The sequence below is a fragment of the Thermocrinis ruber genome (assembly GCF_000512735.1).
In the GTDB taxonomy this organism is placed as follows: Bacteria; Aquificota; Aquificia; order Aquificales; family Aquificaceae; genus Thermocrinis; species Thermocrinis ruber.
The window spans coordinates 945,375-1,058,022 of the sequence record NZ_CP007028.1 but is presented as its reverse complement, the minus strand read 5'-3'; the positions used below and the strand labels follow the sequence as shown (position 1 = coordinate 1,058,022).

Here is a 112,648-nt window from a genome sequence, read left to right as displayed (position 1 = left end):
TTTGCAGGTATATTTCTCTGTGCACCACCCACTCAGAGGATGCCCTATTCTCAAGGACGCTTTTGCCGTACAGGGGCAGTTCTATTATGTCCTCCAAAGAGAGTTCTCCCACATACCTACCCGTTCTGGTTATTAAAACCCTCCCATCCAACCTTATGGAAATGTTTCCCGCCCTTGCATCTACAAGCCCTTCTTTGTACAAAAGTTGTCCTGCTTTGATAATTTTTAGCTTGTAATACAGCATTTTTTGTATTATAATGAATAATCCCAGAGCCGGTAGCTCAGCCTGGTAGAGCAACGGACTTTTAATCCGTGGGTCGAGGGTTCAAATCCCTCCCGGCTCACATTACAAAAGCTTTTCTTTACCCTTACCCTTCAATATCCTAAGCCTTGCCCTTGCAATAGCCAAGTCTCCCTCTTCTATGTTCTTGTTGATGACCGAACCTCCCGCAATGTAGGAGTAGTTGCCGAGGGTGATGGGTGCAATTATGAGGGAGTTGCTACCTATGAAGGCATTCTGACCTACCTTACTCCGGTGCTTTTGCTTTCCGTCGTAGTTGGCAAAGACCACTCCCGCCCCTATGTTGGTGCGATCGCCTATTTGGGCATCACCTATGTATGCCAAATGCTTAGCATTTACATGGCTACCAATCTCGGAGGCTTTAACCTCCACAAAGTTTCCTATGTGGGAGCCCTCCCCTATCACGGAGTGATTTCTGATATGGGCAAAGGGTCCTACGATGGCACCGCTCTTGATGTGAGAATCTCTAATAATGCTGTAGGGCTCTATGATTGCGCCCTCTTCCACCACTGAGTTTTCTATGACGCTTCCCCTACCTATACGCACCCCTTTGCCTATTTTTGTGTTTCCTCTTAGGGCTACGCCCGGCTCTATTTCCACCTCCCCCTCAAGCACCACGGAGGGCTCTATCCATACGGTTTCTGGCTGATGGATGGTGTTGCCTTCTACTGCAAGCCTTTCTAAAATCCTCAATCTTATCACGTTTTCTGCAATGGCAAGCTCCCATCGGTTGTTGACACCCATGACCTCCGCCTGATCCTCCGCCATAAAGCTCCTAACTACATAACCTTTTTTGTGCATTAAGGCTATTGCCTCTGTTAGGTATAACTCTCCACTCTTTGGGCTGGGCTGTATGGAAAAGATCACATCCAAAAGATGAGGACAGTAAAAGAAATACACACCGCCGTTTATCTCCCTGATCTGCTTTTCTTCAATGGTAGCATCTTTTTCCTCCACTATTTTTATCACATTCCCGCCCTGGTCCTTTACAACCCTGCCATAGCCCGTTGGATCCGGAAGAAAGCCCGACAGTAGCAAGGCACTTAATTTTATGTTCTCATATTCCTCCACCAAGTGTATGTATCTTTGCATGTTCTTTATGGTTTGAACTTTCACCAAAGGGCTGTCGCCGTTTATCACCAAAAGGTAATCTTGGTAATCCCTCCAAAAGTCCAGGGCAGAGAGCACTGCATCCGCGGTACCACCCTTTGGGTTTCCTTGATGAAAGAAAAAGATGCCCTCCTCTCCCTCAAAGACCTTTTTTACCTCCTCCGCCTGATGACCAACCACCACGCCGATTTCCCGAAAGTTCAACTCCCTCAAGGTGCGTAGCACATACCAGAGCATGGGCTTGCCAAGGATGGTGTGCAGAACTTTTGCCTTCTGGCTTTTGAACCTACTCCCCAACCCCGCCGCAAGGATCAAAGCTCGCATGGAAAAATTATAAGCTTAAGACAGCTCAAGCATCCTCTCTAAGGGTCTTCTTGCCTTGGCTATTATTTCCTCGTCCAGTACTACTTCGTTTATTTCCTCCTTTAGGGTTTTGTAAACCAAGGGCAGTGTTATAGCCTTCATGGTGCAACAATACACAGTTCCGCAGTAGTTCATAGATTGGGGGAATATATACTCCTTGTTAGGGTTTTTCTTAATAAGGGTATGCTTTAAACCTACCTCCGTGATGACAATAACCCTGTCTGAATCGCAGGTGGTGGCGTAGTTTATGATCTGGGAGGTGGAGCCCACAAAGTCTGCCATTTCAATGACTTTGGGGTGGCACTCGGGATGTACCGCCACTTTAGCATCTGGGAACTGTTGCTTTAGCCTTTCCAACTCTTTAGCGGTAAATTCAAAGTGTGGAGGACAAAAACCCTGCCATATAACAAACTCCTTATCGGGCACATGTTTTTTTACCCAATTGCCCAAGGCTTGGTCTGGGATGAATATGATCTTTTTGCTCTGCAACTTTTGGACAACTTTTATCGCATTGGCTGATGTGACGCACACGTCGGACACCGCCTTTACATCCGCAGAGGTATTCACGTAAGCTACCACCTCGCCGTCGGGATGCTGTTCCTTTAGCTTTAAAACCTGCTCGGGTCTTATCATGTCCGCCATAGGACAGCCTGATTCTGGGTTTGGGTGTAGTACCTTCTTTGTGGGGTTCAGGATCTTTGCGGTTTCGCACATAAACCTAACTCCGCAGAAAAGGATAATGTCTGCATCCGTTTGGCTTGCCTTTCTGGAAAGCTCTAAGGAATCTCCCACAAAGTCCGCAATGTCCTGCACCTCCGGTCTTTGGTAGTAATGGGCAAGGATCACTGCGTTCTTTTGCCTTGCTAAGGACCTTATTTCTTCCTGAAGTTCCTTTATATCCTTAGGGCTTAGGGTCTCCTCTTTGGCAATTTCAAAGGTAAGCATAAGAAATTAAGTTAATCTTCTCTATTCAGTCCGCAAGCCTTAAAGACCTCCCACATGGCAATGGCACCAGCGGAGGACACGTTCAAGGAGTTGAGTTTGCCCACCATGGGAATGGAGACCACCAGGTCTGCCCTCTCAAGGACGCTTTTGGAGACGCCCTCTCCCTCTGAACCAAGCACCAAGGCACAGGGCATAGGAAATCGCACCCTCCTTATGTCCTCTCCTCCTCTTTCTACAACCACCACAGAGCCACCCATTCTTTGAAACTCTTCCAGAGCCCTCCTTAGGCTTGGCACCCTGCTAAAGGTAAGGTGAAAAACCGCACCGGAGCTTGCCTTTACCGCCGTTTGATTTATGGGAAAGCTCCGGTCTTTGGGCAAAAGCACTCCAACCCCACCGAAAACCTCGCAGGTCCTTATGAGATTTCCCGCGTTCTGTGGGTCCGTTATGTGATCCAAAACCAGAAAGAAACTGTTCTTCTCAAAGGCTTTTTTAAAAAGTTCCTCTGGAGGAACCAAGGGTACAGGGCTGATAATGGCAACAATTCCCTGCGTCTTTTTTGTGCCAGCGAGCTCTTCAATTTTCTGCCTTGGCACCCTTTGGATCTTTATTCCCTTTTCTTTGCAGAGCTTTACCACCTGATGGGGAGGATGTCCGTCATGGGCTACCAAAACCTTTTCAATGGGTCTGTTTGCCCTGAGGGCTTCTAAAATGGGATTTTTACCATAAACGATCATATCTCCAAAAGCCTTTGCTTTATTGCATCAATAAGCCTTTTGTAATAGCCCTCTATCTCTTCGGCAATATCCTCTAACCCCTCTTCTTCAGCCCTTTCCAGAAGAGGGGCAACAAAGTTTTCAAGCTGTAGTGTGTATTCCTTCAAATCGCCCTCCAACTCTTCCCGCGTGTAGTCCTCTATGGTTAAAACATATCTCTGATAGGTCATTTTAGCAAAGCGGAGAATATCTTCCAGCTCCCTCTCAAGGTCTCCTCTGTTTGAGCCCGCCTTGGTAATGTCTCCCATAGAGAATATAATATAGGGAGTTTTTGTGAAGCATCTGTGAAGCTTTGATTTTTGTTTTGTCTGGAATAAAATTAAACCTAACCCTCTATGGGACCGGTCCCGGGAGGGAAAAAACTCTATGGGAGGTTTAGCCATGAGGCAACAGAAGGGTTTCACCCTAATTGAGTTGCTTGTAGTTATAGCCATCATAGCCATCTTGGCATCCTTGGCAATACCACAGTATCTAAGGTATCAGAGGCAGGCAAGGGTAAGCTCCTACGCGGAGCCTATAGCAAGGGGATGCTTAATGGACTTGGCGGCATACTGCATGGAAAATGCAGGACAGACTGTAAACCCAATACTTGGTTCAACCTCACCCTTACCAAACTGTAGGAACACTACCGTAAGCACGGCGGGCGGAAACGTTAACCTTACCTCTTCAGCCACAAGCGTAACTTGTGGATCCGATGGAACTGTGAACCTTGGCACCGCTACTGGTGGTGGAATAACCGCAACGCTTGATACTGCGCCTGGCTTCAGGGCAAGGTGCTTTGCACAAGATCAATCAGTCAGATGCACAGTAGAGGCACAATAACCTAACCCTCCAGCCCCCTCTTGGGGGCTTTTTTGGAGATTATTATGAGGAGGGGTTTTACCCTTTTGGAGCTTTTGGTGGTTATCGCCATTATTGCCATCCTTGTCAGCATTGCCATTCCCCAATACCTAAACTACACAGAAAGGGCAAGGCTTGCGTCTTATGCACTTCCGATTGCAAGGGCTTGTATGTTTGATGTGTCTTCTTATTGTTCTACAGACCCTCCCCCAGCAGGAACGGAGACCTACTCAATAATCGGAAATTCTACCTTTCCCAACTGTGTGGCGAACTATACCACTCCGGGTGGGACTGTTTATTTTACTGTAGTTGAGGCTTTTCAATGCTCAAACACGGGACAGTTGGCTGCGGGGAAGCTACACGCTTACTTTTCTGTCATGGGGCAGAGGGTGGTGTGTCGGGTGGATACTGGAACCTTTCGGTGCTTTGTTGAATGAAAAATCTCTCCCTTGCCCTGCTTTTTGCCTTTTTTGTGTCTTTAATTCCTCACATTGTAGAGATATACAACTACTTTAAGCATCAGGATATTTACTTTTTGGACCGCAAGCCCTTTATTCAAAACCCCGATGGCTACTTTTTTGGAAGGCTTGCCAAAGACTTCAAAAGGGGAGAGGATGTTCTAAGAAACTTTCCGGAAGGTGGTGTAAAGTATGACTATCCGCCTTTGATAAGTTTTATGTATGGAATCCTTTTAAGGCTAACGGGTATTGAAATAGAGTGGCTTGGCTTTTGGCTTTCGCCCATTTTTGGAAGCTTGTTTGTTATTCCTTTTGTTTTATTTTGGCACAGGCTTGGGAACCTCTGGGTGGGCTTTGCGGGTGCGGTCCTAACCGCCCTGTCCTCTGCTTACTATACCAGGGTTTTTGTCCTTGACTTGGACACAGACAACTTAAACCTTTTCTTTATCTTCAGCATCGCCCTTTTTTTACTGCTTGCCTACCAAAAGAAAAACCACTGGCATGCTTACCTTTTTGTTGCCCTTGCTGTGCTTTTTAGTCTTCTGTTTTATTGGTGGTATGCCCATCCGGAGTTCTTTGTTTTGCAGTTTCTTGGATTTTTGCTTTTGGCACTGCAAAACAGAAGGCTCTTTTATGCGGGATTAACGGGGCTTTTGTCTTTGTGGGCTTTAATCTCTTTTATGGCGGGCTATCCTTTAGGTATGGACATCTTGGGCAGGCTTTTCCTTTACTTTGGAATTCCCATCTCTCCGGTGGAAAGCAAGAACGTGCCAGAGGTTTTAAAAACCATCTCAGAGCAGGGTAGGGTTTATTTCTTGCGTAGCTACCCATTGTATTTTTCCTCCGAATTTCCCTTTTACATAGCCTTAATTTTTCTGCCCTTGCTGTTTTTTAGGTTTTTCAAAGGACAGTTATTGCTTTTGCCCCTTTATGTCCTTTTGGTTTTGAGTGTGGTAAAGGGAAGCATAAGGGTTTATATGTATTCTGCGCCTGTGCTTGCAATGGGTTTTGCCTACGGCGTCTTTCTCATTTCAAAGCTTTCGAACTTTTTGGAAAAGAGAAGTTTAAAGCTCTTTGTGGGTGGGCTTTTCCCTCTTTTGATGCTCATATCTGCCATAAACTGGTTTAGCTTGATAGACAGAATGCCCGGCTTTTTTATCAGTAAAGAAGTAGTCAGGGACATCCAAAAGTTAAAGGACATAACGCCCAAAGACGCAAAAATTCTTAGCTGGTGGGATTATGGTTATCCTATAGTTTATTACTCCCAGAGGGCTGTCTTTCACGATGGGGGAACCCAGTTTTCCATAAAGACGCTCCTCATAGCCTACGCCCTTTTGCAAGAGGAAAAAACCGCCCACAAACTCTTTTTGTGTATATCCGACCCTATTTTCAATCATCGTGCGTGGGAAAAATATAAAACTCTTGGTCTTTATAAAGCCTTAGAGCAATCTGCCAAGGAGTGCCAAGTTAAGCCCTACGGAAAAATATACCTTTTGATTACCGAGGATATGCTTAGCAAAACCCAACCCATGCAACAGCTTGCCTACGGGAAAGGTTCAACCCTTCTCAAACTTCCACCCTGCGAAAGAGATTGTAAAGCAGAGCTAAACAGAGATACTGGCACATACACCCAAACTATTGGCAGATCTTCCACCGAATACTTAGTTAAAGAAGTTTTTTGGATAGAGGAAGAAGGCAAGGTAAAAAGGGAAAGCTTCAACAATCCCAAGGGCGGGACCCTCTACTTGGTGAAAAAAGGTGGAACAATCTACGGCTTTTTTGTTGGAGAAAAATTAAAAAATTCCGCCCTGTTGAGCCTATACACCATAAGAAAAGACAGAGAGGACTTCAGGCTGGTTTATGATAACTTTCCCCATAGTGTGCTGTATGAGATTATCTCATCCAAACCGCCTCAACCCTTGACCTTGAGCCCTGAGGACCATCTGCATCTGAAATGATTGAGTATATGTATCCCCTTCCGCCTGGTTGAGGTCTGGTGTAAGCAACCCCAGTTACAACCTCTCCCGGTGGAGGAGCATAACCTCTCAGGCAGATTGTTATTGTGTTCCTAAAGGTTTCTGTTGTCCCCGAAAGGCGATAGTTCAGGTTTGCGGTGCAACAGTTTCCAACAGTAGTCCAACCAGTAGGGCATTCAAGCTGGTCCATATTATCAAAGAGCCCGCTCTTTATCTGCAAAACCGCATAATTCACTCCGCCCACCGCAGCCTCCCTTGTGGATGTATAGACCCTTACCCTTTCTCCGGTTAGCATTGTGCGGGTGAGTATATAGTAAAGCCCACCAATAACAAGGGCTATCATTATGCCCATAACCAAAACGGATATGAGCGCCACACCCTTTACCTTTTTGTATTTCTTAAAGGTATGTCCTCTTCCACAAGCTTCCATCTATACCACCTCCACTCAGGGTTTATTGTTATGTTCCCACACTGTTCAAAGCCATTGGGTGGGTCCATCTGGGTGTCCATCCTTCCACCCACTTGCATCAAAAGGCAGAGCCTTACCGCACGCAGGTTGTTTATATCACCAATGGTTGTGTCGTAGCCTTGACCGTCAAAGTATCTAACCCTAAAGACCGCAACGCAGGATGCAATGGGTTGTGCAACCGTATCAGGGTTTACTTGCTTTAGTAGATTAAAGGTCTCCGGGGCACATTCCTTTGGTAGGTTTGTGTTGTTTAGAAAGTATCTGACTGCAAACTCTTGAATTCCGTTCCTATCTCCCATGGTAAATATTAATGTGTTCGGTGAGTTGCAATTCGTAGTAGCTTTGCTTGCCATATCAAGACAGAGAAGATTTTCTCCTGTTGGTGGGCTACTTGGACAGTTCTCAAAGGTCCATCTCCGCCCTTCGGTGGTTATGTTTCCAGACCCATCCCTTACCCACCAACAGCCAGAATTTCTAAAGCTTCTGGTGGCAAGGTTCAAAAAGTAAAGTTCATCGTTTTCAGATCTAGAAGTACAGTCGAGGGCAATGCCCAAAACGTAATCGGAAACAGCAAAAGCGGTAAGCCCATTGCAAGCGGGTGTGTCTACTTTTAACCTATTCACAGGAACGCCAAAGCCTATACCCTGAAGGTCTTTTCTAAGGCTTGTCAAAAGCACCTCCACATCCTGCTCGTTCTTTGCAAGAAGAGACTGTCTTATGGTTTCTCTAACCAAGCTTCTGTAAGCGAAGAAAATTCCGCCCGCAGATAGGGCAACTATAGCTATAACCACCAGAAGTTCCACAAGGGTTATACCTTTCCTTCTCATCTTGTATCCCTCATAACAGGTATTGAAACAAACCTGTATCTCCCCTTGGTATCAAAATACCAAACTACTACACCAGCAACCCTTCCCACTTCTAAATTGGTGGCAGGGTTAATAAGCCTCGCCAAAGTGGTCCCCGCATATATGAACCTTCCTCTATATTTTTCACCGCACACCGCATTGTTAATTTGCCTGCCACTATCCGCATAACAACAATCATATCTATCCCCAGTAAGATTACAGGGTCTTATACGCAACCATTCTGCGGTGTTGATGGGAGTGGCACTAAAGTTTCCATTTTGTCCATTGTAAGGGTCATAAAAGTCCGCTATTCCATCACCGTCTGAGTCTTGCACCTCAAAGGTGCAGTTTCCACCATCACACCGGGCGGAGTCCCAATTGTAGGGATATGCGTATAGTGTATCGCACAAGAAGGGATTTAGGTTGTTTTCATCACATCCTGCAGTTGGATTAAACCGGGCAGTTTGTATTTGGGAGGACATCTTGAGGGCAATTTCGCTTGCCTTGTTTTTTAGGCCGTTGTTTATTTGATATTCCATGTAGAGCAATATCCCCCTCAAAAAGCCAGCCATGAGGATAAAAAGGATTACAAAGGCAACCAAAAGCTCTATTATGGTAAAGCCTTTTTTATTCATACCTTATCCTCCCAACACTATCTACGAACACGGTTCTCCTTCCGTAGCTATTCTTTAAGGTAATGTTGATAGCCCCTATGCCACAGTTCCAGTTTAGAGGATAGCCTCTTCGGTCAAAGAGAACGTAAAAATCTGCCTCAGGAGAAACACCGGGTGGAAGTGAAACCAATCTCTGCGTGGTTGCATCATTTGTGCAAGATGGATCAGCGTCCCTTGGGCATCCACCACCGACGGTAGAAGGATCAACTGCAAAGATTTTGTATTGGTTTTGATTCGCACAGAACCTCACACCCCAGACCATGTTGGAAGACATAGACCTAAACTGAACCTCCTTTAGGTCGTTGGCAACTTGGGTCATCGCAGAATAGAGCCTCTCTCTCTGCACCAGATTTCTCAGACCAAACATACTGGCACTGGCAAGTATGGCAATTATAGCCATAACCACCAGCACCTCCATTATGGTTATACCTTTTACTTTTCTATCCATAGCAGGAACTTCTCCTCCGAAGTTGTAGCCTTTTGCTGTGTTAGCCTAAGCACCACTCCAGTGGATATCTGAGCGAACTTCTCTAACTGTTGGCTTGCTCGAGAGGATTGCAAGGCTTGGAAGGGGTTGCCTATGGGCGGAATACCTTGACCCACCGAGATCTTCTGTAGCAGTTGAACTGAATGTCCTACCGCAATAGTCCCGCTCACCGCATATGGAGAGAGCACAGAAGGTCTTGGATAAGGTCTTCCTGTCTTGTAATAGACGGATATTAGGTTTGAACTACCTTCCAGTTGGCAAATATCTTCTGGTGGCACATAGGTTAAGGCATCCACTATACCGCCTATAACGAGAACTTGAGAGTAGATAGCCTCTCCCGTCAGTCTGTAATACCATCCTCTTGGTGGTTCGGGAGGCGTGCTACTACTATACGCACTATAGACTACATCCCTCATCCCACAACCACTGGCATCGCACATACAGATCTGCTTTACTTCGGTTATTGTTATCGTGAGGGACTGGTTGGTTACATCCGTAAGCTGGGCTTTTGTGTATGGAGTAGGACATGTGGATGAGCTACTGTTCCAGTTTTCATCCTTGAAGCCTATGAGGTAGTTATCGTAGGATATAGCCTTATCGGAGTTGTCCATTACATACCTGCCCGTTCCAAAGAATACCCACAGCTTGCCGTTTTCATCCTTTGTAAAGTTGGGAGCACCAAAGACAGGGGGAGTGTTGCCCGCAGTCGCAAAGGTGCTAAGGTCTATTGCGGTGCATATATCGCTTGAGCTAAGAGCACTCACCGATTTGTAGCTACTTCCAGACCTCAAGCTAAGCCTGTAAAAATTGCCCCAAACCTTGCCCGCGTTGGTCCTTCCATAAACTCCAAAGTAGATTACATCGTCCTGATAATCACTATCCACATCCACCACCGCAATATCTCCCACTGCAAAGCTTACGCCACCAGTGGCTGGAATATTTACACTTCTTACAATGTTCCCAGTTCTTAAGTCTATAAAGTATAGCTTGGGCTGACTTGTAAAGCTTGTTCCTTCAGGGTTTATTGGACCGCTACCTATAACCACATACCACTCGCCGTTTTTGTTGGGGTCTCCAAGACGTATTAGCGCAGGGTAAGAGGTGGTTAGCGTTCCATCAGGAAGACGCACTTCCCACAGAAGGGTAGGTTGGGCACTTGTTCCGTTTAGCCAATCGGTCAGGTCAAGGGCAAAGACAGAAGAAGAGAAGGTGCCTGCACTTGTTGTTATAGACCTGCCACCAAAGCCCATTGTGCCGATCAGGATGGTTCTCCAACTGCTTACCGTTTTGTCTGCATTAGCAGGACCGCCTATTGATACATCAAAGACCGCGGTTCTATAATCCACCGTTGGCACCCTGCAATAGCTTGGATTACCATACCATACCAAGTAGGGCAAAGCATTCCTTGGAATAAAAGCCCACTCTTCCCTGCCTACCAAGTCGCTAAGTGATGTATTATAGGCATTTACCACCCTTGTTGGCTTGTCTGGGTCTCCTGTTTGGACCAGTCTGCCCACCCTAAAGGCGTGGAGCATTCCATCGTTGGCACCCACAAACACAAAGCTTGTCCTGTTTTTGTATGCGTCTGTGCGTATGTATTGAAGGTAGGTGGCATCGTTATAGCGTAGGTGGTAGATATTCACTGGTTCAGAGCTAACCACCGAGGGGGTGGAGTTTATTATGTCTCCAATCCTCCAGGTCTTTGTCCCACTCGCACCTGGGCAGAACTCCGATATATTCACCTCCCTTGTCCTCTTTACATAGTCGGGGCAAGATGGGTCTGAGCTTAGGTTTTCACCCCTTAGATATCTTATGATACAGCTGGCGTTGACGGGTTGGCAGGTTCCACCACCACTGCAATCTCCATTGTTGGTGCAAAGCACCGTTGGGTTGTTGGAACAAACCTTCCATATGTTGCTAAGGTAGCTTGCCTCTGAGGTGGTAAAGGAGGTAAGAGTTCCGTCTTTGTTGTAGAGAATGTTTCTAGTTGATGGGTTTCTGTCTGCAAGCTGGCAACCGGCATCAAAGACAGGGATAAGTTGATTTATGGATCTTGTTCCTTCCCTCACGCAGGAGGTGGTTGTATCCGAGCCTTGCAGTATGGCAACCTTCGTTTGGTTGTCGTTTGGATCAAAGAAGAATTGGAATATCTTGTCAATAACGATACCCGCTATGTTCAAAACTTTGGGTTCTGTGGTGTCTTCCCTCAGGTTTTGCATTGTATCTATCCAAAAAGACCTGAGAAAGCCAAGCCAAGAGATTTCTGTGCCATCTGGCTTTACATATTTGGGATAATAGTAAGGCTGAACTATGAGGGAGGATATGCCAGTTCTTGAGGTAAGGGTGGCAACGGTGGCACCAGAGGACGCACGGCGGAGGATGTCAGCAAAGGCTTTTTCAAGTTGTTCTTCCATTTTTAGAGGGTTTACAACAAAGAAGTAAGTATCTGGGTTACCATCTCCATCTTTGTCCCATTCGGACGGAAGGTCAGGTACATTATTCCCATTTTGGTCATCAAAGCCACCCCACTTTGCCGCATACCAAAGAGGGTTCTTTAACTGTCCTGCAGCCCCGCCAACTACGGTAAAGGTTTTTTGCCAAGTAAGTGGCATACCCGCAACAACAGAGGGTGTATCCCAATCAGCACTATTTGGAATATCCCTATCTTTTACAACAAGCCAAGTTCCATCCTCCGTGGTCCCGCTTATAGTAAATCCTAATATTTGGTCAATACATCCTGCAGCATACTCGGATGTCAGTTTTATTTGGATCTGGTTGCTTCCAATAGGAATTATTTCATATAAAACAACGGCGTCCATATCATGGTCAGCCCCCTGTTCCACATCCTCAAAGTTTATTCTAAACCTAGCATAGGTTAAGTTCCCGCTTGAGTCGTACCTTACTTCTTCAACATAGAAATCTACAATCTGGTTTGTTGGGCAAAAAGCATTAGAGGTGCAGCCAGAGATTCTAAGATTTCCAGTAGCATCTCTCGTAATTGTGCATTTTTGGAAACAAGCAGTATAAACGCCCAAACAACCGCTTACACTCTTACCAAGAGGAGTTATCCTTACAGTCTTTCCGCCTACATTTATGGCAATATCGGGCAAAGGTGAAGCCAATGCCACAGAGTAGGTTTTTACATTGGGTGGTTTACTTCCTGAAAAGTTATCCCTAAAACGGGTGTTTCCGTAGTAAGCAACTGCTGCTGAGTAATAGCTTCCTTGCTTGGTAGGCTCTTCTGGACATAAGCCCCTTATGTTGGCAAACCCGCTAACGCTTTTGGATGAACAGATAAAATCATAAAAGGAACCACTTTGTCCAATAAAGTAATCCCCGCTTATTCCCTCGTTGGTGCTGATTGTATTAGCTAAAGTGGAAACATCAAGCCCAGTTAGATCACCGGATATTCCGCCAAAACTTGAACCGGGCAGGCTGTCCGAGTCGTAATTTACATTTATGTCGCTCAAAACAAGCATAAACGGCTTGGCACACATGGAAAATAGTTGATAAGGTTGATAATAACTTGGACCTCTTCTTATTCCCCAATCTGGTTTAGGAAGATTTAGCCCGCTGTCCAGCGTCCCACTGTAGGTAAAGTTTGGAGTGGGAGAACCTTTTCCTGCAAGGTATCTTAAAGCTTCATACATCATCTCTGCAATGGGATTTCCCCACATTCGGCATTCACCTTCGTTTAAAGGTCTATCCGTTAGCCAACCGCAAGGACCAAAGCCTCTATCTCCCCATTGCCAAGGTCCATAAGCGTAATCACCGTAGCTAAATCCGATTACTTTCATCCTTTCTAAAGTCTGGATTATACTTCCTAGGGCATTTACGGAACTTGAAAAAATTCCAGTGTTGGGATCTAATTCGTCCTGTATACTCCAGATATTCTTTCTTAAAACACCACCGCTCAAATTCTTTGTGTAAGAACCCGTTAGTAAGCCAAAATACATTTTTGCTCTATCAACACACAGACCATCAGTCGATATATTGCAATCACTATCTGAATTGCAAGGTTTTAATGATTTGCTACACCACTTACCACCACCTTCGTATTCCCCATACTTTTGCAAAAGCCCAATGGGTTTATAGGTTCCAGCCGGATACCTCTTACAGTTAGGCTCTAAGCCTACAGAAGGGTCGCAAACTTTTACCCTAACATAATATTCCTCAGGAGTTCCCAAACTGTTATTGCACACAGGTCTTTCTTTTGAAGCCCACTCCCAAATCCTGTTAGTTCTATTCCTTAAAACTCTTATAACAGGAACTTCACCATCAGACTTACTTACTACACAAAAGAGATGTCTAGTTCCTGAGACTGGGTTTCCAAGTGGTGTTAGTCTATCTATATTTGGGATATAGCTTCTTTCTCCAGGTATTAAACTTACTTCTTTGCCCCAGCTATGAGCATCTTGTGGTATATAAGTTGCAGCAAGAACTGTCTCGCTTTCACTATCTATTTCTCTATGTCCTCCATAAAGAACTTTCTTTAAAACATCTATCCTTGACATTGCAAGCCAATTCAGAAAGTTTCCGCTCCAAGCATCTCCCCTGCAGTATTTATCGGTAGTTCTATAAACTGGAACAAACATATTCCTACTTGTATCATATCTGTAGCATTTGTATGGGTCAAAGTAGCCGTAATAGTCTATTGAATGTTTGTATCCAACATCTAATTTTCCATCTCCATCAAGGTCTGAAGCATCATTATACGCTTCATAGTAAAGCCTATGATCTCGTTCCATCACAAGCATAACAAGGGGTGGGATAGTTGTTCCTATTGTAGGAGGAACGTAGCAATAGTCAGTCATGTTTGCACTGTATGACCTTTGCCCTGTGAATGCCAGTAAAATAGCAAATATCAAGAGGAAGATCTTTCTTCTCATCTCCCAAGCCTCCTTCAATTTTTAGATTAACCCACTCCCTTGCCCTTTGCGTGAAGTTTCTGTGAAATATGCGGGGTTATCCTTTGTCCTCTTTGTGAGGGATTTCTAAAACTCTGTAAAGAAGGATCTTGATCTCTGTGATCTCCTTTTTCATTTCGTTTAGTTCAGTTCTTATGTCCCTTATGTCCTGCTCAATCTTGTCTATCCTTCTATTCATATCATCAAAGCGTTTATTTACATCCTCGAAGCGTTTGTTCATATCCTCAAAGCGTTTGTTGATTAAAAATACATACCCTCCTATTATGGCAGAGAGGGTGCCGATGATAGTAAAAACCTGCGTCCAGTCCATAGCTTTAATTTTATTCCTCCTTCACCAAAAGCCCAGCTTGGACTTGGTGAGTATGGCAAAAAAGGACCAGATGTCCTTTGGGACGGTTATGCGTGGGATGGCGTAGGGGTCCGAATAGGGTTTTACCGTCATCTTTTCAGTGGTAAAGCAGGACCTTAGGTATTCTCTGCATTTTTTCTTCAATTCATCGCTGTAATCTCCAAAGGGATAAGCTCCGTGTTCTACACTTTCTCCCAGAAAGCTTTTGAGTAAGCCCATGGATGTTTTAAAGTCTTCCTCTATTCTGCTTCTCATCTCCTCTTCCGTTTCAAAAACAAGCAAACTGTCAAAGTTCCTTTTGAGTAATTCCTTCAGCTCTTTTTTCCAAGACCTCTTTTCAAAAAAGCTATTTCCCAAGGATCGGATGAACTCTTTGACCTCTGGCTTTAGACTTCCTGCCCTTATGGCTAAGGAGCCCTTCATAGGGAAGATAGGATAACCTTTTCTTAAATCACCTTTGTATGCGTGCAAAAGAGACCAGTGTCCATCTCCATCGTAGAAGTCTATAACTTCGTCCCTTTCAAAGGCTTTTAGATGCCAATGGGAATGCCAGCCAAAGGAAAAGACATCCCTCATACTCTTTATTTCCTCCAAAGTCAAAAAGTCTGTGCTTTTGCCCTGCTTTACAAACTCTGCGTTTGCATCCTTCATGCTCTTTGGTCTATAAAGCTCTTCCCAAGACACTTTCCCTTCCCAGTAATCAAGGAGGGTAGGTCTCTTTTTTTCCTCCAATAGCACCCGAGAGGTTGCCAAAAAGAGGGTTGCTTTTACTTTGTGTTTTTTCAGGATAGGATAGGCGTAAATGTAATTGTCCGCATAGCCATCGTCAAAGGTTATTGCCACCGCGTTTTTGTGGCATTTTCCGTTTATCACGCAATCCAAAACCTCATCCAAAGAGACTATTTTGTATGTGCTCTTTAGTACTTTTATTTGCAAATCAAAGGTTTTCCACCAAAGGTCAAAACCGGGATTTTTTATAACCTTGTGATACAAAAGCACTAACATGTGGTTATTTTACTCCCAAGAGTCTTTGGAAGAGGTTTATATACTCCTGGCAGGTTCTTTCGGGGGTAAAGTTCATGGCGGTTTCCCTTGCCCTTTTGCCTATTTGGTGGTATTCCTCCGGAGATAGCTTTAGCACCATTTCCATCTTTTGCCTAAGGGCGTTAAAGTCTCCCACGTCCACACTAAAGCCGTTAAAACCATCCTTCAAAAAATCCTCCACTCCGCCCGCCTTGGTGGCTATAACAACCTTCTCGCAAGCCATAGCTTGCAAAAGTGCATTAGGCAGTCCCTCAAGGTAAGAGGACATAACATAGTAATCTCCCGCGTTGATATAATCCTCCGGGTTTTCCCTAAAGCCCACGCCTATTACCCTTTCCTCCACCGAGTAAGCTTTTGCCAGTTTTTTTCCTTCCGTGTCTGTTAGCGAACCCACCAAAAGCAGATAACAGTTGGAACAGTTTAGCTCGGAGAAAGTTTTGATGAGCATGTCTTGTCCTTTCACTGGAGGGTTCCAATTGGCAACATTTACAAAGACCTTGGCATCTACGGGAATGTTCAACTGCCTTCTTATGCTTAAGCCCTTTTCCCGGTTCGGATAAAACCTCTCTAAGTCTATAGCACTTGGGATAACATAGAGTTTATGCTCTGGAAAGCCTGCGGATGCAAGGTTTTTTACAACCGCCTTAGAAACGCCTACCACCGCATCTGCGTATGCATACTTTAGCTTTAGGGATAAAAGGTTTGGCACCCTTGCACTTCTTTTGACCACCACAAGCTTTGGCTTGTTTTTTAAAAAGGGATAGACGAGCCTAACGTAGTCGTAAGCATGGGGAGAGTTTGCTATAACCACATGGTAGTTGTTTTCTTTTATGATCCTGTATAACCTTAGGTAGTTGGCAGGGTTCAGCCGGTTAAATTTGGTGTGGTTTTCAAAAAACCGAAAGACTACACCATAGGGGGAAAGCTTTTCTACCATTTCTTTGTTTTGGTAGGCAAGGGCAAGCTCCACATCCACTCCTCGCTTTTTTAGCTCCCTTGCAAGGAGATAAACCTGCTCCTTTGTTCCACTCCAGCCAAAGCCATCTACCACCGAGAGAACTCTTAGCACTTAATATATTGTATTTTGGAAATGTGGCTCCTGCTCTTGGTAGTTTTTCTGTCGGGTTGTACGGTGGTTATAAAGGACAGGGAGCCCATTTCTCAAAGGGAAAGGGAGCGGGCAACAGGTTCTCTCAGGGCATACTGTCCATCCAAAATTGAGACGGTAGGTTTTTACTGCACGGGCAACAGGGCATACAGCAATCTTGTTCAAGCAGGCAGTCGGGTTAGGGTTTATAGCCAAAGCACGGGAAAAAGCGTAACCATAGCCATCTATAGGAGGGATGATATCAACGGTGTATGCGTGCCGGAGAGGTTTGAACCTCTTCTTGGGAAGGCTCCCTTTAGGGCGGTTTTGGAGGTGGAAAGATGCGGGGTGGACGGAAATACGGTATGCCCTCCCGTGATCAGAGGTATGGCAAGCTGGTATGGAGAGCCTCATCATGGAAGAGAAAGCTCTTACGGAATAATCTTTGATAAAGATGGAATGTATGCGGCCCACAGGGAGCTTCCCCTTGGCACCCTGCTGAGGGTAAGGAACTTAAAAAATGGCAAAGAGGTGGAGGTAAAGGTAATAGACAGGGGACCCTTCAAGGAGGGCAGGGTGTTGGACCTCTCAGAAGGTGCGGCGAGGAAGTTGGGGATGATAGGGGATGGAGAGGTGCCGGTGGAGGCGGTGGTCCTTCGCTGTGGAGATTAGGTGCTCTCTATTATGTTTTTTAAGATTTCCCTCTCCAAGGGGGAGCTAACCTTTGGCAGGATGGTTTCTATTACAACCCTTTGGGCAGAGTTGTACCTTTCTAACCTTCTGGCACATCGGATGGTATCCCTGATGGAAAACACGAACTCTACAGGTTCTTCGGACCTTTGGCTTTGATAATCCCTGTATGCCTTTCTTATGCGGTTGGCGATCTTGAGTAAGTCAAAGAGAAGGTATATGTGCCTTTCCCTTGTGGGGTTTATCAACCTTTTTGCCTGTGGGGTCTCCACTTGATTTATCAGGGCATACCAAAGATAAACAAATTCTTCGTTGGAAAGTTCAGAAAGCGAAGAAACATAGTCTTTTAAGATGAGTGCTTCGTCGGGATGGAAAAAGCCCCTGCTATCCTCAAAGGGTGGATAATCCACAAACATTACATCCGCACGGGATTTTATATCCTGCGGAAGTTCAGAGACGCCAAGATAGTGCTGTGGGTTCATACCGCCCACCAAGATCACATCGCTCCGTGCCTTTATGACCTCTCCAGTAGGCATTACCAAATATCTTCTGTAGTCAAAGAGGGGGTTAAAGAGCTTTACCAAGGCGGGTGGGAGGGTGTTGATCTCGTCCAAGTATATGACCGCACCTGGGGTCTGCAAAGCTTTGATAAGGTCTGAGAAAACGCGCTTTGTTCCCTTTTTTGGGTCAAACTCATAGGTGTAGGTTAGGTCTTCCTTTTCCATCTTTGAGTGGCATGGGATTATGTAAAGGGGTCTGTTGGTAAGGGCGGAGAATACTTCTACTAAGAAGTTTTTGCCCACACCCGCATCTCCCTCCAATATAAGTATGCCTTCTCCAAAGCTGAGCTGGTCTTTGACCATGGAAACAAACCTCTCTAAGTTGTAAACAAACCAGGGGGTTTCTTCGTAAGAGACAAAAAGAGGGAGCCTGTAGGGTTCGTAAGAGAAAAGTCCTCGTAAGTGCCTGAGGTAGCTCCTTACCCACTTGGGCATTGACTTTAATTCTTTTACAGGCAAAAGGTTTGAGTATCTTTTGGGTTCCAACAGGACGCCATCTTCCCTTTCAAAGGCTATTTTTGCGTATATCTCACTACCTATGGGTAACTTTTCCTCTACCTTTAGCCTCCAAGAGAGCCTTCTGCGCTCACCGCTAAACTTTGGAAAATCTTCCCTGCCAAAGAACACCCTGTCCTCGGTGGTGGTTATTCTGAACCTTTTTAGCCTGTATGAGATAACCTTTTCCTGCAAGAGCCTTTGGAGGCTTTGCTCTCCTTCCCTGCTCAATTCCCTCGACAGTGTGTTCAGGAATTCCCTAAAGTTCTTTACCTCCTCCTCCGCTTCAAGTTCTTCAAGGTCTTGGCTCTCTTTGCCTTCAAGGGCTACCTTTAGTTCCTCCAAAGCCCTCGTCAGTCTGTTTTTAAGCTCCCTTTCCAACTCCTCCTTTGCCCTTGAGAGTTTTTCAAACTCTTCTCCGTCCGCATTTCGGAGCCATTCTTCTATTTCCTTTAGCTCCCTCTGACCCGCTGTGCCCCTTTGGACCTTTTCCCTTATTTGCTCCAAAAAGAGCTCTAACCTCTTCTTTTTTAGTAGTTCCTCTGCCTCAAAGTAAAGCTCTCTTATCCTTCTAAGGGGGATGTCCAAGCTGGCAATCTCCTTAAGGGAGTTTAGGTCCTCCAACTGGGAAAGATCCCTTGCCTTCTGTACCTTAGAGACAAATTCTTTGTAAGCCTTTTCCGCCTGCTTTAGGACTTTTTCCTGCCTGTCTTTGGGATAGATAAAATCCACCAAGTTGGAACCAAGCTTTACAAGTTGGTAGAGCTTTCTGTCTTTGTCCTGTATCCACCTACTGGTGTATATGTAGCCGTCCTTTGATACCTTTACCACCGAGTAGCCAAAGCCCTCGAGGGTTTGCAAGTATTGGGGAGTTTGTAGGTCCAGTATGCCAAGATGGTTTTCCTCCGCATCTGCCAAAAATACAAAAAGACCCTCTGGGTCCCCGTCCAATTGGGAAACCTTCAGGGGTACATCTATCTTATAGAGCTCTTCCTCTGTGTATGCGTCCAATACTATGACCTTAGCTTCTTCGCCCAAAATTAGCCTTCCGTTTATTAGGGCTACTGCCCTGCCAGCCCTGTATGGAAATTTCTTTAGCAAGTTCCCGCTTAAGCTGTATATGGCAGAACCCTCCGTGCCAGTGATGAACAGCTTGGATGGTGTTAAAAACTTTATAGCCCTTAGCTCTCCTATCTCACTCACGCTGAAGCTACTTTTGAACTCCACCCTCTGCAGAGAAAGGTCTTCTCCTACATCAATGGCATAAACCCCGTTTCCCACCACTCCAAAGGCTAAAACTCCCCGCATTAGGTCCAAGCCCATGGAGGGTCTTATGCCCTCCTGGGAAAGCTTAAAGCTCTTCCAAGTGGCTGGGTTCTCTGGGTCCTCTATGCGATAGACCACCAAATAGGGGGGTGTGATGAGGATAAGGAAGTTTTCTTTAAAGAGGATCTCTGAGACCACCTGTGCGGGTGGGCGTGCGGGAAGTCTGTGTAGCCTACCCCTCCAGTCATAAAACTGAAATAGCCCATACCTTCTTCCTACCAAAAGCCAACGGGCATCCTCGGAGACATCCAAGCTTTCTATCCAATACTCCTCCACCTTCGGGTCTGGGTCCTGCTGAAGGTCCTGCTCCAACCAAAGCTTCAGAACACCCTTTGAAGTAGTTATCTCATAAACTTCCTCTGTTTGCTTTTCTTTTCCACCAAAGAGTCTTTTAAGAAGTTCCATACAAAAGGAGTTTAAGCCCAAAGGTAAGAAGGCGGTATAAGTTTTTTGTTATATGCTTATAAGCTTACTTTATACCGCCTCCTTGAGGATGTACTTGGGCTTGATCCGCTGAATTACCACCTCTTCATCTATTATTACCTTCTTTACGTTCTTCTTGGAGGGCACCTCAAACATCACATCTATCATGATCTCTTCCATTATTGCCCTGAGTCCTCTGGCACCCGTCTTGCGTTTTATGGCTTCCCTTGCAATTTCCCGCAGGGCGCCTTCGGTAAATTCAAGCTCTACGCCTTCCATCTCAAAGAGCTTTTTGTATTGCTTCACCAGGGCATTTTTGGGCTCCACAAGAATTCTTACCAGGTCATCCTCCGTTAGCTCATCAAGGACTGCAATTACGGGGAACCTGCCTATGAACTCGGGGATCATGCCAAAGTGTATTAGATCGTCGGGCTCCACGTAAGTGAGCACATTGCCCTCCACGTTGTATTTGCCTATGGCGGACTCAAAGCCCACCACCGACTTTCCGAGCCTTCTCTTTATTATGTCCTCAAGGCCTACAAAGGCACCACCGCAGATGAAAAGAATGTCAGTGGTATCCACTTGTATAAACTCCTGATGAGGGTGCTTTCTGCCACCTTGTGGGGGCACGTTTGCCACCGTTCCTTCTACGATCTTTAGGAGGGCTTGCTGAACACCCTCCCCGGACACGTCGCGGGTTATGGAAGGGTTTATGCCCGACTTTTTGGCAATTTTGTCTATCTCGTCAATGTAGACTATACCCTTTTGGGCAAGCTCCACATTATACCCGCAGTTTTGCAGGAGCCTTGTTAACACATTCTCCACATCCTCTCCCACATATCCAGCCTCTGTTAGGCTGGTGGCGTCCGCTATGGCAAAGGGCACGTTGAGTATTTTTGCCAAAGTTTTGGCAAGTAAAGTTTTGCCCGAACCCGTAGGTCCTATCATAAGGATGTTGCTCTTTTCTATCTCTACATCATCCAGCCTTACACCCAGCTCCTTCATTCTGACCCGCTTGTAATGGTTATAAACCGCCACCGATAGGATCTTTTTGGCTCTTTCCTGTCCTATTACATACTGGTCTAATATGGCTTTTATTTCATCGGGCTTTGGTAGTTCTTGAACATGATGCTGTGCCAACTGGCTCTTTTGCTCTCTTATTATAGCCTCGCAGGTGGACACACACCTATCGCATATGTAGGTGTCGTTGGGACCAGCAATGAGAACCAAAACCTCCTCTTGACTCCTACCACAAAAGGAGCATCTATGCCCTACTGTTTTCCTACTCATTCTTTTCAAATTTAATTCCTCTATGTCCTTTTGGTTATCACCTTATCCACTATGCCATACTCCATAGCCTCGTAGGCAGACATAAAGTAGTCCCTTTCCACATCCCTCTCAATCTTCTCTAAGGGTTGTCCTGTGTGGAAGGCGAGTATTTCGTTCAGCATATTCTTTATCCTCTTTATCTCCTCTGCGTGGATTATTATGTCCGTAGCTTGACCGGTTATACCGCCCAAGGGCTGGTGGATCATAATACGAGCATGTGGAAGGGCATATCTCTTACCCTTAGCACCCGCCGCAAGCAAAACTGCGCCCATAGACGCCGCCTGTCCTATGCAGATGGTGACCACGTCGGGCTTTATATACTGCATCGTGTCGTAGATTGCCATACCGGCGGTAACGGAACCACCAGGAGAGTTAATGTACATGTATATATCCTTTTCGGGGTCCTGGGCCTCCAGAAAGAGAAGCTGAGCAACGATCAGGTTTGCCACATGGTCGTCTATGGGATAGCCAAGCAAAACGATCCTGTCCTGCAGTAGCCTTGAGTATATGTCATAAGCCCTTTCGCCCCTTGGTGTCTGTTCTATAACTATGGGCACCAGCTGGTCAAGTATTTTCATCCTGCTTTTCCTCCTTCTTTTCTTCAACTTCAATCACTTGAACTTTACTCATTATATCCTCTAAGGCCTTTCTCCTCAGAACATCCCCCTTTATTACTTCCTCTAAGTTTCTTGATTGCACATCAGCCTTTATTTGCTCTGGGCTAACGCCATAAGCCTGTGCCAGCTTGGTGTACTCCTCTTCAAGGTCCTTTTCCTCTGCCTGCAGGTTCTTTGTTTGTGCGTATTTATCAAGGATGTATCTTAGCTTTATGTTTGCGATTGCCTGGGGCAAAAGCTCCTGTGCCAACCCTTGAATATTTATGTATCGTGTGTCTATACCCAAAGAAGAGAGCTCTCTGAGTCTTCTGTCCACCAGAAAGCTAAGCTCTCTCCTGAGGAGGGTCTGAGGGACCTCAAACTCATGAAGTTCAATGAGTTTTTTGGCTATATTCTCCTCTACGAGGGATTTCTTATAGTTTTCAAGGTTTTCCTTGACCGTCTGTCTGATCTTTTCTTCCGCAGAAGACCAGGTGTCTCCGAGTCCCAGTTCCTTGGCAAAGTCGTCGTTCACCTCCGGCAGGACCTTCTCCTTTACCGCCTTTATAGAGATTTTCACCTTTGCCTTTCCTACCACCTTGCCCTCCGCATCAAAAAGGTCCACACTCTCTATCTCCACCTCTTCCCCTTCCTTTTTACCCACCAGCGCCTTTTCTATCTCTTCCCTCAAGAACCTCCGCCCCACTATAACCGCGGTCTCCCCTTCTGATGTTTCTCCGCTTTCTAAGTCCTCCACCCTGTAATCTATTACCACCAAATCCCCTTCCTTTATTTCTCTATCCACGGGTTCCCAAAGGGCGTGTTGCTCTCTCAGTCTGTTTATCTCCTCTTGGACCATCTCCTCCTTGAACTCAACCTTTGGAATCTCCACCCGAAGATTTTCTATCTCTTGGAGCTTTAGTTCAAAGCTTGGAGGCACCTCAAAGACCACACGGTAGGCTACCTTTTCTTCGCTTTCTTCAAGCTGGACCTCTTCAAGGTATATGTCCGCAGCAGGCTTTAGACCGCTCTCCTCTATGGCTTTTGATAAAGTGGCGTCCGCAACCCTTTTACCAACCTCCTCCCTTATGTAGTCCTTGTACCTTGCCTTTATGAGCCAGAGAGGAGCCTTTCCCTTTCTGAAACCTTCAATCTCTACGTTCTGTACTAACTCTTGGCATACGTTCTCCAAGTTTTTTCTTACGATATCTCCCTGAACTTCTACCAACAGACTTTTAAATAGCCCTTCTCTGTCCTCAAGGCTGACCTTCATAGAAACCTCCTTAGATTTTATGCGGGTGGAGGGAGTCGAACCCTCACGGGCATAAGCCCACGGGATCCTAAGTCCCGCGCGTCTGCCAATTCCGCCACACCCGCTTAGGATTTAAAATTATAACATGCTCTTATTTCTCATATTATTAGCCTTCTTTGGCTTTTCAAGTGCCTCTGTGGTGGCAAGGGTGGGTTCAGAAACCATAAAAAAGGATGAACTTTATGAATACTTTAACTCCTACTGGAGGGAAATACTGCATCTACCAATAGCAAGGGCGACAAAGGAGGACGTGCAAAACTTTCTGGTGGAGCTTGTCAGGTCCAAGGTGATAAGGCAAGAAGCCAAAAAGATGGGTATAAGCTTAAGGGATGCGGAGGTGGAGGATTACATACAAAAGAACATAGGCTCAAAGAACCTAAGCCCGATAGCCCTTTATTTCATAGAGACCGAGATTTTGGTGGACAAGATCGCAGAAAGACTCTATAGAGGTTCCGAGATTACCGAAAATCAAGTGATAGCCTACTATTATTTGAACCTTAGGGACTTTAAGATGCCCGCCCAGGTTAGGTTGGAACGTTTTGTGGCAGATAGCTTAGAGAGTGCCAACGAACTTTACTACAGGCTATCAAAGGGAATAGAGTTTTGGGAGGACATAAAAGGAGTTAAAAAGGGAGAAGCCATATGGTACTCTATACAAGCATTGCCGGATGTGTTAAGGGCACAGCTGAGCCCTTACGAGGTGGGAAAGGTTTCAAAGCCCATATACACGGAGGCGGGCTATGTGGTCTTTAGGGTGGTGGGAAGGAGGAACGAAGGTATCCTCCCGTTAGAGGAAGCTAAACCTATGGTTAGGGCTAAACTTATAAGGGAAAAAAGGCAGGAGGTTTTAAAGGAATGGTTGGAGAAAACCTTAAGAAACTATCGGGTGGAATTCTACTTTTCACAGCTTTAGTGTTTTTTTCCTTTGCGCAAGGGCTGGTGGATAGGGTGGTGGCGTCTGTGAACGGAGATCCTATCCTTGAGAGTGATGTGAAACTGGGTATGCTCTTTTACAACACCACGGACAGAAGGGAAGTTATCTCAAGGCTTGTGGATGTATGGCTCATCAATCAGTTCCTTCAGGGAAAAGGCGTTGGCGTACAGGAGGAGCTTCTGGACCAAGCCCTGATCAAAATAGCACAGGCTAACAACATGAGCCTTGAAAGACTACAAAATGAACTCCAAAAGGAGGGGCTTACACTGAGGGACCTTAAGGAGTTTTTAAGAAAAGAGCTCTTATTTAGTCAGGGCATATACGCGGTACTTTTGAGGGAGGTGAATGTGTCTGCCTTGGACTTGGAGTTGGAAAAACTCAAAAGGGGACAGGTGGAGGTAAAGAGGTTAGTGGAGGTGTTAGTGGTGGATAAAAAGGACGGGGAAAGGCTGATGAGAGCCCTTGAGAAGACCAAGGACTTGCGAGAGCTTGCCAAAACCCTCGGGCTGGAGGTGGAGACACTTTTAGTAAAGAAAGGGGAACTGGTGGAGAGTCTTGATAAGGAAGTTTGGAACGCCAAGGTGGGAGATCTAGTCTTTGGAGAGGACAAAGAGCACGTATACGTAGCCAAGGTGTTGGAGGTCAAAGAAGAGTATAAAGGAAAGCCTTTGGAAGAGCTAAAAGAGGAGCTACTTGAGAAAAAGCTTGAGGAGAGAAAAAAAGAGCTTTTGCAAAACCTGAGGAAGAGGAGCTTTATAAGGATAATGGGATGAACTGGGAGCTAATTGCCACTGGTTTTTACCTGGGAAGGTTTAGGTATGCGCCGGGGACGGTGGGAACCCTTTTGGGGGTGCCATTGGCTTACCTTTTTGGTTTTAAGTGGTGGCTGGTGCTTTTGGTGGGTGTTTTCCTTTATTTTCTTGGGGTTAAGTCTGCGGAATACATGATGGAACTTACAAGGGAGGAGGATCCAGAGGGTGTGGTAATAGACGAAATAGTGGGATACTTTTTTGCCTTTCTGTTTCTTGAGCCCACTTTAAAAGCGCTACTTTTAGCCTTTGTTCTCTTTAGGCTGTTAGACATTCTCAAGCCTTTCCCAATAAATCTTTTTGAGAGAATGCCCAAAGGGCATGGCGTTATGGCGGACGATGTGGTTGCAGGGTTATTAACGGGGTTTATACTTTATCTGATAATTTAAGGAGGTGGAAAAATGTGGAGAGTTTTATATACAGGACAAAGGCCACAGCACGAAAACATTGCCCTTGACCAAATAATGCTTGAGCTCAGGGCTCAGGATAAAATTCCCAACACCATAAGATTTTTGCAATTCAAGCCCGAATGCGTACTCATAGGCTACCATCAATCGGTGGAACAGGAGGTACGGCTTGAATACGTCCAAAGGGAAGGCATAGAGGTAGGAAGGCGGATCACTGGCGGTGGTGCCATATACTTTGACGAGACCCAAATAGGCTGGGAGATAATCGCAGACAAAAACAGTTTTGGAGAGAACATAAGCTTTGAAGAGCTAACCGCAAAAATATGCAACGCGGTAGCGAAGGGACTTCAGAAGCTCGGCATTCCCGCCCAGTTTAGACCAAGGAACGACATAGAGGTAGAAGGAAGGAAAATATCCGGTACAGGTGGTGTTTTTGAAGGAAAGGCCTTTCTTTATCAGGGAACTATTCTCATGGACTTTAACGTGGAACGCATGCTAAAGTCTTTGCAGATTCCTGTAGAAAAGCTAACCTCAAAGGGTATAAAGTCCGCAGAGGACAGGGTAGAATGGGTCAAAAGATACTTGGGAAGGATGCCAGAAAAGGAGGAGGTCTTTTCCGCCATACTGGAGGGGCTCTCAGAAGAGCTTGGCATACAATACCAATGGGGAGAGCTCACAGAAGAAGAAAAAAGACTTTTGGAGGAGAGAAAGGAATACTACAGGAGCCCAGAATGGGTCTATGAAGTAAAGAGGTCCTCTTCGGAGCCGGAGCTCTTGTTTGGAATATACCGCTGTTTGGGTGGCACCTTTAGGGTCTCCGCCAAAGTGGACCCAGACAGAAAACTCTTGGAACAGGTGATCATAAACGGCGACTTTTTTGTGGAGCCCAAAAGGCTCATATACGACCTTGAGGCATACCTAAAACATACACCCTTGCAGGACGTGGAAAGGAGAATAAGGGAGTTTTTCAAGGATAGACAATGGGAAGGTTTGAACCTGACGGTGGATGATATAGTCTCCGCGGTGATGTTCCCGCTTACAAAGATAGAGGGACTTGAGTTGGGCATGGAAAAAAAAACTCTTAATGACATCATCGGTAGCATAGGGGGAGGGTTGATTGAGAACCTAAAAAAAGCAAAGGTTATGCTTTTGCCTTACTGTGCCAAGCCTCGCTGGTGTGATTACAGACATTTGGATGATTGCGGGGAGTGTGGAGGTTGCACGGTGGGAGATGCCTACAGACTTGCCTATCAAAAGGGCATGATCCCCATAACCATTACCTCCTTTGAGCTTCTGAGGGACACCCTCAAGTGGTGTGCGGAAAACGGCTACACCTACGTGGGACACTGCTGTTATGAGTTTTACGAAAAAAGGTATGAAATTTTTCAAAAGGCAAGCAAAGAGGGGGCAAAGGGTGTACTCTTTAACATTGTGGGAACCACCTGCTACAGCTTGGGAGTGGAAGAAGAAGAAAAGGCATACCACGGCGAGTTTACCGTGGAGCTGGACCTTATAAAGGATGCCTTAGTCAAATCCCTGAGCGTAAAGGAGGACGAAAAGGTTTCAGAAAGGGTTCAAAGAAAACACTTTGATTTTTCTCCCTTCTTTAAGGACTTTGTGCCTTCTTATTACAAAAAGCCGAAGGCGGTGCCAACACCAGAAGAGGACAGAACAAGAACAGCCCTCCAAAAGGAGGTATTTTTGGGGGATGCAACCATAGATGGCAAAACCGTTAGCTACGAAACCGCCTTTGAAGTACTCGCAGAATGGCTAAGAAGTGCCAAAAAGCCCACGGTGGTAGTGGGTCCCCTCTTGCTATGGGATTGGCAGGAGGAGGAGCTAAATCAAAAGGCAAAAGCCCTGAGGGAATTGATAGACAGGATAGGAAAGCTTCAGGTTAAGGTCCTTCCCGACTATCGCCCCAAGCTAAAAAAATACGACCCATCGGTAGAGATGGACCCTCCAAACCCCCATGAGAGCATACTTCACGACCAAAACGACCTAACCATCCTTGTGGGAGTTCATTGCTACAGGACAGACTTTGTGATAAGGCTACTTAGAAAACACACCCCCACCAAAGTGGTTGCCCTCTGTGGTCTTTATGGACATCCAGAAGCCCACCTATCCACAAGCTTTACAGACGCAGAAAAATTGCTTAAATTCTTGAGCCTATGGAAAGGTTAGCCCTTGAGAGGGAGGCGTTGGACATTATTCCTTTTCCTGTCCTTTTGATAGACAAAGACTACAGAGTGGTTTCTATGAACAAACGTGCAAAGGAACTCTATACCCAGAGTGGTCAAACTTGCTACCAGATCAGTCATTCCTTTTCTGAACCCTGCCACCTTCACAAAGACCATCCCTGCCCCCTAAAGGAGATAATAGAGAGAGGGCTAAAAGAATGTTCTGTCCTTCACAAACACAAAACCAAAAATGGAGAGGAATACCATTTGGTAAAGGCAGTCTATATGCCAGAATATGACCTCTTTTTGGAGCTACACATCCCCTTGGAGGAGTTATTGTCCGCCTTTGATACCGCCCGGCTAAGACCGGAACTTTTGATAAATTCAGGTCCCCTTGCCTTCTTTCTGTGGGAAAAAAAAGAGGGCTGGCCCGTCAGGGACGCTTCTAAAAGTGTTTATGAGCTCACCGGCTACACGGTGGAGGAATTTTTGGGCGGTAAGATAGACTACGCGTCCCTTATTCATCCGGAGGATTTGGAAAGAGTCTCCCAAGAGGTGGCAACCTATACCAACACCAACAAAGACTTTTGGACCCATGAGCCCTACCGGATCATTACGAAGGACGGAAAGGTAAAATGGGTGCTTGACCATACGGTAAGCGTCAAGGACAACGAGGGCAACATAGTTGGCTATTATGGCTATGTGATGGATATATCCGAGTTTTATGAGAAGGAAGATCTTTTTGTGCTCATTGCGGAGAACAACCCAAACGGTGTGATCCTGTATGACTTTCAGGAGGATAAGATTGTCTATGCCAACCGAGTTTTTCTTAAAATGCTCAAATACCAAGAGGAGGAGGTTATAGGGAAAAGTGTATTGGCTTTTGTGGATCCAAAAGATTTAGAAAGTGTAAAAAGGTTAATAGAAAGAGTAAAAGCCGGTTTTACGAAGTCTCTAAGAGTTATTATAAGGGTTCCGACAAAAACAGGAAAAGTTAAATGGTTCAAGCTTGTTGGGCATGTGGTTATATACAGAAACAAAGAACATTTGCTTATTACCCTCGTGGACATAACGATGGAAAAGAAAAGAGAGAAGAGGCTCTTTTATTTGGCGACTACCGATAGGCTTACAAAGCTTCTGAACAGACATGCGGGCATTAAAATGTTTGAAAACTTGCTCTATCAAGCCCAAAGGTATGGGGTTCCCTTCTCCCTTCTCATGCTTGACATTGACAACTTCAAAAAGCTCAACGATGAGCTTGGGCACTTGGTGGGGGACCTTGCCTTGCGCAAAGTAGCAAAAGCCATAAAGAAAAGCATAAGAAAGAGTGATGTAGTCATAAGGTGGGGCGGTGAGGAATTTTTGCTCCTCCTACCACATACCGCGGATCCTCTTCCTATTGGAGAAAAGATAAGAAAGCTAATTAATGCCATAAGTATAGACGGATACGGTCCCCTGAGCGTTTCCGTGGGTGCTACTACCTACCGGGAGGGTGATACCATAGATAGTATGATCCAAAGGGCGGACAGCGCCCTCTACTCTGCGAAAAGGAAAGGTAAAAACAGGGTTGAAGTAGCTTGAAAAGTGCAAGGGTTGGTCTATTTTAATCCTTTATGCAGTGGATGAAAAACATCTTCATATGGATCCTTATCATTGGCTTTATGATCCTTGCCTTTAATGTGTTTAGCGGTTCAGAAAGAGACGCGGGCGTAAGGACGCCCATAAACACCGTCCTTGAACTGGCAAAGGAAGGCAAGCTAAAGGAGGTAAAGATAAAGGATAACATCCTTGTGGGCATAACCACTGATGGACAAAAGATAGAAACGGGTTTGCCACCGGGAACAGACATAGTTAGCCAGCTCATAGAGAAGGGCGTTAGGGTAGAGGTGGCGGTTCAGGAGCACGGCGGTTGGTGGCTAACCTTTTTAGTCTCTTGGCTACCCATACTGCTCTTTATCGGCATATGGATCTACATGATGAGGCAGGTTAGCGGTGGGGGCGGAGGTGGCGCAAGGGGTGCCTTCAGCTTTGGCAAGAGCAGGGCAAAGGTCTATATTGACGAAAAGCCAAAGGTAACCCTTAACGATGTGGCAGGGATGGACGAGGTAAAGGAAGAAGTAAAGGAGATAATAGAGTATCTGAAAGACCCCATAAGGTTTCAAAAGCTGGGTGGAAGACCTCCAAAGGGTGTCCTGCTTTACGGTGAGCCGGGAGTAGGAAAGACCCTTTTGGCAAAAGCAATAGCAGGAGAAGCCCACGTGCCCTTTATATCGGTCTCCGGCTCGGACTTTGTGGAAATGTTTGTGGGTGTTGGTGCGGCAAGGGTGCGAGACCTCTTTGAAACCGCAAAAAAACATGCTCCCTGCATTATCTTCATAGACGAAATAGACGCAGTTGGAAGGTCAAGGGGTGCCTTCAACTTGGGAGGAGGACACGACGAAAGAGAGCAAACCCTAAACCAGCTTTTGGTGGAAATGGACGGCTTTGACACCTCCGAGGGCATAATAGTCATCGCCGCTACCAACAGACCGGATATACTGGACCCAGCCCTGCTCAGACCCGGAAGGTTTGACAGGCAAATTTATATTCCAAAGCCCGATGTTCGTGGAAGGTACGAGATACTCAAGGTGCATGCTAGGAACAAAAAGCTTGCACCCAACGTAGATTTGGAGATTGTGGCAAGGGCAACGCCCGGTTTTAACGGTGCGGACCTGGAGAACATCCTCAACGAGGCAGCACTTTTAGCCGCAAGGAAAGGGAAAGAATACATAGAGATGGAAGACATAGAAGAGGCCATAGACCGGGTTACCATGGGCTTGGAGCGTAAGGGTATGGTCATATCTCCCAAGGAGAAGGAGAAGATAGCCTACCACGAGGCAGGGCACGCCATAATGAGCCTGATGGTGCCGGGCTCCGACGCCCTCCATAAGGTCTCCATCATACCAAGGGGTATGGCTCTGGGCGTTACCCAACAATTACCCATTGACGATAAGCATATGTACGACAGGCAGGATCTAATGGGAAGGCTTATAGTCCTCTTTGGCGGACGGGCAGCGGAAGAAGTTTTTTATGGCAAAGAGGGTATAACCACCGGTGCGGAGAACGACCTGCAAAGGGCAACGGAGCTTGCCTACAGGATGGTCTCTATGTGGGGAATGAGCGAGAAGGTGGGTCCCGTGGCGGTAAGGCGTGTGGTAAATCCCTTTTTGGGTGGCATGACCACCTCCATAGACATAAGCGAGGAGATGAGAAGGAGCATAGACGAAGAGGTCAAAAGGCTCTTGACGGAAGCTTACGAGACTGCCAAGGCTATCATAGAAACTTATAAAGAGCCCTTGAGGGCTGTGGTCAAAAGGCTCCTTGAAAAGGAAACTATCTCCTGCGAGGAGTTCGTGGAAGTGCTTAAACTCTACGGCGTTGAAGTAAAGAACGAATGCAAGAAGGAAGAATTTAAGAAGGAGCCTGCCAAGGAGGAAGTTAAAGTTTAAAATTAAAAAGGAGGTAGAAAGATGGGAATGACGATAACCGAAAAGATCATTGCAGACCATGCCGGCAAGAAGGAAGTAAAGCCGGGGGATTTAGTAACCGTAAAGATAGACCTGGCAATGGCAAACGATGTAACAGCACCGTTGGCTATAAAGATCCTTGAAAAATACAACATAGACAAGGTCTTTGACCCAGAAAAGATCGCCCTAGTCCTTTCCCACTTTGTACCCGCCAAGGATATAAAGTCCGCCGAGCAGGCAAAGATGGTCAGAGACTTTGCCAAAAAGCACAATATAAAGTGGTTCTTCCAGGAGGGAGAGGGTATAGAACATACGATCCTACCGGAGGAAGGTCTCGTGGTTCCCGGAGACTTGGTAGTTGGTGCGGACTCTCATACATGCACCTACGGTGCTCTTGGAGCCTTCTCCACCGGTATGGGTTCCACCGACATAGCCTACGCCATGGCGACGGGAGAAACCTGGCTGAGGGTTCCCCACTCCATGAAGTTTATCTTCTACGGAAAACCTTCCCCGTGGGTAATGGGCAAAGACCTGATTTTGCACACCATAGGGCAGATTGGCGTGGATGGAGCCCTCTACAAGGCTATGGAGTTTGAAGGTGAAGCCATAAGACATCTTTCCATGGATCAGCGCTTTACAATCACCAACATGGCGGTGGAGGCGGGAGCAAAGAACGGCATAATTGCACCCGATGAAAAGACCCTACAGTATGTATCCCAGAGGGCAAAAAAACCTTGGAAGATCTATCATAGCGACCCGGATGCAGAATATTCCGAAATTTACGAGTGGGATGCGGGCAAGTTGGAGCCTTTGGTAGCATGGCCCTATCTACCCTCCAATGTTCATCCAGTAAGTGAATCCACCCACATAACCATAGACCAAGCCTTCATAGGCTCCTGCACCAACGGAAGGATAGAGGACCTTCGGATCGCTGCAAAAATATTGAAGGGAAGAAAGGTACACCCTTATGTTAGGTGTATAGTGATCCCAGCTTCTAAGAAGGTTTATATGCAAGCTCTGAAAGAAGGTCTTATTGACATATTCTTGGAGGCTGGATGCGTGGTTTCTGTCTCCACCTGCGGTCCATGTCTTGGTGGTCATATGGGCATTCTGGCAGAAGGGGAAAGGTGTATATCTACCTCCAACAGAAACTTTCCCGGAAGGATGGGACATCCAAAGAGCGAAGCCTACTTGGCAAACCCTGCGGTGGTTGCAGCGAGCGCGGTATTGGGTAGAATCGCCCATCCCGAGGAGGTTGTAAGCCTAAAGGAGGTGGAGGAAGCTTTAGTATGATGCCCTATGAAGAAGCCCTAAGTATAGTTCTCTCCCATTGCCCCATCCTTCCCACTGAAAAGGTCTGTCTTTTGGACGCCTTGGGTAGGGTTCTGGCGGAGGATGTGATATCAGAGGAAGACAGACCCTCCTTTGACAACTCCGCCATGGATGGATACGCAGTCCACTGGGAGGACATCAAGGATGCACCGGTAGAACTTTTGGTGGTGGGAGAGCTACCCGCCGGTGCAGAGGAGACTTTTGAACTTCCAAGGGGTTGTGCAGTTAAGATTTTTACAGGGGCACCAATTCCAAAGGGTGCCACTGCGGTGGTGCCAGTAGAATACACCGAGGCAAAAAATGGAAAGGTTTTAATAAAGGAAGCCTTCAAAGAGGGGGCAAACATAAGAAGAAAGGGTGAAGAGCTAAAGGCTGGAGAGATAGTCTTACAAAAGGGAACTATCTTACGGCATTACGAGATAGGCCTTTTGGCTTCTTTAAACAAGGTTCAGGTGGAGGTATCAAGAAGGCCAAGGGTGGCAGTTCTATCCACCGGAGATGAGATAAAGGACTTAGGAGAAACCATCACAAAGCCCTCCCAAATAAGAACGTCCAACGGCTACACCCTTATGGCGGGCATCTCCCTTGTAGGGGGAGAGCCCCATTATCTTGGCATAGTTCCCGATGAACCAGATAAACTGAAAAAAGCCCTTTCTCAGCTTGAAGACTACGACGTTTTTATAACCACCGGTGGTGTGTCTGCGGGAGAAAGGGACTACATAAAAACCCTCGTGGAAGAGGTAGGTGTAAAGGTGCATTTTCATAAAGTCCGAATAAAGCCTGCCAAGCCCATACTTTTTGGCACTTACAAAGAGGGCAAGGGGCTCTTCTTTGGTATTCCGGGAAATCCTGTCTCCTGCGCTATGGCCTTTGACCTCATAGTAAAGCCTGCCCTTCTGAAGATGCAGTCTGCCAAGGATTATATGCCCAAAACTCTTTGGGCAAAGCTCAAAAGGGACTTTTCACGAAGGGATCCAGAAAGAAGAGAGTTTGTTAGGGCGGTCCTGAGCCTTGAGGGACAGCAGCTTGTCTGCGATTATTCCCCAAAGCTTCAATCTCATATGCTCACATCCTACGTCGGTGCCAACTGCTACATGGTAGTTAGGGAGGGTGTTAAAGAGCTCAAGGGGGGAGAATTGGTAGAAGTAGTACTCTTCTGATAAAATTTTTACCGATGGGTTTGAAGATATACAACACCCTTAGCGGAAAGCTTGAGGAGTTTGTGCCCATAAATCCTCCAGAGGTAAAAATGTACGTCTGCGGTGTAACGGTCTACGATGACTCCCATGTGGGACATGGCAGGAGTCTCATCGTCTTTGATGTCTTTAGGAGATACCTTGAGCACTTGGGATACAAGGTAAAATTTGTTAGAAACTTCACCGATGTGGATGACAAGATCATAAACAGAGCAAAGAGTGAATGCGTGCCCTTTATGACCATAGCCAACAGATATATAGCCAGCTACTACGAGGATATGGAAGTTATAGGTGTAAGGCCAGCAGATGTGGAGCCACGAGTCAGCGAACACATCCCAGAGATCATAGAGGTTATATCCAAGCTTATTGAGAAGGGTTATGCCTACGAATCGGGTGGAGATGTGTATTTTTCTGTGTCTGCTTTTCCAGAGTATGGTAAACTTTCCAAAAGGAACCCAGAGGAGTTGGAAGCGGGTGCAAGAGTAGAGCCTTCCGAGAAGAAAAGAAACCCATTAGATTTTGCCCTGTGGAAGTCTGCCAAGGCTGGAGAACCCGCGTGGGATTCTCCCTGGGGTCCCGGAAGACCAGGGTGGCATACCGAATGTGTGGCAATGATCTTCAAGCACTTAGGAGAGACCATTGATATCCATGCGGGGGGGCTTGATCTGGTTTTCCCCCACCATGAAAACGAAATAGCCCAGGCGGAAGCCTGCACTGGAAAGCCCTTTGCTCGCTATTGGATGCACAACGGACTGGTTACAGTGGGTGGACAAAAAATGTCTAAATCTTTAGGCAACTACATCACCCTAAAGGAGGTCTATTCCAGATACCATCCGGATGTGCTAAGGCTTTTGGTTTTATTTACCCACTATAGAAGTCCCCTAGACTTCTCTTGGGAAAAGATGGAGGAGACAAAGAAGGCTTACGAAAGGCTAAAAAGTGCCATAACAGACCTGGAGCTTTTGAAAAACCTACCCATAGAAGAGAGTTCTGGAACACATCCCCTCTTTGAAAAGGTAAAGGAAGTGGAAGAGAAGTTCTTTGAGGAGCTGAGCCAAGATTTTAATACCCCCGCCAGCCTTTCCCATCTCTTTGGTCTAGTCTCCGAGCTAAACAAAATAAAGAAAACCGCCTTTGAGAGAAAGAGTATAAAGTCCAATGAGCTCTCCGCTTATGAATATGCGGTAAACTCCCTTTTGAAGCACACAACCGGTATCTTTGGCATACTGGAGGATCTAAAGCGAGATGAGTGCGTTAGGGAAAAAAGGGAGAAGAAAGGCTCTGAAGAACAAAAGGTAGATGAAAGGCTGTTGGAGCTCTTGGTCAATGTTAGGGATAAGGCAAGAAAAGCAAAGTATTACGATATATCCGATTACATAAGGGATGAGTTGGCTAAACTTGGAGTTATTCTGGAGGATACACCGGCGGGCACAAAATGGAAACTTCAGCGATAATATTGGACGGTAGAGAAGTCTCAGAGAAAATTAGGGAGAACATAAAAAAGGAAGTAGAGTATTACCTTCAAAGAGGCTACAGGAAACCCTCCTTGGCGGTTATATTGGTGGGCGATGACCCACCCAGTCTGGTCTATGTGGGAAACAAAAGGAAAGCCTGCGAAAAGGTGGGTATAAAATCCCTCTTTTACCATCTTCCATACAACACCAAACTGGAGGAGCTTTTGGAGCTTATCGCAGAACTGAACGCAAGGGAGGATGTAGATGGAATACTGGTCCAGCTACCCCTTCCACCTCACATACCCATGCAGGAGGTAATATTGGCCATATCTCCAAGGAAAGATGTGGATGGTTTTCATCCGGAGAATATGGGAAGGCTCTTGGGTAGGTTAGAGGGCGGTTTTATTCCATGCACACCCTTGGGCATAGACCTTTTGCTCAAACACTATCAAATAGACCTAAAGGGCAAGGATGTGGTTATAGTGGGAGCGGGATTTATTGTGGGAAGACCTCTTAGTGCCCTCATGCTTTGGAGGGATGCTACTGTTAGCGTATGCCACATTCACACTAAAGACATAAAAAAATACACCACCCAAGCGGACGTACTAATCTCCGCCACTGGGGTACCCCATCTGATAAGGGGGGATATGGTAAAAGAGGGTGCAATAGTTATAGATGTGGGAATAACTAAGGTGGGAAACAAAATCTTGGGAGATGTATGCTTTGAGGAGGTGAAGGAAAAGGCTTCCGCCATAACGCCCGTACCGGGTGGTGTGGGACCCATGACTGTAACTGCCCTACTTTTGAACACACTTCAAGCATACAAAAAAAATGTTAATAAAGGTTAAAGCTAAGCCCAGGTCAAAGGAAGAGTATGTAAAAAGGCTCGGAGAGGACTTTTACGAAGTAGCTGTAAAAGAGGCCCCAGAAAAAGGTAGAGCAAACGCAAGAATCGTGGAGCTACTTTCAATATATTTTGGAGTTAAGAAGGACAGAATAAAACTTGTAGCGGGCGAGACGTCAAAATCAAAATTATTCCAGATATTAGGAGAAAAAGACCAACCTTAGCATCCAACCTGTTATAAACTGAAAGAGAACGATAAGCAGTCCAAAGAGGGCTAAAAGTATGCCCACTTTTTTAGAACTTTCAGTTTTAAGCCAGAAGTATATAAAGCTCAGGAGAGAAAATACAGTCAAAAATATACCGTTCCATTTATGAGGAAAGCCCCAAATAAAAGGCGTCTTTGAAACCACCAACGGAATGTTTGCTACTTTAAAACCAGAGATCACCGTAAAAACCAAAAGGATAGAGAGAAGGGCATGTCCATATATGGCATACCTACGAAGGTCATCTCTTCCAAAAAGAAAGCCCAAAATGTACATAGAAAACACCGCAATAGCTAACAGGATAGTGGGATAGGAAAAGAGCGGATGTAGAATCATTATAACACCTCCAAAAATTTATTTTAAGTTATTTCTTCCTCCGAGTAAGAAACTACTACCCTAGCAGGTCTTAGGACCCTATCGTGAAGGTAATAACCCTTCCTTAATGTCCTCAGAACGGTGTTAGGAGGATGGTCAAGGGAGAGTTCTCTATCCACTGCCTCTGCCAAGTTCGGATCAAATTCCTTGCCCTCTAACTCTATAGCCCTTATGCCGTGCTTTTCTAACACGCTTAAAAACTGCCTGTATATTAGCTCTATACCCTCTCTTAGCGCCTGGACGCTTTCCGCTTTGCTTTCGAGAGCCCTTTCCAGGTTGTCCAAGACCTCCAAAACATCCAAAGCAAACCGGTCGTGCCCGTATCTCCTGAATTCCTCTATATCCCTCCTGTATCTCTCCTTGAGGAGCTCATACTCCCTTTGAAGCTCCACAAGTCTCTGGTTGGCAACCCTGGCTATGTTTTCAAGTTTGGTTAGCTTTTCCTCTAACTCCTTGAGCCTCTTTTCTTCTTCCTCCAACCGCTCTAAAACCTTCTCTTCAGTAGGCTTCTCGCCTAGTGTTTCTTCAGAAAGCCTTTCTTCTTCCTGCATCACTCAAGCTCCTCAGCACCCTTGTCTATGTATTCATACTTCTCAGACATTTCCATAGCCTTTTCAAAGAGAGCTTTTTCTTCCTCTGCTATGGTGATTATCCTCTTCCTGGCAACTTCTATTGCCTCTTCTCCCAAGGACTCTCTTCTTGTCTTTCCTTCAAGGACCGCGTCTGCTATCTTTGATGTTAGAAGCTTTATAGACTTTATGGCATCGTCGTTGCCGGGAATTGGGTAATCTATAACATCAGGGTCACAGTTAGAGTCTGCTATGGCTACCACAGTTATACCCAACTTCTTTGCCTCCTGAACCGCTATGTGTTCCCTCACCGTATCTACCACCCAAATGATGTCTGGTAGCCTTTTCATGTTAATTATGCCACCGTACAACTTGCGTAGCCTTTCCATCTTTTTCCGCAGAGCTTTAACTTCTTTCTTGGGTAGAACATCAAAGACACCTTCAGCTTCCATTCTCTCAAGGGTTTGCAACTTAAGGATACTTTTGCGGACAGTTGCAAAATTGGTCAGCAGGCCACCTACCCATCTTTCGTTGACATAGTGGGCTCCACATCTCTCTGCTTCTTCCTTTATTATGTCCTTTGCTTGCTTTTTGGTGCCCACAAAGAGGACCTCCGCCCCCTGGGCTACGCTGTCTGCCACAAAGTGATAAGCTTGCCTAAGATAGACAAGGGTCTTGTTTAGGTCTATTATATGGATCCCCTGCCTTACTCCATACAAAAAGGGAGCCATCTTGGGGTTCCATCTACCCCTGCTGTGTCCAAAGTGGACACCTGCCTCCAAAAGCTCGTTCATAGTTGCTACGCTCATGCTACACCTCCTTGGGTTTTGCCACCCTTTTCCATCACCCTTACGGGCAACCCAACCGGAAAAGGTGCGGTTTATTCTTTATTATTATACCAAAAACGCCTCTCCTTTTTGAGTATCTTTTCCTTGTACTCATCTATCTTTGCCTTTCTTACCTGAGGGTTGCTGTAAAACCAGAGACCAAACAAAAAGGAGAGGAAAACAATTCCTAAGAGAGCAAAAGCTATAAGAAACTTCATATTTCCCATCTTACTCATAGTTTTTAAAGGGGGCAAAGCCCCCAATAAGGTCAGTGAGGAAGCTGTTTGTGCTTTTTGAGCCACTCATAGTTATAGGGGTCCCAGTCTTCGGGCATGTGAGGAATCTTGTCAAAGTTGTGAGGTGGTGGTGGAGAAGGAATAAGCCATTCCAAAGAGGGAGACTCCCAAGGGTTGTCGGAGGCCTTTTTGCCAAATTTTGCGGAGAGGAAGAGGTTCAGAAGGGCTACGCCCACTCCGATGGCAAGGATGAAAGCCCCTATGGTTTGCAATTGGTGAAGGACAACCCAGCTCTCTATAGCAGGATAGTCTGCATACCTTCTGGGCATACCCTCAAGACCAACGATGAACTGCAGGAAGTAAAAGAGGTTAGAACCTATCATGATCAACACGAGACCCACTTTACCCCAGAGCTCACTGTACATTTTGCCGGTCAGTTTAGGGAACCAGTAGTAGAATCCGCCAAGAACTGCTAAGGTTTCTGCCATTCCCAACACGTAGTGGAAGTGTGCCACCACGAAGTGAGAATCGTGCACCGCTATGTCAAAGGCGGGAAGTCCCAGTGGTATTCCAGTCAAACCACCGATTAGGAACATGAATAGGGCAGACAGGGTGTAGAGCATGGGTGTGGTAAATCTTATGGAACCTTTATAGAGGGTGCCAATCCAGTTGAAGATCTTAATACCTGTTGGAACAGCTATCAGAACGGTGGTGTAGGAGAAAACAATCCTTATCCAATCTGGCACGCCACTGGTGAACATGTGGTGAACCCAAACCATAAAGCCAAGGATGGCTATACCCCATATAGCAAAGATCATGGAGGTTCTGCCGAAGATCTCCCTTCTGGAAAAGGTGGCGATCATCTCGGAGATCAGACCAAAGGCAGGAAGGATCATAACATACACAACGGGGTGGGAGTAGAACCAGAAAATGTTTTGATATAGGATAGGATCACCTCCCCTTGTGGGGTCAAAGAAGGCGGTATTGAAGTATTTGTCCAAAAGTAGCATGGTCACTGCACCTGCAAGGGCAGGAACACCAAGAATTTGGATAACGTTCATTGCCATAAAGGCATGCAAGAAAAGGTTCATTTTCTTAAGGGTTATTCCGGGAGCCCTCATGCTGAGGTTTGTAACCACCAGGTTTATGGCGGAGGCTAAGGATGCTGCGCCCAAGAGGTGTATAATAAGGGCATAGAAGGCTACAGGTCCAGCGTTATCGTTGAGGGAGAAAGGAGGATAACCCGTCCACATCATTCTTATATGGCTTCCGGGTAAAAGTGTAAGCAATGCCATCACACTAGCTGCAAAGAAAAGCCAATAGCTAAGGGCGTTGAGCCTTGGGAAGGCAACATCCCTTGCACCTATCATCAGAGGAAGAAGGAAGTTTCCGAAGGAACCCCATATTCCTACCGCCCACCAGAACTGCATGAGAACTCCGTGAAGAGTAAGAAGTTGATTGTAATGGTCCTCATCCATATACTGAAGACCCGGCTGGAATAATTCCAACCTTATACCGAGGGCGGAAATACCAGCAATAAGGAAGAATATTATGCTGGTTATGCCATACATTACGCCGATCTTCTTGTGGTCTGTGGTAAAGATCCACTCCTTTAGAGTGGCTCCAAACCACGGCTTATGGACGCCTGCTACTGCCATGGCCACACCTCCTTAGAAGTTTTTATTTAAAGATACCTTGTTAGCGGAATCTATTGGCTGACCGTACCACTTTTCAAACTCTTCTTTGGGAACAACCTTTAGCACAGCTGCCATTTTAGAGTGCTTTGTTCCACAGTATTCTCTGCAGAAGACCCAGTACTCTCCGGGCTGGTTGATCTTAAACCACATGTGTGTTATCCTTCCGGGTACAGCGTCCTCGGTAACCTTTGCAGGTTGCACATAAAAGGAGTGTATAACGTCTTGAGAGGTAAGAAGGACCTTTATGGGAACGCCCGCAGGAATGTATGCCTTTGCGGTGTCCGGGATTTTATCCAAGGGAAGGTAAGATTTTGTATCTGGGTCCTCAAACATGTTAAAGAAGGCAATAACCTGTTTTCCGTTTGGATATTGGAACTGCCAACCCCACATAAAGGCGGTAACCTTTATATCAAAGGAGTTTGCGGGTGCGGTCCTTTGGGTTTTGTAAAAGGCAAAGCTCTGGGTGGCAAGGTAGATAACTATTATCACAGGAATTATAGTCCATAGGACCTCTAAAGTTGGATTTTCTTTAACATGCTGTGCCTCTTCGTTGACTCCTTTTCTGTAGCGGTACTTGATCAAAAAGTAAGCACCAGGAATGAACACAGCAAGGTAAATTACCACAGATATAAACAACCATATGTAATACATGTTGTCCCACAAGTGGGCTGGTTCCGCCACGGGCTGTGCGAAGGAAGAGCCAGCCATCAGTAGGGCTAACAAACTGGTGCGCCTCATCTTAGTACCTCCTTTCGGGTTTTATAATATATGCCCAAGAAAAAGGTAAGCACAACCAAAGACACGCCTAAAAGGGCAAAAATTACCATTGGGTCTATTACATACTTGCTCCTTGCGTGGTCGTATCTGTAGCAGGCAAGCAATGCAAGGTCTATTATGTTGCTTAGGGTAGGTTTTTCTTTTTGGGCGTCCGCAAAGGCAAGTTTGAGGTCCTTTTCTGTAGGAAAGGCTCCGTATAAGTATCTGGTGATCTTGCCGGAGGGGGATATGAAGATGATTGCAGATGTGTGAATAAAGATTTTGTCTCTTGGCACATAGTAAAACTTGTAACCTGTTGCCTCTGTGAGTCTCTTTATATCCTCCTTGGACAAAAGTCCCACCAGCCAGTTTTCTGGAACCTTTCCTCCAAAGTTCTTGTCAATAAAAGCCTTTAGGGTTTCCAAATTATCCCTCTCATCAAAAGAAAGCACAACGAACCTATAGTCTGCAAATTTAGACCTTGAAGCTTTTAATACATTACTAACTGTAAGAGGACAGGCGGTTTCACAGGTGTAATAGGCAAATATAAGGGCGGTCGGTTTCCCGTCCATGAATTCTTTCAATCTTTTTGTGCCGTTGAGGGTTAGCACCTTTGCATCGGGAATTTCCTTACCTAAAAAGAACTCCTCTTGAATTTTGACTACAGACACGTCTTGCTCTCCATAGTTAGAAAGCCTATAAGCCATAACAAAAAGAGGTAGCAAGAGCAAAAGCAACAACCTCATACTAGGCTACCTACAAGGTATGCACTGCTTGCCACCAAGAGCCACATCAAATCCACAAAGTGCCAGTATAGGACTGTTGCCCTTATGTATGTTTGTCCTTTGTGATGGGATATTTGGTTGGTCAAAAGTAGCAGTATTGCAACTATTTGCATAAAGATACCCACAAATACGTGGGAGGTGTGTATGCCAGTTAGTGCATAAAAGCCCGTGCCATACATGTTAGAGCTGATGGTAAAACCGTTATGCCAAAGGTGGCTCCATTCAAGAATGTGTAAAACTGCAAAGAGCAAACCTAAAGCTATGGTTATCAGGAAAAAGAGGACTGCAAGGGCTTTTTTTCCACTGTGGGTAGCTTTTTCAGCAACTATAGCGGTTGCACTTGAAGTCCAAAGGATAAGTGTTAGAATAACAGGCATTATTAAGTTCATCTCCTTTGGCACCCAGTTGGGCCATTGGTCTGCATGGGCAACCCTTGCCATGTAAAAGGCTGCAAACATGGTGCCAAAGATCACCACCTCAGACACTATGAAGAAAACCATTGCGGGGAATCCTAAACCCTCCTCGTGGCCCTTCTTAAAGAACTCGTAAGCCCAGCCCGCCAAGGAGAGGATAAAGAGTGCTACTGATACACCACCTAAGACCAGTGCGAGCAATGGCTTTTGCCAAACGAAGTAGGATACAAAAGTTACCGGCAGTAGAAGCGTTGCTATACCTACAGGTAGAGGCCAATAGCTGTACTCGTGCTCTCCAAGGTGAGGGTGCGCCTCATGCTGTGCCATCTCAGTCCTCCTTTGCGGTGTAGTGGTATAAGTATATTAGAAAGTCTTTTCTCATTAATATGATTTACATCATAAGAACTTTTAGAGGTTAAGTTTATTTCTTGCTAAGATAATAGATAATAATCTCAATGGATAAGCTCAATCCATCCCAAGAGAGAGTGGTAAGACACTTTGGCTCTCCCATTATGGTTATTGCAGGTGCAGGGTCAGGAAAAACAAAAACCCTTGCCCACAAAGTGGAATATCTTCTTAATGAGCTTTCCCTTAGTCCAGACCGCATTCTTGCCCTTACCTTTACCAACAAAGCGGCAAAGGAGATCGCAGAGAGGATAGAGAAGGTAGCAGGCATAAGGCTAAAATGGGTGGGTACCTTCCATTCGGTAGCCCTGAGTCTCCTCCGAGAATACGCCAGCTTTATAGACCTTCCCAGAAATTTTTCCATCTTGGATGAGGAAGAGAAAAACAAATTTATAAAAGAACTTTTCAGAAAAAAGGGTATAGACGCAAAGAGGATTGAAGATTTTAGGGCATACATCTCCGGAAGGAGAGAGGACCTAAAGCCTCCCTCTGACCCGCTTTTGGAGGGACTCTTTGAGGAGTACATATACCTTTTGAGAGAAAATGCCCTGCTTGACTTTTCGGACCTTATGTGGGAGCTTCTTAGACTCTGTAAGGTAAAAGACCTAAGGGACCGCTTTGATTACATCTTGGTGGATGAGTTTCAGGACACCAACACTGTCCAGTATGAAATCATTAAAAGGTTGAGTAGAGAAAACATATGCGTGGTAGGAGATCCAAACCAATGCATATATGAATGGCGTTATGCAAGACCGGACAATATGCTGAGGTTCAAAGATGACTTCAACCCCGAAGTGGTCAAGCTTGAATACAATTACCGTTCTAAAAAGTTCATAATAGAGGTTGCCAACTGTGTGCTTTCTGCTTCCTTGGCAGAGTGGAAGGAACTCATACCCCGTTTGATAGCGGTGCGGGATGGGGAAGAAAAGCCCGTTGTTAGAAGATTTTCAAAGCCGGAAGAAGAGGCAAGGTGGGTGGCGGAAGAAATAAAGCGCTTAAGCAGTCATTATCCCCTCTCCCAAATAGCGGTGCTCTTCAGGGTTAGCCACCTGATGGATAGCTACGAAAGGGCGCTCTTTAATGCGGGCATTCCCTACAAGGTGGTTGGTGCGGTCAGGTTTTTTGAGAGGGCGGAGGTCAAGGATACACTGAGCTTTTTGAGGCTACTGGTTAATAGGTCAGACAGGGCGAGCTTTGTTAGGGCTTTGGAGGTCTCTGCGGAGGGAGTAGGAAAGGGAACCATAAACTTCATAGAGAGGTTTTACTCGGGAGACTGGCTGAAGGCAACCACCTTAGCCCTTAAGGAGCTACCCCCTGTAAGAGCAAAAGTCCTTTACAACCTTCTCTCTAAGCTTTCCAGGCTTTCACGCTCTTTGGAGAACTATGCACAGGCTTTTGAGGAGTTCTTACACCAAATAGATTTCTTTGAGGGATTGAAAGGGAGATACCCGAAGGATTGGATGGAGAGGGAAGAGAATGTGAAGGAACTTTTGAGGTATCTAAGAGAAAAGGCAATGGAAGGATACTCCTTGGAGGAAGTTCTGCAGGAGGTTAGCCTACTGCAAGAGGATGAGGAAAAGGGGCAAGGAGTAAGGCTAATGACCATTCACGCCAGCAAGGGTTTGGAATTTTCAGTGGTCTTCATTCCAAGGCTTGAGGAGGGCATCTTGCCCCATGAGAAGAGTTTAGAGGACCAAAGGGAATTAGAAGAAGAAAGAAGGCTCTTTTATGTGGCTATTACAAGGGCTAAGGATCTGCTGTACATGAGCTATGTGAAGGATAAAGAGAGTGCTCCAAGCAGGTTTCTCTCAGACATAGACAAGAGATTTTTGGATTTGTCTGCCTTTAAAAAGACCACTTCCTTACCAGAGCTAACTCCAAGGATAAAGCTTAGGGCTGGAGAGAGGGTAAGACATAGAGTTTTTGGAGAAGGCGTGGTAGTGAGGGTAGATGGAGATAAAGCTGTCGTGAATTTTGGCGGAACCCAAAAGAGCATATACGTCACTTTTCTTGAGAAGGTATAAAGAGACTTATGCCCGCTATGCCATAAGCACCGTTTTTATAGCAGAGTTTGATCCTATCCCAAGTTATACCACCCAGGGCGTAGATAGGAATGCTTACCTTTTTGGCAACTTCCTGTAGGTAAAGAAGACCCAAAGGTTTAGCCTCCGGGTGTGAGGAGGTTTCAAAGATGGGGCTGAGGGTTATAAAGTCTGCTCCCTGCTCTTGGGCGTAAAGGGCTGATTCCAAGCTGTGGGCAGAGTATCCTATCAGAAGTTTTGGTGCTATCTCCTTTACCACCTTGGGCGGTATACCCTTTTCTGGCAGATGCACACCGTCCGCATGGACCGCAAGGGCAACATCCACCCGGTCGTTGATGAACAGGAGGGCTGAGTACTCTCTGGTGATTTCCCGCACCCTAAGGGCAAGCTCATAGTACTTCCTCCCGGTAAGCTCCTTTTCCCTCAGCTGGATCATTCGGACGCCCCTGTCAAGGACCTTTCTGAGGGTTTCCTCAAAATTCTCTCCGTACCTTTTGGAGTCTGTTATGGCATAAAGGCGTGGCAGTTCCATATGGTTTAAAATAGTCTTATGGCTGTTATAGAACAAGTAAAAGCAAGGGAGGTTTTGGACTCAAGGGGAAATCCCACCGTAGAAGTGGAAGTTAGACTATCCTCTGGTGCGGTAGGAAGGGCTATAGTACCAAGCGGAGCATCCACCGGAGAGAGGGAAGCTTTAGAGCTCAGAGACCATGATCCTAAAAGATACTTGGGAAAGGGTGTCTTAAAGGCGGTTGATAATGTGAACAGTATAATTGCCAAAGAGCTTAAAGGTTTGCCCGCCTACAATCAGAGGGAAATAGACAAACTTTTAATAGAGTTAGACGGAACACCCAACAAAAGCAGGCTGGGAGCCAATGCGATCCTTGGGGTTAGCATGGCAACCGCAAAGGCTATGGCAAACCATCTTGGAGTGCCCTTATACAGATACCTGGGAGGCTTATTTGGAAACAAACTGCCCGTGCCTTTGATGAACGTGATCAACGGAGGGGTACACGCGGACAATCCTTTGGACATTCAGGAGTTTATGATCTTGCCCGTGTGTGGTGGAAGCTTCTCTGAAGCCCTCCGGGCCGGAGTGGAGGTTTTTCATACACTAAAAAAACTTCTCAAAGAGAAGGGCTATTCTACCAACGTGGGGGATGAGGGAGGCTTTGCCCCTAACCTGGAAAACACAGAAAAAGCCTTGGAGTTTTTGATGAGGGCAATAGAGTCCGCCGGATACAAGCCGGGGGAGGATGTGCTTTTGGCTTTAGACTGTGCGTCCTCTGAATTTTACTACGAGGATGACCTTTACCACATAGAGGGCAAAAAGCTAAAGGCAGATGAACTAGTAGAGTTTTACCTTAAGCTAATTGAAAAATTTCCGATAGTATCTTTAGAGGATCCAATGGCAGAGAATGACTGGGAGGGTTGGAAGTTGGTCACTCAGGCGCTTGGCTCTAAGGTGCAGTTGGTGGGAGATGACCTATTTACCACCAACATAAACATCCTGTGGGAGGGCTTTGAAAAGGGTATTGCCAACGCCATACTCATAAAGCTAAACCAAATAGGCACCCTTTCAGAGACTATGGAAACCATAGCCTTTGCCAAAGAACACGGCTACAATACGATAATCTCCCATCGTTCTGGAGAGACAGAAGACACCTTTATAGCCCATTTGGCAGTGGCTGTCAACGCAGGGCAGATAAAGACGGGTTCCGCTTCACGAACAGATAGGGTTGCGAAGTACAATGAACTCTTGCGCATAGAGGAGGATCTTGGCTGTGCGGGAAGGTTTGTGGGCAAAGAGGAATTTTGGAGATTCACGGGCAGATAGATTAGCTTTGCTTTTCTTTCTGCTTATGTTATTTTTCACCGCATACAATCTGTTCTTTGGAAGATACAACCTTACGGAAATAAAAAAAATGAAGGATAACATGGGAGAGTTGGACAAAAAGCTAAAAGCTTTAAAAAATGAAAACATGAAGTTAGAGGAAGAGTTAGAGCTGGCGGAAAAGGACTCAGACTTTCAACTAGAAAAGCTTGTCAGAGAAAAAATGCAGCTTCAAAGACCCAATGAGAGAATTCTTCTGTTTAAGGAGTGAGCCTTCTACAGAGGTAGAACTTGCTCCCTTTTCCCTTTTCACTTTCTAAGTGAATGTTTAGCCCTTGCTTCTGGGCTATAGCCTTGACTATTGCCAAACCAAGTCCAAAACCCTCTTTCTCTTTGTTCTCCCGATAAAAAGCTTCAAAAACCCTCTCTTTATCCTCAATACCAATACCACTATCTTCCACTATGATACAATCGTCTTTGTAGTATAGCTTTATGAGCCCACCTTTTGGTGTGTATTTATAGGCGTTTTCCAAGAGGTTTGCCAAGGCAAGCTTTAGGTAATCGTAATCACCCTCCCAGAGCACATCCTCCGAGAGGTATTCTACTCTAAAGACGTGGCTTTCCTTTATAAACTCATACTCTTCTTCAAGCTCTGCAAATAATTGATTTATGTAAAAAGTTCTATGACTTAAGGGTACATGAGATTGGAGCCTCATCAGAAGCATTAACTTCTTTATAAGTGTCTCCATCCTATTGATTTGCTGGAGAAGCTTTTGTAGAACAACCTTCAATTCCTCTCCACTGTAAAAGCCTTCGCTTATAAGTTCAATCTGCCCTTTTATGTATGTTAAAGGTGTGTTTAGGGCATGGGTTATATCCCTCATAAAATTTATTTGCCAAGTTATAACCTCCTTTAATCTATCTACCATATCTTTGTAAGCCTTTTGCAACTGTCCGAGCTCGTCCTCTGTTTTTGCTTCTGCCACCTCCACTTCCAAAGGACCTTCCTTAGAGATTCTTTGGGATATAGAAGTAAGATAGCTCAAAGGTTCAAGAAATCTCTTTATAATGGGCGGGACCAAAATTAGGATGAATATTGACACTATGGACGCGGTAAGTACTACAAACCTTATAAGTTCGTCCTGGACTTTCTGTATGGACTTTAGCCTAAAAAGTAAAATAACCGTGTACTTTTCTCCTACTTTTTTTGTCAAGAAGGCATAGTTTTTATAGACACCCTTTTTTTCCTTTAGGAAGACCTCAGGCTTTGGCAAATTTACCACTTCCTCCCTAAAGGGTGGAACAAAGCTTACAATCTCTCCTTTACTATCTACCACTAAAGCACCTATATCCTCGCCGGCTAAATCTTCCGCTAAAGAGCTTATTCTTTTATCAATGTCTTTATAGGCCTCTAAGTAAAACTCCACAATTGGATTTGCGTATCTTTCCATGTATCCATAGGCGTAGCTTATAAGCACATGCCTGATGGCTACGAGAGAAACCAGTGTAAAAAGGGCAATACTTAAAAGATAAAGGGATACAAAAAATAGTGAGAGCTTTTTGTTAAGAGACATTCTCTACGTTTAGCTTATAGCCGTATCCCCTTACGGTTTGTATCAACTTTGCCGGTCTGTCTCCAAGCTTACTTCTAAGGTTCTTTATATAAACATCCACTATGTTTGAGCCCTCTTCGTGAGAATATCCCCAGACCTTTCTGTATATCTCTTCCCTGCTAACTACCCTTCCCGCTTCTTGGGAAAGTAGCTTCAGCAGTTCAAACTCTCTCTTCGTTAGGTTTATCTTATTACCTTTGTATATGACTTCGTGGGACGCCAGATTTATAATGAGTTCCCCCACCCTTATTATGTCTTCTGTCCTTTTGTACCTTCTCATAACCGCTTGGATCCTTGCAAGCAACTCTTTAAAGGAAAAGGGTTTTGTGATGTAATCATCCGCCCCCGCTTGGAGGACCTCTACCTTATCTTCTATCTGCCCTCGGGCGGTGATCACCAAAATTGGTATGTCTTTGCTTTCCCTTACCTTTTTACATATTTTTATACCATCAAACCTCGGTAGCATGAGATCAAGAAGTAAAAGGTCGTAGTCCTTTTCTGAGAGGTTTTTCAAAGCCAAGAAACCATCTTGCACCCACTCTACTTCATAACCCTCCGCACTTAAAACTCTTTTAATCATATCCCCCAACTCTTTATCATCTTCAACTAATAGCACCCTCATTCCAGAACCTTGCGTATTCCTCTATTTCCAAAACTTTAAAGATGTCCCTGTAAGGATGGAGGGAGTTTTCTAATTCCTCCTCCAGCTTCTTTTTACCCAGTATTTTGTATCCTACATCCAACAGGAAAGAAAGAAAGCTCAGGATCTCTTCCCTTCTATCCCTTGGATCTACTCTAAAGTATATACTACCCTCCATCACTTTGAAAAGGTCAGAGGAAGAAAGATAGTAAAGTATGCTTTGCACCACTTGATTGCTATGTCTAAGAATAACGCCGTAGACCACATTTATAAAAAGAAGGTGCATAACCTCTAGGAAATTTTCCATGGGTTCAAAGGAAATAAGATCCACTAAAAAACCATCCCTGTATGGGTCCGCGTTGTATATTTTTAGCTTTTCATTCTCCAAAAGGGAAGCCAGTAAGATACCATTGTCGTAAGCAAAATACATACGCTCGTTCGCTTTTTGAAGCATAAGCAATCCAGTAAATCCGCTCTTTATAATTCCTATAAAAGTCTTACCTAACTCTATAAAACTGTCCGGAAGACCAGATATGAGTCTTCTGTTTGAATGCTTTAAAATAAACTTATTGATAATTTCCTCGGGCATACTTACCACATCCATAGCTAAATCTGCTTGAGGTGTTAGGATAAGGTCAAAAAAGTCAAAGTTGTATGGATAGAGGGCTATCGGCTTACCTTTTTGAATGTAAAGTTCGTAGTTGTTGTAATTATCATATATGTTTATAAAACCTGTGAATTTGCTCAGCATTAAGCTCTCAAGAATAGAGAATGTATTTACATTTTTTATACTTACATTTTTTAATATGTAATCTACTTCGTAGATCCTTTTGCCTGCCTCTGGCGTAGAAAACTGTCCTATATCTAAGAAGCCAGCGCGAAGAAGTTCTTGAAGTTTTCTTATTTCTGATGTTAAGGTTTCATTGGAGGTAAGAATAACAGAAACAAAGGTTCTACCTTCGTAATTTTGCATATTTTCAAAAGGCTTTAGCACTCTAATCGTAGCATATGGTGTTATTATCAAATTGAGAAGGGATTTGAACTCTTGATAGGCAAGCTGAAGCTGTAAAATAAGTTCTTCTGCAGATATGGGTTCTTCCAACTTAAAGTGGTATTCTCTCTCTGGAGAATTTTTAAAGGAAAATAGGGCACTTGGATTGTCAAGTATGTCAAACAGACTGTATAATAAGAGGGACTTTTTATTTATTTCTTCGGCTTTTAATCCTTCAGTTTCAGTATAAAAGCCTTTGATAAGGCCATTTTCAACGTAAAGCTCTATTGACCTACCTTCTAGATATATTTCAAGCACTCCCTGTTTGTTGAATAGATAGCTGTTTATCAGATCTACAAAATCCTGTTGAGAACTCAGATATCCAGATATCATCCTATCATACGCTCCAATTTTGATAGTAAGAACCCTTCAAGCAAGCTAAAAGTTTCCGCAACTCCCTCTCCCCTTATTGCAATTGCGCAGACGGATAGTAGCTTATCTTTGTTTATTTCCTCCTCTAGCACTTCAAAAGGTAAGGCATTTGGCAGATCCATTTTGTTGTATTGTATAACCACAGGCACCTCTTCGTATCTTTTGCCTACCTTAGGAAGATCTTCCTTGAGTAAATTGAAAAACTCTACATTCTCGCCTAACCTATGTTCCTGAGAATCCGCCACAAATACAACACCATCCACACCTCTTAAAACGGTAAGCCTTATGTCCTTGTATATTTCCTGACCGGGTATGGTGTAAAGGGCAAAGCTTGCGGTCATATTACCTACCTGCACTGTTTTTGTAGAAAAGTCAAAGACTAACGTTCTATCACCCTTTGTGTCTATCTTCATAAGCTTCAGCCCATTTAGGGCTGAGAGTTTTTCAAGGTTGGTAGTTTTGCCGGACATGGTTGGACCATAGTAGACGATTTTTAATCTTATGACCTTTTTAGCCACATCCACAATCATTTTCCCCTCCGAAATTTGTTGGTTATAATATTAAACCAAAAGCGCACGTTTAGGAGGTGTTGTTATGGCGACTATTAGCTATGAAGAAGCCTTGCAGATGCTGAAGGAACAGCTAAAGGGCTTGGAAGAGTCCATAAAAATGGAAGAGGTAGGTGTGGTTTATTATGTGGGTGACGGTGTGGCGAGGGCTTATGGACTGGACAATGTTATGGCAAACGAGGTAGTGGAGTTTGAAGGGGGAACATTAGGTCTTGCCTTCAACTTGGAAGAGGATAACGTGGGTATAATCATCCTTGGTAACGAAAGCGGTATAAGGGAAGGTTCATTGGTAAGAAGGACCGGAAGAATATTGGACGCTCCTGTGGGAGAGGGGCTCATAGGTAGGGTCATAGATCCACTCGGAAATCCCCTTGATGGAAAAGGGCCAATCCAGTATGAGTACAGGTCTCCGGTGGAAAAGATAGCTCCCGGTGTGGTGAAAAGGAAGTCTGTTCATGAGCCACTGCAAACGGGTATAAAGGCAATAGACGCCATGATCCCCATAGGAAGGGGTCAGAGGGAGTTGATCATAGGGGACAGGTCCACGGGTAAAACTACCATATGTATAGACACTATTTTGAACCAAAAAGACACAGATGTATACTGTATTTATGTAGCCATAGGACAGAAGCGCTCCACCACTGCAAGGATCATAGAGCTATTAGAAAGAAGTGGAGCTATGGAATATACCTGCGTGGTGGTAGCTTCCGCCACAGACCCGGCCTCTTTGCAATACTTGGCACCCTTCGTGGGATGTACCATAGGTGAATACTTTAGGGACAATGGAAAGCATGCTTTGATAATATACGATGACCTTTCCAAGCACGCGGAAGCTTACAGACAGCTATCTTTGTTGATGAGAAGACCTCCCGGAAGGGAAGCTTACCCGGGTGACGTCTTTTACCTCCACTCAAGGCTCTTAGAAAGGGCTGCAAAGCTCAACGACGAGCTTGGTGCGGGTTCTTTGACAGCTCTTCCTATAATTGAAACAAAAGCTGGAGACGTGGCAGCATACATTCCCACAAACGTTATCTCCATAACTGATGGGCAGATCTACTTGGAATCAGACCTCTTTAACAAGGGTATCAGACCTGCCATAAACGTAGGTCTTTCTGTGTCTCGGGTTGGTGGTGCGGCGCAAATAAAGGCTATGAAGCAGGTAGCCGGTACCTTAAGGCTAGAGCTAGCTCAGTTTAGAGAACTGGAAGCCTTCGTTCAGTTTGCCTCTGAGCTTGACAAGGCAACCCAGCAGACTATAAACAGAGGTCTAAGACTTGTGGAACTTCTCAAGCAAGAGCCTTACAATCCCATACCAGTAGAAAAGCAAATCGTAGCCATATACGCTGGAACCAACGGCTATTTGGACGACCTTCCTGTGGAAGCGGTAAGGAAGTTTGAAAAGGAACTGTATGCATACTTGGATAACCAAAGACCCGATATACTCAAGGACATTAGGGAAAAGAAGGCTTTGGATGATGATCTCAAAAAGCGCATTGACGAAGCCCTGAAGGACTTTAAGTCCAAATTTACCCCTTGAGGGTCTATATAGGTTGTAGCGGTTTTTATTACAGGGATTGGGTGGGTACCTTTTACCCACCCCGTTTAAAAAGACAGGAGTGGCTTAGCTATTACGAAAAATTTTTCAACGTCCTTGAACTTAACGCTTCCTTCTACAGGTTTCCCGATAGGGCAACAGTCAAAAGCCTTTTGGAAAGGACAAGCAAGTTAAGGTTTGCCCTAAAGGCCCACAGAGTATTCACTCACAAGAGAAACTACTCCCAAGAGGACGTTAAAAGGTTTCTTTACTCTATAGAGCCAATAGCCAACGAGGAAAGGCTTATAGCTATACTCTTTCAGTTTCCAAACAATTTTGGATACTCCGCGGAGGCCTTAAATTACATAGAAAAACTCTCTGAAGATTTTAGAGGTTTTGACCGCGCTTTGGAAGTAAGAAATAAGAGCTTTAGAAGGGCAGACTTTTACCAATTTTTGGAGGATGTGGGTTTTTCTATAGTTAACTGTGATGCACCTAAGGGTGATAAGTTTTTGGTGGGTCCGTGGGTGGGTGTGGGCTCTATAAACTACGTTAGACTTCACGGGAGGGATCCGGAGAACCTCTACGACTACCTATACTCTTTGGAGGAACTGAAAAAGCTAAAGGAAAAGATCCAAGCCCTTGGAGATAGAGAAACTTATATTTTCTTTAACAATACCGCAAAGGCAAAGGCTGTTCTCAACGCCCTCCAAATGAAACTCCTCTTTGGCATTGAGGTGGAAATCCCCCAAAGCTTGCAAAAGGCTTACGCAGAGAGGGAATGGGAGTGATCAACAGGACCCTGTTATACGGAGAGGGTCTCTTTGAGACCATAAAGCTCCCTTCTACGGAAGAAAGGTTAAAATTGCACTATGAGAGGCTAAAAAGTTCCGCAGAGTTCCTTGGAATTCCTTATCCAAGCTATGAGGAATTTATAAAAGATTGCCTTTTGCCAGTGGAAGAGCCCACCTACCTAAAGTTCTGCCTTCTTTCTGAAGGTGATGACTATTACGGTGGCTCATCAAAAACTTACCAAAAGCTCATAATAAAGAAGAGACTTAACCTGCCCAAGGCTCCCCTTTTTCTTAAACTCTCTCCTTACAGAAGACATTCGAAGGATCCCCTGTGCAAACACAAAACTACCAGCTATCTTTTTAACGTTCTGGTCAAAAAGGATGCCCTTAGGAATGGTTTTTACGATGGTATAGTCATCAACGAGAGGGAAGAAGTGTGCGAGACATCCTCCGCTAATTTGCTCTTTTTGAAGGGAAGCAAATTCTACACACCCGCGGTGGAATGTGGAAGGCTTGAGGGGACTACTTTAAGGCTTTTGAAAACCCGCATAGAGATTCAAGAGGAACGCATAAGAGTTGATAGATTGGAGGACTTTGAGGGTGTCTTTTTGTTAAATGCTCTAATAGACTGTATGCCTGCACAGATTAATGGCATAAATTTAAAAGTCCTTCCAGAAGTGGCGGAGTATGTAGTTAAAATATTAAAAGCTGGGGGTGTGGCGGAACTGGCAGACGCAGGGGACTTAAAATCCCCAGGGGAAACCCCCCGTGAGGGTTCGAGTCCCTCCACCCCCACTTGAAAGAGATGATTTTGTCCGACAGAAGCATAAAAAGGCTCATACAGGAAGGAAGGCTTAGCATAGAGCCACTCAAGGAGGAAAACATTCAGGCATCCTCCATAGACCTTACCCTTGGAGAAGATGTGATTTTTTACAGGGTGGATTTTATAGACGTTAAGGCGGGAGTATTGCCCGTGGAGAGAAGGACTATTCCTGAAGAGGGTATAGTCATAGAGCCAAAGTCTTTTTTACTTGCCACTACTTTGGAGTATATAAGGCTACCGGAGGACATTACTGCTTTTGTGGAGGGTAGATCCTCTTTGGGAAGGCTGGGACTCTTCATTGAAAACGCAGGATGGGTAGATGCAGGCTTTGAGGGACAGATCACCCTTGAGCTATACAATGCCAATAGCGTACCCATAAAGCTTTACAAAGGAATGAAGATATGCCAGATTGTGCTGGCGAAATTAGACCAACCCGCAGAAAGACCATACAGGGGTAAATACTTTGGACAGAGGGGTGCCACGCCCTCAAAGATCTTCGTGGATTTTGGCACAGATTCTAAACCATAGGTTCTCTGACTGCTCCTTTTTTAACCTTTCCCTTTTCCTCTCCAAAGGGGATATGCTGAAATCCGCCCTTGGGACAAAGACTATGAGTAGCTTATATCTACTGTCACCTTTGGAGAGGCTTTGAAATAAGGGAACAAACACGAGCATCCTTTTGTCCAAACTCTTTATAAATTTATAAAACATGAAAAGGAAAAGTTTTACGATCTTACTTTTGCTACTCTTCTTTGGATTGGCCTTTACTGCACCCATACCCTTTCTCAAACCTTCCTTTTTGAATTTAAAGGAAGACTTAGAAGAATCCACAAAGGCGGGAAAGTATCTCTTCATAATGTTCCATCAGGAAGGTTGTCCCTTCTGCGATAAGATGAGAAGGGTGACCTTTCAGGACAGTCAAGTTCAGAGCTATTACACAAAGCACTTCAACATGGTGGAAATTGACATAAGGGGCAGTCTGGAGGTGGTGGATTTTGATGGTAAAAAGACCACAGAAAGGCAGTTTGCCCTAAAGCATGGCGTAAGACTAACACCAGTGTTTATGTTTTTAGACAAAAACGGCAATGTGATAGCCAAGGTGCCCGGTTATATAGAACCAAGGGAGTTTTTGCTAATAGGTAGGTGGGTGGTGGAAGAGCATTACAAGAGGGTCAACCTTGTGAATTTTCTCAGGGAAAATAAAAAATGAGCTTTCTTCTTCTTTTGCTTTTTGTCTCCTTATGCTGGACGCAGGAAGCCATAAAACTTGACCTAAACAAGGCTTACGAGCTGGCTCTTAAAAACAACCCGGATATAAAGAGGGCGATCCTTGAACTGGATAGCTTGGACGCCAGGGAAACTGAATCCAAACTCTTTTTTATGCCGAGGGCAGTTTTGGGTGCGGGGCTAATATACAACTCTAAAAGCGAAGAATGGGAAAAGCCCTTTGGCGTGAGCTTTGTTAGCGTTCTGTATGAATACAGAAAGACCCTACCAAGGATAAGGTCTGCCAAGCTGAGGGCACAAGCCCAAAGGGAGGTTAAAAGGCAGTTGGAAAGGGATCTTAAGATAAAGCTCTTGGAACTTTTTGCCCAAGCAAGCCTTTGGGAAAAACTCACGGAGGTCAAAAGGGAAGAGATGGCAATAGCCTATGTGAGGTTTGACCGGGCGGTTCAGAGAAAGGAATTGGGTTTGGCAACGGATGTGGAGGTTGCCAGGTTGGAGATGGTTTATAGGGACAAGAGGGCGGAGCTCAGAAGGGCACAGTTCGAATACAACCGAACCTTATACCGTATAAAAAAGCTGGTGGGACTTAAGATGGATGAGTATATCACCTTAGAGAGACTATCCTTTGAGCCAAAGAGGGGAAGCCTTGATAAGGAAAAACTCTTAAAAGTTGGCATAGAAAACAGCCCACTGCTGACCATAAAAAGAATAAACCTTGCCCTCTATGAGGAGAGGTTAAAGGAAGCCAACAACCTTTTTGACTTAAGGGTCCAGCTCAGGGGTGAGGTGGGAAACAGCATAAGAACGGGGATGCCTCAGACAAGGGCATACAATCAGACCGGCTGGCGGGCGGGGATAGAAGTCTTTTTGCTCCTCTTTGACCTATCAACTCCCTTTAATCTTATTGAGCTGGAAAACCAGAAAAGAGGCGTCCTTGTGGAGATAGAGGATAGCCTGAAAGAGTTGGAGCTTTTGGTAAATTCTGCCGATTACGAATACTCTTATCTGCTTTCCAAACTGGATTATGTATTGGCAAAGGGTAAATATGCGGAGGAGAACCTTACCTTAAGGAGGTCTGAGTATGAGCTGGAGCTTGCCTTTGATTTGGGTTATGCCATGGCTGAAAAAACGGAGGCGGAGATGGAGATAATGAAGGTAAAGTATGAGATCATGCTCTTTCTTGCCAAGCTGTACAGTTTGGTAGGTTTAGACCCCTTTTTAGCTTTGGAGGATCGCCATGGTTTTGTTAAGCCTAATTAGCTTTTTGGTATTTTCCCTTGGCTTTTCTCAAGAGGTGAACGTGTATGCCATAGTGAAAGGTGCGGTAAAGAAGGTTTATGTAAAGGAGGGTCAAAGGGTAAAGAAGGACCAACCCTTGGTAGAGATAAACCCAGACCTTTACTTGGCAGAAAAGGAGAGGCTAACCGCCCAGTTGGAGGCACAAAGGCTCAAGCTTGAAAAGACGGAGAGAGATTTTAAGAGGTATGAGGAGCTATACAACAGGGGGCTCCTCTCAAAGAGCGAGTATGAAGACTGGAAAAACCGGTATGAGAGAGAAAGGGCAACCTATCTTTCCCTTGAGGCGGAGCTAAAGGGAGTGGAAAAGCTCATAGAATACTGCCAAATAAGGGCACCCACCAGTGGCGTTGTAAAGAAGGTCTTTGTTAGAGAGCAATCCTTCATAAACGGGACCCTCTCACCCCACCTTTTGCTCATCCTCTCGGAAGATTAGTTCAGTGATCCCTATTCACTATACCTTTAATGAGCTGGAGGAGGGCTTGGCTGTTTTCAAACTTACCAACAAACTCCAAAACCGGTGCGATTTCCTCCTCTGCCCGTTTTTTTGTGTTTTCCACGCCACCCAGCAAAACCACCCTTTCCCTTAGCTCCTCTGTGTTTCCCTTGCCAAACCTTTCCAAAACCCACTGCTTGTCTAAGTGGTCCAGAACAGAAAGTAAGGGGTAGGTGCATTTGCCATCCCTCAGGTCGTTGCCCACAGGCTTTCCGAGGCGTTCCTCCGAAGAGGAGTAATCTAAAGCATCATCTATAAGTTGGAACGCCCTGCCAACTTTTAAGCCCATCTGGTAAAACTCCTCCGCAAGAGGACTTTCCGCCATTAGGGCACCCACGCCCATGCTTGCCCCAAAGAGGGCACCCGTCTTGCCATCTATAATTCTGAAGTATTCCTCTTCTGAGATGAGTTTTCCGAGGGATAAAAGCTCCAAAAGCTGAGATTGGGACATGTGCATAACTGCCCGACTGACCATCTCCACCGCCTGAAGGTTGCCGTAATTGGCATAAAGCCAAAGGGCTTTTGCGTAAAAGTAGTCTCCCCCAAGAACTACCGCCTGATTGCCAAAGAGAACGTTTGCGGAAGGTCTTCCCCTCCGAGTATGTGCACCATCCACCACATCGTCATGGAGCAAAGAAGCCATGTGTATGTATTCTATGCCCACCGCCAAAGGAACCACCCTTTCCACATCTCCTCCCAGCATTCTGCAAACTTCCATCATAAGCAAAGGTCTGAGCCTTTTTCCACCCGCAGAGAGTATGTGTCTTCCCACATCCTCTACGAGCTTTATCTCCGGGTCCAAGTAATCAAGCATAAACTGGTTAAACTGACTAAGCTCCAACATCTAAGGAAAATTATAAGCGCTGTTTAAGCTTTTAACGGTAGTTCTTTAACCCTATGGTTTTGAAATCTTTTAATTAGCTTCATAAAAATAAGGGAAGTCATGTATGCATCCTCAAGGGCATCGTGAAGGTTGGATGTGGGTAAATTTAACCTCTTGGTAAGCTCCTCCAGGGTGGGTATTTGGTCCTTATCGGAGAGCAGGTCTATCACATCCAAGTGGTAAGGATAGAAGGCACCGTTGCAGGCATTTTTTATTAGGTTTCTCATAACCGCAATGTCTATATCTACAAAGTAGCCCACCAAAAGGCAACCCTTGGAAAACTCAAGAAACCTCTCGCAGGCTTCCTTAGGAGAAACTCCCTCCTTTAGATCCTCCGGAGTTATTCCGTGCACCTTTATGCTCTCTAAGGTGTCCATAGAGATGTTAAGCTTTAGGTTTAATGTGTCGGAGAACTTTAAAGTTAGCCCTTGCAAGCGGAAGGCACCTATGCTGAGAACCTTAGCCCTCTTGAGGTCTGTTCCCGTGGTTTCTGTATCAAAGACAACAAAGCAGTGTTCTTTTACGGGCTTATTGAGGTCTATTTCCCAGTTAAAAGCATCAAAGCTTTCCTTGTAGAGCTTTCTGTAGAACCATCTCTTTAGCTCAGTTAAGTTCATTGAGAAAGCTCATAACGGTTTTTCCAATTATAAATTATATTGTGATTGTGGAGGTAAAAATGGCGGTAAAAGAGATAATGGATACGCTTGCCAATCAGACGGTGGCTAACAAAAAGCTCTCTGAACTTGTGAAGGATATAAGGTTGGTGGGAAATGTCCTTGAGGTTATATTCATGCTACCGGATAGAACTTTAGAGTCGGAGATAAGGGAAAAGGCTATGCAAGCTTTAAAGGAAGTGGAGGGCATAGGAGAGGTAAGGGTCAGGTTTGCGGACATGACTCCCCCTCCCCAGCAAAGCCCAGCCTTTCAGAGAAGAAGACTGCCCGGTATAAAGCATCTCATCGTGGTGGGCAGTGGAAAGGGTGGTGTGGGTAAATCCACCGTGGCGGTCAATTTGGCGGTTGCCTTTTCCAAACTTGGCTACAAGGTGGGACTTTTGGACGCAGACATCTACGGACCCAGCGTGCCCACCATGCTTGGCATAAAAAACCAAAAGGTGGAGGTGGATGCCTTCCAGCGGATCATCCCCATAGAAAAATATGGAATGAAGGTCATGTCCATAGGCTTTTTGCTACCCTCCGAGGATACACCCTTAATATGGCGCGGTCCTATGCTCATGAAGGCACTGATGCAATTTCTCTTTGATGTGAAGTGGGGCAGTTTGGACTTTTTGGTTTTGGACTTGCCACCAGGCACGGGCGATGTGCAACTGACCCTTGCCCAAACGGTGGAGATGGACGGTGCAATCGTGGTAACAACTCCTCAGGATGTAGCCCTTGCGGACGTGAAAAAGGCGGTGGTTATGTTCAAGGAGGTGGGCGTGCCCGTGCTCGGAGTTATAGAAAACATGGCATACTTTGTATGCCCAGAAACTGGCAACAAATACTACATTTTTGGAAAGGGAAGGGTGCTTGGTTTTGCCCAAGCCTACGGCCTGAACGTTTTAGGTTCTATCCCCATAGAGCCGGAGGTTTCGGAAACCTCCGACACGGGAGTGCCAGTGGTAGAGAGCTATCCAGAATCTGCGTCCGCAAAAGCCTTTTTAAACATAGCAAAAATAATTAGCCAAGAACTTGAAAGGAGGTAAGACATGTTTATAAAAAAGCTTGGCAAAAGGGTTGTTTATTTGGACCATATAGCCACAACGCCCGTAGCCCAAGAGGTTATAGAAGCAATGCTACCCTACTTTAGGGAACACTTTGGCAATCCTACCTCTTTGCACAGCTTTGGGCAAGTTGCCAAAAAGGCTATAAATAACGCAAGGGAAAAGGTCGCCCAACTTATAAATGCAAACTCCCCAGAGGAGATCATCTTTACCTCTGGTGGTATAGAAGCCAACAACTTGGCAATAAAGGGCATAGCCAAGGCATACGAAAAGAAGGGAAGGCACATAGTCTCCACCGAGATAGAGCACCACTCCGTCCTTCACCCACTGAAGACCTTGGAAAGGGAAGGATGGGAGGTAACTTATCTAAAGCCGGATAAGTATGGGCTCATCCATCCAGACCAGGTGAGGGAAGCAGTAAGAAACGACACGGTTTTAGTTAGCATAGGACACTCCAACAGAGAGATCGGCACCATCCAGAACATAAAGGAGCTTGTAAAGGCTGCAAAGGAAAAGAACCCTAAGGTAATATTCCATACGGATGCATGTCCTACCTTGGGACATTACCCGGTGGACCTGCAGGACTGGGGCGTGGATGCGGCGTCCTTTACTGCCCATCTCATGTATGGACCAAAGGGTGTGGGTGCCCTATGGACTAGGAAGGGTGTAAAGGTCAGACCTCTGATAGAGGGTGGCACCCAAGAGAGGGGAGTCCGGGCTGGCACCGAGAATGTGCCGGGCATTGTGGGCTTTGGTGCAGCGGCAGAGTTAGCCATGAAGGAGCTTGAGGACAGAATGACAAGGCTCTCTTACTACAGAGACAAGCTCAAAAAAGCCATTGAAGAGAAGCTTGATTACATAGAATTCACAGGACATCCCACCCAAAGACTGCCCCATCACCTTTCCCTGATCGTTCATCTCATAGAGGGAGAGGCAATGCTTTTAAGGTTAGACCTAATGGGAGTGGAAACCGCCTCCGGTTCCGCGTGCGTATCTTTGGCGCTTAAGCAGTCCCACGTGCTCTTTGCCATAGGAGTTCCCAAAGAGGTTGCCAACGGTTCCCTGGTCTTTAGCTTTGGAAGGGACAACACAGAAGAGGACGTAGATTATGTGGCGGAGGAGTTTCCCAAGACAGTAAAGCTCTTAAGGGAACTCTCTCCTTTCACTCCGGAGAATTGGGAGCAGTACGTGAAAGGTAAAAAGTGAGCTTTTCTTCCACAAGCTTTAGGTCCTCCTCTGTATCTACACCGTGATAGTAATTTTGGCTGAGGAGGACCTTTATCTTTATTCCATTCTCCAAGAGGCGGAGCTGTTCAAGGGACTCAAGCCTTTCCAAATGGGAAGGTTGCCAGCGCACAAAATCCATCAAAACATCCTTTCTGAAGGCGTATATGCCCACATGCTTGAGAGGATAAAAGCTGTCCTCCTGCTTTAGGTAGGGAATAGGGCTCCTTGAAAAGTAGAGGGCGTATTGGTCTTTGTCCAGAACCACCTTCACGGAGGATGTGTCCCTGTAGGCGTCCGGGTCCCTAACTGCCAAAGTCGCCACGGGGCTCTCTTCAAGGGCTAAAAATAGCCTTTGAACATCTTCTTTATAGACAAAGGGCTCATCCCCCTGGTAGTTTATAACAAAATCCACGTCCAGGTCTTTAACCACATGGGCAACCCGGTCGCTCCCGGAGGGTATGTCCGATGGAGTGAAAACTACCTTAACGGGTAGGTCCTTTACCACCTCTGCAATCTTTTCACTATCCACCGCAAGGATAACATCCTCCCCAGTTCTCAAACAGCCTTCCACCACCCACCTTATAAGCGGTTTTCCCTTTATAACCTGCAGTGGCTTTTCCTTAAGTCTTGAAGAGCCAAGCCTTGATGGAATAACGATCAGCTTACGCATTTTTTCTTTATTAACTCCACCAGCTCAGGGAAAAAGTCTCCCTTGATTATGCTCTTTTCTTTGAGTTCCATCAGATTAAAATCTTATACCATGAGTGTGGGTTTTATAGGTCTTGGAAGCCTTGGAAAGACAATAGCCAAAAGGTTAATAGATCAGGGCGTTCCCCTTGTGGTTTGGAACAGAACAAAAGAGAAGGCTTTGGACTTGGGTGTGGAGATTGCCCAAAGTCCAGCAGAACTTAGCAAAAAGGTAAATACCATCTTTGTTATGGTCTTTGATTCACAGGCAAGCGAAGAGGTGATCTTTGGGAAGGAAGGCTTAGTGCAGGGAGACATAAAGGGGAAGACCATCATAGACATGACCACCAACCATTACAGATATGTGGAGTTTGCATACCAAGAGTTAAAAAAACTGGGTGCGTATTATCTGGATGCCCCCGTGCTTGGGAGCGTGATCCCCGCCCAAAAGGGAGAGCTAACCATACTGGTTGCCGGAGAAAAGGAGAAGTTTGAAGAGCACAAAGGTCTTTTTGAAAAGTTCTGCCGGGCTATCTACTATGTGGGAGAGGTGGGCAATGCCACAAAGCTAAAACTTATAAACAACATAGTTTTGGGTGGTTTTATGGAAATTTTGGCGTCCGCCATAGCTTTGGGTGAGAGGGCAGGCTTTGACAAAGAACTGATTATAAACATTCTCAACGACGGTGCGGGCAAGTCCTACATCCTTGACGTGAAAAAGAAAAAGCTCTTAGAAGAGGACTTTTCCACCCACTTTTCCGTGGATTTGATATACAAAGACCTTCACTATGCCCAAGATCTGGTAAAAGATCTAAACGCCTTTACTTTTAGCTTGCAGAATGTAAAGGAAGCTTACGGCTTGGCAAGGGCTATGGGACTAAAAGACTTGGACTTCTCCGCAGTTTATAAGGTTTTTAAAAGAACTTAAGAGCCCTGTCTCCTATGTCCTTTCTGTAGTGCATGCCCTCAAAGTGTATTTTTTCCACCGCCTTGTATGCCTTTTCCTTCGCCTCTTTTAAGCTGTTGCCCCACGCACAGACGTTGAGAACCCTTCCGCCCGTAGTGATGAGCTTTCCATCCTTTAGCTCCGTGCCCGCGTGGAAGATTATCACATCCTCATCTTTGATGTCCTCAAGACCGTGTATCTCTTTGCCCACCTCTGGCTTTTCTGGGTAGCCTTTGCTTGCTAACACCACACACAGGGAACACCTTTCGTCTATGTCCAAGCTTACCTTTTTGCCTTCGTAAAAGTCTAAAAGCTTTTCCAAAAAGTCCCCCTTTATTCTCATCAGGAGGGGCTGTGCCTCTGGGTCTCCGAGCCTTACGTTGAACTCCAAAACCATGGGTCCCCTTGAGGTTAGCATCAAGCCCGCGTACAAAAAGCCCCTGTAGTATATCCCCTCCTGGGCAAGGGCTTTTAAGGTCCTTTCAATGATCAGCTCCCTTATTGCCTTTTCAGTTTCTGCATCCACGAAGGGATTGGGTGAATATGCCCCCATTCCGCCCGTGTTGGGTCCTTTGTCTCCGTCCAAGAGCCTTTTGTGGTCCTGAGAGGTGGGAAGTGGAACGTACTCGGTACCATTTACCATAACTATGTAAGACGCCTCTTCTCCTTCCAAAAACTCCTCTATAACTACCCTTTTGCCCGCGGGACCTAAGATGCCCCTGTTCATAAACAGGTCTATAGTCTCCAAAGCAGACTGCTCGGTTTTACAGATCACCGCACCCTTTCCACCGGCAAGCCCGTCCGCCTTTATCACCAGAGGAACACCAAAATCCTTTACAAACCTCTTTGCCTTGTCTGGGTCCTCAAAGACCTCAAAGTTCGCGGTGGGAATGCCATGCTTTAGCATAAACCTTTTGGCAAAGACCTTGCTACCTTCCAGCATGGATGCCCTTTGGGAGGGTCCAAAGATCTTTAGTCCTCTGCTTTCAAACTCATCCACAATGCCCTCTACGAGGGGTGCTTCAGGACCTACCACCGTAAAGTCTATGCCTTCCCTTTGGGCAAAGTCCGCAAGCTCTTTAACGTTGGTTGGGTCTATGGGAACCCTCTTTCCCTTAATACCCCCGTTTCCCTTTGCCACAAAGACCTCTTTAACCAAAGGGCTTTGGTTGATTTTCCAATAGAGGGCGTGCTCTCTTCCTCCGTTTCCAACTATCAAAACCTTCACGAATATTGATTATACTATAGCATTTATGAAAGAGCTTATAAAAGAAAAGCTGGAAACCCTCCTCAGAGAAAAGTATTCCCTTGAAGGCTTGAACTACACCATAGAAGAGCCAAAGGACCGCCATCTTGGAGACCTTGCTACAAATGTTTGCTTTTTACTATCAAAACACCTTAAAAAACCACCCCATCTCCTCGCAGAGGAAATTGCAAAGGAACTAAGCAACGAAGATTTTCAGGCGGAACCACTGAGGGGATTCATAAACTTTCGCTTCTCGGAAGGTCGGATAAAAGAGAGCTTTAGGGAACTTTTGAGCCTTGCTTCCAACTACTACTTTGAAGACATAGGAAAGGGTAAAAGGTTGCAGATTGAGTTTGTTAGTGCCAACCCTACGGGACCCTTGCATCTGGGACATGGCAGGGGTGCGGTGGTGGGAGACGCCCTATACAGGCTTCTAAAGGCTTTTGGCTATGATGTGGTGAGGGAATACTACATAAACGACGCAGGCTACCAGGTATATCTCTTTGGACTTTCTATCCTCTACAGGGTTTATGAGCTCTTTGGTAAAGAGGACCAAGAATTAAAGCAGAAGTTTGAAGAAGAGGGCTACAAGGGGAATTACGTCAAAGAGCTTGCCAAGGATGTTAAAGCCTTCTTTGGAGAAGAGGTGTTGGGCTGGGAGAAGGAACAGGCAATAGAGAAGTTAGGTGAGTATGGCGTAAAAAGGATGTTGGAGGATATAAAAGAAACCCTTGCCTTTATGGGCGTAGAATTTGACCTTTGGGTCAGCGAAAAGAGCCTCCACCAGAGGGGGCTTGTGGAAAAGGTCATAAAGCTCTTGGAAAAGAAGGGTTATACCTACGCCCAAGATGGTGCCCTTTGGTTCAAGAGTTCAAACTTTGGCGATGACAAGGACAGGGTTCTGGTAAGGTCCGATGGCACTCCCACCTACTTTGCGGGAGATATAGCCTACCATTATTACAAGTACGAGCGAGGTTTTGAAGAAGTTATAAACCTATGGGGAGCAGACCACTGGGGCTATCTCCCAAGATTGAAGGGAGCCCTAAAAGCCCTTGGCATACCGGAAGATTGGCTAAAGGTGGAATTTGTGCAGATGGTAAGGCTGTTCTCCGGTGGAAAGGAAATTAGGATGTCAAAGAGAACCGGTGAGTTTATAACCCTTAGGGAGCTTTTGGAAGAGGTTGGCGTTGATGCAGTTAGGTTCATCTTTCTAACAAAGCGCTCCGACACACCCCTTGATTTTGATATAGACCTTGTTAAACAAAACACCGCAGAAAACCCCGTCTTTTATGTGCAGTATGCCCACGCCCGCGTTAGGGGAGTTTTCAGGGAAGTGCGCCAGAGGTTTGGCGTAGATCCAGATAAAGAGAGTTTAACAGAATACGTAAATCACATGAAAGATCAGCAAGGTCTAGAGCTTATGAAAAAACTTCTCTTCTTTAAAGACACCCTTAAGGATGCGGTGCTCAACCTTTCCCCCCACCTAATCGTCTATGACCTTTTAGAAATCGCTAAGCTATTTCATAATTATTACAATCATCACAGGGTAATGGTAGAAGATAAAAGTGTTATGATGTGTAGGCTATCTCTTTTGAAAGGTGTTGAGATTGGCTTGAAGGTTGGTTTAAACTTAATAGGAGTGAATGCACCAGAGCGCATGTAGAAGGAGGGAAAGATGAGAAGAGAAAGGCTATTGATCCTGTTGGGAACTCTAATAGCTTTGATATTCTTCTATGTAGGCTTGAATAAATGGCTTGAGAGCAAACCAGAGAGTGCACCACCACCTGTGGTAGTAAAACCCACTCCTCCACAGCCAGCTTCTCCACAACAAGAGGGAAAACCCAAGGAGGAGGCAAAGGTAGAGGAGAAAAAGCAAACTCCTCCACCTGAACCACAAAAACAGAAGGAAGACTTAATAGCTCAAAAGATACAAGAAGAGAAAACCAAAGAAGTTCAGAAAACCCAAGAGAGAAAAAACTTAACAGCTCAAAAGCAGGAAACTCGGGAGGAAGTAGCTAAACGGGAAAAGCAAGCGGAAAAACCAAAGGGAGAGGTTAAAGAGTATGTTATACAGATAGGAGCCTTTAGCTCAAAAGAAAATGCAGACAGAGCCTTAGAGAAGGCTAAAAGCATGGGCTACAGGGGTGAAATTGTGAACGAGGATAATTTTTATAAGGTGAGAGTAAGGGTAAAGACTGATGATCCAAAGAAGGTTTTAGCTAAGTTGAAGGCCACCTTTGGCGGTGCCATAATCAAGCAATGAGGTTTTTGTTAATCCTTATCTGGTTTGTCTTTTTTCTCTCCTGCGCACCCACCACAAAGGAAGGGCAGGTTAAAGACTGGCTTTACTACTATGACCTTGGCATGTCTGCCCTATCTGCAAAAAACTACTCAGAGGCAATAGCGAACTTTTTCATAGCCACTCAGAAGGCGCCAAATGAGCCAAAGGTCTGGAACGCTTTAGGCATTGCCTACATGGAGGTTTTTGAATATGAGAAGGCGGAGTCTGTCTTTAAGAGAGCCCTTGAGGTGGATAAAAAATTCACTGAAGCAAGGCTTAACTTAGGGGTGATGTATTTTAGAAAAAAAGACTATGAGAAGGCCTTGAGAGAAATAAGAACAGCCCTTGCAGATGAAGCCTTTCCTCACAAACACATAGCCTTTTACTATTTGGCAAGGATATACAAAGCCCTTGATAACCAGAACCTATACTTGGAGAATTTAAGAAAGGCAACTGCATACAACCCTACGTTCTTTGAGGCACAGTTAGAGTTGGCGAATGCCTACGAAGAGATGGGAGACTATAGGTCTGCCCTTGATGTGTATAGAAACCTTCTTAACAACGGTATAAATACACCTCAAATAGAACTAAGTATGGCGAGGCTTCTGTTTTATACAGAGGATTACGAGAATGCAAAGCTTTTCATAAAGAGGCTAATAGAAAACAAACAGGCGGATGCCAGTCAAAAAGCTAAGGCATACGAATTGCTCAATCAGATATTGGTCAAAGAGCAGGAGAGATTAATAAGCAGGAAAACGGCTTCTACCCAAAAGGAGAGGGAGAAACCCAAGGTGGAGGAAAAAATCCAAGAGTTACCTCCAAAAGAAGAGCCAATCAGTAAGGAAAAATTAACTAACCAAACAGAGCCAGAAATGATAAAGCCCGAAAGGAAAACGGAGAATAAACCTGCAGAAGCCCAAAAGGAGCGTGTCTTTAGGATCCAACTGGGTGCCTTTTCCTCGGAGGAGAGTGCTAAGGCATGGAAGGAAAAAATAGAGAAGGAATTGGGTATAAAGGACCTAATGATAGTGGAACAGCTCGGAATATACAGGGTTCTATATGGAAGTTTTAAGAGCAGGGCAGAGGCAGAGGCTCAGATTGAAAGACTAAGAAACTACAATCTTTATGGTTTCATTGTGCAAGACTGAACTTGAAAAGCCAAGGGCGTAGGTTATAATTTTAAGTCCCAAGGAGGTGCAATTATGGCGAGCTTGAACTCAAACGGTTTTGTTTTGACTACGGTGGATGAACTTTTGAGCTGGGGAAGGAGAAACGCCCTTTGGCCTGTAACCATAGGGCTTGCCTGCTGTGCTATAGAGATGATGCACACTGCCGCCTCTCGCTTTGATTTAGATAGATTGGGAGTTATATTTAGGGCTTCTCCAAGGCAGGCGGACCTGCTGATAGTGGCGGGTACAGTTGTTAATAAGGTGGCGCCCATGCTAAAGCTCATATGGGAACAGATGCCAGACCCAAAGTGGTGTATATCCATGGGAGGTTGCGCGTCTGCGGGGGGACCATTCCCCACATATTCAACCCTTCAGGGAGTGGATAGGATAATCCCGGTGGATGTTTATATACCAGGTTGTCCTCCACATCCGCAGGGGCTCATATACGGCATACTTCAGCTTCAAAAGAAGATAAAACAGATGGGCGTTAAAAAGTATGACAAAGCCTTTGAGGAGTTCAACAGAGAGATACAAAGACAGGGGCTTATCCCTACCGAAGTCCAAGTTTGAGGTGCTATTATGCCCTGGATGAACAAGGTTTCCGCAGATAGGATCAAGCAAGAGTTCAAGGATGTAGAGGTAGAACACACTGAACATACCACTAACCTACATGTGAAAAAGGAAAAGCTTTTGGAGTTTCTTAGCTTTCTCAAAAACAAAGAGGGCTACAGGCACTTTATAGACCTTTTCTGCATAGATTTCCCCGATAGAAAGGAACGTTTTCAGGGAGTATACATACTCTACAACCCCGATGAGAACGAGAGGGTAATCGTAAAAACCTGGGCAAAGGATGGAAAGTTGCCCTCCGTTCAGAACTTATGGGCATGCGCCAAGTGGGCAGAAAGGGAAGCGTACGATATGTTTGGTGTGGAGTTTGAAGGACACGAGAACCTCCGGCGCATGTTCATGTGGGAGGGTTACCCTTACTTTCCTCTCCGAAAGGATTTTCCTCTGGAAGGTATTCCCGAAGTAGAACTGCCTTCTCTTACGGAGCTTATGCACGGAAGGACAGACCCACCCAGTCATGACTATGAGCTGCTGCATACCCGGATTGCCACCCTTGAGGACTTAGAAAGAACAGAAAAGGCAAGACTTCAGAAAAAAGCACAGCTTGTTTTAAACTGGGGACCCCTGCACCCGGGAACCCACGGTACCATATGGTTTTTGTTTGACTTGGATGGAGAGAATGTAGTTCAGTGTGATGTGATATTGGGACAGCTTCATCGGGGAATGGAGAAGATCGCAGAGAATCTCTACTACTTTCAGTTTCTGCCATACACAGACCGTATGGATTACATATCCGCCATCTGCAACGAGCTGGCTTATGTGAGCGCAGTAGAAAAGCTCTTGGGTGTGGATGTGCCCGAAAAGGCAAGGTATATAAGGACTATGTTTGCAGAACTGCAGAGGATAAACTCACACCTCCTTTGGCTTGGCACGGGTGCGTTGGACCTTGGGGCGCTGACGGTCTTTTTGTATGCCTTTAGGGAAAGGGAAAAGATCATGGACATCATAGAAGGAAACGCGGGCTACAGGCTAACTTCCGCCTTTTTGAGAATAGGTGGAGTCCATTATGACTTGGCGGAAGGAACGCTGGATGTGGTGAAGGCTTTTATCAAAGATTTTCCTCAAAGGTTAAAGGAATACCATCAGCTTCTTACAAGGAACAGAATATGGCTCAGAAGGACCAAGGATGTGGGAGTGATCACCAAGGAGGATGTTTTTAACTACGGTTTGACAGGACCAGTTGCCAGAGGTTCTGGTGTGCCCTACGACATAAGAAAGCTTGAGCCTTACGCAGCTTACGACGAGGTGGAGTTTGATGTGCCCGTGGGAGAGGTGGGAGATGTATATGACAGATACTTGGTGCGTATGGAGGAGATGGTTCAGAGCCTACGAATTGTAGAACAGTGCGTAAGCAAGCTGGAGAAACTTCCAAAGAGTGCCCCCTACATAAACAAAGAGCATCCCGCAGTTATGGCACCCAAGGAGGAAGTGTTCAGGAACTTAGAGAGCATGGTTAAAAACTTCAGGATAGTGGTGCATGGAGAGAAGGCTCCTAAGGGAGAGGTTTATGTTAGCGGGGAAAACCCAAGGGGAGAGTTGGGCTTTTACATATACTCCATCGGGGACTCAAAGCCCTACCGTCTTAGGATCAGGTCTGGTGCCCTTTATAACCTTTCCATCTTTCCCAAGCTCATTGAGGGCAGGACTATTGCAGATGCTATAGCCCTCTTGGGAAGCTTAGACCCAGTGGTGGGAGAAACGGACAGGTAGGAGGGACAAAATGACGGAGTTCTGGGTTAGCTTGCTCATCACAGTAATAAAAGTCCTTGTGGTGCTGGGTGTTTTTTTAGGAGTGGGAGCCTATTTGACTTGGTTTGAAAGGAAGTTGGCAGGACACATACAGGCAAGGCTCGGTCCCAAGCTGGTAGGTCCCTTTGGTCTTCTTCAACCTTTGGCAGATGGATTAAAACTTTTAACCAAGGAATCCATAGTTCCCGCCGGTGCGGACAGGGTAGTTTATTATCTAGCGGTAATCTTGGCATTAGTGCCAGCCCTTATGCTCTTTGCGGTTATTCCCTTTGGTCCAAGCTTTAAACTCTTTGGGGTAGAGGTCAAGCCCATAGTGGCTGATGTGAACATTGCAGTGCTTCTTGTTTTTGCCTTTGGTTCTCTGTTGGTTTATGGCACCATATTCTCCGGGTGGGCTTCCAACTCCAAGTATGCCTTTATAGGCTCTTTGAGAAAGGCGGCGGTGATCATAGGCTATGAGGTAGTCCTTGGCTTTTCTGTGCTTGGGGTGATCCTGGTGGCGGGCACAATGAGTACCACGGGCATAGTTCAAGCCCAAATAGAAAGGGGCGTGTGGTTTATAGTCTATCAGCCCGTTGCCTTTGTGTTGTATCTTTTCTGTATGTTGGCAGAGTCGGGCAGGGTTCCCTTTGATATCCAAGAGGCGGAAGCGGAGCTGGTGACGGGCTACCATGTGGAATACGGTGGTATGCGCTTTGGCGTTTTCCCATTGGCGGAGTGGTATTTGAACGTGATGGCATTGTCTGCCATTGCGGTGGTGCTCTTTTTGGGTGGTTGGTCTGGTCCCCACATCTTTGGACCCTTGTCTCCTTACCTTTGGTTTTTAATAAAGATGTTCGGACTTGTCTTTTTTGTCCTTTGGCTACACTGGACGCTACCAAGGTTTCAAGCAAAGGACATCACAGAAATTGGCTGGAAGATCATGCTTCCTTTGGCAATTCTAAACGTGGTTATAACCGCCTTCGTTTATTATTTTGTATAAGATGTTTAGGAAAATTCTCATAGCGAACCGGGGTGAGGTAGCACTCAGGATCATAAGGGCTTGTGAGGAGCTGGGAATAAAGAGCGTTGCCATCTACTCGGAGGCAGACGCCAAGTCTTTGTACGTGAAAAAGGCTGACGAGGCATATCTGATCCCGGGGGACCCAATAAGGGCGTATTTGGACTATGTTAGGATTGTGGACTTAGCCAAGTCTGTTGGTGCGGATGCTATACACCCGGGCTATGGCTTTTTGGCGGAAAACGCAGACTTTGCCCGGTATTGCATAAGCAAGGGTATAACCTTCATAGGTCCATCTCCGGAACATATAGAACTTTTTGGCGACAAGGTGAAGGCAAAGAGAAAGATGGCTGAACTTGGCATTCCCACAATCCCCGGCTCTCCAGAACCACTTAAAAACTATGAGGATGCCCTACACTACGCAAGGGAAATAGGATTCCCTGTCATTCTAAAGTCAGCTTATGGTGGTGGCGGGAGAGGGATGAGGGTAGTTAGGTCCGAGGAGGAACTTCCAAGACTCTTTGAATCGGGCTACAGGGAGGCGGAAACGTTCTTTGGGAAAGGTGACCTCTTCGTGGAAAAGTATTTGGACAATCCTAAACACATAGAAGTGCAGATAATCGGAGACAAATACGGAAATGTGGTCCATCTTGGAGAAAGGGACTGCTCGGTGCAAAGAAAACATCAGAAGATCATAGAAATCACCCCATGCCCTGTTCTTCCCAATTCTATAAGGAACAAGATGCTTGGGCTCTCGGTCAGGGCAATGATGCAGGTGGGATACGAAAGTGCTGGAACCCTTGAGTTTTTGGTGGACCTGAAAACAGGACAGTTTTACTTTATAGAAATGAACACACGCCTTCAGGTGGAACACACCATAACGGAGATGGTTACTGGCATAGACATAGTGGAAACTATGATAAGGGTCGCCATGGGAGAGCCCTTACCCTTCACGCAGAACGAGATCACCTTCAGGGGCTACGCCATGGAGTTTAGAATAAACGCAGAAGACCCAAGGAGAAACTTTGCACCAGCACCAGGTAAAATAACCGCCTACTACTCCCCCGGTGGACCTGGTGTGCGTATGGATGCGGGTGTGTATAAGGACTATGTGATACCACCCTACTATGACTCTATGATCGCCAAGCTGAGCGTGTGGGCCCTAACCTGGGAAAGGCTTTTAGCAAGAGGCAAAAGGGCCATAGATGAGTTTATAGTTCGTGGTGTACCCACCAACATACCCCTCCACAGGCAGATCATCAGAGACCCAGATTTCAGGAGCGGATACTTTGGCATAAGATTTTTAGAGGAAAAGCTCCCCACCTACAATTTTGAAATTGAGGGTGAAAGGGACCCAGAAAACATAGCCTTGGCAATATCCGCCGCCATAGCTGCTTACTACGGATTGTAAAGGACTTCAACGCCTCTGCTTTCTTTCCCGTATATACTCCTTACCTTGACTCTGTATGTGGTCCGCTTGTCCCTCTTCTTGAGCTCAAAGATGTACCCTGTAGTTGTTCCTATCTCTTTGTCTCCTTCAAAGATAACAAACTCTTTAAAAAATCTGTCCGGTTCGTAGGACCAAAGCAGATAAACACTATCTCCCACAATTCTGTATTCAAGTCTTTCCACCTCCCTTATTGGTGGATGGGGCAAAGGTTCTAAGCAGAACTTAACAGGCTTTGAGTAGTCTTTACCTTTCTTGCCCACCACAAAGTAGCACCTTTCCACATAGTCCCTTTCTAATTCAATGCCCTGGGATGTTTTCTTTTCACTCCAAGGGTTTTCCAAGCTAAAGTACAACTCGTAGCTATCAAAACCCTCAAAGCTTACTTTTGCTTTATCTCCCTGATAGTCTATCTTTACCGCCGGCTCCTGTTCTAAAAGCCCGCCCACGCACTGATTGGAGCTTTTCCCTTCCAATCTCTTAACCTTAAAGCAAAAACCCTGTGAAGATCTTTTTACCCATCCTATTTCTTTCTTTTCAAAACCCTCAGGGATAACCTCCCCCTCTAAGCTTCTGAGATAGACGACCTCTCCTAAGCGTTTTATCTCCACTATTGGTGGTTGTAAGGGTTGCGTGCTTGCTTTTATTCCACAGGAGTGGAGAAAAAATACAAAAACACTCCCAAACAAAAAGGGTCTGAGCATTAAAAAAGTTTATATCATTCGCTTTGGAGGTCCTTTACAAGCTCCGCCTTTACTTCTTCTGGCATTTCTACCATGGCCTTATAGTTGGGATGATTGATTTCCACCCTGACGGGCAATTCTGCAAAGTCCTTCACCTGTTCTGGGGTCAGGTTCAGTTTGAGAAAGTGCACTACCGCTGCCTTGCCGTATTGATAGTCCTCTTTGCTTCTTTCGTCTGCCTCCGCCCTAATGCTGTGTTTGTTTCCAATGTGGAACCAAAGGTGGTCGTGAATTCCTACCAACTGTGGTAGAAGTCTTTTCCTTTCTTGCTCATCTGGAATTTCTATGAACATGGTTATAGACAGTTGATTTTTTTCTGGGATGAGCTCGTTATAAACATCTATCTCTTGCTGTATTTCTTCGTCTTTCACCATCCTCTCCGCCCTTATCATCTCCTGAATCTGAAACCAAACTGTGTCTCTGTTCTCAAAAACCAAATGAACAAGGTCTCCCACAAAGAGCCTTCTCTTTTTCTTTATCTCTATGATCTCTCTGCGTTTTTGTTCCCTTACCTTTTCGTATTCGTAGATGTTTAGTATCTCTCCAAACTCAATCTTTTTCATTTCACCGCTCCCTTAGTGTGTTAGAAGGAGGGACCGCGAGGGTCCCTTTGGAGTGTTTAGGATTTGAGGCTTTCCAGTGCTTTTTGGAACCTTCCTGCGTGGGACTTCTCTGCCCTTGCAAGGGTCTCAAACCACTCTGCTATGTCGTCAAAGCCCTCTTCCCTTGCAATCTTTGCAAAGCCCGGATACATTTCAGTGTATTCGTAGGTCTCTCCGGCGATTGCAGCTTCCAGGTTTTGCTCCATGGTGCCTATTGGCATGCCGGTAGCTGGGTCTCCACCGCCGTATTTTTCCAGAAACTCAATGTGTCCAAAGGCGTGTCCAGTTTCGCCCTCGGCGGTTTCCCTAAAGATGTTTGCTATGTCTGGGTACCCCTCAATGTCTGCCTTTCTGGCAAAGTAGAGGTACCTTCTGTTGGCTTGGGACTCACCCGCAAAGGCATGCTTGAGGCATTCCAAAGTTTTGGTACCTGCTAGGCTCTTGCTCATGGCTTCACCTCCTTAAAGGGTTTTAGTTAATGTATATTATATGCAAATTTTTCTCATTTGTCAAGGGGTATCAAAGGAGCTTCTAAAAATACAAGCCTAAGGCAAAGTTTCTAAAAGATGATATAATTTTTCTTAGTGAAAAACTCTCAGAATTTGTTGGTTACCCATTGTACGACCAATAGAAAGAGTCCTAAAAAGGGGAAGGGTTTTATAATCCATAACAGCGCAAGAAAAGGCTTGATATAAAACCTTAAGGAGTAAAACCATGGAAGAGAAAAGGGTGTCTTTAAAGCTTTCGGAAAAAGAGCATACCTACACAGCAAGCACCTCTTACGGTGAGCTCCTAGTGGGAGAAAAGGGCTACAGACCCATGGAACTTGTTTTGGTTGCCCTGGCGGGCTGTATGGGGGTGGATCTTTCTCATATTCTCAGTAAGAAGAGGCAAAAGGTACAAGACATAAACATAAAGGTGGTGGGAAGAAGGAGGGATGAGCATCCAAGGGTCTATGAGGACATAGAGCTGGAGGTGGAGGTCTACGGAGAGGATATAAATCCAAAGGCGGTGGAGGATGCGGTAAAATTGTCTGTTGAAAAGTATTGTAGTGTGTATGCAATGCTGAGAAATTCTGTTAATATACGGGTGAGATGGAAGGTGTTGGGAAAGACAGACTCGGAGCAAAAATAGAAGAGCTAAAGAAGGAAGGGGCAAAGGCTCTTGTCTCTTACCTAACGGTGGGTTATCCTACCTTTGAAGACTCTTTAGAAGCCTTTAGGATCGTCCTCAGAGAGGGTACCGATATACTTGAGATCGGCTTTCCCTTCTCGGACCCGGTGGCGGACGGTCCCACCATCCAAAGGGCTCATCAAGTCGCCTTGGAAAATGGCACAAAGGTAAAGGATGTTTTTTACCTGTCAAGGACTTTAAGGCAGGAGTTTGAAGGAATTCCCTTCCTTTTGATGACCTATTACAACCCAATTTTTAGGATGGGTCTGGAAAGGTTTGTAAAGCTTGCTAAAGATAACGGAATAGATGGTTTCATAGTGCCAGACTTACCGCCGGAGGAGTGCTTGGACCTAAAAAGGGTGTGCGAAAGGGAAGGTATGTCCCTTGTTCTTTTGGCATCTCCCACCAGCACCGAAAAAAGACTCAGACTCATATGCGAACATACAGACCATCTTACCTACTTTGTTTCCCTGACGGGAACTACCGGTGAGAGGGATGTCCTTCCTTTGGAGAGGCTAAAAGAGCGTTTAGCCCTATACAGGAAGGTATGCGAAAAGCCTGTAGTGGTGGGCTTTGGCATCTCAAAGGGAGAGCAAGCTAAGGCGATAGCGGAACTATCTGACGGTGTGGTGGTAGGTAGTGCCTTTGTAAAGCTCTGCGGTGAGAGAAGGTTTGAAGAGCTAAGGGAAAAGGTCAGGGAGATAAAGGAAAGCTTGCTTTCCCTTAGCCCTTCCAGAAATTTATAACAGGCATACGCCAATCTCCGTTAAAGCTCCTTTTGGTGATCTTTGTGCCAAGGGGTGCTTGCTTTCGCTTATACTCTGCCTTCCTGAGCATATCAAGGACCTTTTCCACCACCGCCTTATCAAAGCCTCTGCGGACGATCTCTTCTTTTGATAAGCCCTCCTCTATGTACAGGCTCAAGATTTGGTCAAGAAGTTCGTAGGGTGGGAGGGTGTCCTGGTCTGTTTGGTTGGGTTTTAGCTCTGCGGTGGGTGGTCTAACAAACAGCCCTTCGGGTATATCTGGCTTTATGGAGTTTCTATACCGAGCAAGCCTATAAACCATCGTCTTGTAAACATCCTTTATGGGGGCAAAACCTCCCGCCATGTCTCCGTATATGGTAGTGTAGCCCACCGCAGACTCGCTTTTGTTGGAAGTGGAAAGCACAAGCCAGTGGTGTTTGTTGGAAAGATAAAAGAGTATATTTGCCCTTATACGGGCTTGGAGGTTTTCCTCCGCCAAGCCAATCTCTTCGCTTTCAAAGAGCCTTCTGTAAGTGTTAAAGAGCTCATCTATAGGATAGACCAAAAGTTCAATGCCCAGATTTTCTGCCAACTCAAAGGCGTACTTTTTGCTCTCTTCGGAGGTGAAGGGAGAGGGCATAAACACACCAACCACGTTCTCTTTTCCGAGGGCATCCACTGCGAGGCAGGCGGTAAGGGCAGAGTCTATGCCACCGGATATACCAACCACCGCCTTTTTAAAACCCGACTTAAAAAAGTAATCCCTCAAGCCAAGCTCCAAAGCCCTGTATATCTCCTCTTCCTCCGCAAGCTCCCTTTCCACTCCGCCCTCAAGGTAGGGAAGTGCTCTTTCATCTTGTAGCTCCAAAAAGGACGGACAATCCACCCTTTTCTCCCTTAGTCTTAAGTCCATAAGCCTTTTGCTTTTTACCTTTTCAAGGGGCAAGCTTACAGTTTTTACCATCTCCTTGAAGGCAGAAGCCCTAAAGATAAGCCTTCCCTCTGGGTCTATAATCAAACTTCTTCCGTCAAAAACTAGGTCATCCTGCCCACCCACCAAGTTTGCATACACCACATAAGCCAAGTTATCCTGAGCCCTCGCCTTCAAAAAACTTTCTCTGAAATGATATTTACCCACATAGTAAGGGGATGCGTTTATATTTATGAGCACTTCCGCTCCGCAGAGGGCATAAAACCTTTCCCAACCATCCGGATGCCATATATCTTCGCACACAGAAAAGCCCAGCTTAACACCGTTTAAAGAAATCATAAAGGGTTTTTCTCCCTTTCTGAAGTACCTTTTTTCGTCAAAGACCGAATAGTTGGGTAAAAAGGTCTTGTGATAAACACCAAGAAGCCTTCCTCTACCTATCAGCACCAGAGAGTTATGAAGGTCTCCCTCGTAATAGGGCGTGCCTACCACCGCAAGGGAGTTCAGCCTTTTTGAAAACTCTATTAATTCCTCCAATTTTTTTTTGCATTCTTTCAAAAAACCTATGCTGTGCAAAAGGTCTTGGGGAGGGTAGCCCGTAAGGGCAAGCTCTGGAAAGACAACAATATGGGTAAGATGGTCTTGAGAAGCCCAGGCATCAGCAATCTTCTTTAGGTTTCCCTCTAAATCTCCTACGTGGAAGTTCAGCTGGGCTATAGTTATGTTTATGAACTCCATTCAAACAATTTTATTTTATAATCATACTCCATGTTTGAAGGTTCCATCGTTGCCCTAATAACGCCTTTCAAAGGGGGAGAGGTAGATTATCAAGCCCTGGAAAATTTGATAGAGTTTCACATCAACAATCACACGGACGCCATTTTGGTCTGCGGAACCACCGGAGAATCTCCTACCCTTACCTTTGAAGAACACGAAAAGGTCATAGAGGAAGCGGTCAGAATAGCAAGGGGAAGGATAAAGATCATAGCGGGCACAGGGGCAAACGCCACCCACGAAGCGATAGAGCTCTCTACCCATGCCCAAAGGGTGGGGGCTGACGCTTGTTTGCTGGTGGCTCCTTACTACAACAAGCCCACTCAAGAGGGGCTATACAGACACTTCAAGGCTATTGCGGAAGAGGTGAGCATCCCAATAATTCTTTACAACATACCCTCAAGGACTGGGGTTGAGATTGCACCGGAAACCATATACCGGCTAGTAAAGGAGCACGAAAACATAATAGGTTCAAAGGAATCTACTCCCAACATGGACAGAATATCCGAGCTAAAGAGGCTGTTGGGAGACAACTTTACTATACTCTCGGGAGATGACTCCTTGACCCTTCCTATGATGGCTTTGGGGGCAAAGGGAGTGATCTCGGTGGCAAACAACATAATGCCGAGGGAAGTAAAACAGATGGTAGATTATGCACTAAAGGGAGACTTTAAGAAGGCAAGGGAGATGCACTATTACCTTTATGAGCTTTTCAAGGTGCTTTTCATAGAGACAAATCCTATTCCTGTAAAGACTGCCTGCTGGGCTTTAGGCATGTGTGAGAAGGAGTTCAGGTTGCCCTTGTGTGAGATGAAGCCGGAGAACGAAAGGAAACTGATAAGCGTGCTGAAGGCTTACAATCTCCCGGTGGTGCGCGGAGATGGATAGGCTACTTTTATTTCTAAACAGTGCATACCTTGGGCTTGGAGCCTTTTTTAGCTTTTATGTGGCACCCACCCTCTTTAAGGTCTTAGAGAAGACGGAAGCGGGAAAGGTGGTAGAAAGGGTATTCCCTGTTTATTTCTCTTTAGGTGTGGTGGTTATGCTTATCTCCACCCTTTTGGGTTGGAAGGTCAGCAGAAGCTTTTTCCTTTTAGCCCTTATAAACCTACTTATCCATTTGGTTCATAGGTTTTATGTCCTTCCTACCGCAAACGCCCTAAAGGCTGTGGATTATTCCGCCTTCATGAAATGGCATGGCATATCCATGCTTTTGAATGGGATCAGCTTGCTTTTAACCTTGGTTATGATAATAATACTCTCAAAAAGAGGTGGGTAGAGATGATGGATGTGTTTTTTATGGAGAGGGACCCTTACGCACCCATCAGACACTGCTATCCGGTGGATAAAGTACTCTACAAGGGCAAAAGTCCCTATCAGGAGATTATGGTTATAGAATCTCCACATTTTGGAAAGGTTCTGGTGCTGGACGGCGTTGCCCAGTGTGATGAAAAGTATGAGTTTATATACCATGAGTTTATGGCGCATGTGCCACTGTATGCCCATCCAAACCCTGAAACCGTTCTGATCATAGGGGGAGGGGACGGAGGAGTGCTAAGAGAAGTGCTGAAGCATCCGGAAGTAAAGAGGGCTGTCCTTGTGGATATAGACAAAGAGGTTATAGAAGTTTCCAAAAAATTTTTGCCCACCATGGCCTGTGCCTTTGATGACCCAAGGGTCATCGTGTTAAACGAGGATGGCTACAAATACATTCAGGACTACGAAAACGAGTTTGATGTGATAATCGTGGATTCCACAGACCCGGTGGGATTTGCCCATGTGCTAACCACCGAGGAGTTCTTCAGGTATGTGTACAGGGCCCTAAAGGAGGATGGCATATATGTGGGGCAAACAGAGTCCATATACTATCACATAGAGATTGTGAGACGTGTCCAAAAGGCTTTGAGAAAGGTCTTCCCTGTGGTGGATCTATACACTGTGGTGATACCGGGTTATGCGGGCTACTGGTGGACTATCTCGGTGGGCAGTAAAAAGTATGACGTTAGGGAGCCTAAGAGGGAGGTAAAGGTCCAGACAAAGCTTTACAGTGATGAGATGCACAGGCATGCCTTTTTGCCCATGGGCTTTTATCAAAAGCTTTTAAGGGAAGATTTCAAGTTCTAACATGTTCTTCCAAGACATAATAATGAACCTTCAAAAGTTTTGGGCGGAAAAGGATTGCGTCATCTGGCAACCCTACGACATAGAGACGGGTGCTGGGACTATGAACCCTGCCACCTTTCTTAAGGTTTTGGGACCAAAGCCCTGGAACACCGCCTACGTGGAACCATCCAGAAGACCAAAGGATGGAAGATACGGAGAAAATCCCAACAGGCTTCAACACTACTTTCAGTTTCAGGTGATCCTAAAGCCCGCACCAGATAACCCTCAGGAGTTATATTTGGAGAGCTTAACATCCCTCGGTATAGACCCAAAGGAGCATGATATAAGGTTTGTAGAAGACGATTGGGAGTCGCCTACCCTTGGTGCCTGGGGGCTTGGTTGGGAGGTATGGTTGGATGGCATGGAGATAACCCAATTTACCTACTTTCAACAGGCAGGAGGGCTTGATTTGGAGGAGATCTCCGTAGAAATCACCTACGGTTTGGAACGTATAGCCATGTATTTGCAAGGGGTGGATAACGTCTTTGACATAAAGTGGAACGAGTGGCTAACCTACGGAGAGGTCTTCAAAAGGGCAGAGTATGAGTGGAGCGTTTATAACTTTGAAAAGTCAAACCCGGAGGTGCTCTTTAAGCTTTATGAGATCTACGAGGAGGAAACCAAAAGGCTACTGCAGGAGGGATTAGTCCTACCCGCTTACGACCACCTGCTGAAATGCTCCCATACCTTTAACCTTTTGGACGCAAGGGGCGTGATCTCTGTCCAAGAGAGGGCAAGGTATATACGCCGGATGAACAACTTAGCCAAAGAGGTTGCCAAGCTGTACCTGGAAAAGTGGCAATGAAGCAAAAAATTTTCACAGACCAAGCACCAAAGCCGGTGGGTCCTTACTCGCAGGCGGTAAAGGTGGGAAACTTTCTGTTCGTAGCGGGGCAGATAGGCATAGACCCAAAAACGGGAAAGCTAAGGGAGGGCTTTGAAGAACAGGTTAAGCAGACCTTTGAAAACATCTCTGCCATACTCTCCGCCTGTGGCTACTCGTGGGAGGATGTGGTCAGGGTGGTGGTGTATCTGAAAGACCTTTCTAAGTTTTCGGACTTTAACAGGTTGTATCAGGAGCTTTTGAAGGATGTTAGCGTTCCACCGGTGAGGAGCACGGTAGAGGTTAGCTCTCTACCAATGAACGCTTTGGTAGAGATAGAAGTAACCGCCTACAAAGAGGGATAAAACGAGGCTGTTCTAAAAATCCCTTATTGGGACCGTCCCTCCAGCCTCTAAAGGGACTAACCTACTCCTCACTCTATCCCACACCCCTTCCACCAACACAGGCTTCAGAGGAGAAAGGTCTCTTGGTAAGACCTTTCCAAGGATAGGGAAGAGGAGGGCTACCTTCAGAACTTGCCAAGCTACCTGAGAGACCTTTTTGGTCTCTCCCTGCTCGGGATTCCTTCCATAGGCTCCCTCACAGGAACTTGGCTCACTCTGAAGGCTTTGTAGGAGATTGATTAATAGCTTTCTTGCATCCTCTACACTCCTTAGTTCGCTTTTTAGTGCGTTTCTCTTGTATTCGTTGGTTTCCTTCTCTATAAGCTCCGTAAGTTCTTTTTCCCTCTCATCATACTTCTTTAGGGCAAACTCTAAATATGCTTTGTCTTTCAAAAGTTTCCCGTAGTTCTCAGGCATGTTCTCTTTAAAGCCCAGTGCCCTTCTCCCTATCACATAAGCACCAGCTATGTCTTTATCTATGTTCAACTGTGGTGCATACTTTAGCATGCTTATGATTGATGTATAGGCTGGATGGACTTCTATTACTTCCACTCCCTTTAACATTGCTACCCTCTTTAGCTTTTGCAAAAACTTTTTGGCGTTCCACTGATGAAGCCTTTTTCTTAGCTTAGCTTTCCCATCCCCACGCATTCCTTTTTTGAGTTTCTTTAGGTTTTCTATAGCTATAGCTTTGCCTTTCTGAATGGCCAAATCCACTATTTGATGGGCTAATATCCACTCTTGGTGGTCTTTGCTGTTTTGAGAAAGTCCTAAAAGGTGGTGTAGGCTTATTGTTTGATAGCTTAATAATTCTCCAGTCTTTGAAACTTCCGCTATGGCTAAGTGGATGGGTGATGCGTTAGTGTCTATGGCTATTACTCCGTTCTCTTTGGTGTATTTCACTTTAGGCGTTGGGAGTTCAAAGGATACACTTCCATAAACTTCTCCATCTCTCAGTTTTAACTCCACCGTGTAAGGAAAGTAGCTATGGGTTTGCCAGCTTTCTAAAAGCATAGCCATAAAGGTTATCCACTTGTCTTTGCTATTACTTGGTTCCCTTAGCACTTTGGCGTAGATAAACTCCCTGTTTCCTGTGGTAATTCTAAGGCAAAGCTGTCCGTTTAGGTCTTCAAATCTCGTTAGTCTGTTTCCTTTGTCTGCCTTTGACCCGATGCTTATAAGTGTTCCTTGTCTTAGTTCTTTCCATTGCTTTTTAAGTCTTTCTCTCAATTTTCCTGTAAGATGGTTTTTGCAAAGTTTTTCAAAAAGTCTTCTACCACCAAACACCACTGGTTTATCTGTGGGATATTGCTTAGCTTTGTATATGGCTGAGTCAATGTATTTAGTTGGCAACTCAGGAAATAGCTGTCTTAGTCTTTGGTATACTTGGGCGTGTGGGTTTTTTGTTTCTTCTTTTTCCAACTCCTTTAGCATATTGTATGCCACTCGGATGGCGGAGGATTGATTACGCATAAGCTTTATAAGTTTTTCTTTGTCTTCCTTTTTCAGTTCAAGCTTAAACTGTAGGCTAACAAACATCAGGGTTAGATTTTAGCTTTAAAACTCTTGTGTGTCAAGGGGTTTGTATTTCGGGATAAAACTGCCACATATGGTTCAAAGGTCCATGCCCTTTGCCAAGGTTCAAAGAGTGTTCTATGGCACCCTGCACATACTCCCTTGCCTTTCTGACTGCCTCTTTTAAATCAAAGCCCTTTGCCAAGTATCCTGCTATGGCAGACGCTAAGGTGCATCCTGTCCCATGGGTGTTTTTGGTGGGCACCCTTTTGTAGCTCAGATACTCAAAGCTTGTTCCATCGTAGAAAACATCCACCAGAATATCTCCTTCCATATGACCGCCCTTTAACAAAACTGCAGAGGGTCCCATAGAATAAATCTCTTTGCAAGCTCTTTCCATATCCTCCAAAGTTTTTATGTCCTTTCCCACAAGGGCGCAAGCTTCAGGAATGTTAGGAGTAACTACCGTTGCCAGAGGAATAAGGAGTTCTTTTAGGGCAACCTCGTCGGAACTCTTTAGGAGTGGGTCTCCGGACTTGGCTCGCATCACCGGGTCCACCACCAGATTTTCAAGTTTAAAATCTTTCACCGCCCTTGCTACCGCCTCTATGATGCCCGCATGGGAGAGCATGCCCGTCTTTACCGCATCCACTCCTATGTCCTCAACCACCACCTTTATTTGGTTATAGACCACCTCCGGGGGCACATCCACCACTCCAAAAACTCCCACCGTATTCTGAACTGTGATGGAGGTTACCGCAGTCATTCCATAAACGCCAAGGGCGGTAAAGGTCTTTAGGTCCGCCTGAAGCCCAGCACCTCCGCCACTGTCCGAACCCGCTATGGTTAAAGCCCTTGGTATTTTCATAGCCTACAATTATAATCCACGAGCTTCTATAAAATATAAGCACCATGATCGCAAGATATACAAGAAAACCCTTCAAGGAACTTTGGTCGGAAAAGAGAAAGTTTGAGCTTTGGTTAAAGGTAGAGCTGGCAGTTTGTAGGGCATGGCACAAGAAAGGTAAAATTCCCACCCAAGCCTTGCAGGAGATAGAAAGGAGGGTCAAGGTAGATGAAAGGACCCTTGAGAGGATAGAGTATTACGAAAAGATCTACAAACACGATGTGCTCGCCTTTGTGTCTGCCATTGGAGAGCAAATACCCGAGTACTCCCACTACTTTCACATGGGGCTCACCTCCTCCGATGTGGTAGATACCGCCTTAGCTTTACAGCTGAAGCAAGCCCTAAACCTGATCATTGAAAATGTGGATCGGCTGTTGGAAAGGTTAAAGGAACTTGCCCTGAGGGAAAAAGACACCATCATGATGGGCAGGACCCATGGGGTGCATGCGGAACCCATTACCTTGGGGCTGAAGTTTTTAAGTTGGTATCAGGAGATGAAAAGAAACAGGGATAGGCTTGTAAGGGCTTTGGAAAACATATCCTACGGCAAGCTCTCCGGTGCGGTGGGAACATACTCTAATTTGGACCCGGAGATAGAAAGGCTTGCCTTGGAGGAGCTCGGGCTAAAGGTGGAGCCTGTTTCCACCCAGATCGTGCCAAGGGACAGGCACGCGGAGGTTCTGTGGGCTATTGGTATAGCCGCCACATCCTTGGAGAGGTTTGCCACCGAGATCAGACATCTTCAGCGCACCGAAGTGGGTGAGCTTCAGGAACCCTTCACAGAAGGACAAAGGGGCTCTTCTGCCATGCCACACAAGAAAAACCCTATCCATGCGGAGCGAGTGTGTGGATTGGCAAGGCTTATAAGGGGCTACCTTACCACCGCTTTGGAGAATGTGCCACTGTGGCACGAAAGGGACATATCCCACTCCTCCGCAGAGAGGGTGATCTTGCCGGACGCCACCACCGCCATGGATTACATCCTGAACCTTTTCATCCAAATTTTGGATGGGCTGGTGATAGATAGGGATAGGATGATAAAGAACATGGAGCTTTCCTTTGGGCTCTACGCATCCTCAAAAGTTTTGGTACGCCTTATGGAAAAGGGAGTGCCAAGGGATAGGGCTTATGATATGGTCCAAGCTTGTGCTATGAAAAGCTGGAACCAAAAGAGGGCTTTTGCGGACGTTCTGGCAGAGGACCAAGCTATAAGAGAATTTTTGTCGGTGGAGGAAATAAGACAGCTCATAGACCCAAAGGGCTTTTTGAAGAACATAGATGTCATTTATTCAAGAGTTTTGGGTTCAAGCTGAGTTCCCTCATAGAATTTGCTGAAAGAAGGACTATATTAAAGGCATGCAAAAAAACAGGTTAGCGAACGCAAGAAGTCCCTATCTTAGAAAATCCGCCCATCAGCCGGTAGATTGGTACGAGTGGTCGGAAGAAGCCTTCAAAAAAGCCAAAGAGGAAGATAAGCCCATTCTTCTTTCTATTGGGGGTGTGTGGTGTCATTGGTGTCATGTGATGGCACACGAGAGTTTTGAAAACGAAGAGATCGCAAAGATCATAAACGAAAACTTTGTCGCCATAAAGGTGGACCGGGACGAAAGACCGGATATTGACAGGCGTTATCAGGAGGTGGTCTTAGCCCTCACGGGCTCTGGTGGTTGGCCTCTTACAGTATTCCTCACTCCCGAAGGGGAAGCCTTCTTTGGTGGTACCTACTTTCCGCCCGAGGACCGGTGGGGAAGACCGGGCTTTAAAAGTCTTCTCCTGCGAATAGCCCAACTTTGGAAGGAGGACAGAGGAAAGATTTTAAAATCTGCCAAGCAACTATCCCAAGCCTTGGAGCTTTTCAGCGTGCGATCCTACAAAGACCATGTGGGAGAGGAACTACTTGACAGGGGCATTAATCATATTCTTTTGAGTGTAGATTACCAGCACGGAGGATTGGGGGATGCGCCCAAGTTTCACCACGCCAAAGCTTGGGAGCTTTTACTTTACAGATACTTCTTTACCCAAAACAAACAGCTTTTAAAGGTGGTGGAGCTCACTTTGGATGCCATGGCGAAGGGGGGCATCTACGACCACCTGTTGGGTGGTTTTTTCAGATACTCCACAGACCAAAACTGGATCGTCCCACACTTTGAAAAGATGCTTTACGATAACGCAGAACTTTTACAGCTCTACTCTATGGCTTATCAAGTTATTCCAAAGCCCCTTTACGAGCGCGTTGCCAAAGGCATAGTGGAGTATTACAAAAGGGAGGGCACAGACCCAAAGGGAGGCTTTTATGCGTCCCAGGATGCAGACATTGGGCTCTTGGACGAGGGCGGATACTACACCTTTTCTTTAGAAGAGTTAAAGGATGTGCTAACTCCCGAAGAGTTAAAGGTGGCAAGCTTGCACTTTGACATAGGACCAAAGGGAGAGATGCACCACGACCCTACCAAGAATGTGCTCTTCATAGACAAGGAGGAGGATGAAATATCAAGAATTTTGGGCATGCCCAAGGAAGAGGTCCAATCTCTACTTGAAAGTGCCAAAGGAAAGATGCTCAAATACAGAGAAGAGACAAGAGAAAAGCCCTTTGTGGACAAAACCATATACAGCGGATGGAATGGGCTTATGTTAGAGGCTATGGCGCAGTATTACAAAACCTTTGGAGACCCATGGGCAAAGGATTTCTCCAAGCTTACCGCAAAGAGGCTCCTTGAGGAGCTATACAAAGAAGAAGGCTTGGAACACACCCACGGTGTGAAGGGCTTTTCTGAGGACTACATATTCTTAGCAAGAGGACTCTTGGCACTCTATGAGATCACACAGGAGAAACAATGGTTAGAGGTTGCCCTAAAACTCACCAAACAGGCAATGGAAAAGTTTTGGGACCCACAGAACTGGGGCTTTTTTGACACAGAAGAACAGGGAGAGGGTTTTTTGAAGGTAAGACTAAAAAACATTGCGGACACACCCACCCAATCTGCCAACGGCTCCGCGCCTTACCTCTTGCTACTGCTCGGAAGTATAACCCAAGAGACGGAGCTGATTGACTATGCGGAAAAGAACCTACAAGCCTTTGCCCGCTTTATTCAAGAGGTACCCACAGCCTCCGCCTCTTACCTGATAAGCCTTTATGCCTACCTTAAGGGCATATACAAGGTGGAGACCAGAGACTTCTTTGAACCATTGCTGAAAGCCTTCAGACCCTTTAAGTTTGTCCTCCGCAAGGATGTAGATGGAGTGGTTATCTGCGAGGGAACAGTGTGTAAGACCTATCTGGGCATACCCGATTCCTTTTCGTAGGGCCAAGTTAGAATGCCACCCGCCAGATTGTAGGCTTCGTAGCCAAAGTGTCTAAGCAGGTATGTGGCAAAGGCACTCCTCTCTCCACTTCTGCAGTAGACTATGATCTTTTTATCCTTTGGTAGATTGGCGTAGGCATATCTGAGCTCATCGAGGGGTATGAGCAGAGAGTTGGGTATCCTCACCTGCACATGCTCGGGCGGAGTTCTAACATCAAGCAAAATCACATTGTCCTTTCCTTCCTCCAAAAGCCTCTTTGCCTCTTCCGGTGTTAATTCTGGTACTTGAAACATAAGAATATTCTAATATGAAAAACCCAGAATTTCAACCCACATCAGGAGGTTAGCTCCTAAGTTTTTGGCTTGGGAGTGAGCTAAGAACTGAAAAGCCACAGTCTGATCTAATGACATTAATCATATTGACACTGCATTTCAATTTTGCTAAAATGGATAATGAAATTAAATCTCAGTAGGAGGTGTAGCATGAGAAAGGTTTTGCTTCTCTCTGCAGTGTTTTCTTCGTTAGTCTTTGCCCAGAGCACCGAGGAGCGCGTCAGACAGTTGGAGGAACAGATAAGAACGCTCCAGCAGGAAATTCAGAGGCTAAAGGAGGAGCAAAAGAAGGTAGAGGAGACAAAGCAGGAAACGGAGGTGCTAAAGGAAGAGCTAAGAAAGCTCAGGCTTGAGATTGCCATCCCACAGCTTGAGCTAAAGACCTACTCCGGCTTGGGACCCGCCGCCTCAAAGGCTATGTTTAACCCTCGGGGTGTTTCCATAGGTGGATACGGAGAGCTAACTTTTAGGAATAACAGCGTAGATGCAAGAGGGGGTGCAAAGAGCATAGCAAACGTCCAAAGGATCATTCTCTACCTTGGCTATGCCTTTGATGAGAAGTTAAAGTTCAACTCGGAACTTGAGCTTGAGCATGCTTCTACCTCTGGCTCTCATGGCACCGGTGGGGGCTACTTTAAGGCAGAGCTTGCCTTTTTGGACTACAACTTCAGACCAGAGTTTGGGGTGAGAGGTGGTCTTTTGCTCATGCCCGTGGGCATCGTAAACGAGGTGCATGAGCCACCCACCTTCCCAAGTGCAGAAAGACCCTTTCTTGAGCGTCGCATACTGCTCTCCACTTGGGAAGAGATGGGATTTGGTGTTTATGGCACCATCAAAAACCTTGACTACAGGTTTTACATCACCAACGGTTTGATGTTAAAGGGCGGTGGTGATTATAATGAATTGGAACCACTAAAAACAGTCAGACAGAGGGGTGCCAGGGCTGTGGCGGATAGGATAGGCTTTACCGGAAGGGTTGATTACACACTTCCGTACAACCTAAAGGTTGGCTTTTCTTTCTGGACGGGGGATATAATGTCTAAGGGTGGTAACGATAGCTACCTCATATATCCATCAAGACTGAGAAGGGGCACAAAGCTTGGAAGCATGACCATGATCTCTCCTCACCTTTGGTGGCAGTATGGGGGTTGGGATGTTAGGTTTGTGGGTGCCCTTGTGAATGTAAGTAACGCAAGGAAGATAACCAATGACCTTCATCAATCGAGTGCAGATAGAACCAATAAACCCATCCCCTCCGAGCAAAGGGGCTATTATGTGCAGGTAGCGTACGACATATTCAGGCTATTCAAGATAGACAGGCAAGAGCTTTATGTCTTTGGCATTTATGAGGACTTTGACGCCCACGCAAAGGTTCCCCAAGGTTCCAATAAGCCAGATGGACATAAGCTAAAGGTGTATAATGTGGGTCTATCCTACAAGCCCCACCCCTTGGTGGCTATAAAAGCCGATTACGCAAGGCTGGACTACAGCCCGAATAAGAAGGATGAAAACGAATACAGGTTGACCCTTGGCTTCATGTTTTAAATTTTACGAGGATGGAGAAAATGGCTAAAAACTTCTGCAGGCTCTTGCTCGTGCTTCTCCTCCTCCCCTTTTTTACACAAGCAAAGCAGTTCAAAACTCCAGGAAAAGCCTTGGCGGAGATATACCCAAACGCGCAGATAGAGGTCAAAAATATTGTCCTCTCAAAAGAACAGCAGGAGGAAGTTCAAAAGCTATCGGGCGTCAAGCTTGACACAAGGCTCGTATCTTGGTATTTGGTAAAGAGAGGGGGAGAAGTCATAGCCTACGCTTATGTGGATACCCATGTGGTAAGGACAAAGCCAGAGGTGGTTCTATACACTATAACTCCAGAGGGAAAGTTGGATGTGGTGGAGGTTCTTGCCTTTCAGGAACCGTTGGAATATATGCCCGACGAAGACTGGCTCAAAGTTTTCAAAGGCAAAGAGTTGGCTCCGGGCACACTAAGGCACAGAAGGGACATTCCGAACATAACCGGTGCCACCATAACCGCAAGGGCTATAACCGACAACGCCCGCAAGGTTTTAGCCATCTGGCAGGTTCTCTTTGGGGGTAAGAGATGAGATTTTTTATATCCGCCAGACTGAAGGACAACAAGCCTCTTTATTACATGGTTATCTTCTTTCTCTTTCTCAGCCTGATCTTTTGGCTTAGCTCTTGGTTATACTTCTACAGCAAATACGGTTTTTCTTATGAAACACTCTACAAATACTTTTTCCAAGACCCAGAATTTCCAGAAAGAATATCTTTAGCCCAGCTCTCAGAAGATCTGCACATTCAGACCTTCTTAAACGCTTTCTATTTACTTACCATCTTTGCCCTATTTATTTTGACCTCTCTTTCTTCCTCTGTAAAGGCTTTTGCCATACTCCTGAGTTTCCTTTCCTGTGCATCTTATTTATACTCAGACTTCCTGATCCTATACCTTTCACCTACCTTTGTTTATTTAAAACTTTTTTCCTTTATAGGCTTTCAGCTCATAAACCTGTTTGTAATTCTTTACACCCTCTTAGCCTTATTAACTTCAAGGGAGGACAAATATACAGACATAAACCTACTTAAACTGTTAATGTTCTTTTTTTCCTTGCTTTTAATGGGCTTCTTTTTCACAAACATATTGGCTTTCTATTCAAAGATGGGCTTTTCCTTAGGTTCTATAAAGGAGTATTATCTTGGAAATCCAGAGAAGTTCCTAAAGCCTAAAACCTTTGGGGGTATGTTTAAGGTCTTTTATCCTCACCTTATTTCAATGGCGGTCTTTTCTGTGGCAGTTGGGCATTTTTTGATTTTTGCGGGTTCAAGCTTTAGCGTTCCTTTGGGAATTGGGCTATTTTTATTTTCATTCCTTGATAACCTTTCGGGTTTTTTGATTAGATTTTTACATCCAGACTTTGCCCTTCTAAAGCTTTTGTCTTTTGTAGCTTTGCAGGGTATTATCCTTTACTCCGCCCTGCTTATGCTAATGAGAAGTAAGCCATGGGCTTGATGCTATTTCTTTTTCTTTCCTTGTTTGCCTTCTCTCAGGAAAAGGTCTTTCACCTTATGGGCACTTATGCCATAATAGACCTGCCCTCCGAAAAGGCATATCAAGCCTACAGGTTTATGAAGGGACTTGAGGAAAAACTCTCCGATTACATAGAAGATTCTGAGGTTTCAAGGATCAACCGGAAGGCGGGTCTGGAACCGGTGGAGGTGTCTGCGGATACTTTGGAGGTTATAAAAAAATCCCTTTGGCTTTCGGAGCTCACAGAGGGAGCCTTTGACATAACAGTAGGTGCCATAACCATAAGGGCAAAAAGGTTAAGAGAAATTTCCGAAGACGAGGCAAGGAATCTGGTGAATTACAAAAAGGTCAAGGTGGAAGGCAGTAGGGTATTCCTTGAAGAGAAAGGCATGGCTATAGACTTGGGAGGCATAGGAAAGGGCTTTGCCATTCAGAAGGCCTATGAGTTTATAAAAACGGACAAGGGTTTTATCGCAATAGCGGGAGACCTAAGGATATGGGGACACAAAAGACTTTTGGCGGTGTATAACCCTATTAATGGCAAAATCTTAGCCCAAGGCTACAATAAAAAGGACCTTTGCCTTTCTACATCAGGAAATTACAGAAGAGAACACATAATCGGTAAAGGTGGCAAGCTATTGCAAGTAACAGTAGCTTATGAGGATTGCACTTTGGCGGATGGGTTATCTACAGCCCTTTTTTCTATGGATGATAAAAAAAGATGGGATTTTATTGAAAAACACCCACAGTTTGGCTATCTTCTGCTGTTTTCTGACGGCTCTGTTTATGTAAATAAGACCTTTCTTGAGTTTTTTGAAAGTTTGGAATTTTTCGGAAGTGGTATAAAATAAACCTATGAGGTCTGCCTACAGGATTTTTCTGTCTGGCAGGGTGCAGGGAGTAGGCTTTAGGAGCTGGACAAAGAACCTGGGAGAGAGCTACGGACTTAGCGGTTGGGTGCGCAACCTACCGGACGGAAGGGTTGAGGTTTTTGTGGAGGGCGATGAGGAGGTTGTGGCCCAGTTCATATGGAAACTGTGGGAGGGACCAAGGTCCGCAAGGGTGGACCGGATGGAAATTTTAAAGGAGGTGCCTACCCATGAAGAAAGAGGTTTTTATATTAAGTATTAGCCTACTTTTTGGAACAGCTTTTTCCCAAGAGTGCAAATACCACAAGGTAAAAAGTGGAGAAAGCTTAGAGAAAATCGCAAAGAACTACGGAGTTAGTGTGCAAGAACTCATAAAAGCTAACAAAAACCTAAACCCAAACAAACTAAAAGTGGGTGAAAATTTATGCATACCTCAGAAGACACCCGCGAAAGCGCAAGACTACGCCATATACAAAGTCAAAAAGGGAGACGCACTACAAAGCATAGCTGAAAAATTTGGTGTTGATGTGCAAGAGCTTAAAAGCTTTAACAACCTAAAGTCTGAAAAGATAATAGAAGGGCAGGAAATAAAAATACCCGCCAAGGGTACCGCCAAAAAACAAAAAAAGGAAACCCAAGAGTATGGAACCTATGTAGTTCAAAAGGGTGCAAGGCTTGAGCATATAGCAAAGAAGCTTGGTGTTTCTCAAAGGGAGCTGGAAGAGCTTAACCCAGAATTGAAAGGTAAATGGCTAACAAAAGGAACTGTAGTTAAGGTGCCAAAGCAAGAGCAGAAAAAGGAAAAAAGGGAAGAAAAATACACAGTATACAAAATCAAAAAGGGAGGTCGCCTTGAGCATGTGGCAGAGCGCTTGGGTGTTCCCAAAGAGGAATTGGAAAGGCTCAATCCAGAGCTGAAGGGTAAGCGGCTTTCTGCGGGGACAGAAGTAAAGGTGCCCGTAAAGGCTGAAAGGAAAGAGCCAAAGGTTCCCTACAAAACCTATGTAGTTCAAAGAGGTGCAAAGCTTGAGCATGTGGCAAAGAAGCTCGGTGTCTCTCAAAGGGAATTAGAAGAACTTAACCCAGAGCTAAAAGGTAAATGGCTAACAAAGGGAACGGTGGTCAAAGTGCCCTTAAAGGTGGAAGAAAAAAGACAAGCGGTCCGTCCAGTAGAGAATCCCTTAGAAGAAAGGAAGCAAGAGAGCACATCTAAGGCAGAAGCTGAAATGCCACAGGAAGTAAAAATATCAAGGAATAGTCTACCTATGCCTGTGGATGGTAGAGTTTCCAGAAACGGTAGAGGTATCACCATAACCACAGATTGTGGAAAGCCAGTAAGGGCAGTTGATAGTGGAAGGGTCATATACAGTGGAGGAGACCTCAAAGCTTACGGAAACATGGTCATAGTAGATCATGGAGATTTTATCTCCATATACGCATACAACGAGAAAAATTTAGTAAAGAGAGGCGATAGCGTGTCAAGTGGACAACAGATCGCTTTAGTTGGAAGAAAGAACGAAGGAGAGGAGTGCATGCTTTACTTTGAACTTAGAAATAAAGAGGGTGTTCCACTAGACCCAACTGAGTATATAAGAAACACCCAGTAAATTACTCCATAGGGCTTATGTAAATTATTGTTTTTTGTACACCTTTTTCTATACGCTTTAATGTTCTTATTTCGTAGATTTGATTGTCGTTTTTTATAACCTTAGCCTTTTCTAAGACATCCCATAGGCTCTTTAGCATGTTGTCAATATCCCTCTTTCTGTGATTGGGCAAAACCAGGATCACTTCCATTGAAAGTTTGCCTTCCAAAGGTTCTCCCTGATACTGCTGTTTTATCTCCCACACTGCCCTCATCTCCCAGTTTTTAACCCTTGGGGGTTTAAAAACTACACCGCCCTTTTTTCTTATATACCTGTTGCTTTTAGGAACTGGCAAAGAGGAAAGCTCAAGCTTTATCCTCTTTTCTTCACCCACTTTTTTCTTCAACCAGGAGGTCTAGCTCTTTAAAGTCCTTTACCACCACATCTACCATCTCTCCCTCTTTAACTAGCCTCTCTGCCTCTAAATAGCACAATCCATCCACCTCTGGCGCTTGAAACCAAAGCCTGCCTACGGGCACAATATTCATCTCCTCGTCGTAGCCATCCACTAGCATCCTAAAGCTTTTACCCAAAAGCCCTCTGTACTTTTCCTTTATAATCTCACTCTGAACTTCGTAAATAAGTGCCCTCCTTCTCTCCTTCTCCTCATCGGGTATAGGGTCTCCTAAGGACTCTGCAAAAGTGCCATCCTCGTGGGAATAGCTAAACACACCCACCCAATGGAAGTAGCCCTTTTGAACAAACTCAATCAATTCCTCAAAGTCCTTTGTGTCTTCCTCCGGATAGCCCACTATGAAGCTTGTTCTTAAGACTGCGTTGGGTATTTTGGAAAAGATCCTTTCCACGAGACCTTCCACAAAATCTTTACCATAGCCTCTTCTCATGCTCTTTAGAACTCTGTTGGAGACGTGTTGTAGTGGTATATCAAAGTATGGCAGGACCTTTGAAGAGTTTTTAATGTAATCAATAAGCTCATCGCTCACGTCTGTGGGATAAAAATATAAAAGTCGGACCCACTCTATGCCTTCTATGTCCTCCAGCTTTTCTAAGAGTTTAAGCAAGGCGTTCTTTCCGTATAGATCTCTGCCGTAATAGGTGGTATCCTGCGAAATCAAACATAGTTCCTTTACTCCGTTTTCTGCTATCCACTTGGCTTCCTCTACAAGTTCCTGTATGCTCTTTGACCTGTATTTGCCCCTTATGGAAGGTATGGCACAAAAGGAACAAAGACGGTTACATCCCTCAGATATCTTAAGGTAGGCGTAAGATTTAGGAGTGGTTAATATCCTTTGAACTTTTTCTACTTTCTTTAGGCCCAAAAACTCAAGAATTTGGTCCCAGCTCTCAGTTCCAAAGTATGCCTGAACCTCTGGTATCTCCTTTTGTAGTTCTTCTTTGTACCTTTCCACTAAACATCCCATAACGATGACCTTCTTGTTTTCTGCGTATTCAAGTATGTAGTCTATTGCCTCCTCCTTGGCTGGGTTTATAAAACCACAGGTGTTTATGATTATAGTGTTTGCCTTTTTGGGATCATCCACCAGTTTTGCGCCCGCTGACTTTAACTTTCCAAGAAGAATTTCCGTATCTACCAAGTTTTTAGAACAGCCTAAGCTAATAACTCCTATCTTTAGCTCACTTCTTTTGCGTGCCATCTTCCGTCTTCTTTAAAAACTCTTTTGGATTTCTATTAACCTTTATAGTCTTAACGCCACCTCCCTTTTCCTCAACCACCATATAGTTCTCTACCTTTCCATTCTTTTCAACCACCATATATCCTACCACACCCTCCAAATCGGTAAAGGGCTCTTTTGCGTAGGAATACAAAAAGACCACCAAGAGAAGAAAAAGGAATCTCATATTTTCTCCTCCTTCATAATAACTAATATAGTCAAATCTCCTTTTAGCATGCCCTTTTCAACCCTCTCCACCTTAAAGGTAGAAGGGTATGATACAAAACCTCCCTTTTCCAGAGATTTTAGGAAATTCACTACGTTTGCATAACTACCCACAAAGGATATTTTAAGCTCTGCAGTGGGATGTTTTACCACATTGGAGGTTTGTTGTTTTTGCTCTTGTGCCTTTTGCTGTGATTTTTGTTGTTGAGGTTTTTGTTGTTGCTGTTGTCCTTGCTGTTGTGGTTGCTCCTTCACTATCTTAACTACCGCTCTCCCTTCTGGAGTTTTTTCCAAGGTGTAATTCACCTCATTGGGCTTTGCAAGGTTTATGGAAAGCAGTCTTACCCCGCTTTTGCTTGCTATGGCACCCAACTTTTTGTATACAGAGCTTACATCCTCAGTGGAAGGTATCTCTCCAACCAATAACTCAAGCTCTTGCTTTTTTACTTCCAGTTGAGCCTTTAAATCATCTCTTTGCTTTCTAAGAGGTTCCAAGGCCTTTGGGTCTGTCAATCTCTTTAACTCTGCTATGCGTCCGGTAAGCTCTTCCTTTTCCTTTCTACTTTTTTCTAAATCTTCTCTTAAAGGGGTAATTAGCATTGCATAGATATATCCTATGATGACTATTGGTAATATTAGAAGTATAAACAACTTCTGCCACTGAGGAAGGGCGGACCACTGGGCTTTTAGCTTTTCCATCACTGTCCTCCTATACTTTTTTCCGCAACAAGTTTTGTGGAATAATACTCATAACCGTTTGGTGTCACTTTCCTTTCTATACCACTTATAAAAACTTCCGCATTTTTCTTTCTAAGGCTGTTGGCATAAGAGCTTATGCTTGCATAGTCAAAAGAAGAGAGGTCAAATTCTGTCTTAAGTTTTCTATTTTCCATATCTAGGCTTTGACTATAAGTAAACATCCAACTAACAGAAGGAACGGAACTGGAAAAACTAACAAAGCTATTGTTGAAAGGTTCATACAGTGATTTCAAACCTACGAGTATATCCTTACTACGCTCTATCATATTCATTTCTGTCTTTAAAGCGGATATCTCAGACTCTATTTCTTTCTTTTCTTCTGAAATGCGTTTTGCCAATCCCTCTAACCTGCTTTTTTCCACCTGCAATTGATCTATCTCTAGCTTTATTTGTGTTAATTCTTTTGAGATTTTCCAATACCACACACCCATACCTAAAACGCAAATCCAAAGGAGAGCAGATAGATAATACTGTGCTTTATCTAGTTTTAAAAGATCACTAACCTTTACCTCCTTCAGAGATACAAATGTAGGTTGTGGTAGGGTTTTTTTAGCTTTTTTCTCCTTAAGTAGATTTATCTTTATCATTTTGATCCCCCCCTTAAACTAAGTATATAGGGGACAAAAAAGTTGGGCGGTAGTTCGCCAGCGTCCAAAAGCCCCAATATGGGCAGGTTTTCAAGCATATAATCCAAGAAACTTTGATTGCTTAGGATAACACCTGCAATATAAACGTTAAAAATATCGTTTATCACAATTAGATTCCTTACCTCTGCAATAAAGTTTTCCAAGAGTTCCTCAGAGGTGGAGTGTGATTCTGCCTTTTTAATGTATCCCAAATAATCCCAGTTTATTACAGAATAGGATATATTGGAAGGACTGTAAGTCAAAAGTATAGAATAATCGTAATCTATGTATAGAATAGAAAAAGGTAAGGCAAGCTTATGATATATGCCGTAATTCGCTATAGCCAGCACTTCATAGTCTATGATCTCAGGCTTTAGCCCTGCGGAACTGATTAAATTAGCTAGCCTATTGACAGATTCAGCACGGGCAAGCACCAAAGCCACACTTAGGGCATCTTCCCCGTGCAAGATAAAGTAATCGTAAGTGGCTTCCTCTTTTATCTGAGTTAATTCTCTTTTTATTATCCATTCTATGGCGCTGTCCAAATCCTTTTGGCTTATTTTGGAAGGGTATTTGTAGAGCTTTAGTATTCCATCGGTAGCTGGAAGCGCTGCAATAACCTTATGTCCCTGTAATCCATATTCAGCCACTATCTTTTTTAGGGCTGAAAGTTTTTTATTTTCATCTCCATCCTCAAAGATAATCTCCTGTGGTTGAAAAATGGGCTTTCCATCTTCTCCTAAATCTAAAAGCCTTATGAAGCTTTTACCAACCTGCAGTGCCAAGTAGTTTTTAGCTCCTTTGGAAGAAAAAAAACTCAAAGTCCTTATACGGTCCAAAACTTTCATACACCTACCCTCCTATTTTTAGTTTCGGCTTCTGCTATAACTAATAAAGTTTTTAATACGGAATCAGGGTTTAGTGAAATACTGTCTATACCTTCTTCTACCAGAAACTGGGCAAAGTCTGGGAAGTCGGAAGGTCCCTGACCGCATATACCCACCTTTTTACCCTTTTCTTTGGCGATGCTTATGAGCTGGGATATTAACCTTTTGACCGCCTCATTCCTTTCGTCGTAAAGATGTGCCACGAGCCCTGAGTCTCTGTCCAAACCAAGGGTTAGCTGAGTTAGGTCGTTGGAGCCTATGGAGAAGCCATCAAAGATCTCTGCAAACTTGTCCGCGAGGATAATGTTGGATGGAAGCTCTGCCATCACATAAACTTCCAGACCGTTTTCTCCCCTTCTTAGTCCATACTCCTCCATAACCTTGAGAACCTTTTCGCCCTCCTCCGGTGTTCTACAGAAGGGTACCATTACCTTGGTGTTGGTGAGCCCCATCTTGTTTCTCACCCGCAGTATTGCCTGACATTCAAGCCCAAAGGCTGGTTTGTAGACCTCCGAGTAGTATCTTGACGCGCCCCTCCATCCAAGCATAGGATTTTCCTCTTCTGGTTCAAAGAGCTCACCACCTATAAGTCCTTTGTATTCGTTAGACTTAAAGTCCGAAAAGCGCACTATTACAGGATTTGGATAGAAGGCAGCAGCTATTTTGGCTATGCCATAGGAGAGCTTTTTAACAAAGTACTGCGCCTTATCTTCATAACCAAAGGTCAGATTTTCTATCTCCTCTATGGTTTTTTTGAGGTTGATCTGTTTTTTGTCTTTACCCTTTGCCAGCTTGCTTTTGAGGGGTTCCTCCGCATGCTTGTATATGGAAGCCATAGAACAAATTCCCCTCTCATCGATGGCTCCACACTCTTCAAGCTTTTCCACCAAAGCTTTAAGCTCCCTGTAATAAAGAAGGGCTAAGGGATGGATCTTTATGTAGTTTGCTATGATGAACTCCTCACGTGCCAGTCCTACTCCATCGTTGGGAATAAAAGAATACTTGAAGGCCGATTCAGGGTTGCCCACGTTCATCATAACCTTGGTTCTGGTCTTGGGCAGTTCCTTTAGGTTGATCTCCTCTACCTCGTAAGGTATGTAGCCTTCGTATATGTATCCTATCTCTCCCTCTGCGCAGGAGAGGGTGATTTCATCACCAGTTTTCAACACTTCCGTTGCCTTGTGGGTACCCACCACTGCGGGTATGCCCAGCTCCCTTGCCACTATTGCTGCGTGGGCAGTTCTCCCTCCTCTGTTGGTGATTATACCGCTTGCTTTTTTCATTACGGGTTCCCAGTCTGGGTCTGTTATGTCTGTTACCAGTATCTCTCCCTCTTGAAACTGTCCTGCGTCCTTTAGGTCGTGGATGACTCTAACTCTACCATGAACTACCTTATCGCCTACTGCGATGCCATACAAGATCCTTTTCTTAGCCCTCTCCTCCACTGGCATGCTAATCTTGTAGACCTTTAGTACGTTCTCCTCTTTCCTTGAATGCACCGTTTCTGGTCTTGCCTGAACCACAAAGAGCTCGTTTAAAACCCCATCCTTTGCCCACTCTATGTCCATGGGCATCCATCTTCCGTTCTTTTTGGAATAGTACTCCTCTATCAGAACTCCCCATCTTGCCAGTTTTAAAATCTCCTCATCGGTGAGGGCAAACTGCTTTTGCTCTGAAAGTGGAACGTTGACGATCTTTGTCCTCTCTTGCCCCACTCCATAAACCATCTTTCTATCCTTTCTACCGAGCTTTTTTTCTATTATGGCCGAGTATCCCGCCTGAAGGGTAGGCTTGAAGACCATATACTCATCTGGGGTTATCATGCCCTGAACCAGAAGCTCACCCAAACCGTAAGTTGCATTTATAACTATCACATCCTTAAAGCCTGACTCTGTGTCCAATGTAAACATAACTCCGGAGGCGCCCAGATCGGACCTTACCATCTTTTGAACGCCCATAGCTATGCCAACCTTAAAGTGGTCAAAGCCCAAGCTCTCCCTGTAAGAGATAGCTCTGTCTGTGAAGAGGGACGCAAAACCGTTCTTTATAGCGGTTAGCACATTCTCCGCACCTACTACGTTTAGGTATGTATCCTGCTGTCCTGCAAAGGAAGCATGAGGCAAATCCTCGGCGGTGGCGGAGGACCTAACCGCCACATCCACCGCAAAGGAGTTATACCTCCGAGAGAGCTCAGAGTAATACTTTTTTATCAACTCCTCTAGTTCTGGAGGAAATTCTCCACCTTTTATAAGTTCCCTAACCTCGTATGCCCTCTTTGCCAAGTCCTGCACATCATTAGGGTTCAAACCTTCCAAAATCTTCCTTATCTTTTCTTCTAAATTGTTATACCTCAGGAACTCATAATAGGCTTTGGATGTTACTACAAAACCGTAGGGTATGTTAATGCCAAGCTTTGAGAGGTTTCTAAGCATCTCCCCGAGGGATGCGTTCTTTCCGCCCACCAAGGGCACATCCTCTATGCCCACCTCATCCAACCAAACTAAAAACTTCTGCTCCATGCCTACACCTCCAAAACTATTTTTTCAAAATCTCCAAAGCGGTTAAAAAGTTTTTTTATTCTAAACAGAAGGGCTAATCTATTTCTTCTAACTTCTTGATCTTTATCCATAACAAGAACCTTATCAAAGAAGCGGTCTATGGGTTCCTTGAGGTCCCAAAGGTCCAATGGTTCAAGCCTTTCACCCTCCAAGCTCTTTACCTTTTCCCAAAGTTCCCTCTCCTCTTTCTCCTTCATAAGGTCCTCCTCAACACGGTCATCTTCCCACCCCTTGGGAAGAATTTTAACGACCCTCCTGTAGGCTTCTACTACATCTTTAAATTTTTCCGTTTCTTTCAAATTGGCAAGCATCTGTACTAGCCTTATTGCCTCCAATGGTTTTAGTGGATCCTTCACCTCCAAAACAGCCCTTACAACATCGTAGCCATATGGCTCCAAGTAGGCTTCCAGCCTGTTTTTCATGAACTCCTCAAAACCCTGTGGGACAGAGCCCAGCACCTCCCTCAGGTTCAAGTTATAACCTCCGTTATCAAGGATTGCAAAAATGCCATAGGCACTGCGCCTTAGTCCGTACGGGTCCGAGCTACCGGAGGGCATCTCGCCCACACTCAAAAGGGTTGCTATGTTATCCAACTTGTCCGCCAAGGAGAGAATTTGAGAAACCGCACCCTCGGGCAAGGGGTCTGTGGCGCTTTTGGGGAGATAATGCTCGTAGATGGCTTTAGCTACCTCCTCCTCTTCTCCAAAAGCCTTTGCATAAACCATACCCATGTAGCCCTGAAGCTCATCCAGCTCCTTTACCATGTTGGTGAGCAGGTCCGCCTTTGAAAGGAATGCAGCCCTTTTTACTTTTTTTACAACATCCTCCCCAAAGCCAAGGGCTCGTGCGATCCTCTCTGAGAGTTCCATAAGCCTTTGGGTCTTCTCCCACATACTGCCCGCCTTTGGGTGAAAGATCACACCCTTTAGCCCATCCACCAGATTTTCCAAGGGGGTCTTTAAGTCCTCCCTGTAGAAGAAAAGGGCATCCTCAAGCCTTGCCCTTACAACCCTCTCGTAGCCTGTCTTTATCAAATCGTTTGGAGTATTACCGCTGAAGGCTACAAAGTAAGGCACCAGTTTACCCTCTTGGTTGGCAAGGCAGAAAAACCTCTGATGGTGGGCAAGGACTGTAATCAAAATCTTCTCGGGTAGTTCCAAATACTTTTCCTCAAAGCTTCCTACCACAGAGAAGGGAAACTCAAGGAGGTTTGCCACCTCCTCCGGAAGACCCTCTGGATACTGGGGCGTGCAACCTAAGGCGTAAGCTTCTTCCCTTAACATTTCTAAGACCATGCCCAGTCTCTCTTTAAAGTCTGGAATCACGTAAGCACTTTTTAGCTTTTCTTCATACTCCTCCGCATTTTTGAGAACTAAGGGACCACCATGCAAAAATCTATGACCGTATGTGATCCTGTCCGCCTTCACCTTACCAAATTGAAGTGGGACAACCTCCTCTCCGTAGAGGGCACACAACCACCGGATAGGTCTTGAAAAGGTCAAACCCTCTGAATTCCAACGCATCCTTTTGGGAAAAGGAATAGATTGTAAGAGCCCTTCAAACTCCTCTTTCAATTTCTCCAAGGGCGTCTTTTCCCTTTGAACCCTACGAACAGCCACATACCTTCCCTCTCCCTTTTGAACCTCTATCACTTCCTCTTGAGTGGCAGAGACCTTTTGCAAAAATCCCAAAAGCGCCTTTGTGGGTTTCCCATTCTCGTAAGCTACGCTAACGGGAGGACCAACTATGATCTCCTCTTTTTCTGTTGGTGTGTTTTCAAAGTCTTCTGTTAGAATGGCTAAACGCCGGGGGGTGCCGTAGGTTTTTATAACCTTTACCCCTAAGAGTTTTTCGATGCCCTCCTTGAGGCTCTCTAGGGCTAGGTTTATAACCCCCGCGGGCAGTTCTTCTGTTCCTATTTCAATCAGGAGCTTCATAACTACATCTCCATTAAAAGGGCTTGGGCTAAGTTAGACCAATAAGTTCCCTTTGCCTCTTTGAGGATGGACTCTAAGACCTTCTTTGCCTCCTCTTTCCTGTTGCTTTCTAAGAGCACTTGTGCCTTAAGCAGTTGGGCAGAGTAGTAGTTAAAGCTGTCTTTTCCTATAGAGTTGAGAACGCCGAGGGCTTTCTCTTTTTGTCCTTCCTTGTAGTATGCAAAGGCGAGCATCTCGGTGTATAAGGACTTTATTTGATCATCCTTCAGGGATGAAATTATCTCCAAAAGTTTTTTACTATCTTCCTTTCCATCCAAGGCGTAAGATAGAAGGAGGGGCTTAAAGGCACCACCCTTTTTCAGTCCTTCCTCTATTAGCTTCTTAGCCTTCTCCTCCTCCCCCGATTGCATCAACCTTCTTATCTCCCACTCAAGGTAAGATACCTCAAAGTTCCTCTTTTTTTCCCAATCCTTGTAAAGGATGAATAGTCCCACCCCTAAAAGCAAAAGGACAGGTGGGACCAGATACCTCCAAGGTAAAAACACCATTGATATAGATTTTAAACCATAACCTTCAAGAGTTCATCCACCACCTTTAAGTTCTTTAACACCGACTGAACGGACCTTTCCCACATTTCGCGCTCTTCCGGTAGCATGGGGATTTTGATGACCTCTTCCACTCCGCAGTTGCCAAGCTTGACTGGCACACCCACGCAGGCACCCTTCACTCCATAATACTCTCCCACTTCTCCATCAAGATAGACGGAGCAGGGCAGTATGCGTTTGTTGTTTGTTACTATGGCTTCCACCATCTCCACTATGGACGCAGCGGGAGCATGATAGGCGGAGGTACCCATTAGGTCCACTATCTCACCACCACCAAACTGAGTTCTTTTTATAAGTTCCTGAAGCTTTTCTTTGCTTAGCAGGTCCTTTAAGGGTATGCCACCTACGTTGGATATGGAGATCAAGGGAACCATCTCGTCACCGTGGCCTCCTATCACGTAGGCGTGAATATCTTGGGGAGATACGTCTATCTCCTTTGAGATGAAGGTTTTAAAGCGGGCTGAATCCAAAACGCCCGCCATCCCCATGACCCTTTGAGGTTCAAAGCCCAGCAGTTTGTAAACCGCGTAGGTCATCAGGTCCACTGGGTTGGTTACCACTATCACTATGGCATCCTTAGCGTATTCCTTTATTTTGCTGGCTATAACCGAGAGGATGGATATGTTCTTTTCCAAGAGGTCTTCCCTTGACATACCCGGTCTTCTTGGAAAGCCTGCGGTTATAACCACTATGTCGGAGCCCTCTAAGGCTTGGTAACCTTCTCCATCTGCGCTTACAGTGTATCCTTCCACTTTGCCGTCAATGTTGAGGGCGGAGAGCATCTGCTGAATGTCAAGGGCTTTTCCTTTAACGGGTTCTATTATTCTGTCTCCGTCCTTTTTGGGTAAGTCAAACATACGCACATCCACAAGCCCCCTTAGGGCAAGGAGGGCGGCGGTATGCTCCCCTACATTCCCCGCACCTACCACAGAAACTACCTTTCTTAGCTTCATACCTTTACCCCCTGCTTGCTTTTGATCCAGTTCAAGAGACCACCTTTGAGGAGCACAGAAATCTGCTTTGAAGTGAGGTTGTATGTGCAAACTATTTCCTCTCCAGTGGTTTTGTTTATAACCACGATTTCTTTACCTTCCTGTAGCCTATTTTTAAGGTCTGGGATAAAAAGTTCATCGCCCAGAGAGAACTTGTTGTAGTCCTCTTTGTGTTTGAACTCGAGGGGCACTATACCAAAGTTGACCAGGTTGGCGTGATGAATACGGGCAAAGGACTTTGCTATAACAGCCCTAACTCCCAAGAACCTCGGAGCCAACGCAGCATGCTCTCGGGAAGAACCCTGTCCGTAGTTCTCTCCGCCTACTATGATGTTTGCCTTGCCCTTTTGGTCCCTGATTTCCTTCGCTCTTCTTACAAAGTCTGGGTCTACGTAGTGATATACATACTCGCTTATGGCGTAGATGTTGGAACGCAGAGGTAGGATCTTGGCACCGGCGGGCATTATGTGGTCGGTGGTGATGTTGTCTCCCACTATGAGGGAAACCTCTCCTTCTATGCTTTCTGGTAGTTCATCAAACTCTGGCAGTGGTTTTATGTTGGGTCCTCTGTATATTTCTACCTTTTTGGCTTCTTCCTCCGGTAGTGGCTCTATAAAGGCTTCGTCGCCGTAGGGGAACCTTTCTGGCATTTCCACCTTGACCCACGGAATACCCAACTTCCTTGGGTCTATGATCTCTCCTGCAATGGCGCAGGCTACGCAGACCTCGGGGGATGCAAGGTACACCTTTGCGTCGGGTGTGCCGGACCTACCCTCAAAGTTCCTGTTAAAACTCCTTACGGAAACACCACCGGAGGGAGGTGCAAAACCCATGCCTATACAGGGACCGCAGGCACTTTCCAATATCCTCGCACCAGCCTTTAGAAAGGTCAAAAGGGCACCATTTTGGGTGATCAACTCAAGGGCTTGTTTGGAACCTGGGGCTACCGCAAAGATCACATCAGGATGAACCTTTCTACCTTCCAAAATCTTGGCAGCGCGTGTTAGGTCCACAAAGGAAGAGTTGGTGCAAGAACCTATTACCACCTGATCTACCTTTATACCTTCCACCTCCCTGACGGGCACCACATTGTCCGGAGAGTGGGGACAAGCAATCAGTGGCTCAAGTTGGGACAGGTCTATCTCTATAATCTCGTCGTACTCTGCATCGGGGTCCGGAAGGATTTCTACCCAATCCTCCTCCCTTCCTTGGGCTCTCAGGTATGCCCTTGTGATCTCGTCGGAGGGAAAGATCGAGGTGGTGGCACCAAGTTCCGCACCCATATTGGTGATGGTAGCCCTCTCCGGAACGGAGAGCTCCTTTATACCCTCTCCAAAGTATTCAAAGATTTTGCCCACACCACCCTTTACTGTGAGCCTACGCAGAAGCTCAAGGATAATGTCCTTGGCGGTAACCCAATCGGGTAGTTTGCCCTTCAGATGGACGCCTACGATCTTGGGCATCTTCAGATAAAAGGGCTCTCCTGCCATTGCGCTTGCTACCTCAAGACCACCGGCACCTATGGCAATCATGCCCATGCCACCGGCGGTGGGAGTGTGGGAATCGGAGCCAAGCAGTGTCTTTCCGGGCTTGGCAAACCTTTCCAAGTGCACCTGGTGGCATATACCGTTGCCAGGCTTGGATAGCCAAATACCGTATCTTTTTGCCACGCTCATAAGGTATTTATGGTCATCGGGGTTCTTGTAGTCGGTCTGTAGCATGTTGTGGTCTATGTAGCTTACCGAGAGTTCCGTCTTTACCCTATCCACACCCATCGCCTCAAACTGCAGGTATGCCATAGTTCCGGTGGCATCCTGGGTGAGGGTCTGGTCTATCTTGATGGCAATCTCCTCGCCAGGTATGAGCTTACCGCTCACCAAATGGCTTTCAAGAATTTTGTAAGCTACCGTTCCCTTTGCCATGTGGTCCTCCTTTCAAAAAGGGATGATTTATATTATAGACTTTTTACTCTATAAATTCTACCACGGAGTTCAGCTTATGTTCTATAGGAGATAATGCTCCAATTCTTTCCTTATCCTTTCTAACTCTCCCTTCACGGTGGGATGGTCTTGGTCCAACCAGCCCTCCGAATACCACTTATAATAGGGCGTGTTTATTATGTTCCAGCCAGCCCACTTTAGTTTTTCTATCCTTTCCACGTGCCAGTCCGCATAGCTATGCAATCCATCCCCCTCAAAGTGATGAGGACCATCAACCTCTAAAGCAACAAATTTTTTATTGTGTTTATTGTAAAGAACAAAGTCCAACCTATAACCACAGGTTTTATATTGGTTGTATATTTCAATGTCTACTCCATATTCCCGCTTGAAGCTTTCTTTTAAGGGCACTAAACACCTTTCATAAACAAACTCTTCAAGCTCCGATTCAAATTTAAACCGACTAAAGTGGATGTTATCCTCATCCAAAGCCACATTGGGTTTTTCTTCACTAAAGTGGGCTATGTATCTTTTAGTTAAATCAAAGTTTTCCGGCAAACCTCCATAGACTAAAAAGGTAAAATACTTAGCCCTACTTGTTGCCACGTTAAACCTGTTTTTGTTTTCATAGTGGTTTTTACTCCTGTTACTTGCCTTATCCAGTGCCATTGAAATTATTACCACATCAAACTCATGACCCTGAAGTTCCTCTGGAGTGCCTGCATAAACTCTTTCTCCAATTCCTTCTTCAAAAAGTCTTATTTTTATTCTTTCCGATTGTTCCCTTGTAAAGCAAACAACCCCTATGGTGAATTCCTCTGGGACATAATCAGGCAACTGAACCTCCTGATAGCTCCTTGAGCTTAGAAGGCTCTTTATGATCTCAAAAACCTTTTCCTCTTCTTCTATAACAAATTTTGAACTTCCATACCTACGCCCTCCTGTTTCTATGTGCTTGAAGTTTTTATAAAGCTCGTACTCGGGTTTTTCTGTCATTATGGACAGTTTGTTTTCGTAAAATTCTCTGTTGGTGAACCTTGCGAGAGAGGGAACAGACCTGAAATGTTCGTCCAACATTACCTCAGGTATTCCGAAATTATTTTTCCCTCAAAAAGTCAAGGATAGACGCCTTAGTAAGGGTTATTCTCTTTTCCTTCGCTTCTTCATAACTCAGGTTTGCAGGCTTATATTTTTCCCAAGTGTATGAATCAAGCTTGTTGCTTATCTCAAATCCAAGCCCAGTGGATTCAAGGCTCAATTGCTTGTGGTCTCCAACAACACAAATCCTTTTCGCCCTGTAAAAAACAGGGATAACCTGTGCCAGATTTACCTGAGAGGACTCATCAACCACTACCAGATCAAACAGCTCAGGCTCCATAGGGAGTACTCTGTCCACGCTGGGGATATCTACAATCCAAATGTTAAAAACCTCTAACAGATTAGCCCAGTTTACGTTATCCTTTGCCTTTTTTATCCTATCAACCTTTTGATAGTGCAAAATCTGTTTAAAAGTGTTTAAGTCAGTTAGGTATTCCCTTGCATTTTCAAATATCCTTTTCTGGTTAAGCAGTCTTAAATATTCTTGTGCATCTTCCATTATTTGCTTACGGCGAACCTCAAGCTCTTCCTTCAGCTCATTTGGGTCAGTTTTAGTTTGAATTTTGTTACGAATATTAACCAATTTTTTGTAATTGGCAAGGACATTTCTAAGCTTAGCTAAGTAATCAGACAACGGCTTCCTCATTAACAGATTGCTATCCACATCTTTATCAATCTTTTTGATTTCCTTTATAAGGAATCTCTTTCTTATTCGCAAAAGCATTGTATCTCCGCAGTTTTCCAGTACTTCAAAAGTTCTATAATTTGTATCAAAAAAGCTTTCATTCAAATTTCTACTATACAAACCTATCTTTCTGGTTATTTCATAAAAGCTTCTGTTGAATATTTCCAATTCCCTTGCTAAGCTCTGCCTAACATCCGAAAATTCATAGTTTAAACTCAATATTTCCTTGTACTGCTTAAGCCTTCTCTTGTACTCCTCTATGCTTGAATTGAGTCTGATTTCTAAGTTCTTTAACTTAGTTTGAAGATTAAGTAGTTCATATTCATGAACATTATACGATGTTAGCTTGGAAATGTATTCTTTAAGCTTCCCTCTGTAATCGTCATGGTAATAGATAAACGGTAAATAATCGTCTCCCTTCCCAAGCTTTTCCGTTAGCTTTTCGTATAAAACCTTTATGGCGGGAGCTTTTTGGGAAACTATTAAAACTTTGTAGCCTTTAAGAATACTCAAAAGTGCCAAAGCGGTTATAACATGGCTTTTACCAGTGCCAGGTGGTCCTTGAATGTAAGAAATCTCATAGCGAATGGCATTCTCCAATCCCTCTTTTTGCTTTTTAGAAAGATATATCGGTAAGTAATATTCCAAATCTCCCAACCTAAATTTTTCTATTTCTTGTATTTTTTCTGATCTGGAAGAGAATACCGCACTGAATAGCTTTTCTAAAGCCCTGTTTGTAAAGCTTCTGTTTTCTTCAATTTCCTCTATCATAAGCCTTAAAGAATTGTATGTGGAGATTTCTGACGGAAAATTGGAAAGGAAAATATAGCATAAATCCGCATAAAAAGTATCCTCTATGCTTCTCAAATAGTCTATATCTTTTTGACCTTCTTCAAACTCATTGTTCTTTATTATTTTCACTTCAAGTTCTGGTTTAAACACTTCTTTTATTTTGGGAATGTATTCAATGGCTATGTTTCTCAGTTCTGTTATTGACTCAGCTTCCTCCATTTTTTCTTCAATTTCCTTTATAAGCTCTACACGCTCCAGATGTTTTTCGGATGAAGAGTTATCTTCTTCGTCATCAGGAGAAAGTTTTACGAATAGGTCGTAGTTTAAAAAGGTCTGTCCCAAGCTTACGGATTTTGGGTCGCTTAGGTCATCTACTTCTAAATTAATCACAAAAATAGGAGCAAAAATTTTTAGCCTTCTTTGCCTTTTCGTTTGGCTTATCGTTCTCAACTTCAGAATGTTTAAAAAGCCCCACCCCTAAGAAAAGGGCTTTACCTGACCTTAGCTGATTTGCTCTACTGCTAATGAAAATTCTCAGATTTTTTCTGTCTGCAAGCTCCACCTCCTTTTCTATGTGCCAATCTTCTTCAATAAACAAAAAGTCCAACTCCTGCTTCTTTCTTCCCCTTCTACCCTCAATGTAGGAAAAATCAACCCTTGTGCCTATCTTTCTGCTTAACTCTTTCAGATATTTCAGATACTTTAGAACATCGTCTATGTTGATCATATCTTTAGCTCGCTTTCGTCAAGGATAGGTTCCGTTAAAAGCTTGGCTATATGGTCTATACGTTCCCTTGTTTGTTGTTCTAATTGCTCCATTTTTGTATTCAGTTTTTCTATCTTTTCTCTAATTTCTCTTATATCGTTTGCCTTTATGCCATTTATTTCCTGCATAAGTTCAACAATCTTTTCATCAAAAATGTCAACTACTTCCTGCAAAAGCTCACCAATCCTTTCATCAAAATCTTGTTTTACATAAAGCAGACTTTCCTTTACACCCTTTACTTCCTGCGAAAGCCCGCCTACCTTTTTATCAAAATCCAACTTTACATAAAACAGCAGTGCCAAATTGGCTATTAAAAGTCCTATGAGCATCAGAATCCAAAAATCCCCCTGAGTGGGCATCTTTTAAACCTCCAGCTATTCTATCTTAACACGCATGATCTACATTGATCATATCTTCAGTTGGTCTTCATCAAATATAGGCTCCGTCAAAAGCTTAGCTATACGTTCCATGCGTTCCTTTGTTTGTTGTTCTAATTGTTCCATTCCTTCCCTTATGTTCTCTACTTCTTGTGAAAGCTTGTCCATCTTTTTATCAAGTTCCAATATTAAACGCACCTTAATATCATTCACTTCCTGCAAAAGCTCTGCCAGTTTCTTGTCAAAGTTCTGCTGCATATGAATTAAGTTTTCCTTTATATCCTTTACTTGTATACCCTCTACTTCTTGCGAAAGCTTGCTTACTTTTTTATCAAGATCTAATATCAAACGCCCTTTAATATCATTTACTTCCTGTAAAAGATCCATCAGTTTATTGCCAAAGTTTTGTTGTATATGAATTAGATTTTCCTTTACATCTTTTACTTGCTGCACAAGTTCGCTTGCATTTTTACCCGTTTTAATATCACTTACTTCCTGCAAGAGTTCAATCATCCTTTTATCAAAATCTTGTTTTACATAAAGCAAACTTTCCTTTATGCTCTTCACTTCCCTTAGGAGCTCACTTACGTTTTTATCATTAGCTAGGTTTTCCTTTACACCCTTTACTTCTTGCAAAAGCTCGTTCATCTTTTTATCAAGATCCAGCCTTACATAAAACCGAAATACTAAGTTAGCTATTAAAAGCCCTACAAGTACAAGAATCCAGAACTCCCCCTGTGTTAGCATCTCTTAATCCTCTGCTATTTTATTGTTGCTTTTATTTTAACATATTTTTTTGATTTTGTCAAGATTATAAGGAAGGTTGAATAAAAAGCACCAAAAAATGAAATATGAAGTCCGTAAATTGAACTATAGCTTGGATGAAAGATTCAAAAAAGCCTGAAAAGTCCCATCGCAAACATATCAACGGACTTCAGAGATGAAGAACTTCCTTTTTTGTTAAATGATCTTAAGAACATAAAGGGTTAGCACCAAACACGCAAAGAATATTACAGCACCGTAAATTTTATAAAGCCACGTGTTTGTTCTATAATAACCCATGTCCACCTGCTTTATGGTCCTATAAAAGTTTATGGCACCAAGTATGAGCGTGAACAGTCCTATAAATATTATGAAAACTCCCACACCGGCAAGAGCCCTGTGATCACCCTTTAGGGACATGTTGAAAACCTTCTCTAACTGTTCTAAGAAGAATTCAAACTTTTCTATAACAAAGCCAAAGACTATTAAAGCTATAGAAGTTCTTATCCATGCAAGGAATGTCCTTTCCGCAGCCATATAGATCCTTGGGTCAGTGGTTTCCTTCGGAGACACTTCTATACCTCCTTCTATGTATCTTATATCAGAATAAAAAGTAAGAATGCCTGCGATTATAAGGAAAGTGCCCACTATGGACAAAGCTATAGCCACAGTTTCCAAAAATACGGATACGTGTATCTTCTGCGTTATATCTGCGAGTGCCTCCAGCTTCCTCAGAAAAACCGCAAAAGACAGGGTGTAAAGGGAAAACCTTATATAACCTAAATAGGTTCTTTCAACAGACATGTATATGCGAGCATCTTTTGCGGAGGGAAGATGCTTAGCTATAAGCATGGTCAAGAAACATAATAATACAGTGCAAAAGCCTGGTTCAAACTTTAACGAAGGATTTGACAGGAGGGAAGCATAACTCTCACACCGTAAGTAAAACTTATATTTAAAATACATTTGCTATGTTCAGGGAAAAGATAAAAAACTTCCACTTTGTGGGTATTGGTGGGATAGGTATGAGCGGTATCGCGCAGGTGCTCTTGCAGATGGGCTACAGGGTCTCCGGCTCGGACCTAAGGGAGAACAAAAACACGGAACTTTTGAGGAGTATGGGGGCAAAGGTGTTTATAGGACACAGGGAGGAAAACTTGGGGGATGCGCAGGTGGTGGTTTATTCTTCGGCGGTTTCTATGGACAACCCGGAGGTGAAAGGGGCAAGGGAGAGGGGCATTCCTGCGATCCCTCGGGGGGAAATGTTGGCGGAGCTCTTTCGCCTGAGGGAGGGTATAGCGGTCTGTGGATCTCACGGAAAGACCACAACCACGTCAATGATAGCACATGTGATGCACGAGGCGGGCTACGACCCAACGGTTATAGTAGGTGGTATTCTAAAAAGGTTTGGTAGCAACGCAAAGCTTGGAAAGGACAACCTTATTGTCTCTGAGGCGGATGAAAGCGACGGTTCTTTTTTAAAACTGCATCCAACGGTTGCGGTGATCACCAACATAGACAGGGAGCATTTGGGCTTTTACAAGGACCTGGAGGATATAAAGAATGCCTTTTTGGAGTTTGCCAACAGCGTGCCCTTCTATGGCTTTTCCGTTATAAACTTGGATGACCAAAATAGCAGAGAACTTTTGCCGAAGATCTCAAGGAGGGTAATTACATACGGTGTTGAGGAGCACGCACAGGTTAGGGCTGTTGGGCTGACTTTGAAAAACGGACATTACACCTTTGAGGTGCTACACAAGGATAAACCTTTGGGCAGGGTAATGCTTGGAGTTCCGGGCAGGCACAATGTTTATAATGCCTTAGCTTGCATAAGCGTATGCTTAGAGATGGATATTCCACCAAAGGTGATTTTTGAGGCACTGGAGAGCTTTAAAAATGCGGAGAGAAGGTTAGAGCTAAAGGGCGAAATAAAGGGTTGTTTGGTCTATGACGATTACGGACACCATCCTACGGAAATAAGGGCTGTGCTGAATAGCCTGAGGGAGCTTTATCCTCAAAAGGAAATAGTCCTTGTCTTTCAACCACACAGGTATTCAAGGACCTACTATCTCTTTGATGAGTTTGCGGAGGTTTTAAAATCCGCAGACCTTTGCATCCTAACGGACATATACTCCGCCGGAGAGGAGAACCTTTGGGGTGTAAGGGCAGAGGACTTGGCTCAGAAAAGTGGAGCCATTTATTTACCCACCAAGGAGGAGGTGTTTTCCTATCTGGAGGAGAACTTAAGGGACTGTGTGCTGGTCTTTATGGGAGCGGGAAGCATTGGCAAGTGGGCGGAGGAATTTTTGAATGAAAGGGTTGTCGGGTAAAGAGTGGGTTCTTTTAAGCGAGATAATAAAGCCCGAGGAAGATGTGGTCTCTGAACTGGGTGAGGTTGTTGCTCAAATTCTTGCCAACAGAGGGCAGGATCAGTCCATCTTGGACCTTCGGCTCAAAAGACTCCTTCCACCTCACCGCATACCAAACATAGACCTGGCGGTGGAAAGAATAAAGAAGGCGATAGATAAAAGAGAAAGGATTGTGCTCTTTGGGGATTACGATGTGGATGGGATCACTGGCACCGCACTGCTCTACAGATTTTTGAAGAACTTTCCCATAACGGTGGTCCCGCTACTTCCCAGCAGGCAGTCGGGCTACGGTCTAAACAAAAGGCTCGTTGATAAACTCTCCCACTACGCAGACCTTTTGATAACCATAGACAACGGCACCACCGCAGTAGAGGAGCTCAGGGAGTTCAAAAGGGATGCAGTGGTAATAGACCATCACAACGTGGGAGAGGAGCTCCCTCCAGCCATACTGCTGAATCCAAAACTCTCTCAGGATTTACCCAAGGAACTTAAGGAGCTATCTTCTGTGGGCTTGGTCTTTTACCTTATAGCCCTTCTTACCAGAGAGTTAAACATAGATTACGACCCAAGGTTGGACATTTACTTACCCGCCATAGGCACCTTGGCAGACTTTATGCCACTGAACTTAACAAACCGGATAATAGTTTCCTACGGCATAAAGTGTTTGGAGTACGTGCAGAAGGGTCAGATAAAGGCTTACGGAATAAAAGCCCTCATGGAAAGGGTGGGACTCAACGGAACTATAACCTCAAGGGATATAACCTTTTCTATAGTGCCAAGGCTAAACGCACCCGGTAGAGTCTCAAGACCCTCCGTAGCCCTAAAGCTGTTCCTGACGGAGGATCCAGACAGGGCAAGGTCCCTTGCCAACAGGATAGAGGAGATAAACCAAAGGAGAAGGCTCATAAGTGAAAGGGCATATGAACTTGCCCTAAAGCAAGCCCTCTCTCAGAAGGACAGGAAGTTTTTGGTGGTAGTGCTTGATAGTTGGGCGGGTGGTGTGGCGGGGTTGGTGGCGGGTAGGCTCTCTGCGGAGTTTCAAAAGCCCACTGCGGTCTTTGCGGTGGGTGATCAGGCAGTAGGTTCCGTAAGAAGTGCCAACGGCATAGATGTGTATTCACTGCTAAGTCAGTTTTCCCACCTTTACCTGAAGTGGGGAGGACACTCTTACGCCATGGGCTTGAGCATGGAAAAGGAAAAGTTGGGGCTGTTTATGGACCTGGTGGAGGAGAGCCTAAAGGATGTGGAGCCTTCTTCCACGATCCTTGAGATAGATGCGCCCCTCTCCTTGGAAAGGATCACTCCCGAGCTTATAAAAAAGCTACACAGCTTGGAACCCTTTGGGGAAGGATTCCCTCCGCCCACCTTTATGTGCGAGTGCGAGCTGATACCAAAGAATTACGACGAAAACAGGCTTGAGCTTAAAACTCCCTCAGGCTTTAGCTTTATCTCTTGGGACAAAGACCTAAACAGAAAGCTCTTAGGCTTAGAAAGGCTGAAGGGGAAGGTGGTCTATCAAATAGACCTTACGAGACCAAAGAGACTACACCTTTTGGACTTTGCCCATGAGTAAAGTTGCCATCTTGGGAGCGGGAAGGTGGGGCACTGCCCTGGGGCTCGTTCTATCTCGGAAGGGCAATGAGGTTATGCTTTTTGACAAAAATCCTTTCGTGGTGGAAGCCCTCAAGGAAGGGAAGGACCCTTATTGGGGTATAGAATTTGAAAAAAAGCCCTTTGCTACCACCCACTTGGAGGAAGCCTTAGACTTTTCCCAGTACATACTTATAGCTTTGCCCGTGCAGGTCATAAGAAAGGTGCTTGAAGGGAAAAGCATAAAGGGAAAAATCTTTATATCTGCGTCAAAGGGTTTGGAGGTGGGCACCAACAAGAGGGTCTCTGAGGTTTTAAAGGAGCTTTTCCCAGATTGTAAAGTTCTTGCCCTCTCTGGTCCCTCCTTTGCGGAGGAAACTGCAAAGGGACTTCCCTGTGCGGTGGTGCTGGCGGGGGAGGATGTG

At 45.0% G+C, this 112,648-nt stretch carries 110 protein-coding genes, 3 tRNA genes and 1 pseudogene (2 of these 114 only partly in view); 55 read left to right on the top strand and 59 right to left on the bottom strand.

Annotated elements, in window-relative coordinates; all coding sequences use genetic code 11:
* A protein-coding gene (locus tag THERU_RS05655; RefSeq protein ID WP_025306308.1) for a class II aldolase/adducin family protein crosses the window boundary here: on the bottom strand, positions 1-244 show its 5' portion. 296 nt of this gene lie to the left of the window's left edge; 244 of the gene's 540 nt are visible here — the first part of the coding sequence; its start codon is at positions 242-244; its stop codon lies beyond the left edge, outside the window.
* Positions 245-270: 26 nt separating this feature from the next.
* On the opposite strand from THERU_RS05655, the gene THERU_RS05650 reads away from it, so the two are divergent.
* Positions 271-344, top strand: a tRNA-Lys gene (locus tag THERU_RS05650).
* 2 nt (positions 345-346) lie between these two features.
* On the opposite strand, the gene glmU is transcribed toward THERU_RS05650, so the two are convergent.
* Genes glmU through THERU_RS05630 form a run of 4 tightly spaced genes read right to left on the bottom strand, consistent with a single transcriptional unit; the run spans position 347 to position 3,743 of the window.
* The gene (gene glmU / locus THERU_RS05645; RefSeq protein WP_025306307.1) at positions 347-1,735 is read right to left on the bottom strand and encodes a bifunctional UDP-N-acetylglucosamine diphosphorylase/glucosamine-1-phosphate N-acetyltransferase GlmU; all 1,389 of its coding nucleotides are present in this window, start codon (positions 1,733-1,735) and stop codon (positions 347-349) included.
* A gap of 15 nt (positions 1,736-1,750) precedes the next feature.
* A complete protein-coding gene (gene nadA / locus THERU_RS05640) occupies positions 1,751-2,719 on the bottom strand; it encodes a quinolinate synthase NadA (protein ID WP_025306306.1) in 969 nt (322 codons plus the stop codon).
* Between the two features lie 11 nt (positions 2,720-2,730).
* The gene (gene rlmB / locus THERU_RS05635) at positions 2,731-3,456 is read right to left on the bottom strand and encodes a 23S rRNA (guanosine(2251)-2'-O)-methyltransferase RlmB (protein WP_025306305.1); all 726 of its coding nucleotides are present in this window, start codon (positions 3,454-3,456) and stop codon (positions 2,731-2,733) included.
* Complete coding sequence (locus THERU_RS05630; protein ID WP_025306304.1) at positions 3,453-3,743, bottom strand: hypothetical protein; 291 nt, start codon at positions 3,741-3,743, stop codon at positions 3,453-3,455. The genes rlmB and THERU_RS05630 overlap by 4 nt, the downstream gene beginning before the upstream one ends.
* Before the next feature lie 133 nt (positions 3,744-3,876).
* Between THERU_RS05630 and THERU_RS05625 the strand changes: the two genes are divergently transcribed.
* From THERU_RS05625 to THERU_RS05615, 3 genes are read left to right on the top strand one after another with little or no spacing between them, the layout of a single operon-like run.
* Entirely contained in the window at positions 3,877-4,317 is a 441-nt protein-coding gene (locus tag THERU_RS05625; RefSeq protein ID WP_211230158.1) for a type IV pilin protein, read from the top strand.
* Positions 4,318-4,361: 44 nt separating this feature from the next.
* Positions 4,362-4,772: a type IV pilin protein gene (locus THERU_RS05620; RefSeq protein WP_038532175.1), complete on the top strand. Its 411-nt coding sequence runs from the start codon at positions 4,362-4,364 to the stop codon at positions 4,770-4,772.
* Positions 4,769-6,751, top strand: coding sequence for an STT3 domain-containing protein (locus THERU_RS05615; RefSeq protein WP_025306301.1), 1,983 nt, complete (start codon positions 4,769-4,771; stop codon positions 6,749-6,751). Before THERU_RS05620 ends, THERU_RS05615 begins: the two co-directional genes overlap by 4 nt.
* On the opposite strand, the gene THERU_RS05610 is transcribed toward THERU_RS05615, so the two are convergent.
* From THERU_RS05610 to THERU_RS05575, 8 genes are all read right to left on the bottom strand, one after another.
* Positions 6,687-7,199 (bottom strand): hypothetical protein, encoded by a 513-nt coding sequence (locus tag THERU_RS05610; protein ID WP_025306300.1) that lies wholly within the window; start codon positions 7,197-7,199, stop codon positions 6,687-6,689. The two genes, THERU_RS05615 and THERU_RS05610, sit on opposite strands and share 65 nt — an antisense overlap.
* Positions 7,151-8,065, bottom strand: a complete 915-nt coding sequence (locus THERU_RS05605; RefSeq protein WP_025306299.1) for a PulJ/GspJ family protein — start codon at positions 8,063-8,065, stop codon at positions 7,151-7,153. The genes THERU_RS05610 and THERU_RS05605 overlap by 49 nt, the downstream gene beginning before the upstream one ends.
* Positions 8,062-8,718, bottom strand: coding sequence for a type II secretion system protein (locus tag THERU_RS05600; protein WP_025306298.1), 657 nt, complete (start codon positions 8,716-8,718; stop codon positions 8,062-8,064). The genes THERU_RS05605 and THERU_RS05600 overlap by 4 nt, the downstream gene beginning before the upstream one ends.
* The gene (locus THERU_RS05595; protein WP_025306297.1) at positions 8,711-9,205 is read right to left on the bottom strand and encodes a pilus assembly FimT family protein; all 495 of its coding nucleotides are present in this window, start codon (positions 9,203-9,205) and stop codon (positions 8,711-8,713) included. The genes THERU_RS05600 and THERU_RS05595 overlap by 8 nt, the downstream gene beginning before the upstream one ends.
* The gene (locus THERU_RS08350) at positions 9,190-14,133 is read right to left on the bottom strand and encodes a pilus assembly protein (protein ID WP_025306296.1); all 4,944 of its coding nucleotides are present in this window, start codon (positions 14,131-14,133) and stop codon (positions 9,190-9,192) included. Before THERU_RS08350 ends, THERU_RS05595 begins: the two co-directional genes overlap by 16 nt.
* Before the next feature lie 76 nt (positions 14,134-14,209).
* Complete coding sequence (locus THERU_RS05585; protein WP_025306295.1) at positions 14,210-14,482, bottom strand: hypothetical protein; 273 nt, start codon at positions 14,480-14,482, stop codon at positions 14,210-14,212.
* Between the two features lie 21 nt (positions 14,483-14,503).
* A complete protein-coding gene (locus THERU_RS05580; protein WP_025306294.1) occupies positions 14,504-15,526 on the bottom strand; it encodes a polysaccharide deacetylase family protein in 1,023 nt (340 codons plus the stop codon).
* Between the two features lie 4 nt (positions 15,527-15,530).
* The gene (locus tag THERU_RS05575; RefSeq protein WP_025306293.1) at positions 15,531-16,634 is read right to left on the bottom strand and encodes a glycosyltransferase; all 1,104 of its coding nucleotides are present in this window, start codon (positions 16,632-16,634) and stop codon (positions 15,531-15,533) included.
* A gap of 21 nt (positions 16,635-16,655) precedes the next feature.
* On the opposite strand from THERU_RS05575, the gene THERU_RS05570 reads away from it, so the two are divergent.
* Entirely contained in the window at positions 16,656-17,324 is a 669-nt protein-coding gene (locus THERU_RS05570; protein ID WP_025306292.1) for a septal ring lytic transglycosylase RlpA family protein, read from the top strand.
* Here THERU_RS05570 and THERU_RS05565 read toward each other — a convergent pair.
* From THERU_RS05565 to THERU_RS05545, 5 genes are all read right to left on the bottom strand, one after another.
* Complete coding sequence (locus THERU_RS05565) at positions 17,321-20,128, bottom strand: AAA family ATPase (RefSeq protein WP_025306291.1); 2,808 nt, start codon at positions 20,126-20,128, stop codon at positions 17,321-17,323. The two genes, THERU_RS05570 and THERU_RS05565, sit on opposite strands and share 4 nt — an antisense overlap.
* Positions 20,129-20,197: 69 nt before the next feature.
* Entirely contained in the window at positions 20,198-21,436 is a 1,239-nt protein-coding gene (clpX, locus tag THERU_RS05560; protein WP_025306290.1) for an ATP-dependent Clp protease ATP-binding subunit ClpX, read from the bottom strand.
* Positions 21,437-21,456: 20 nt separating this feature from the next.
* On the bottom strand, positions 21,457-22,053 hold the full coding sequence (gene clpP, locus THERU_RS05555) for an ATP-dependent Clp endopeptidase proteolytic subunit ClpP (protein WP_025306289.1): 597 nt from the start codon (positions 22,051-22,053) through the stop codon (positions 21,457-21,459).
* Positions 22,040-23,344, bottom strand: coding sequence for a trigger factor (tig, locus tag THERU_RS05550; RefSeq protein WP_025306288.1), 1,305 nt, complete (start codon positions 23,342-23,344; stop codon positions 22,040-22,042). Before tig ends, clpP begins: the two co-directional genes overlap by 14 nt.
* Before the next feature lie 20 nt (positions 23,345-23,364).
* Positions 23,365-23,448, bottom strand: a tRNA-Leu gene (locus tag THERU_RS05545).
* Between the two features lie 20 nt (positions 23,449-23,468).
* On the opposite strand from THERU_RS05545, the gene THERU_RS05540 reads away from it, so the two are divergent.
* From THERU_RS05540 to THERU_RS05490, 11 genes are read left to right on the top strand one after another with little or no spacing between them, the layout of a single operon-like run.
* Complete coding sequence (locus tag THERU_RS05540; protein ID WP_025306287.1) at positions 23,469-24,296, top strand: peptidylprolyl isomerase; 828 nt, start codon at positions 23,469-23,471, stop codon at positions 24,294-24,296.
* Positions 24,239-25,090 (top strand): SurA N-terminal domain-containing protein, encoded by an 852-nt coding sequence (locus THERU_RS05535; RefSeq protein WP_025306286.1) that lies wholly within the window; start codon positions 24,239-24,241, stop codon positions 25,088-25,090. The genes THERU_RS05540 and THERU_RS05535 overlap by 58 nt, the downstream gene beginning before the upstream one ends.
* A complete protein-coding gene (locus THERU_RS05530) occupies positions 25,087-25,515 on the top strand; it encodes a phosphatidylglycerophosphatase A family protein (protein ID WP_025306285.1) in 429 nt (142 codons plus the stop codon). The genes THERU_RS05535 and THERU_RS05530 overlap by 4 nt, the downstream gene beginning before the upstream one ends.
* Before the next feature lie 12 nt (positions 25,516-25,527).
* A complete protein-coding gene (locus THERU_RS05525) occupies positions 25,528-27,717 on the top strand; it encodes a lipoyl protein ligase domain-containing protein (protein ID WP_025306284.1) in 2,190 nt (729 codons plus the stop codon).
* A complete protein-coding gene (locus THERU_RS05520) occupies positions 27,705-29,294 on the top strand; it encodes a sensor domain-containing diguanylate cyclase (protein WP_025306283.1) in 1,590 nt (529 codons plus the stop codon). The genes THERU_RS05525 and THERU_RS05520 overlap by 13 nt, the downstream gene beginning before the upstream one ends.
* A gap of 32 nt (positions 29,295-29,326) precedes the next feature.
* On the top strand, positions 29,327-31,201 hold the full coding sequence (ftsH, locus tag THERU_RS05515; RefSeq protein ID WP_025306282.1) for an ATP-dependent zinc metalloprotease FtsH: 1,875 nt from the start codon (positions 29,327-29,329) through the stop codon (positions 31,199-31,201).
* 21 nt (positions 31,202-31,222) lie between these two features.
* Positions 31,223-32,512, top strand: a complete 1,290-nt coding sequence (gene leuC / locus THERU_RS05510; RefSeq protein ID WP_025306281.1) for a 3-isopropylmalate dehydratase large subunit — start codon at positions 31,223-31,225, stop codon at positions 32,510-32,512.
* Complete coding sequence (locus tag THERU_RS05505) at positions 32,509-33,711, top strand: molybdopterin molybdotransferase MoeA (RefSeq protein WP_025306280.1); 1,203 nt, start codon at positions 32,509-32,511, stop codon at positions 33,709-33,711. Before leuC ends, THERU_RS05505 begins: the two co-directional genes overlap by 4 nt.
* A 14-nt stretch (positions 33,712-33,725) precedes the next feature.
* The gene (gene cysS / locus THERU_RS05500; RefSeq protein ID WP_025306279.1) at positions 33,726-35,201 is read left to right on the top strand and encodes a cysteine--tRNA ligase; all 1,476 of its coding nucleotides are present in this window, start codon (positions 33,726-33,728) and stop codon (positions 35,199-35,201) included.
* Entirely contained in the window at positions 35,183-36,049 is an 867-nt protein-coding gene (gene folD, locus THERU_RS05495; RefSeq protein WP_038532170.1) for a bifunctional methylenetetrahydrofolate dehydrogenase/methenyltetrahydrofolate cyclohydrolase FolD, read from the top strand. Before cysS ends, folD begins: the two co-directional genes overlap by 19 nt.
* Positions 36,033-36,269, top strand: a complete 237-nt coding sequence (locus THERU_RS05490; protein WP_025306277.1) for a DUF167 domain-containing protein — start codon at positions 36,033-36,035, stop codon at positions 36,267-36,269. The genes folD and THERU_RS05490 overlap by 17 nt, the downstream gene beginning before the upstream one ends.
* Here THERU_RS05490 and THERU_RS05485 read toward each other — a convergent pair.
* The 8 genes from THERU_RS05485 to THERU_RS05450 form a co-directional block, all read right to left on the bottom strand.
* Positions 36,246-36,644 (bottom strand): hypothetical protein, encoded by a 399-nt coding sequence (locus THERU_RS05485; protein WP_025306276.1) that lies wholly within the window; start codon positions 36,642-36,644, stop codon positions 36,246-36,248. The two genes, THERU_RS05490 and THERU_RS05485, sit on opposite strands and share 24 nt — an antisense overlap.
* A 23-nt stretch (positions 36,645-36,667) precedes the next feature.
* Entirely contained in the window at positions 36,668-37,234 is a 567-nt protein-coding gene (locus THERU_RS05480) for a nucleotide exchange factor GrpE (RefSeq protein WP_025306275.1), read from the bottom strand.
* Complete coding sequence (rpsB, locus tag THERU_RS05475; RefSeq protein WP_025306274.1) at positions 37,234-38,061, bottom strand: 30S ribosomal protein S2; 828 nt, start codon at positions 38,059-38,061, stop codon at positions 37,234-37,236. Before rpsB ends, THERU_RS05480 begins: the two co-directional genes overlap by 1 nt.
* Before the next feature lie 71 nt (positions 38,062-38,132).
* The gene (locus THERU_RS08610) at positions 38,133-38,297 is read right to left on the bottom strand and encodes a hypothetical protein (RefSeq protein WP_169727095.1); all 165 of its coding nucleotides are present in this window, start codon (positions 38,295-38,297) and stop codon (positions 38,133-38,135) included.
* Between the two features lie 50 nt (positions 38,298-38,347).
* Positions 38,348-39,973, bottom strand: coding sequence for a cytochrome c oxidase subunit I (locus tag THERU_RS05465; protein WP_025306273.1), 1,626 nt, complete (start codon positions 39,971-39,973; stop codon positions 38,348-38,350).
* Between the two features lie 12 nt (positions 39,974-39,985).
* Entirely contained in the window at positions 39,986-40,750 is a 765-nt protein-coding gene (gene coxB, locus THERU_RS05460; RefSeq protein WP_025306272.1) for a cytochrome c oxidase subunit II, read from the bottom strand.
* Complete coding sequence (locus THERU_RS05455) at positions 40,747-41,514, bottom strand: SCO family protein (protein ID WP_025306271.1); 768 nt, start codon at positions 41,512-41,514, stop codon at positions 40,747-40,749. The genes coxB and THERU_RS05455 overlap by 4 nt, the downstream gene beginning before the upstream one ends.
* Positions 41,511-42,293, bottom strand: coding sequence for a cytochrome c oxidase subunit 3 (locus THERU_RS05450; RefSeq protein ID WP_025306270.1), 783 nt, complete (start codon positions 42,291-42,293; stop codon positions 41,511-41,513). Before THERU_RS05450 ends, THERU_RS05455 begins: the two co-directional genes overlap by 4 nt.
* A gap of 128 nt (positions 42,294-42,421) precedes the next feature.
* Between THERU_RS05450 and THERU_RS05445 the strand changes: the two genes are divergently transcribed.
* Entirely contained in the window at positions 42,422-44,395 is a 1,974-nt protein-coding gene (locus tag THERU_RS05445; protein ID WP_025306269.1) for an ATP-dependent helicase, read from the top strand.
* Here THERU_RS05445 and thiE read toward each other — a convergent pair.
* Positions 44,373-44,945: a thiamine phosphate synthase gene (gene thiE / locus THERU_RS05440; RefSeq protein ID WP_025306268.1), complete on the bottom strand. Its 573-nt coding sequence runs from the start codon at positions 44,943-44,945 to the stop codon at positions 44,373-44,375. The genes THERU_RS05445 and thiE overlap by 23 nt on opposite strands.
* 18 nt (positions 44,946-44,963) lie before the next feature.
* Between thiE and eno the strand changes: the two genes are divergently transcribed.
* Both eno and THERU_RS05430 read left to right on the top strand, forming a co-directional pair.
* On the top strand, positions 44,964-46,250 hold the full coding sequence (eno, locus tag THERU_RS05435; RefSeq protein ID WP_025306267.1) for a phosphopyruvate hydratase: 1,287 nt from the start codon (positions 44,964-44,966) through the stop codon (positions 46,248-46,250).
* Positions 46,198-46,518 (top strand): septum formation initiator family protein, encoded by a 321-nt coding sequence (locus THERU_RS05430; RefSeq protein WP_038532164.1) that lies wholly within the window; start codon positions 46,198-46,200, stop codon positions 46,516-46,518. The genes eno and THERU_RS05430 overlap by 53 nt, the downstream gene beginning before the upstream one ends.
* Here THERU_RS05430 and THERU_RS05425 read toward each other — a convergent pair.
* Genes THERU_RS05425 through THERU_RS05410 form a run of 4 tightly spaced genes read right to left on the bottom strand, consistent with a single transcriptional unit; the run spans position 46,508 to position 50,453 of the window.
* Positions 46,508-47,821: a sensor histidine kinase gene (locus THERU_RS05425; protein WP_025306265.1), complete on the bottom strand. Its 1,314-nt coding sequence runs from the start codon at positions 47,819-47,821 to the stop codon at positions 46,508-46,510. The two genes, THERU_RS05430 and THERU_RS05425, sit on opposite strands and share 11 nt — an antisense overlap.
* On the bottom strand, positions 47,811-48,440 hold the full coding sequence (locus THERU_RS05420; protein WP_245565801.1) for a response regulator transcription factor: 630 nt from the start codon (positions 48,438-48,440) through the stop codon (positions 47,811-47,813). Before THERU_RS05420 ends, THERU_RS05425 begins: the two co-directional genes overlap by 11 nt.
* A gap of 22 nt (positions 48,441-48,462) precedes the next feature.
* The gene (locus THERU_RS05415) at positions 48,463-49,884 is read right to left on the bottom strand and encodes a hypothetical protein (protein WP_025306263.1); all 1,422 of its coding nucleotides are present in this window, start codon (positions 49,882-49,884) and stop codon (positions 48,463-48,465) included.
* Positions 49,881-50,453, bottom strand: coding sequence for a GTP-binding protein (locus THERU_RS05410; protein WP_025306262.1), 573 nt, complete (start codon positions 50,451-50,453; stop codon positions 49,881-49,883). The genes THERU_RS05415 and THERU_RS05410 overlap by 4 nt, the downstream gene beginning before the upstream one ends.
* 64 nt (positions 50,454-50,517) lie before the next feature.
* Here THERU_RS05410 and atpA point away from each other — a divergent pair, with 64 nt between their 5' ends.
* From atpA to THERU_RS05370, 8 genes and pseudogenes are all read left to right on the top strand, one after another.
* Positions 50,518-52,029 (top strand): F0F1 ATP synthase subunit alpha, encoded by a 1,512-nt coding sequence (atpA, locus tag THERU_RS05405; RefSeq protein ID WP_025306261.1) that lies wholly within the window; start codon positions 50,518-50,520, stop codon positions 52,027-52,029.
* Positions 52,026-52,817, top strand: coding sequence for a DUF72 domain-containing protein (locus THERU_RS05400; protein ID WP_025306260.1), 792 nt, complete (start codon positions 52,026-52,028; stop codon positions 52,815-52,817). Before atpA ends, THERU_RS05400 begins: the two co-directional genes overlap by 4 nt.
* A pseudogene (locus THERU_RS08800) lies at positions 52,808-53,449 on the top strand (aminotransferase class IV); the annotation flags it as partial. The gene THERU_RS05400 and the pseudogene THERU_RS08800, both read left to right, overlap by 10 nt.
* Before the next feature lie 81 nt (positions 53,450-53,530).
* Positions 53,531-53,615: transfer RNA gene (locus THERU_RS05395), tRNA-Leu, on the top strand.
* A 10-nt stretch (positions 53,616-53,625) separates the two neighbouring features.
* Positions 53,626-54,171 (top strand): dCTP deaminase, encoded by a 546-nt coding sequence (dcd, locus tag THERU_RS05390; RefSeq protein WP_025306259.1) that lies wholly within the window; start codon positions 53,626-53,628, stop codon positions 54,169-54,171.
* Positions 54,172-54,352: 181 nt separating this feature from the next.
* Complete coding sequence (locus THERU_RS05380; protein ID WP_025306257.1) at positions 54,353-54,853, top strand: thioredoxin family protein; 501 nt, start codon at positions 54,353-54,355, stop codon at positions 54,851-54,853.
* Positions 54,850-56,130: a TolC family protein gene (locus THERU_RS05375; RefSeq protein WP_025306256.1), complete on the top strand. Its 1,281-nt coding sequence runs from the start codon at positions 54,850-54,852 to the stop codon at positions 56,128-56,130. Before THERU_RS05380 ends, THERU_RS05375 begins: the two co-directional genes overlap by 4 nt.
* Entirely contained in the window at positions 56,108-56,602 is a 495-nt protein-coding gene (locus tag THERU_RS05370) for an efflux RND transporter periplasmic adaptor subunit (RefSeq protein ID WP_025306255.1), read from the top strand. Before THERU_RS05375 ends, THERU_RS05370 begins: the two co-directional genes overlap by 23 nt.
* A 1-nt stretch (position 56,603) precedes the next feature.
* Here the strand turns inward: THERU_RS05370 and THERU_RS05365 are convergent, their stop codons facing one another.
* Both THERU_RS05365 and THERU_RS05360 read right to left on the bottom strand, forming a co-directional pair.
* On the bottom strand, positions 56,604-57,506 hold the full coding sequence (locus THERU_RS05365) for a polyprenyl synthetase family protein (RefSeq protein WP_025306254.1): 903 nt from the start codon (positions 57,504-57,506) through the stop codon (positions 56,604-56,606).
* A 23-nt stretch (positions 57,507-57,529) separates the two neighbouring features.
* Complete coding sequence (locus THERU_RS05360) at positions 57,530-58,162, bottom strand: 3'-5' exonuclease (RefSeq protein WP_025306253.1); 633 nt, start codon at positions 58,160-58,162, stop codon at positions 57,530-57,532.
* A gap of 59 nt (positions 58,163-58,221) precedes the next feature.
* On the opposite strand from THERU_RS05360, the gene THERU_RS05355 reads away from it, so the two are divergent.
* Together THERU_RS05355 and THERU_RS05350 are read left to right on the top strand one after the other, a co-directional pair.
* Entirely contained in the window at positions 58,222-59,250 is a 1,029-nt protein-coding gene (locus tag THERU_RS05355) for an Mrp/NBP35 family ATP-binding protein (protein ID WP_025306252.1), read from the top strand.
* A 3-nt stretch (positions 59,251-59,253) separates the two neighbouring features.
* The gene (locus THERU_RS05350) at positions 59,254-60,474 is read left to right on the top strand and encodes a cysteine desulfurase family protein (RefSeq protein ID WP_025306251.1); all 1,221 of its coding nucleotides are present in this window, start codon (positions 59,254-59,256) and stop codon (positions 60,472-60,474) included.
* Here THERU_RS05350 and kdsB read toward each other — a convergent pair.
* Positions 60,431-61,165: a 3-deoxy-manno-octulosonate cytidylyltransferase gene (gene kdsB, locus THERU_RS05345; protein ID WP_025306250.1), complete on the bottom strand. Its 735-nt coding sequence runs from the start codon at positions 61,163-61,165 to the stop codon at positions 60,431-60,433. The two genes, THERU_RS05350 and kdsB, sit on opposite strands and share 44 nt — an antisense overlap.
* A gap of 90 nt (positions 61,166-61,255) precedes the next feature.
* Between kdsB and THERU_RS05340 the strand changes: the two genes are divergently transcribed.
* The gene (locus tag THERU_RS05340) at positions 61,256-62,110 is read left to right on the top strand and encodes an NAD(P)-dependent oxidoreductase (RefSeq protein WP_025306249.1); all 855 of its coding nucleotides are present in this window, start codon (positions 61,256-61,258) and stop codon (positions 62,108-62,110) included.
* Here THERU_RS05340 and purD read toward each other — a convergent pair.
* Entirely contained in the window at positions 62,097-63,356 is a 1,260-nt protein-coding gene (gene purD / locus THERU_RS05335) for a phosphoribosylamine--glycine ligase (RefSeq protein ID WP_025306248.1), read from the bottom strand. The genes THERU_RS05340 and purD overlap by 14 nt on opposite strands.
* A gap of 25 nt (positions 63,357-63,381) precedes the next feature.
* On the opposite strand from purD, the gene argS reads away from it, so the two are divergent.
* From argS to THERU_RS05300, 7 genes are read left to right on the top strand one after another with little or no spacing between them, the layout of a single operon-like run.
* Positions 63,382-65,037, top strand: a complete 1,656-nt coding sequence (argS, locus tag THERU_RS05330) for an arginine--tRNA ligase (RefSeq protein ID WP_025306247.1) — start codon at positions 63,382-63,384, stop codon at positions 65,035-65,037.
* A gap of 12 nt (positions 65,038-65,049) precedes the next feature.
* A complete protein-coding gene (locus tag THERU_RS05325) occupies positions 65,050-65,637 on the top strand; it encodes an SPOR domain-containing protein (protein ID WP_025306246.1) in 588 nt (195 codons plus the stop codon).
* Entirely contained in the window at positions 65,634-66,803 is a 1,170-nt protein-coding gene (locus THERU_RS05320; RefSeq protein ID WP_025306245.1) for an SPOR domain-containing protein, read from the top strand. Before THERU_RS05325 ends, THERU_RS05320 begins: the two co-directional genes overlap by 4 nt.
* Positions 66,804-66,857: 54 nt before the next feature.
* Positions 66,858-67,394, top strand: a complete 537-nt coding sequence (locus THERU_RS05315; protein ID WP_025306244.1) for a NuoB/complex I 20 kDa subunit family protein — start codon at positions 66,858-66,860, stop codon at positions 67,392-67,394.
* Between the two features lie 9 nt (positions 67,395-67,403).
* A complete protein-coding gene (gene nuoD, locus THERU_RS05310) occupies positions 67,404-69,161 on the top strand; it encodes an NADH dehydrogenase (quinone) subunit D (RefSeq protein ID WP_025306243.1) in 1,758 nt (585 codons plus the stop codon).
* Positions 69,162-69,171: 10 nt separating this feature from the next.
* Entirely contained in the window at positions 69,172-70,182 is a 1,011-nt protein-coding gene (gene nuoH, locus THERU_RS05305) for an NADH-quinone oxidoreductase subunit NuoH (protein ID WP_025306242.1), read from the top strand.
* 1 nt (position 70,183) lies between these two features.
* On the top strand, positions 70,184-71,611 hold the full coding sequence (locus THERU_RS05300; RefSeq protein WP_025306241.1) for an acetyl-CoA carboxylase biotin carboxylase subunit: 1,428 nt from the start codon (positions 70,184-70,186) through the stop codon (positions 71,609-71,611).
* Here the strand turns inward: THERU_RS05300 and THERU_RS05295 are convergent.
* Genes THERU_RS05295 through THERU_RS05285 form a run of 3 tightly spaced genes read right to left on the bottom strand, consistent with a single transcriptional unit; the run spans position 71,599 to position 73,441 of the window.
* Complete coding sequence (locus tag THERU_RS05295; RefSeq protein WP_025306240.1) at positions 71,599-72,351, bottom strand: hypothetical protein; 753 nt, start codon at positions 72,349-72,351, stop codon at positions 71,599-71,601. The genes THERU_RS05300 and THERU_RS05295 overlap by 13 nt on opposite strands.
* Before the next feature lie 14 nt (positions 72,352-72,365).
* On the bottom strand, positions 72,366-72,953 hold the full coding sequence (locus THERU_RS05290) for a DUF3501 family protein (RefSeq protein ID WP_025306239.1): 588 nt from the start codon (positions 72,951-72,953) through the stop codon (positions 72,366-72,368).
* Positions 72,954-73,009: 56 nt separating this feature from the next.
* A complete protein-coding gene (locus THERU_RS05285; protein WP_025306238.1) occupies positions 73,010-73,441 on the bottom strand; it encodes a rubrerythrin family protein in 432 nt (143 codons plus the stop codon).
* Between the two features lie 265 nt (positions 73,442-73,706).
* Here THERU_RS05285 and THERU_RS05280 point away from each other — a divergent pair, with 265 nt between their 5' ends.
* Together THERU_RS05280 and trpA are read left to right on the top strand one after the other, a co-directional pair.
* A complete protein-coding gene (locus tag THERU_RS05280) occupies positions 73,707-74,126 on the top strand; it encodes an OsmC family protein (RefSeq protein ID WP_025306237.1) in 420 nt (139 codons plus the stop codon).
* Positions 74,087-74,911, top strand: a complete 825-nt coding sequence (gene trpA, locus THERU_RS05275; protein WP_025306236.1) for a tryptophan synthase subunit alpha — start codon at positions 74,087-74,089, stop codon at positions 74,909-74,911. The genes THERU_RS05280 and trpA overlap by 40 nt, the downstream gene beginning before the upstream one ends.
* Here trpA and THERU_RS05270 read toward each other — a convergent pair.
* Positions 74,889-76,580 carry an NAD+ synthase gene (locus THERU_RS05270; RefSeq protein ID WP_025306235.1) on the bottom strand — a complete coding sequence of 564 codons (1,692 nt, stop codon included), beginning with the start codon at positions 76,578-76,580 and terminating at the stop codon, positions 74,889-74,891. The genes trpA and THERU_RS05270 overlap by 23 nt on opposite strands.
* Before the next feature lie 30 nt (positions 76,581-76,610).
* Between THERU_RS05270 and dapA the strand changes: the two genes are divergently transcribed.
* The 5 genes from dapA to THERU_RS05245 are packed head-to-tail and all read left to right on the top strand — an operon-like array spanning position 76,611 to position 79,967.
* Positions 76,611-77,504, top strand: coding sequence for a 4-hydroxy-tetrahydrodipicolinate synthase (gene dapA / locus THERU_RS05265; RefSeq protein WP_025306234.1), 894 nt, complete (start codon positions 76,611-76,613; stop codon positions 77,502-77,504).
* Entirely contained in the window at positions 77,497-77,895 is a 399-nt protein-coding gene (locus THERU_RS05260; protein ID WP_025306233.1) for a DUF4149 domain-containing protein, read from the top strand. The genes dapA and THERU_RS05260 overlap by 8 nt, the downstream gene beginning before the upstream one ends.
* Positions 77,896-77,897: 2 nt before the next feature.
* The gene (gene speE / locus THERU_RS05255; protein WP_038532156.1) at positions 77,898-78,740 is read left to right on the top strand and encodes a polyamine aminopropyltransferase; all 843 of its coding nucleotides are present in this window, start codon (positions 77,898-77,900) and stop codon (positions 78,738-78,740) included.
* Position 78,741: 1 nt separating this feature from the next.
* Positions 78,742-79,584: a glycine--tRNA ligase subunit alpha gene (locus tag THERU_RS05250; protein WP_025306231.1), complete on the top strand. Its 843-nt coding sequence runs from the start codon at positions 78,742-78,744 to the stop codon at positions 79,582-79,584.
* Positions 79,581-79,967, top strand: a complete 387-nt coding sequence (locus THERU_RS05245) for a RidA family protein (RefSeq protein ID WP_025306230.1) — start codon at positions 79,581-79,583, stop codon at positions 79,965-79,967. The genes THERU_RS05250 and THERU_RS05245 overlap by 4 nt, the downstream gene beginning before the upstream one ends.
* Before the next feature lie 12 nt (positions 79,968-79,979).
* Here THERU_RS05245 and THERU_RS05240 read toward each other — a convergent pair whose 3' ends face one another.
* On the bottom strand, positions 79,980-81,545 hold the full coding sequence (locus THERU_RS05240) for an IS200/IS605 family accessory protein TnpB-related protein (protein WP_025306229.1): 1,566 nt from the start codon (positions 81,543-81,545) through the stop codon (positions 79,980-79,982).
* A gap of 34 nt (positions 81,546-81,579) precedes the next feature.
* Complete coding sequence (thiD, locus tag THERU_RS05235) at positions 81,580-82,389, bottom strand: bifunctional hydroxymethylpyrimidine kinase/phosphomethylpyrimidine kinase (protein WP_025306228.1); 810 nt, start codon at positions 82,387-82,389, stop codon at positions 81,580-81,582.
* Positions 82,390-82,433: 44 nt separating this feature from the next.
* Between thiD and purB the strand changes: the two genes are divergently transcribed.
* Together purB and THERU_RS05225 are read left to right on the top strand one after the other, a co-directional pair.
* Positions 82,434-83,741: an adenylosuccinate lyase gene (gene purB, locus THERU_RS05230; protein WP_025306227.1), complete on the top strand. Its 1,308-nt coding sequence runs from the start codon at positions 82,434-82,436 to the stop codon at positions 83,739-83,741.
* A 43-nt stretch (positions 83,742-83,784) separates the two neighbouring features.
* Positions 83,785-85,731 carry a thioredoxin domain-containing protein gene (locus THERU_RS05225; RefSeq protein WP_025306226.1) on the top strand — a complete coding sequence of 649 codons (1,947 nt, stop codon included), beginning with the start codon at positions 83,785-83,787 and terminating at the stop codon, positions 85,729-85,731.
* Here the strand turns inward: THERU_RS05225 and THERU_RS05220 are convergent.
* Positions 85,701-86,024, bottom strand: a complete 324-nt coding sequence (locus tag THERU_RS05220; protein ID WP_025306225.1) for a rhodanese-like domain-containing protein — start codon at positions 86,022-86,024, stop codon at positions 85,701-85,703. The genes THERU_RS05225 and THERU_RS05220 overlap by 31 nt on opposite strands.
* Before the next feature lie 189 nt (positions 86,025-86,213).
* On the opposite strand from THERU_RS05220, the gene THERU_RS05215 reads away from it, so the two are divergent.
* From THERU_RS05215 to THERU_RS05190, 6 genes are read left to right on the top strand one after another with little or no spacing between them, the layout of a single operon-like run.
* Positions 86,214-87,608, top strand: a complete 1,395-nt coding sequence (locus tag THERU_RS05215) for a cell division protein ZapB (RefSeq protein WP_025306224.1) — start codon at positions 86,214-86,216, stop codon at positions 87,606-87,608.
* 20 nt (positions 87,609-87,628) lie between these two features.
* Complete coding sequence (locus THERU_RS05210; RefSeq protein ID WP_245565800.1) at positions 87,629-88,168, top strand: FMN-binding protein; 540 nt, start codon at positions 87,629-87,631, stop codon at positions 88,166-88,168.
* Positions 88,165-89,091 (top strand): hypothetical protein, encoded by a 927-nt coding sequence (locus THERU_RS05205; protein WP_025306222.1) that lies wholly within the window; start codon positions 88,165-88,167, stop codon positions 89,089-89,091. The genes THERU_RS05210 and THERU_RS05205 overlap by 4 nt, the downstream gene beginning before the upstream one ends.
* The gene (locus tag THERU_RS05200; RefSeq protein WP_025306221.1) at positions 89,082-89,960 is read left to right on the top strand and encodes an FAD:protein FMN transferase; all 879 of its coding nucleotides are present in this window, start codon (positions 89,082-89,084) and stop codon (positions 89,958-89,960) included. The genes THERU_RS05205 and THERU_RS05200 overlap by 10 nt, the downstream gene beginning before the upstream one ends.
* A gap of 4 nt (positions 89,961-89,964) precedes the next feature.
* Positions 89,965-90,240, top strand: coding sequence for an acylphosphatase (locus tag THERU_RS05195; protein WP_025306220.1), 276 nt, complete (start codon positions 89,965-89,967; stop codon positions 90,238-90,240).
* A complete protein-coding gene (locus tag THERU_RS05190) occupies positions 90,209-91,585 on the top strand; it encodes a LysM peptidoglycan-binding domain-containing protein (protein ID WP_025306219.1) in 1,377 nt (458 codons plus the stop codon). The genes THERU_RS05195 and THERU_RS05190 overlap by 32 nt, the downstream gene beginning before the upstream one ends.
* A gap of 1 nt (position 91,586) precedes the next feature.
* Here the strand turns inward: THERU_RS05190 and THERU_RS05185 are convergent, their stop codons facing one another.
* The 17 genes from THERU_RS05185 to THERU_RS05115 form a co-directional block, all read right to left on the bottom strand.
* The gene (locus THERU_RS05185) at positions 91,587-91,958 is read right to left on the bottom strand and encodes a RusA family crossover junction endodeoxyribonuclease (protein ID WP_025306218.1); all 372 of its coding nucleotides are present in this window, start codon (positions 91,956-91,958) and stop codon (positions 91,587-91,589) included.
* On the bottom strand, positions 91,951-93,240 hold the full coding sequence (gene rimO / locus THERU_RS05180) for a 30S ribosomal protein S12 methylthiotransferase RimO (RefSeq protein WP_025306217.1): 1,290 nt from the start codon (positions 93,238-93,240) through the stop codon (positions 91,951-91,953). Before rimO ends, THERU_RS05185 begins: the two co-directional genes overlap by 8 nt.
* Positions 93,221-93,445 carry a hypothetical protein gene (locus THERU_RS05175; protein ID WP_025306216.1) on the bottom strand — a complete coding sequence of 75 codons (225 nt, stop codon included), beginning with the start codon at positions 93,443-93,445 and terminating at the stop codon, positions 93,221-93,223. Before THERU_RS05175 ends, rimO begins: the two co-directional genes overlap by 20 nt.
* Positions 93,442-94,182: a hypothetical protein gene (locus THERU_RS05170; RefSeq protein ID WP_025306215.1), complete on the bottom strand. Its 741-nt coding sequence runs from the start codon at positions 94,180-94,182 to the stop codon at positions 93,442-93,444. The genes THERU_RS05175 and THERU_RS05170 overlap by 4 nt, the downstream gene beginning before the upstream one ends.
* Entirely contained in the window at positions 94,182-94,829 is a 648-nt protein-coding gene (locus THERU_RS05165; RefSeq protein ID WP_025306214.1) for a hypothetical protein, read from the bottom strand. Before THERU_RS05165 ends, THERU_RS05170 begins: the two co-directional genes overlap by 1 nt.
* The gene (gene pilM / locus THERU_RS05160; RefSeq protein ID WP_025306213.1) at positions 94,826-95,716 is read right to left on the bottom strand and encodes a pilus assembly protein PilM; all 891 of its coding nucleotides are present in this window, start codon (positions 95,714-95,716) and stop codon (positions 94,826-94,828) included. The genes THERU_RS05165 and pilM overlap by 4 nt, the downstream gene beginning before the upstream one ends.
* Complete coding sequence (ppsA, locus tag THERU_RS05155) at positions 95,713-98,274, bottom strand: pyruvate, water dikinase (protein WP_025306212.1); 2,562 nt, start codon at positions 98,272-98,274, stop codon at positions 95,713-95,715. The genes pilM and ppsA overlap by 4 nt, the downstream gene beginning before the upstream one ends.
* A gap of 2 nt (positions 98,275-98,276) precedes the next feature.
* Positions 98,277-100,250 carry a glycine--tRNA ligase subunit beta gene (gene glyS, locus THERU_RS05150; protein WP_025306211.1) on the bottom strand — a complete coding sequence of 658 codons (1,974 nt, stop codon included), beginning with the start codon at positions 100,248-100,250 and terminating at the stop codon, positions 98,277-98,279.
* A gap of 2 nt (positions 100,251-100,252) precedes the next feature.
* Positions 100,253-100,798 carry a tetratricopeptide repeat protein gene (locus tag THERU_RS05145; protein ID WP_025306210.1) on the bottom strand — a complete coding sequence of 182 codons (546 nt, stop codon included), beginning with the start codon at positions 100,796-100,798 and terminating at the stop codon, positions 100,253-100,255.
* 11 nt (positions 100,799-100,809) lie between these two features.
* Positions 100,810-101,808: a malate dehydrogenase gene (locus THERU_RS05140; protein WP_025306209.1), complete on the bottom strand. Its 999-nt coding sequence runs from the start codon at positions 101,806-101,808 to the stop codon at positions 100,810-100,812.
* Positions 101,805-103,769, bottom strand: coding sequence for an aconitate hydratase (locus THERU_RS05135; RefSeq protein ID WP_025306208.1), 1,965 nt, complete (start codon positions 103,767-103,769; stop codon positions 101,805-101,807). Before THERU_RS05135 ends, THERU_RS05140 begins: the two co-directional genes overlap by 4 nt.
* Positions 103,770-103,850: 81 nt before the next feature.
* Positions 103,851-104,861 (bottom strand): AAA domain-containing protein, encoded by a 1,011-nt coding sequence (locus THERU_RS08345; protein ID WP_051402157.1) that lies wholly within the window; start codon positions 104,859-104,861, stop codon positions 103,851-103,853.
* A 19-nt stretch (positions 104,862-104,880) separates the two neighbouring features.
* On the bottom strand, positions 104,881-106,749 hold the full coding sequence (locus THERU_RS08340) for an AAA domain-containing protein (RefSeq protein WP_051402156.1): 1,869 nt from the start codon (positions 106,747-106,749) through the stop codon (positions 104,881-104,883).
* Positions 106,742-107,086 (bottom strand): hypothetical protein, encoded by a 345-nt coding sequence (locus THERU_RS08335; RefSeq protein WP_051402155.1) that lies wholly within the window; start codon positions 107,084-107,086, stop codon positions 106,742-106,744. Before THERU_RS08335 ends, THERU_RS08340 begins: the two co-directional genes overlap by 8 nt.
* A complete protein-coding gene (locus tag THERU_RS05125; RefSeq protein WP_025306207.1) occupies positions 107,083-107,484 on the bottom strand; it encodes a hypothetical protein in 402 nt (133 codons plus the stop codon). The genes THERU_RS08335 and THERU_RS05125 overlap by 4 nt, the downstream gene beginning before the upstream one ends.
* Before the next feature lie 48 nt (positions 107,485-107,532).
* Positions 107,533-108,249, bottom strand: coding sequence for a hypothetical protein (locus tag THERU_RS05120; RefSeq protein ID WP_025306206.1), 717 nt, complete (start codon positions 108,247-108,249; stop codon positions 107,533-107,535).
* A 213-nt stretch (positions 108,250-108,462) separates the two neighbouring features.
* Positions 108,463-109,116 (bottom strand): DUF202 domain-containing protein, encoded by a 654-nt coding sequence (locus THERU_RS05115; RefSeq protein ID WP_025306205.1) that lies wholly within the window; start codon positions 109,114-109,116, stop codon positions 108,463-108,465.
* Between the two features lie 119 nt (positions 109,117-109,235).
* Here THERU_RS05115 and murC point away from each other — a divergent pair, with 119 nt between their 5' ends.
* The 3 genes in view from murC to THERU_RS05100 are tightly spaced (each overlapping or abutting the next) and all read left to right on the top strand, a layout consistent with a single transcriptional unit that may run on beyond the window.
* The gene (murC, locus tag THERU_RS05110) at positions 109,236-110,594 is read left to right on the top strand and encodes a UDP-N-acetylmuramate--L-alanine ligase (protein WP_025306204.1); all 1,359 of its coding nucleotides are present in this window, start codon (positions 109,236-109,238) and stop codon (positions 110,592-110,594) included.
* A complete protein-coding gene (gene recJ / locus THERU_RS05105) occupies positions 110,575-112,206 on the top strand; it encodes a single-stranded-DNA-specific exonuclease RecJ (RefSeq protein WP_025306203.1) in 1,632 nt (543 codons plus the stop codon). The genes murC and recJ overlap by 20 nt, the downstream gene beginning before the upstream one ends.
* Positions 112,199-112,648, top strand: partial view of an NAD(P)H-dependent glycerol-3-phosphate dehydrogenase gene (locus tag THERU_RS05100; RefSeq protein WP_025306202.1) — the 5' end (the start) only. 534 nt of this gene lie beyond the right edge of the window; the window shows 450 of its 984 coding nt (coding positions 1-450); it begins with the start codon at positions 112,199-112,201; its stop codon lies off the right edge, out of view. The genes recJ and THERU_RS05100 overlap by 8 nt, the downstream gene beginning before the upstream one ends.

Excerpts from the sequence above, each read along its gene's own strand:
- THERU_RS05480 (WP_025306275.1), bottom strand. The coding sequence starts at position 37,234 with ATGCAGGAAGAAGAAAGGCTTTCTGAAGAAACACTAGGCGAGAAGCCT.
- nadA (WP_025306306.1), bottom strand. The coding sequence starts at position 2,719 with ATGCTTACCTTTGAAATTGCCAAAGAGGAGACCCTAAGCCCTAAGGAT.
- THERU_RS05585 (WP_025306295.1), bottom strand. The coding sequence starts at position 14,482 with ATGGACTGGACGCAGGTTTTTACTATCATCGGCACCCTCTCTGCCATA.
- THERU_RS05245 (WP_025306230.1), top strand. The coding sequence starts at position 79,581 with ATGAAGCAAAAAATTTTCACAGACCAAGCACCAAAGCCGGTGGGTCCT.
- THERU_RS05190 (WP_025306219.1), top strand. The coding sequence starts at position 90,209 with ATGAAGAAAGAGGTTTTTATATTAAGTATTAGCCTACTTTTTGGAACA.
- THERU_RS08610 (WP_169727095.1), bottom strand. The coding sequence starts at position 38,297 with ATGAAGTTTCTTATAGCTTTTGCTCTCTTAGGAATTGTTTTCCTCTCC.
- THERU_RS05465 (WP_025306273.1), bottom strand. The coding sequence starts at position 39,973 with ATGGCAGTAGCAGGCGTCCATAAGCCGTGGTTTGGAGCCACTCTAAAG.
- atpA (WP_025306261.1), top strand. The coding sequence starts at position 50,518 with ATGGCGACTATTAGCTATGAAGAAGCCTTGCAGATGCTGAAGGAACAG.
- clpX (WP_025306290.1), bottom strand. The coding sequence starts at position 21,436 with ATGAGTAGGAAAACAGTAGGGCATAGATGCTCCTTTTGTGGTAGGAGT.
- dcd (WP_025306259.1), top strand. The coding sequence starts at position 53,626 with ATGATTTTGTCCGACAGAAGCATAAAAAGGCTCATACAGGAAGGAAGG.
- THERU_RS05380 (WP_025306257.1), top strand. The coding sequence starts at position 54,353 with ATGAAAAGGAAAAGTTTTACGATCTTACTTTTGCTACTCTTCTTTGGA.
- THERU_RS05285 (WP_025306238.1), bottom strand. The coding sequence starts at position 73,441 with ATGAGCAAGAGCCTAGCAGGTACCAAAACTTTGGAATGCCTCAAGCAT.
- THERU_RS05280 (WP_025306237.1), top strand. The coding sequence starts at position 73,707 with ATGGAAGAGAAAAGGGTGTCTTTAAAGCTTTCGGAAAAAGAGCATACC.
- trpA (WP_025306236.1), top strand. The coding sequence starts at position 74,087 with ATGGAAGGTGTTGGGAAAGACAGACTCGGAGCAAAAATAGAAGAGCTA.
- tig (WP_025306288.1), bottom strand. The coding sequence starts at position 23,344 with ATGAAGGTCAGCCTTGAGGACAGAGAAGGGCTATTTAAAAGTCTGTTG.
- THERU_RS05580 (WP_025306294.1), bottom strand. The coding sequence starts at position 15,526 with ATGTTAGTGCTTTTGTATCACAAGGTTATAAAAAATCCCGGTTTTGAC.
- THERU_RS05250 (WP_025306231.1), top strand. The coding sequence starts at position 78,742 with ATGTTCTTCCAAGACATAATAATGAACCTTCAAAAGTTTTGGGCGGAA.
- leuC (WP_025306281.1), top strand. The coding sequence starts at position 31,223 with ATGGGAATGACGATAACCGAAAAGATCATTGCAGACCATGCCGGCAAG.
- THERU_RS05520 (WP_025306283.1), top strand. The coding sequence starts at position 27,705 with ATGGAAAGGTTAGCCCTTGAGAGGGAGGCGTTGGACATTATTCCTTTT.
- THERU_RS05485 (WP_025306276.1), bottom strand. The coding sequence starts at position 36,644 with ATGATTCTACATCCGCTCTTTTCCTATCCCACTATCCTGTTAGCTATT.
- THERU_RS05630 (WP_025306304.1), bottom strand. The coding sequence starts at position 3,743 with ATGGGAGACATTACCAAGGCGGGCTCAAACAGAGGAGACCTTGAGAGG.
- speE (WP_038532156.1), top strand. The coding sequence starts at position 77,898 with ATGATGGATGTGTTTTTTATGGAGAGGGACCCTTACGCACCCATCAGA.
- THERU_RS05625 (WP_211230158.1), top strand. The coding sequence starts at position 3,877 with ATGAGGCAACAGAAGGGTTTCACCCTAATTGAGTTGCTTGTAGTTATA.
- rlmB (WP_025306305.1), bottom strand. The coding sequence starts at position 3,456 with ATGATCGTTTATGGTAAAAATCCCATTTTAGAAGCCCTCAGGGCAAAC.
- THERU_RS05375 (WP_025306256.1), top strand. The coding sequence starts at position 54,850 with ATGAGCTTTCTTCTTCTTTTGCTTTTTGTCTCCTTATGCTGGACGCAG.
- THERU_RS05300 (WP_025306241.1), top strand. The coding sequence starts at position 70,184 with ATGTTTAGGAAAATTCTCATAGCGAACCGGGGTGAGGTAGCACTCAGG.
- THERU_RS05115 (WP_025306205.1), bottom strand. The coding sequence starts at position 109,116 with ATGCTTATAGCTAAGCATCTTCCCTCCGCAAAAGATGCTCGCATATAC.
- THERU_RS05220 (WP_025306225.1), bottom strand. The coding sequence starts at position 86,024 with ATGTTTCAAGTACCAGAATTAACACCGGAAGAGGCAAAGAGGCTTTTG.
- cysS (WP_025306279.1), top strand. The coding sequence starts at position 33,726 with ATGGGTTTGAAGATATACAACACCCTTAGCGGAAAGCTTGAGGAGTTT.
- THERU_RS05360 (WP_025306253.1), bottom strand. The coding sequence starts at position 58,162 with ATGAACTTAACTGAGCTAAAGAGATGGTTCTACAGAAAGCTCTACAAG.
- THERU_RS05145 (WP_025306210.1), bottom strand. The coding sequence starts at position 100,798 with ATGGTGTTTTTACCTTGGAGGTATCTGGTCCCACCTGTCCTTTTGCTT.
- murC (WP_025306204.1), top strand. The coding sequence starts at position 109,236 with ATGTTCAGGGAAAAGATAAAAAACTTCCACTTTGTGGGTATTGGTGGG.
- THERU_RS05240 (WP_025306229.1), bottom strand. The coding sequence starts at position 81,545 with ATGTTTGTTAGCCTACAGTTTAAGCTTGAACTGAAAAAGGAAGACAAA.
- recJ (WP_025306203.1), top strand. The coding sequence starts at position 110,575 with ATGAAAGGGTTGTCGGGTAAAGAGTGGGTTCTTTTAAGCGAGATAATA.
- THERU_RS05325 (WP_025306246.1), top strand. The coding sequence starts at position 65,050 with ATGAGAAGAGAAAGGCTATTGATCCTGTTGGGAACTCTAATAGCTTTG.
- ftsH (WP_025306282.1), top strand. The coding sequence starts at position 29,327 with ATGCAGTGGATGAAAAACATCTTCATATGGATCCTTATCATTGGCTTT.
- folD (WP_038532170.1), top strand. The coding sequence starts at position 35,183 with ATGGAAACTTCAGCGATAATATTGGACGGTAGAGAAGTCTCAGAGAAA.
- THERU_RS05195 (WP_025306220.1), top strand. The coding sequence starts at position 89,965 with ATGAGGTCTGCCTACAGGATTTTTCTGTCTGGCAGGGTGCAGGGAGTA.
- THERU_RS05165 (WP_025306214.1), bottom strand. The coding sequence starts at position 94,829 with ATGATAAAGATAAATCTACTTAAGGAGAAAAAAGCTAAAAAAACCCTA.
- THERU_RS05535 (WP_025306286.1), top strand. The coding sequence starts at position 24,239 with ATGGTTGGAGAAAACCTTAAGAAACTATCGGGTGGAATTCTACTTTTC.
- THERU_RS05295 (WP_025306240.1), bottom strand. The coding sequence starts at position 72,351 with ATGCTCAGACCCTTTTTGTTTGGGAGTGTTTTTGTATTTTTTCTCCAC.
- THERU_RS05140 (WP_025306209.1), bottom strand. The coding sequence starts at position 101,808 with ATGAAGCTAAGAAAGGTAGTTTCTGTGGTAGGTGCGGGGAATGTAGGG.
- eno (WP_025306267.1), top strand. The coding sequence starts at position 44,964 with ATGGCTGTTATAGAACAAGTAAAAGCAAGGGAGGTTTTGGACTCAAGG.
- THERU_RS05445 (WP_025306269.1), top strand. The coding sequence starts at position 42,422 with ATGGATAAGCTCAATCCATCCCAAGAGAGAGTGGTAAGACACTTTGGC.
- coxB (WP_025306272.1), bottom strand. The coding sequence starts at position 40,750 with ATGAGGCGCACCAGTTTGTTAGCCCTACTGATGGCTGGCTCTTCCTTC.
- THERU_RS05260 (WP_025306233.1), top strand. The coding sequence starts at position 77,497 with ATGGATAGGCTACTTTTATTTCTAAACAGTGCATACCTTGGGCTTGGA.
- THERU_RS08345 (WP_051402157.1), bottom strand. The coding sequence starts at position 104,861 with ATGTTGGACGAACATTTCAGGTCTGTTCCCTCTCTCGCAAGGTTCACC.
- THERU_RS05320 (WP_025306245.1), top strand. The coding sequence starts at position 65,634 with ATGAGGTTTTTGTTAATCCTTATCTGGTTTGTCTTTTTTCTCTCCTGC.
- THERU_RS05615 (WP_025306301.1), top strand. The coding sequence starts at position 4,769 with ATGAAAAATCTCTCCCTTGCCCTGCTTTTTGCCTTTTTTGTGTCTTTA.
- THERU_RS05455 (WP_025306271.1), bottom strand. The coding sequence starts at position 41,514 with ATGAGGTTGTTGCTTTTGCTCTTGCTACCTCTTTTTGTTATGGCTTAT.
- THERU_RS05570 (WP_025306292.1), top strand. The coding sequence starts at position 16,656 with ATGTGGCTCCTGCTCTTGGTAGTTTTTCTGTCGGGTTGTACGGTGGTT.
- ppsA (WP_025306212.1), bottom strand. The coding sequence starts at position 98,274 with ATGGAGCAGAAGTTTTTAGTTTGGTTGGATGAGGTGGGCATAGAGGAT.
- THERU_RS05365 (WP_025306254.1), bottom strand. The coding sequence starts at position 57,506 with ATGTTGGAGCTTAGTCAGTTTAACCAGTTTATGCTTGATTACTTGGAC.
- THERU_RS05540 (WP_025306287.1), top strand. The coding sequence starts at position 23,469 with ATGCTCTTATTTCTCATATTATTAGCCTTCTTTGGCTTTTCAAGTGCC.
- kdsB (WP_025306250.1), bottom strand. The coding sequence starts at position 61,165 with ATGCGTAAGCTGATCGTTATTCCATCAAGGCTTGGCTCTTCAAGACTT.
- THERU_RS05490 (WP_025306277.1), top strand. The coding sequence starts at position 36,033 with ATGTTAATAAAGGTTAAAGCTAAGCCCAGGTCAAAGGAAGAGTATGTA.
- THERU_RS05410 (WP_025306262.1), bottom strand. The coding sequence starts at position 50,453 with ATGATTGTGGATGTGGCTAAAAAGGTCATAAGATTAAAAATCGTCTAC.
- THERU_RS05610 (WP_025306300.1), bottom strand. The coding sequence starts at position 7,199 with ATGGAAGCTTGTGGAAGAGGACATACCTTTAAGAAATACAAAAAGGTA.
- nuoH (WP_025306242.1), top strand. The coding sequence starts at position 69,172 with ATGACGGAGTTCTGGGTTAGCTTGCTCATCACAGTAATAAAAGTCCTT.
- THERU_RS05620 (WP_038532175.1), top strand. The coding sequence starts at position 4,362 with ATGAGGAGGGGTTTTACCCTTTTGGAGCTTTTGGTGGTTATCGCCATT.
- dapA (WP_025306234.1), top strand. The coding sequence starts at position 76,611 with ATGTTTGAAGGTTCCATCGTTGCCCTAATAACGCCTTTCAAAGGGGGA.
- THERU_RS05200 (WP_025306221.1), top strand. The coding sequence starts at position 89,082 with ATGGGCTTGATGCTATTTCTTTTTCTTTCCTTGTTTGCCTTCTCTCAG.
- THERU_RS05210 (WP_245565800.1), top strand. The coding sequence starts at position 87,629 with ATGGCTAAAAACTTCTGCAGGCTCTTGCTCGTGCTTCTCCTCCTCCCC.
- THERU_RS05350 (WP_025306251.1), top strand. The coding sequence starts at position 59,254 with ATGTTTATAAAAAAGCTTGGCAAAAGGGTTGTTTATTTGGACCATATA.
- THERU_RS05205 (WP_025306222.1), top strand. The coding sequence starts at position 88,165 with ATGAGATTTTTTATATCCGCCAGACTGAAGGACAACAAGCCTCTTTAT.
- rpsB (WP_025306274.1), bottom strand. The coding sequence starts at position 38,061 with ATGAGCGTAGCAACTATGAACGAGCTTTTGGAGGCAGGTGTCCACTTT.
- thiD (WP_025306228.1), bottom strand. The coding sequence starts at position 82,389 with ATGAAAATACCAAGGGCTTTAACCATAGCGGGTTCGGACAGTGGCGGA.
- clpP (WP_025306289.1), bottom strand. The coding sequence starts at position 22,053 with ATGAAAATACTTGACCAGCTGGTGCCCATAGTTATAGAACAGACACCA.
- THERU_RS05135 (WP_025306208.1), bottom strand. The coding sequence starts at position 103,769 with ATGGCAAAGGGAACGGTAGCTTACAAAATTCTTGAAAGCCATTTGGTG.
- THERU_RS05290 (WP_025306239.1), bottom strand. The coding sequence starts at position 72,953 with ATGAAAAAGATTGAGTTTGGAGAGATACTAAACATCTACGAATACGAA.
- THERU_RS08350 (WP_025306296.1), bottom strand. The coding sequence starts at position 14,133 with ATGAGAAGAAAGATCTTCCTCTTGATATTTGCTATTTTACTGGCATTC.
- THERU_RS05215 (WP_025306224.1), top strand. The coding sequence starts at position 86,214 with ATGAGAAAGGTTTTGCTTCTCTCTGCAGTGTTTTCTTCGTTAGTCTTT.
- THERU_RS05595 (WP_025306297.1), bottom strand. The coding sequence starts at position 9,205 with ATGGATAGAAAAGTAAAAGGTATAACCATAATGGAGGTGCTGGTGGTT.
- THERU_RS05125 (WP_025306207.1), bottom strand. The coding sequence starts at position 107,484 with ATGCCCACTCAGGGGGATTTTTGGATTCTGATGCTCATAGGACTTTTA.
- glmU (WP_025306307.1), bottom strand. The coding sequence starts at position 1,735 with ATGCGAGCTTTGATCCTTGCGGCGGGGTTGGGGAGTAGGTTCAAAAGC.
- glyS (WP_025306211.1), bottom strand. The coding sequence starts at position 100,250 with ATGAAGCTCCTGATTGAAATAGGAACAGAAGAACTGCCCGCGGGGGTT.
- THERU_RS05450 (WP_025306270.1), bottom strand. The coding sequence starts at position 42,293 with ATGGCACAGCATGAGGCGCACCCTCACCTTGGAGAGCACGAGTACAGC.
- THERU_RS08335 (WP_051402155.1), bottom strand. The coding sequence starts at position 107,086 with ATGATCAACATAGACGATGTTCTAAAGTATCTGAAATATCTGAAAGAG.
- THERU_RS05225 (WP_025306226.1), top strand. The coding sequence starts at position 83,785 with ATGCAAAAAAACAGGTTAGCGAACGCAAGAAGTCCCTATCTTAGAAAA.
- THERU_RS05415 (WP_025306263.1), bottom strand. The coding sequence starts at position 49,884 with ATGATATCTGGATATCTGAGTTCTCAACAGGATTTTGTAGATCTGATA.
- purB (WP_025306227.1), top strand. The coding sequence starts at position 82,434 with ATGATCGCAAGATATACAAGAAAACCCTTCAAGGAACTTTGGTCGGAA.
- argS (WP_025306247.1), top strand. The coding sequence starts at position 63,382 with ATGAAAGAGCTTATAAAAGAAAAGCTGGAAACCCTCCTCAGAGAAAAG.
- pilM (WP_025306213.1), bottom strand. The coding sequence starts at position 95,716 with ATGAAAGTTTTGGACCGTATAAGGACTTTGAGTTTTTTTTCTTCCAAA.
- THERU_RS05315 (WP_025306244.1), top strand. The coding sequence starts at position 66,858 with ATGGCGAGCTTGAACTCAAACGGTTTTGTTTTGACTACGGTGGATGAA.
- THERU_RS05420 (WP_245565801.1), bottom strand. The coding sequence starts at position 48,440 with ATGATTAAAAGAGTTTTAAGTGCGGAGGGTTATGAAGTAGAGTGGGTG.
- THERU_RS05270 (WP_025306235.1), bottom strand. The coding sequence starts at position 76,580 with ATGGAGTTCATAAACATAACTATAGCCCAGCTGAACTTCCACGTAGGA.
- THERU_RS05170 (WP_025306215.1), bottom strand. The coding sequence starts at position 94,182 with ATGGAAAAGCTAAAAGCCCAGTGGTCCGCCCTTCCTCAGTGGCAGAAG.
- THERU_RS05505 (WP_025306280.1), top strand. The coding sequence starts at position 32,509 with ATGATGCCCTATGAAGAAGCCCTAAGTATAGTTCTCTCCCATTGCCCC.
- thiE (WP_025306268.1), bottom strand. The coding sequence starts at position 44,945 with ATGGAACTGCCACGCCTTTATGCCATAACAGACTCCAAAAGGTACGGA.
- THERU_RS05530 (WP_025306285.1), top strand. The coding sequence starts at position 25,087 with ATGAACTGGGAGCTAATTGCCACTGGTTTTTACCTGGGAAGGTTTAGG.
- THERU_RS05175 (WP_025306216.1), bottom strand. The coding sequence starts at position 93,445 with ATGAGATTCCTTTTTCTTCTCTTGGTGGTCTTTTTGTATTCCTACGCA.
- THERU_RS05355 (WP_025306252.1), top strand. The coding sequence starts at position 58,222 with ATGGCGGTAAAAGAGATAATGGATACGCTTGCCAATCAGACGGTGGCT.
- rimO (WP_025306217.1), bottom strand. The coding sequence starts at position 93,240 with ATGGCACGCAAAAGAAGTGAGCTAAAGATAGGAGTTATTAGCTTAGGC.
- THERU_RS05525 (WP_025306284.1), top strand. The coding sequence starts at position 25,528 with ATGTGGAGAGTTTTATATACAGGACAAAGGCCACAGCACGAAAACATT.
- THERU_RS05600 (WP_025306298.1), bottom strand. The coding sequence starts at position 8,718 with ATGAATAAAAAAGGCTTTACCATAATAGAGCTTTTGGTTGCCTTTGTA.
- nuoD (WP_025306243.1), top strand. The coding sequence starts at position 67,404 with ATGCCCTGGATGAACAAGGTTTCCGCAGATAGGATCAAGCAAGAGTTC.
- THERU_RS05340 (WP_025306249.1), top strand. The coding sequence starts at position 61,256 with ATGAGTGTGGGTTTTATAGGTCTTGGAAGCCTTGGAAAGACAATAGCC.
- THERU_RS05425 (WP_025306265.1), bottom strand. The coding sequence starts at position 47,821 with ATGTCTCTTAACAAAAAGCTCTCACTATTTTTTGTATCCCTTTATCTT.
- THERU_RS05565 (WP_025306291.1), bottom strand. The coding sequence starts at position 20,128 with ATGGAACTTCTTAAAAGACTCTTTGGTGGAAAAGAAAAGCAAACAGAG.
- THERU_RS05370 (WP_025306255.1), top strand. The coding sequence starts at position 56,108 with ATGGTTTTGTTAAGCCTAATTAGCTTTTTGGTATTTTCCCTTGGCTTT.
- THERU_RS05120 (WP_025306206.1), bottom strand. The coding sequence starts at position 108,249 with ATGCTAACACAGGGGGAGTTCTGGATTCTTGTACTTGTAGGGCTTTTA.
- THERU_RS05605 (WP_025306299.1), bottom strand. The coding sequence starts at position 8,065 with ATGAGAAGGAAAGGTATAACCCTTGTGGAACTTCTGGTGGTTATAGCT.